The organism is Streptomyces sp. NBC_00057, from assembly GCF_045041165.1.
In the GTDB taxonomy this organism is placed as follows: domain Bacteria; phylum Actinomycetota; class Actinomycetes; order Streptomycetales; family Streptomycetaceae; genus Streptomyces.
In genome coordinates this window covers 4,522,717-4,638,059 of record NZ_CP108256.1, presented here as the reverse complement: position 1 = coordinate 4,638,059, position 115,343 = coordinate 4,522,717, and the positions used below count along the sequence as shown (strand labels likewise).

At 67.6% G+C, this 115,343-nt stretch carries 103 protein-coding genes, 1 tRNA gene, 5 pseudogenes and 1 riboswitch (2 of these 110 only partly in view); of the genes and pseudogenes, 65 read left to right on the top strand and 44 right to left on the bottom strand.

The genetic code is table 11. From position 1 onward, the window contains the following. From yidD to OG953_RS21750, 7 genes are all read left to right on the top strand, one after another. Positions 1-318: the 3' portion of a membrane protein insertion efficiency factor YidD gene (gene yidD / locus OG953_RS21780; protein ID WP_078852785.1), read on the top strand. 42 nt of this gene lie to the left of the window's left edge; the window shows 318 of its 360 coding nt (coding positions 43-360); the start codon falls outside the window, past its left edge; the stop codon is at positions 316-318. 3 nt (positions 319-321) lie between these two features. Further along, on the top strand, positions 322-1,587 hold the full coding sequence (gene yidC / locus OG953_RS21775) for a membrane protein insertase YidC (protein WP_405686257.1): 1,266 nt from the start codon (positions 322-324) through the stop codon (positions 1,585-1,587). A gap of 14 nt (positions 1,588-1,601) precedes the next feature. Continuing rightward, positions 1,602-2,111 (top strand): protein jag, encoded by a 510-nt coding sequence (locus OG953_RS21770; RefSeq protein WP_405686256.1) that lies wholly within the window; start codon positions 1,602-1,604, stop codon positions 2,109-2,111. A 109-nt stretch (positions 2,112-2,220) separates the two neighbouring features. Then, positions 2,221-2,937 (top strand): 16S rRNA (guanine(527)-N(7))-methyltransferase RsmG, encoded by a 717-nt coding sequence (gene rsmG, locus OG953_RS21765; RefSeq protein ID WP_327274146.1) that lies wholly within the window; start codon positions 2,221-2,223, stop codon positions 2,935-2,937. A 291-nt stretch (positions 2,938-3,228) separates the two neighbouring features. After that, positions 3,229-4,305 (top strand): ParA family protein, encoded by a 1,077-nt coding sequence (locus tag OG953_RS21760; protein ID WP_405691969.1) that lies wholly within the window; start codon positions 3,229-3,231, stop codon positions 4,303-4,305. Next, positions 4,302-5,402 carry a ParB/RepB/Spo0J family partition protein gene (locus OG953_RS21755; RefSeq protein WP_405686254.1) on the top strand — a complete coding sequence of 367 codons (1,101 nt, stop codon included), beginning with the start codon at positions 4,302-4,304 and terminating at the stop codon, positions 5,400-5,402. The genes OG953_RS21760 and OG953_RS21755 overlap by 4 nt, the downstream gene beginning before the upstream one ends. Positions 5,403-5,703: 301 nt before the next feature. After that, entirely contained in the window at positions 5,704-6,321 is a 618-nt protein-coding gene (locus OG953_RS21750; protein ID WP_405686252.1) for a GNAT family N-acetyltransferase, read from the top strand. An 81-nt stretch (positions 6,322-6,402) separates the two neighbouring features. Here the strand turns inward: OG953_RS21750 and trxA are convergent, their stop codons facing one another. The 7 genes from trxA to OG953_RS21715 form a co-directional block, all read right to left on the bottom strand. Then, positions 6,403-6,735 (bottom strand): thioredoxin, encoded by a 333-nt coding sequence (trxA, locus tag OG953_RS21745; protein ID WP_405686251.1) that lies wholly within the window; start codon positions 6,733-6,735, stop codon positions 6,403-6,405. Between the two features lie 42 nt (positions 6,736-6,777). Continuing rightward, on the bottom strand, positions 6,778-7,740 hold the full coding sequence (gene trxB / locus OG953_RS21740; protein WP_405686249.1) for a thioredoxin-disulfide reductase: 963 nt from the start codon (positions 7,738-7,740) through the stop codon (positions 6,778-6,780). Between the two features lie 133 nt (positions 7,741-7,873). After that, positions 7,874-8,824, bottom strand: coding sequence for an anti-sigma factor family protein (locus OG953_RS21735; RefSeq protein ID WP_405686248.1), 951 nt, complete (start codon positions 8,822-8,824; stop codon positions 7,874-7,876). After that, positions 8,821-9,516 (bottom strand): RNA polymerase sigma factor SigM, encoded by a 696-nt coding sequence (gene sigM / locus OG953_RS21730; RefSeq protein ID WP_405686247.1) that lies wholly within the window; start codon positions 9,514-9,516, stop codon positions 8,821-8,823. Before sigM ends, OG953_RS21735 begins: the two co-directional genes overlap by 4 nt. Before the next feature lie 172 nt (positions 9,517-9,688). After that, entirely contained in the window at positions 9,689-11,410 is a 1,722-nt protein-coding gene (locus OG953_RS21725) for a protein kinase family protein (protein WP_405686246.1), read from the bottom strand. 128 nt (positions 11,411-11,538) lie between these two features. Next, positions 11,539-13,698 (bottom strand): murein biosynthesis integral membrane protein MurJ, encoded by a 2,160-nt coding sequence (gene murJ, locus OG953_RS21720; RefSeq protein WP_405686245.1) that lies wholly within the window; start codon positions 13,696-13,698, stop codon positions 11,539-11,541. Between the two features lie 49 nt (positions 13,699-13,747). Then, entirely contained in the window at positions 13,748-16,042 is a 2,295-nt protein-coding gene (locus OG953_RS21715; protein WP_405686243.1) for a DUF6049 family protein, read from the bottom strand. A 183-nt stretch (positions 16,043-16,225) separates the two neighbouring features. Here OG953_RS21715 and OG953_RS21710 point away from each other — a divergent pair, with 183 nt between their 5' ends. Beyond that, entirely contained in the window at positions 16,226-17,668 is a 1,443-nt protein-coding gene (locus OG953_RS21710; protein WP_405686240.1) for a CCA tRNA nucleotidyltransferase, read from the top strand. A 131-nt stretch (positions 17,669-17,799) separates the two neighbouring features. Here OG953_RS21710 and OG953_RS21705 read toward each other — a convergent pair whose 3' ends face one another. From OG953_RS21705 to OG953_RS21695, 3 genes are all read right to left on the bottom strand, one after another. After that, positions 17,800-19,068, bottom strand: coding sequence for an MFS transporter (locus OG953_RS21705; RefSeq protein WP_405686239.1), 1,269 nt, complete (start codon positions 19,066-19,068; stop codon positions 17,800-17,802). Between the two features lie 124 nt (positions 19,069-19,192). After that, positions 19,193-20,275, bottom strand: a complete 1,083-nt coding sequence (locus OG953_RS21700; RefSeq protein WP_351207251.1) for an inositol-3-phosphate synthase — start codon at positions 20,273-20,275, stop codon at positions 19,193-19,195. Positions 20,276-20,336: 61 nt separating this feature from the next. Next, the gene (locus OG953_RS21695; RefSeq protein ID WP_405686237.1) at positions 20,337-21,044 is read right to left on the bottom strand and encodes a helix-turn-helix transcriptional regulator; all 708 of its coding nucleotides are present in this window, start codon (positions 21,042-21,044) and stop codon (positions 20,337-20,339) included. Positions 21,045-21,433: 389 nt separating this feature from the next. Between OG953_RS21695 and OG953_RS21690 the strand changes: the two genes are divergently transcribed. Beyond that, positions 21,434-24,139: a transglycosylase domain-containing protein gene (locus OG953_RS21690; protein ID WP_405686236.1), complete on the top strand. Its 2,706-nt coding sequence runs from the start codon at positions 21,434-21,436 to the stop codon at positions 24,137-24,139. Positions 24,140-24,257: 118 nt separating this feature from the next. Next, the gene (locus OG953_RS21685) at positions 24,258-25,751 is read left to right on the top strand and encodes a glycosyltransferase family 87 protein (RefSeq protein ID WP_405686234.1); all 1,494 of its coding nucleotides are present in this window, start codon (positions 24,258-24,260) and stop codon (positions 25,749-25,751) included. 51 nt (positions 25,752-25,802) lie between these two features. Here OG953_RS21685 and OG953_RS21680 read toward each other — a convergent pair whose 3' ends face one another. From OG953_RS21680 to OG953_RS21670, 3 genes are all read right to left on the bottom strand, one after another. Beyond that, entirely contained in the window at positions 25,803-26,834 is a 1,032-nt protein-coding gene (locus OG953_RS21680) for an alanine racemase (RefSeq protein WP_405686232.1), read from the bottom strand. Between the two features lie 105 nt (positions 26,835-26,939). After that, positions 26,940-28,058, bottom strand: a complete 1,119-nt coding sequence (locus OG953_RS21675; RefSeq protein WP_383975471.1) for a lipid II:glycine glycyltransferase FemX — start codon at positions 28,056-28,058, stop codon at positions 26,940-26,942. 230 nt (positions 28,059-28,288) lie between these two features. Next, complete coding sequence (locus OG953_RS21670; RefSeq protein ID WP_405686230.1) at positions 28,289-28,603, bottom strand: hypothetical protein; 315 nt, start codon at positions 28,601-28,603, stop codon at positions 28,289-28,291. Between the two features lie 277 nt (positions 28,604-28,880). Between OG953_RS21670 and rpsF the strand changes: the two genes are divergently transcribed. The 4 genes from rpsF (at position 28,881) to rplI (ending at position 30,596) form a co-directional block, all read left to right on the top strand. After that, positions 28,881-29,171 (top strand): 30S ribosomal protein S6, encoded by a 291-nt coding sequence (gene rpsF, locus OG953_RS21665; RefSeq protein ID WP_015609864.1) that lies wholly within the window; start codon positions 28,881-28,883, stop codon positions 29,169-29,171. 74 nt (positions 29,172-29,245) lie between these two features. Next, on the top strand, positions 29,246-29,851 hold the full coding sequence (locus OG953_RS21660) for a single-stranded DNA-binding protein (protein ID WP_405686228.1): 606 nt from the start codon (positions 29,246-29,248) through the stop codon (positions 29,849-29,851). 43 nt (positions 29,852-29,894) lie between these two features. Next, entirely contained in the window at positions 29,895-30,131 is a 237-nt protein-coding gene (rpsR, locus tag OG953_RS21655) for a 30S ribosomal protein S18 (protein WP_003967857.1), read from the top strand. Positions 30,132-30,149: 18 nt separating this feature from the next. Then, entirely contained in the window at positions 30,150-30,596 is a 447-nt protein-coding gene (gene rplI, locus OG953_RS21650; protein ID WP_093895069.1) for a 50S ribosomal protein L9, read from the top strand. A 90-nt stretch (positions 30,597-30,686) separates the two neighbouring features. Here the strand turns inward: rplI and OG953_RS21645 are convergent, their stop codons facing one another. Then, positions 30,687-32,024, bottom strand: coding sequence for an MATE family efflux transporter (locus tag OG953_RS21645; RefSeq protein ID WP_405686226.1), 1,338 nt, complete (start codon positions 32,022-32,024; stop codon positions 30,687-30,689). Between the two features lie 459 nt (positions 32,025-32,483). Between OG953_RS21645 and dnaB the strand changes: the two genes are divergently transcribed. From dnaB to OG953_RS21600, 9 genes and pseudogenes are all read left to right on the top strand, one after another. Next, positions 32,484-33,962 carry a replicative DNA helicase gene (dnaB, locus tag OG953_RS21640; protein ID WP_114245536.1) on the top strand — a complete coding sequence of 493 codons (1,479 nt, stop codon included), beginning with the start codon at positions 32,484-32,486 and terminating at the stop codon, positions 33,960-33,962. A gap of 278 nt (positions 33,963-34,240) precedes the next feature. Further along, positions 34,241-34,909 (top strand): TnsA-like heteromeric transposase endonuclease subunit, encoded by a 669-nt coding sequence (locus OG953_RS21635; protein WP_405686225.1) that lies wholly within the window; start codon positions 34,241-34,243, stop codon positions 34,907-34,909. Continuing rightward, a complete protein-coding gene (locus OG953_RS21630) occupies positions 34,906-37,056 on the top strand; it encodes a transposase (protein ID WP_405686223.1) in 2,151 nt (716 codons plus the stop codon). The genes OG953_RS21635 and OG953_RS21630 overlap by 4 nt, the downstream gene beginning before the upstream one ends. Then, entirely contained in the window at positions 37,049-38,194 is a 1,146-nt protein-coding gene (locus OG953_RS21625; protein ID WP_405686222.1) for an AAA family ATPase, read from the top strand. Before OG953_RS21630 ends, OG953_RS21625 begins: the two co-directional genes overlap by 8 nt. Beyond that, positions 38,191-38,643 (top strand): annotated as a pseudogene (locus OG953_RS21620) (TniQ family protein); the annotation flags it as partial. The gene OG953_RS21625 and the pseudogene OG953_RS21620, both read left to right, overlap by 4 nt. Positions 38,644-39,093: 450 nt before the next feature. Further along, positions 39,094-39,318 carry a hypothetical protein gene (locus OG953_RS21615; protein WP_405692470.1) on the top strand — a complete coding sequence of 75 codons (225 nt, stop codon included), beginning with the start codon at positions 39,094-39,096 and terminating at the stop codon, positions 39,316-39,318. 127 nt (positions 39,319-39,445) lie between these two features. Beyond that, a complete protein-coding gene (istA, locus tag OG953_RS21610) occupies positions 39,446-40,978 on the top strand; it encodes an IS21 family transposase (protein WP_405682118.1) in 1,533 nt (510 codons plus the stop codon). Then, positions 40,978-41,769: an IS21-like element helper ATPase IstB gene (gene istB / locus OG953_RS21605; RefSeq protein ID WP_266795039.1), complete on the top strand. Its 792-nt coding sequence runs from the start codon at positions 40,978-40,980 to the stop codon at positions 41,767-41,769. The genes istA and istB overlap by 1 nt, the downstream gene beginning before the upstream one ends. A gap of 299 nt (positions 41,770-42,068) precedes the next feature. Continuing rightward, positions 42,069-43,475, top strand: a complete 1,407-nt coding sequence (locus OG953_RS21600) for a LysR family transcriptional regulator (RefSeq protein WP_405686221.1) — start codon at positions 42,069-42,071, stop codon at positions 43,473-43,475. A gap of 160 nt (positions 43,476-43,635) precedes the next feature. Here the strand turns inward: OG953_RS21600 and OG953_RS21595 are convergent, their stop codons facing one another. Then, positions 43,636-44,040, bottom strand: coding sequence for a hypothetical protein (locus tag OG953_RS21595; protein ID WP_405686219.1), 405 nt, complete (start codon positions 44,038-44,040; stop codon positions 43,636-43,638). Positions 44,041-44,449: 409 nt separating this feature from the next. Here OG953_RS21595 and OG953_RS21590 point away from each other — a divergent pair. The 5 genes and pseudogenes from OG953_RS21590 to OG953_RS21570 all read left to right on the top strand — a co-directional run. Continuing rightward, positions 44,450-45,184: pseudogene (locus tag OG953_RS21590) on the top strand (TnsA-like heteromeric transposase endonuclease subunit); the annotation flags it as partial. A 235-nt stretch (positions 45,185-45,419) separates the two neighbouring features. Further along, complete coding sequence (locus tag OG953_RS21585) at positions 45,420-46,502, top strand: hypothetical protein (RefSeq protein ID WP_405692468.1); 1,083 nt, start codon at positions 45,420-45,422, stop codon at positions 46,500-46,502. A 377-nt stretch (positions 46,503-46,879) separates the two neighbouring features. Then, a pseudogene (locus tag OG953_RS21580) lies at positions 46,880-47,278 on the top strand (LysR family transcriptional regulator); the annotation flags it as partial. 142 nt (positions 47,279-47,420) lie between these two features. After that, positions 47,421-47,600: pseudogene (locus OG953_RS21575) on the top strand (dihydrofolate reductase); the annotation flags it as partial. Between the two features lie 88 nt (positions 47,601-47,688). Continuing rightward, positions 47,689-49,071, top strand: coding sequence for a serine hydrolase domain-containing protein (locus OG953_RS21570; RefSeq protein WP_405686218.1), 1,383 nt, complete (start codon positions 47,689-47,691; stop codon positions 49,069-49,071). A gap of 36 nt (positions 49,072-49,107) precedes the next feature. Here OG953_RS21570 and OG953_RS21565 read toward each other — a convergent pair whose 3' ends face one another. From OG953_RS21565 to OG953_RS21555, 3 genes are all read right to left on the bottom strand, one after another. Next, on the bottom strand, positions 49,108-50,271 hold the full coding sequence (locus tag OG953_RS21565) for a winged helix DNA-binding domain-containing protein (protein WP_405686217.1): 1,164 nt from the start codon (positions 50,269-50,271) through the stop codon (positions 49,108-49,110). A 28-nt stretch (positions 50,272-50,299) separates the two neighbouring features. Beyond that, positions 50,300-50,752: a GNAT family N-acetyltransferase gene (locus OG953_RS21560; RefSeq protein ID WP_405686216.1), complete on the bottom strand. Its 453-nt coding sequence runs from the start codon at positions 50,750-50,752 to the stop codon at positions 50,300-50,302. A gap of 88 nt (positions 50,753-50,840) precedes the next feature. Continuing rightward, positions 50,841-51,308, bottom strand: a complete 468-nt coding sequence (locus OG953_RS21555; RefSeq protein WP_405686214.1) for a MarR family winged helix-turn-helix transcriptional regulator — start codon at positions 51,306-51,308, stop codon at positions 50,841-50,843. A 140-nt stretch (positions 51,309-51,448) separates the two neighbouring features. On the opposite strand from OG953_RS21555, the gene OG953_RS21550 reads away from it, so the two are divergent. Both OG953_RS21550 and OG953_RS21545 read left to right on the top strand, forming a co-directional pair. Then, positions 51,449-52,663, top strand: coding sequence for an MFS transporter (locus OG953_RS21550; RefSeq protein ID WP_405686213.1), 1,215 nt, complete (start codon positions 51,449-51,451; stop codon positions 52,661-52,663). 58 nt (positions 52,664-52,721) lie between these two features. Further along, a complete protein-coding gene (locus OG953_RS21545) occupies positions 52,722-53,147 on the top strand; it encodes a heme-binding protein (protein WP_405686212.1) in 426 nt (141 codons plus the stop codon). 44 nt (positions 53,148-53,191) lie between these two features. Here OG953_RS21545 and OG953_RS21540 read toward each other — a convergent pair whose 3' ends face one another. Continuing rightward, positions 53,192-54,061, bottom strand: a complete 870-nt coding sequence (locus OG953_RS21540; protein ID WP_405686210.1) for a GNAT family N-acetyltransferase — start codon at positions 54,059-54,061, stop codon at positions 53,192-53,194. 5 nt (positions 54,062-54,066) lie between these two features. Further along, entirely contained in the window at positions 54,067-54,594 is a 528-nt protein-coding gene (locus OG953_RS21535) for a DUF2269 domain-containing protein (RefSeq protein WP_405686209.1), read from the bottom strand. Positions 54,595-55,024: 430 nt separating this feature from the next. Here OG953_RS21535 and OG953_RS21530 point away from each other — a divergent pair, with 430 nt between their 5' ends. Further along, a complete protein-coding gene (locus tag OG953_RS21530; RefSeq protein ID WP_405686208.1) occupies positions 55,025-56,203 on the top strand; it encodes a globin domain-containing protein in 1,179 nt (392 codons plus the stop codon). Between the two features lie 102 nt (positions 56,204-56,305). Here OG953_RS21530 and OG953_RS21525 read toward each other — a convergent pair whose 3' ends face one another. The 4 genes from OG953_RS21525 to OG953_RS21510 all read right to left on the bottom strand — a co-directional run bounded on the left by OG953_RS21525 (position 56,306) and on the right by OG953_RS21510 (position 59,514). Continuing rightward, the gene (locus OG953_RS21525) at positions 56,306-56,785 is read right to left on the bottom strand and encodes an NUDIX domain-containing protein (RefSeq protein ID WP_266359763.1); all 480 of its coding nucleotides are present in this window, start codon (positions 56,783-56,785) and stop codon (positions 56,306-56,308) included. Between the two features lie 63 nt (positions 56,786-56,848). Further along, positions 56,849-57,745 carry a LysR family transcriptional regulator gene (locus OG953_RS21520; RefSeq protein WP_405686207.1) on the bottom strand — a complete coding sequence of 299 codons (897 nt, stop codon included), beginning with the start codon at positions 57,743-57,745 and terminating at the stop codon, positions 56,849-56,851. A gap of 193 nt (positions 57,746-57,938) precedes the next feature. After that, positions 57,939-59,069 carry a cystathionine gamma-lyase gene (locus OG953_RS21515; protein WP_405686205.1) on the bottom strand — a complete coding sequence of 377 codons (1,131 nt, stop codon included), beginning with the start codon at positions 59,067-59,069 and terminating at the stop codon, positions 57,939-57,941. Positions 59,070-59,136: 67 nt separating this feature from the next. Beyond that, a complete protein-coding gene (locus OG953_RS21510; RefSeq protein ID WP_114245559.1) occupies positions 59,137-59,514 on the bottom strand; it encodes a phage holin family protein in 378 nt (125 codons plus the stop codon). Between the two features lie 68 nt (positions 59,515-59,582). On the opposite strand from OG953_RS21510, the gene OG953_RS21505 reads away from it, so the two are divergent. The 4 genes from OG953_RS21505 (at position 59,583) to OG953_RS21490 (ending at position 61,823) form a co-directional block, all read left to right on the top strand. After that, positions 59,583-59,900, top strand: coding sequence for a cupin domain-containing protein (locus tag OG953_RS21505; RefSeq protein ID WP_405686203.1), 318 nt, complete (start codon positions 59,583-59,585; stop codon positions 59,898-59,900). A gap of 156 nt (positions 59,901-60,056) precedes the next feature. Beyond that, positions 60,057-60,269 carry a DUF5326 family protein gene (locus OG953_RS21500; RefSeq protein ID WP_093895169.1) on the top strand — a complete coding sequence of 71 codons (213 nt, stop codon included), beginning with the start codon at positions 60,057-60,059 and terminating at the stop codon, positions 60,267-60,269. A gap of 244 nt (positions 60,270-60,513) precedes the next feature. Beyond that, complete coding sequence (locus OG953_RS21495) at positions 60,514-61,284, top strand: IclR family transcriptional regulator (RefSeq protein WP_405686201.1); 771 nt, start codon at positions 60,514-60,516, stop codon at positions 61,282-61,284. A gap of 101 nt (positions 61,285-61,385) precedes the next feature. Further along, positions 61,386-61,823, top strand: a complete 438-nt coding sequence (locus OG953_RS21490) for an SsgA family sporulation/cell division regulator (RefSeq protein WP_093895105.1) — start codon at positions 61,386-61,388, stop codon at positions 61,821-61,823. An 80-nt stretch (positions 61,824-61,903) separates the two neighbouring features. Here OG953_RS21490 and OG953_RS21485 read toward each other — a convergent pair whose 3' ends face one another. Next, positions 61,904-63,226, bottom strand: coding sequence for a YibE/F family protein (locus OG953_RS21485; RefSeq protein ID WP_405686200.1), 1,323 nt, complete (start codon positions 63,224-63,226; stop codon positions 61,904-61,906). 70 nt (positions 63,227-63,296) lie between these two features. Further along, a riboswitch (TPP riboswitch) is annotated at positions 63,297-63,430 on the top strand. Here OG953_RS21485 and thiC point away from each other — a divergent pair. The 7 genes from thiC to OG953_RS21450 all read left to right on the top strand — a co-directional run bounded on the left by thiC (position 63,423) and on the right by OG953_RS21450 (position 69,353). Further along, positions 63,423-65,213, top strand: a complete 1,791-nt coding sequence (thiC, locus tag OG953_RS21480; RefSeq protein ID WP_405686199.1) for a phosphomethylpyrimidine synthase ThiC — start codon at positions 63,423-63,425, stop codon at positions 65,211-65,213. Its footprint overlaps the riboswitch before it by 8 nt. A 932-nt stretch (positions 65,214-66,145) precedes the next feature. Continuing rightward, positions 66,146-66,376 (top strand): hypothetical protein, encoded by a 231-nt coding sequence (locus OG953_RS21475; protein ID WP_405686198.1) that lies wholly within the window; start codon positions 66,146-66,148, stop codon positions 66,374-66,376. Positions 66,377-66,679: 303 nt separating this feature from the next. Further along, entirely contained in the window at positions 66,680-66,988 is a 309-nt protein-coding gene (locus tag OG953_RS21470) for a hypothetical protein (RefSeq protein ID WP_405686196.1), read from the top strand. Positions 66,989-67,353: 365 nt separating this feature from the next. Then, complete coding sequence (locus OG953_RS21465) at positions 67,354-67,512, top strand: hypothetical protein (protein ID WP_405686195.1); 159 nt, start codon at positions 67,354-67,356, stop codon at positions 67,510-67,512. Positions 67,513-67,824: 312 nt separating this feature from the next. Then, positions 67,825-68,238, top strand: a complete 414-nt coding sequence (locus OG953_RS21460; protein ID WP_405686193.1) for an Imm10 family immunity protein — start codon at positions 67,825-67,827, stop codon at positions 68,236-68,238. Positions 68,239-68,486: 248 nt separating this feature from the next. Then, positions 68,487-68,807 (top strand): hypothetical protein, encoded by a 321-nt coding sequence (locus tag OG953_RS21455; protein ID WP_405686191.1) that lies wholly within the window; start codon positions 68,487-68,489, stop codon positions 68,805-68,807. A gap of 321 nt (positions 68,808-69,128) precedes the next feature. Continuing rightward, positions 69,129-69,353, top strand: coding sequence for a cold-shock protein (locus tag OG953_RS21450; RefSeq protein ID WP_266643366.1), 225 nt, complete (start codon positions 69,129-69,131; stop codon positions 69,351-69,353). Positions 69,354-69,484: 131 nt separating this feature from the next. Here the strand turns inward: OG953_RS21450 and OG953_RS21445 are convergent, their stop codons facing one another. Beyond that, a complete protein-coding gene (locus OG953_RS21445; protein WP_405686190.1) occupies positions 69,485-69,955 on the bottom strand; it encodes an NUDIX domain-containing protein in 471 nt (156 codons plus the stop codon). Positions 69,956-69,957: 2 nt separating this feature from the next. Continuing rightward, the gene (locus OG953_RS21440) at positions 69,958-70,701 is read right to left on the bottom strand and encodes an XRE family transcriptional regulator (RefSeq protein ID WP_405686188.1); all 744 of its coding nucleotides are present in this window, start codon (positions 70,699-70,701) and stop codon (positions 69,958-69,960) included. 107 nt (positions 70,702-70,808) lie between these two features. Here OG953_RS21440 and OG953_RS21435 point away from each other — a divergent pair, with 107 nt between their 5' ends. The 3 genes from OG953_RS21435 to OG953_RS21425 all read left to right on the top strand — a co-directional run bounded on the left by OG953_RS21435 (position 70,809) and on the right by OG953_RS21425 (position 72,656). Further along, positions 70,809-71,051: a hypothetical protein gene (locus OG953_RS21435; RefSeq protein ID WP_405691967.1), complete on the top strand. Its 243-nt coding sequence runs from the start codon at positions 70,809-70,811 to the stop codon at positions 71,049-71,051. 252 nt (positions 71,052-71,303) lie between these two features. Beyond that, positions 71,304-71,747 carry a glycine-rich domain-containing protein gene (locus OG953_RS21430; protein WP_405686187.1) on the top strand — a complete coding sequence of 148 codons (444 nt, stop codon included), beginning with the start codon at positions 71,304-71,306 and terminating at the stop codon, positions 71,745-71,747. 72 nt (positions 71,748-71,819) lie between these two features. Then, on the top strand, positions 71,820-72,656 hold the full coding sequence (locus OG953_RS21425; protein WP_405686186.1) for a protein kinase: 837 nt from the start codon (positions 71,820-71,822) through the stop codon (positions 72,654-72,656). Positions 72,657-74,396: 1,740 nt separating this feature from the next. On the opposite strand, the gene OG953_RS21420 is transcribed toward OG953_RS21425, so the two are convergent. Next, positions 74,397-74,807: a GntR family transcriptional regulator gene (locus OG953_RS21420; RefSeq protein ID WP_405686184.1), complete on the bottom strand. Its 411-nt coding sequence runs from the start codon at positions 74,805-74,807 to the stop codon at positions 74,397-74,399. Positions 74,808-74,989: 182 nt separating this feature from the next. Here OG953_RS21420 and OG953_RS21415 point away from each other — a divergent pair, with 182 nt between their 5' ends. The 6 genes from OG953_RS21415 (at position 74,990) to OG953_RS21390 (ending at position 79,551) form a co-directional block, all read left to right on the top strand. Next, the gene (locus tag OG953_RS21415; protein ID WP_405686182.1) at positions 74,990-75,367 is read left to right on the top strand and encodes a hypothetical protein; all 378 of its coding nucleotides are present in this window, start codon (positions 74,990-74,992) and stop codon (positions 75,365-75,367) included. Beyond that, positions 75,364-75,576: a hypothetical protein gene (locus OG953_RS21410; protein WP_405686181.1), complete on the top strand. Its 213-nt coding sequence runs from the start codon at positions 75,364-75,366 to the stop codon at positions 75,574-75,576. Before OG953_RS21415 ends, OG953_RS21410 begins: the two co-directional genes overlap by 4 nt. Continuing rightward, positions 75,573-76,988 (top strand): cell division protein FtsK, encoded by a 1,416-nt coding sequence (locus OG953_RS21405; protein ID WP_405686180.1) that lies wholly within the window; start codon positions 75,573-75,575, stop codon positions 76,986-76,988. The genes OG953_RS21410 and OG953_RS21405 overlap by 4 nt, the downstream gene beginning before the upstream one ends. Positions 76,989-77,037: 49 nt before the next feature. Further along, on the top strand, positions 77,038-77,790 hold the full coding sequence (locus tag OG953_RS21400) for a DUF2637 domain-containing protein (protein ID WP_405686179.1): 753 nt from the start codon (positions 77,038-77,040) through the stop codon (positions 77,788-77,790). Between the two features lie 133 nt (positions 77,791-77,923). After that, on the top strand, positions 77,924-79,387 hold the full coding sequence (locus OG953_RS21395) for a replication initiator (RefSeq protein WP_405686178.1): 1,464 nt from the start codon (positions 77,924-77,926) through the stop codon (positions 79,385-79,387). Further along, positions 79,384-79,551 carry a hypothetical protein gene (locus OG953_RS21390; protein WP_376274496.1) on the top strand — a complete coding sequence of 56 codons (168 nt, stop codon included), beginning with the start codon at positions 79,384-79,386 and terminating at the stop codon, positions 79,549-79,551. The genes OG953_RS21395 and OG953_RS21390 overlap by 4 nt, the downstream gene beginning before the upstream one ends. On the opposite strand, the gene OG953_RS21385 is transcribed toward OG953_RS21390, so the two are convergent. Continuing rightward, entirely contained in the window at positions 79,523-81,088 is a 1,566-nt protein-coding gene (locus OG953_RS21385; protein WP_405686176.1) for a recombinase family protein, read from the bottom strand. The genes OG953_RS21390 and OG953_RS21385 overlap by 29 nt on opposite strands. A 52-nt stretch (positions 81,089-81,140) precedes the next feature. On the opposite strand from OG953_RS21385, the gene OG953_RS21380 reads away from it, so the two are divergent. Then, positions 81,141-81,296 (top strand): hypothetical protein, encoded by a 156-nt coding sequence (locus tag OG953_RS21380; RefSeq protein WP_405692467.1) that lies wholly within the window; start codon positions 81,141-81,143, stop codon positions 81,294-81,296. A 92-nt stretch (positions 81,297-81,388) separates the two neighbouring features. Here OG953_RS21380 and OG953_RS21375 read toward each other — a convergent pair whose 3' ends face one another. From OG953_RS21375 to OG953_RS21365, 3 genes are all read right to left on the bottom strand, one after another. Continuing rightward, positions 81,389-82,213: a hypothetical protein gene (locus tag OG953_RS21375; RefSeq protein ID WP_405686175.1), complete on the bottom strand. Its 825-nt coding sequence runs from the start codon at positions 82,211-82,213 to the stop codon at positions 81,389-81,391. A gap of 182 nt (positions 82,214-82,395) precedes the next feature. Further along, positions 82,396-83,454, bottom strand: coding sequence for a metallophosphoesterase (locus OG953_RS21370; RefSeq protein WP_405686173.1), 1,059 nt, complete (start codon positions 83,452-83,454; stop codon positions 82,396-82,398). A gap of 173 nt (positions 83,455-83,627) precedes the next feature. Next, complete coding sequence (locus tag OG953_RS21365; RefSeq protein WP_093895110.1) at positions 83,628-84,740, bottom strand: LacI family DNA-binding transcriptional regulator; 1,113 nt, start codon at positions 84,738-84,740, stop codon at positions 83,628-83,630. Between the two features lie 370 nt (positions 84,741-85,110). On the opposite strand from OG953_RS21365, the gene hisC reads away from it, so the two are divergent. From hisC to OG953_RS21340, 5 genes are all read left to right on the top strand, one after another. Continuing rightward, positions 85,111-86,190: a histidinol-phosphate transaminase gene (gene hisC, locus OG953_RS21360; protein WP_405686171.1), complete on the top strand. Its 1,080-nt coding sequence runs from the start codon at positions 85,111-85,113 to the stop codon at positions 86,188-86,190. A 306-nt stretch (positions 86,191-86,496) separates the two neighbouring features. Continuing rightward, complete coding sequence (locus OG953_RS21355) at positions 86,497-88,005, top strand: cytochrome ubiquinol oxidase subunit I (RefSeq protein ID WP_405686169.1); 1,509 nt, start codon at positions 86,497-86,499, stop codon at positions 88,003-88,005. 18 nt (positions 88,006-88,023) lie between these two features. Beyond that, positions 88,024-89,025 (top strand): cytochrome d ubiquinol oxidase subunit II, encoded by a 1,002-nt coding sequence (gene cydB / locus OG953_RS21350; RefSeq protein ID WP_405686168.1) that lies wholly within the window; start codon positions 88,024-88,026, stop codon positions 89,023-89,025. 79 nt (positions 89,026-89,104) lie between these two features. Beyond that, positions 89,105-92,623: a thiol reductant ABC exporter subunit CydD gene (gene cydD, locus OG953_RS21345; RefSeq protein ID WP_405686166.1), complete on the top strand. Its 3,519-nt coding sequence runs from the start codon at positions 89,105-89,107 to the stop codon at positions 92,621-92,623. Positions 92,624-92,680: 57 nt separating this feature from the next. Beyond that, complete coding sequence (locus OG953_RS21340) at positions 92,681-94,387, top strand: GAF domain-containing sensor histidine kinase (RefSeq protein ID WP_405686165.1); 1,707 nt, start codon at positions 92,681-92,683, stop codon at positions 94,385-94,387. A 54-nt stretch (positions 94,388-94,441) separates the two neighbouring features. On the opposite strand, the gene OG953_RS21335 is transcribed toward OG953_RS21340, so the two are convergent. The 5 genes from OG953_RS21335 to OG953_RS21315 all read right to left on the bottom strand — a co-directional run bounded on the left by OG953_RS21335 (position 94,442) and on the right by OG953_RS21315 (position 103,063). Next, positions 94,442-95,308, bottom strand: coding sequence for a Cof-type HAD-IIB family hydrolase (locus OG953_RS21335; protein ID WP_405686164.1), 867 nt, complete (start codon positions 95,306-95,308; stop codon positions 94,442-94,444). Between the two features lie 170 nt (positions 95,309-95,478). Further along, positions 95,479-96,378: an LLM class flavin-dependent oxidoreductase gene (locus tag OG953_RS21330; protein ID WP_405686163.1), complete on the bottom strand. Its 900-nt coding sequence runs from the start codon at positions 96,376-96,378 to the stop codon at positions 95,479-95,481. A 241-nt stretch (positions 96,379-96,619) separates the two neighbouring features. After that, the gene (locus tag OG953_RS21325) at positions 96,620-97,855 is read right to left on the bottom strand and encodes an SWIM zinc finger family protein (RefSeq protein WP_405686162.1); all 1,236 of its coding nucleotides are present in this window, start codon (positions 97,853-97,855) and stop codon (positions 96,620-96,622) included. Further along, complete coding sequence (locus tag OG953_RS21320) at positions 97,852-100,635, bottom strand: DEAD/DEAH box helicase (protein ID WP_405691965.1); 2,784 nt, start codon at positions 100,633-100,635, stop codon at positions 97,852-97,854. The genes OG953_RS21325 and OG953_RS21320 overlap by 4 nt, the downstream gene beginning before the upstream one ends. Before the next feature lie 184 nt (positions 100,636-100,819). After that, positions 100,820-103,063, bottom strand: coding sequence for a plasmid pRiA4b ORF-3 family protein (locus OG953_RS21315; protein WP_405686161.1), 2,244 nt, complete (start codon positions 103,061-103,063; stop codon positions 100,820-100,822). Between the two features lie 233 nt (positions 103,064-103,296). Here OG953_RS21315 and OG953_RS21310 point away from each other — a divergent pair, with 233 nt between their 5' ends. Further along, positions 103,297-103,545, top strand: a complete 249-nt coding sequence (locus tag OG953_RS21310; protein ID WP_405686160.1) for a hypothetical protein — start codon at positions 103,297-103,299, stop codon at positions 103,543-103,545. Continuing rightward, positions 103,542-103,943 carry a DNA-binding protein gene (locus OG953_RS21305; RefSeq protein WP_405686159.1) on the top strand — a complete coding sequence of 134 codons (402 nt, stop codon included), beginning with the start codon at positions 103,542-103,544 and terminating at the stop codon, positions 103,941-103,943. The genes OG953_RS21310 and OG953_RS21305 overlap by 4 nt, the downstream gene beginning before the upstream one ends. A gap of 66 nt (positions 103,944-104,009) precedes the next feature. Here OG953_RS21305 and OG953_RS21300 read toward each other — a convergent pair. From OG953_RS21300 to OG953_RS21280, 5 genes and pseudogenes are all read right to left on the bottom strand, one after another. Continuing rightward, positions 104,010-104,252: pseudogene (locus OG953_RS21300) on the bottom strand (LLM class flavin-dependent oxidoreductase); the annotation flags it as partial. 92 nt (positions 104,253-104,344) lie between these two features. Next, complete coding sequence (locus OG953_RS21295) at positions 104,345-104,887, bottom strand: RNA 2'-phosphotransferase (protein ID WP_405686158.1); 543 nt, start codon at positions 104,885-104,887, stop codon at positions 104,345-104,347. A 165-nt stretch (positions 104,888-105,052) separates the two neighbouring features. Beyond that, positions 105,053-106,030, bottom strand: a complete 978-nt coding sequence (locus OG953_RS21290; protein ID WP_405686156.1) for a MerR family transcriptional regulator — start codon at positions 106,028-106,030, stop codon at positions 105,053-105,055. Next, on the bottom strand, positions 106,027-107,799 hold the full coding sequence (locus OG953_RS21285) for an SDR family oxidoreductase (RefSeq protein WP_405686155.1): 1,773 nt from the start codon (positions 107,797-107,799) through the stop codon (positions 106,027-106,029). Before OG953_RS21285 ends, OG953_RS21290 begins: the two co-directional genes overlap by 4 nt. Beyond that, entirely contained in the window at positions 107,796-108,647 is an 852-nt protein-coding gene (locus OG953_RS21280) for a M24 family metallopeptidase (RefSeq protein ID WP_405686153.1), read from the bottom strand. Before OG953_RS21280 ends, OG953_RS21285 begins: the two co-directional genes overlap by 4 nt. Positions 108,648-108,937: 290 nt before the next feature. Between OG953_RS21280 and OG953_RS21275 the strand changes: the two genes are divergently transcribed. The 6 genes from OG953_RS21275 to OG953_RS21250 all read left to right on the top strand — a co-directional run bounded on the left by OG953_RS21275 (position 108,938) and on the right by OG953_RS21250 (position 113,894). Continuing rightward, entirely contained in the window at positions 108,938-109,927 is a 990-nt protein-coding gene (locus OG953_RS21275) for an ABC transporter ATP-binding protein (protein WP_405691963.1), read from the top strand. Then, entirely contained in the window at positions 109,917-110,825 is a 909-nt protein-coding gene (locus tag OG953_RS21270) for an ABC transporter permease (protein WP_405686152.1), read from the top strand. The genes OG953_RS21275 and OG953_RS21270 overlap by 11 nt, the downstream gene beginning before the upstream one ends. Further along, a complete protein-coding gene (locus tag OG953_RS21265) occupies positions 110,822-111,733 on the top strand; it encodes an ABC transporter ATP-binding protein (RefSeq protein WP_405686151.1) in 912 nt (303 codons plus the stop codon). The genes OG953_RS21270 and OG953_RS21265 overlap by 4 nt, the downstream gene beginning before the upstream one ends. 30 nt (positions 111,734-111,763) lie before the next feature. Next, the gene (locus tag OG953_RS21260; RefSeq protein ID WP_405686150.1) at positions 111,764-112,483 is read left to right on the top strand and encodes an ABC transporter permease; all 720 of its coding nucleotides are present in this window, start codon (positions 111,764-111,766) and stop codon (positions 112,481-112,483) included. Positions 112,484-112,802: 319 nt separating this feature from the next. Then, entirely contained in the window at positions 112,803-113,498 is a 696-nt protein-coding gene (locus OG953_RS21255) for a hypothetical protein (protein WP_405686149.1), read from the top strand. 308 nt (positions 113,499-113,806) lie between these two features. Further along, a tRNA-Ser gene (locus tag OG953_RS21250) sits at positions 113,807-113,894 on the top strand. A 69-nt stretch (positions 113,895-113,963) separates the two neighbouring features. Here OG953_RS21250 and OG953_RS21245 read toward each other — a convergent pair. Further along, a complete protein-coding gene (locus OG953_RS21245) occupies positions 113,964-114,773 on the bottom strand; it encodes an HAD family hydrolase (protein ID WP_405686148.1) in 810 nt (269 codons plus the stop codon). Beyond that, positions 114,770-115,343 carry the end of a serine--tRNA ligase gene (gene serS, locus OG953_RS21240; protein WP_405686147.1) on the bottom strand. Its footprint extends 704 nt past the window's final position, so only the last 574 of its 1,278 coding nucleotides appear in the window; its start codon lies off the right edge, out of view; its stop codon occupies positions 114,770-114,772. Before serS ends, OG953_RS21245 begins: the two co-directional genes overlap by 4 nt.

Here is a 115,343-nt window from a genome sequence, read left to right as displayed (position 1 = left end):
ACGATCAGCCCACTTCTCGGGCCTGTCTGCCGTTACTACCCGTCGTGTTCCCACTATGGATATACGGCGATCGACCGGCACGGAGCGATCAAGGGAACTGCGCTGACGGCCTGGCGCATCCTGCGATGCAATCCGTGGTCACCCGGCGGCGTGGATCACGTCCCGCCACGCAAACGCCCGCGTTGGCACGAACTGCTGCGTAATGCAATACGTGGCAGCAAGGGCGGGGACTCCGCCGCTGATGTGCCTCCTGGGGGGACGGTCTCCGAACCCCCCAGCCCGGCCTCAGAGACCTCGCCCAAAGCTCAAGGAGCCTGATTAGTGGACACGATTGCCAGTCTGTTCAGCTTTATCACCTACCCCGTTTCGTGGGTCATCGTCCAGTTCCACACGCTGTACGGAGCGATCTTCGGCGATGACACGGGCTGGGCCTGGGGCCTGTCCATCGTGTCCCTGGTGGTGCTGATCCGGATCTGCCTGATCCCGCTTTTCGTCAAGCAGATCAAGTCGACCCGGAACATGCAGGTGCTCCAGCCGAAGATGAAGGCGATCCAGGAGCGCTACAAGAGCGACAAGCAGCGTCAGTCCGAAGAGATGATGAAGCTGTACAAGGAGACGGGTACCAACCCGCTCTCCTCGTGCCTTCCCATCCTGGCGCAGTCGCCGTTCTTCTTCGCCTTGTATCACGTGCTCTCGGCCATCGCCTCGGGCCAAACGATCGGTGTCATCGACCAGTCGCTGCTCGACAGCGCCCGTAAGGCACACATCTTCGGTGCTCCCCTCGCTGCCAAGTTCATGGACAGCGAAGCGACGGTCCACGCGCTCGGTGCCTCGCTGCTGGACGTTCGTGTCGTCACCGCGGTCATGATCGTGATGATGTCGGCGTCGCAGTTCTTCACCCAGCGCCAGCTGATGACGAAGAACGTCGACCTGACGGTCAAGACGCCTTACATGCAGCAGCAGAAGATGCTGATGTACATCTTCCCGCTGATCTTCGCCGGCATGGGCATCAACTTCCCCGTCGGTGTCCTCGTCTACTGGCTGACCACCAACGTCTGGACCATGGGTCAGCAGATGTACGTGATCAACCAGAACCCGACCCCGGGCAGCAAGGCGCAGGACCAGTACCTGGGACGTGTGCTGAAGAGCATCACCGCTCACGGTGAGGTTCGCGGCAGGACCAAGCGCAATACGGTCAAGCGGATCGTTTCCAAGGGCCCGGATCGCAATGACATCGAGCGGAAGTTCATCACGGGACTGGCCAAGCTGGGCTTCGCCGCCCAGGAGGACGGCACGGTGATCAAGAGCGATACCGCACTTGCCGAGGCCGAAGGCGGAGCCGCGCAGCGGCGTCAGCAGCCCAAGCGCCAGACCAAGGCCCAGCGCCAGACCGGTGTTGCCCAGCAGGCGGGGGCCAAGGACACCGACTCAACCGAGTCGGGATCCAAGACCTCTCTGCAGAAGCCGGACGCATCGCAGGACGACAAGCCCAAGCCGGCGGGCAAGCCCGCGTCCGGCTCCTCACGCCAAGCCAAGTCCGGACAGCGCAAGGGCCCGCAGCGGCCCAAGCACCCGTCCAAGAAGTAAGAAGGAGTCCATCCGTGACGGAAGGCACCACCTCCACGGCCGCTGAGGGCAGCGACACCTTGACCCGCCTTGAGCAGGAGGGCGAGATCGCAGCGGACTACCTCGAGGGCCTGCTCGACATCGCCGATCTCGACGGCGACATCGACATGGACGTCGAGGCGGACCGGGCCGCGGTCTCGATCATCAGCGACTCGGCACGTGATCTGCAGAAGCTCGTGGGCCGCGACGGTGAGGTGCTGGAGGCGCTCCAGGAGCTGACGCGGCTTGCTGTGCACCGGGAGACCGGTGACCGGAGTCGGCTGATGCTGGACATCGCGGGCTTCCGCGCCAAGAAGCGGGCTGAGCTCGCCGAACTGGGTGCCAAGGCCGCGGACGAGGTCAAGAGCACCGGTAAGCCCGTGAAGCTGGACCCGATGACGCCGTTCGAGCGCAAGGTTGTGCACGATGCGGTCGCGGCCGCTGGTCTGCGCAGCGAGTCCGAGGGCGAGGAGCCGCAGCGCTTCGTCGTCGTTCTCCCGGCCTGACCGGACCCTTGTTCTGTCGGCCCCGTCTGTTCGCAGGCGGGGCCGATCTTTGTCAGCCTGATAGTCAGCCACCCACAGTGCGGTAGTGCGGTATGGAAGGACGGTTCCCGTGACGGCGGAAGTAGAGCTTCCCCAGGCGCCCGAAGGGGCGCGGGCGGTTTTCGGTGAGTTCTTCCCGGAGGCTGTCCGGTACGCGGAACTGCTGGCGGATGCCGGGGTGAAGCGGGGGCTGATCGGTCCTCGTGAGGTGCCACGGCTGTGGGAGCGGCATCTGCTGAACTGTGCGGTGCTCTCCGAGGTCGTGCCTGAGGGGGTCACGGTCTGCGATGTGGGCTCCGGTGCGGGGCTTCCGGGTATCCCGCTGGCGCTGGTGCGTCCGGATCTCAAGATCACCTTGCTGGAGCCCTTGCTCCGGCGGACGAATTTCCTCCAGGAAGTCGTCGAGCTGCTGGGCCTGAACCATGTGACGGTTGTGCGTGGTCGGGCCGAGGAGGTTCTTGGGACGCTTCAGCCAGTTCACGTTGTGACGGCTCGGGCTGTGGCGCCGCTCGATCGGCTGGCCGGCTGGGGAGTTCCGCTGCTGCGCCCGTACGGAGAGATGCTGGCGCTCAAGGGGGATACGGCCGAAGAGGAGATTGTCGGCGCCCGTGCGGCCTTGAGCAAGCTCGGTGTGGTGGAGACCGAGGTGTTGCACGTCGGGGAGGGCGTTGTCGATCCGATGTCCACGGTGGTGCGTGTGGTGGTCGGGGAGAGTCCGGGCGGTGTGAGGTTCGCCGCAAAGAGGGCCAAGGCTGCGAGGACGAGCCGTACGAGGCGTCGTCGCTGACGCGTCTGGTCACGCTGCGAAATCGACCGTTACATGCAGTTTGGTTGCCTGTCGGCGATGCTCCCGACAAGCGGCCATGCATACCCCACGCGGAGTGTCGTGCCCCTGTAGCTAGGCTGCAGGGGCATCGTGTTTCACGTGAAACGTCGCTCTCTGCTGCATGGAATCATCAGCCGCGGTCGCGTGGCTGCCGCGCCGCGGCACCCCAGGCCCGTTAGGGCTACGGAGTTGTCCACAGAAGTGGATTCATCCACAGAAGAGCGGGCCTCGCTGGTTCACGACCCCGAAAGCATGGCAGGCTCTGTTCATTGCGAGCCTGAAGTCGAGGAGAGTGAATCCTTGCGGTCCGACGCCAACATCGCGGGACCGATGACCGATCCGGTCCCCGGTCCCCGAACCGAATCGGCGGGGGAGGGTGTTTCACGTGAAACACCGCCGCCGATGGATGACACACCCATCGGTCGCGCGGCCCAGTTGGCGGTCGAGGCCCTTGGCCGCGCCGGCGAGGGCCTGCCCCGTCCTGACCGGACGCGCGTCATGGTGGTGGCCAACCAGAAGGGTGGGGTGGGCAAGACGACCACGACGGTCAATCTTGCCGCCTCGCTCGCGCTTCACGGCGCACGTGTTCTGGTGGTTGACCTTGACCCGCAGGGGAACGCCTCTACGGCTCTGGGTATTGATCACCATGCCGAAGTCCCCTCCATCTATGACGTCCTGGTGGAGAGTAGGCCGCTCTCCGAGGTGGTTCAGCCTGTTCCGGACGTCGAAGGTCTCTTCTGTGCCCCCGCTACTATCGATCTCGCCGGTGCGGAGATCGAGTTGGTGTCGCTGGTGGCGCGGGAGAGTCGACTGCAGCGGGCGATCCAGGCATATGAGCAGCCGTTGGACTACATCCTCATCGACTGCCCCCCTTCGCTCGGTCTGCTGACGGTCAATGCCATGGTCGCCGGTGCCGAGGTGCTGATTCCTATCCAGTGCGAGTACTACGCACTGGAAGGACTGGGGCAGCTGCTGCGCAATGTGGATCTGGTGCGGGGGCATCTCAACCCCGATCTTCATGTGTCGACGATTCTGCTCACCATGTACGACGGCAGGACCAGGCTCGCTTCGCAGGTCGCGGAGGAGGTGCGCAGCCACTTCGGCAAGGAGGTGCTGCGGACGAGCATTCCGCGGTCGGTGCGGATTTCGGAGGCACCGAGCTATGGGCAGACCGTACTGACCTACGACCCGGGTTCGAGCGGGTCGCTGTCGTACCTTGAGGCGGCGCGTGAGATCGCCCTGCGGGGTGTCGGGGTGCAGTACGAGGCCCAGCATGCCCACACGGGCAGTGAGAACAGCCAGCAGAGCATTTCGGAGGGGATCCAGTGAGTGAGCGTCGAAGAGGGTTGGGGCGTGGGCTAGGTGCCCTGATCCCCGCCGCTCCGCAGGAGAAGCAGGTGCCGTCCACAGGGGTGGGCTCGGCCGTTCCTGGGGCGGGTCCTGTCATTACGGCAGAGCGGGGAGTGGCTGCTGCGAAGGTGGCCACTCTTGCGCCCGCTCCGGTTGTGCCGGAGCCGAGCGCGCCGGTTTCGGAGCCCGAGGCAGCCGCAGAGTCTGCGGGAGCCGCAGGAGCGTACTTTGCCGAGGTTCTTCTCGGCTCCATCACCCCGAATCCTCGTCAGCCCCGTGAGGTATTCGATGAGGACGCGCTTGCCGAGCTGGTGACCTCCATCAAGGAGGTGGGTCTTCTCCAGCCCGTCGTGGTGCGGAAGATGGGTCCGGAGCGCTACGAGCTCATCATGGGCGAGCGGCGCTGGAGGGCCTGCCGTGAGGCCGGTCTGGAGCGGATCCCCGCCATTGTCCGGGCCACGGACGACGAAAAGCTGCTTTTGGACGCGCTACTGGAGAACCTGCACCGGGCTCAGCTGAACCCGCTGGAGGAAGCAGCCGCGTACGACCAGCTGCTCAAGGACTTCAAGTGCACGCATGACCAGCTGGCTGACCGGATCGGGCGTTCCCGCCCGCAGGTGTCCAACACGCTGCGACTGCTGAGGCTGTCGCCTCCGGTGCAGCGGAGGGTCGCGGCCGGGGTGCTGTCGGCCGGCCATGCACGGGCGCTGCTGTCCGTGGACGACTCGGAGGAGCAGGACAGGCTGGCACATCGCATTGTGGCCGAGGGGCTGTCGGTTCGTGCGGTCGAAGAGATTGTGACCCTCATGGGCTCCAGTCCCACGAGCACTGCCAAGGCCAAGGGGCCGCGGGCCGGCGGCCGGGTGGCGCCTGCGTTGTCCGATCTTGCCTCCCGGCTCTCGGACCGCTTCGAGACCAGGGTGAAGGTCGACCTCGGCCAGAAGAAGGGAAAGATCGTCGTCGAGTTCGCATCGATGGAGGATCTGGACCGCATTCTCGGCAGCCTGGCACCCGGCGAGGGGCGAGTGCTGGACCGGAGCCCCTCTGAGGACCCTGCAGAGGGCGACGAGGGCTGACCTCTGCCCGATGGACCGGGGGCGGGCTGTGTTCCGGTGGATACCGAACACAGCCCGCCCTTTGCTATCTCTCGGTGTCGGCTTCATCTCTGGGTGGATACGATGCGTTCTGGATGGCACATCCGGCTTGAGCCACCTCGGCGGAGGGAGGGCCATGCGATCAGTGAGCCGCAGCCGACTGGTGACAATGGGGCTCGGCCTGGGGGCTGTCGGAGGGTTCCGTCGGCAGCCTGCTCCTTGAACGGAGTGCACTGATTGCCGCACGCGGTGCGGCGGGCGAAGGAAGCGAGGAACAGCCTTCATGGGGCGTCGGCTCGTACCGCTCACACTGGACAACCTTTCCGATCTCCCCAGGCGCTGCCGCTCGTGTGTCTTCTGGGAGCTTGATCCGGTCAGTGGGGAAGCTGCAGTAAGGGCGGGAACGCCCGAGCTGGAGAAAGAGGCATGGATCTCGGCCGTTCTGCTGGAGTGGGGATCGTGCGGCCGCGTTGTCTATGTCGACGATGTGCCGGCGGGCTTCGTTCTCTATGCGCCGCCTGCCTACGTGCCGCGCTCGACGGCTTTTCCGACGAGCCCCGTCTCCCCCGACGCCGTGCAGTTGATGACTGCCTGGATCGTGCCGGGATACCAGGGGCAGGGGCTGGGCCGGGTCATGGTGCAGACCGTCGCCAAGGACTTGCTGCGTCGGGGATTCAGGGCGATCGAGGCTTTCGGTGACGCCCGGTGGAAGGAGCCTGCCTGTGTGCTTCCCGCGGATCATCTCCTCGCGGTCGGCTTCAAGACCGTACGGCCGCATCCCGTTCATCCGCGGCTGAGACTGGAACTGCGTACGACGCTCTCCTGGAAGGAGGACGTCGAGCTGGCGCTGGATCGGTTGCTGGGTGCCGTCCAGAAGGAGCCGGCGCTCCGGCCGCTTTGATCCGAGAGCCCATGACAACGTGAAACGGGTCCATCCCCCGAGGGGATGGACCCGTTTCACGTGAAACAACGGACCACGGTCCTACTTGCCGATGAAGCCTTCGAGGTCGCGAAGGATCGCGGCCTTCGGCTTGGCGCCGACGATGGTCTTGGCGACCTCGCCGCCCTGGTAGACGTTCAGGGTCGGGATGGACATGACGCCGTACTTGGCGGCCGTGTCCGGGTTCTCGTCGATGTTGAGCTTGACGATCTCGATCTGGTCGCCGTGCTCAGCAGCGATGGCCTCCAGGGACGGTGCGATCTGGCGGCACGGACCGCACCACGCGGCCCAGAAGTCCACCAGCACAGGCTTGTCGCTCTTCAGGACGACCTCGTCGAAGGAGTCGTCGGTCACGTTCTTCAGGGCGCCGGCCACGGCGGCCTCCTTAACTTCTTGGGGTGTGGGGTGAGGCGTCGATCAGACGGTGGCCGCAGCGGCCTTCTCGTCGTCGGCGAGCGCAGCGAGGAAGCGCTCAGCGTCGAGAGCGGCCGAGCAGCCCGTGCCGGCAGCGGTGATGGCCTGCCGATAGGTGTGGTCGACGACGTCACCGGCGCCGAAGACACCGGTGAGGTTGGTGCGCGTTGAGGGAGCTTCGACCTTGAGGTAGCCCTCCTCGTCGAGGTCGAGCTGGCCCTTGAAGAGCTCGGTGCGCGGGTCGTGGCCCACCGCGATGAACAGGCCGGTCACCGCGAGCTCGGACGTCTCGCCGGTCTTGGTGTTCCGAAGCGTCAGGCCGGACAGCTTCTGCTCGCCGTGCACTCCGGCAACCTCGCTGTCCCAGGCGAACTTGATCTTCGGGTCGGCGAAGGCGCGGTCCTGCATGGCCTTGGAGGCACGCAGCGAGTCGCGGCGGTGGACGATGGTGACCGACTTTGCGAAGCGGGAGAGGAAGGTCGCCTCCTCCATCGCGGTGTCGCCGCCGCCGACCACGGCGATGTCCTGGTCCTTGAAGAAGAAGCCGTCACAGGTGGCGCACCAGGAGACGCCGCGTCCGGAGAGGGCGTCCTCGTTGTGCAGGCCGAGCTTGCGGTGCTGGGAGCCGGTCGTCACGATAACGGCCTTGGCGCGGTGGACCGTGCCGGCCGTGTCGGTGACCGTCTTGATGTCTCCGGCGAGGTCGACGGAGATGACATCGTCGGGCACGAGCTCGGCGCCGAAGCGTTCGGCCTGGGCGCGCATGTTGTCCATGAGCTCGGGGCCCATGATCCCGTCCTGGAAGCCCGGGAAGTTCTCCACGTCGGTGGTGTTCATCAGCGCGCCGCCGGCGGTGACGGCGCCCTCGAACACCAGCGGCTTCAGTGAGGCGCGTGCGGTGTAAAGAGCGGCCGTGTAGCCCGCAGGGCCGGAGCCGATGATGATCACATTACGGACGTCGCTCACGGGTTTCTTCCTCGTCTCTGCAGACTGCCTACTGTCCACGCCTACTGGGGCCGGTTCAACGACTCTCACCCCACCCAACGGATCCTACGGGGGATGCATTCCCGACGTGCCGGGGCGGCGTCCGGTGCGATTCTCAGGGGCGCGTGTAGGCGTGAGTCAGCAGTAGCTTCCCCTTGGCAGGGGGCTTTTCCCGGACGCAGGCCGCGTCGACGACATACGCCAGGACGCGGGTCGCGTCGGAGGGGTGCGGCAGGACGACGAGGAAGGCGTCCGCGCCTTCATAGGTGCCTTCCTCCACGGCGAGGGCCGCAGTCGTCCGCCCGATGCCCTGCTTCACACAGGTTGGGACGGACACGGCGGGTGCGCGCAATGGCGCTCGGGATGATTCGGACCCAGGAGAGTCGCTCTTGGGCGTCGACTGCGCCTCGACGGATGGCGCCTGCTTCTCGGCGTCGACACCGTCTGAACTCGACGGCTTCGTGCCGGCACTCAGAAGGAGCGTCTGCACCTGGCCTTCGAGCGTGGACTCCGAGAAGGCTGCTGCACCCTTTGCCGCGGAGCTGGAGCCGCGGTCCGCCGCCTTGACGCTGGCGGCCTCCTGGGACGGCTGAAGGCTCTGCAGCATGAAGACGCTCACGCCGACCACGGCTGCACCGAGAGCGGTGCCGAGTACGGCTGCGCGGCGGCGTCGCCGGACTGGTCGGCGGCCGGGGCCGGTAGTTGCCCTGGGATGCCCTGCGGGGCGGGCCGAGGAACTGGGCTCTGCGTCCGGCTTCGGTGCCACGGACAGTTCTGTTTCACGTGAAACATGCGCCGAGCCAGTGGGTGCAGTGGTGCTGAGGGCTTCGGCGGCGAGTGCAGCGTCGATGCGGCCTGCGACATCATCGGGCATGTGCTGTGGCGCGGGCACAGTGCCGAGCAGCTCGCGAATCTCTATGAGTGAGGCATGGACATCGCTGCAGAGTTCGCAGTCATCCACATGGCCGCGTACCTCTGCTGCGTGTGACGGCGGGAGCAGCCCTTCCGTGAGATCGGAGATCTCCGAGACAGCCGGGTGCTGGGTCGTGTCGGTCGTTGATGTCATGTGCGCCCACCTCCGCCCTTCACTGCAGCAGGATCGCTTGTCCCCGCATCCCTCGGCCCCGATGCGGGTGGGACGGATGCGCGCGGCGTCCGGTTCCTTCCCGCGGTGGGTTCATCGGCCTCACTGCGGAGGTGAGTGAGCAGAGGGGCCAGCCGGGCTCTGCCCCGTGCACAGCGGCTCTTCACGGTGCCTGTCGGTACATCGAGGATGCGTGCAGCCTCGGCCACGGGGTAGCCCTGCATATCCACGAGGACAAGTGCGGCACGCTGCTCGGCGGGGAGAGTGGCGAGTGCGGCCAGGAGCTCGCGGTGCAGATCCTGGCGCTCTGCCGGTGCCTCTGCGGACTCGTGCGGCTCAAGGAGCTGCTCGAACCGTTCGGTGTTATCGACCGGTGAGGTCTTGCGGGTGGCCGCCTTGCGGACCCGGTCGAGGCAGGCATTGACGGTGATGCGGTGCAGCCAAGTGGTGACGGCGGACTGGCCGCGGAAGGTGTGGGCGGCCCGGAAAGCGGAGACCAGGGCGTCCTGGACGGCGTCGGCGGCTTCCTCGCGGTCGCCCAGGGTCCGGAGTGCCACGGCCCACAGCCGGTCGCGGTGGCGCCGTACAAGCTCGCCGAAGGCGTCGGTTTCACCGGCCACATGGCGAGCGAGGAGGTCTGAGTCGCTGAGTGGTTCTGACGGCTCGGCGGCCACCTCCCCCTCCCTCCCTCTCTCTGCGTCAAGGTGCGTCTGTCTATCACGATTCAGTGAGCAGGGGCAGAGGGCAGTGGATGCACAGTCCGACGTGGGGATGCGATTGACTGCGCCGGTCGGGCCGGTTGCGCGAAAGGCCGGTGGGAGGGGGGGCTCCCACCGGCCGTCCTCGTCAGCTGAGTACGGAGATCTCCGAGATTCCGCCCCGGTAGCCGTCGGCTGTTCCGTCCGACGGCAGTTCGGTGACATGGATCAGGACATAGCGGGTCCGTACGGGCTTGTCCAAGGTCGTCTTCAGATCGCTTCCCACGGTTCCGAGCTTCGTGAGGCGCTGAGGGAAGTCCGAGACGGACGACGGGGCGGAAGCGCTGGCATCGGCTGCGAGCACTTCGGCCTTCTGCCCGCTGCGGTACATCTCGACCTTGATGCCGGCGACATCCTGAACACTGCCCAGATCGACGACTATGCCGCTGCCCTCCTTACGGCTCGGGATGTTGCCGAAGTTCGCGTAACCCCTGTAGCGGTAAGTGATCCAGGCGGTACTCGCATCGCCGTCGATGGCCTTAGATGCGTCCTCCGGCTTCATTCCCGAACCACTGGGCATGAACTCCGTCGCATCGGCGATCCGTAGCGGCTTGAGCGGGGCCGGGGCCCTGTTGTCGCCGTTCTTCGGGGTGGTCTGTGTGGTGCCGTCGGTCCCCGAGTCGTTCCGGCGGTCGATGAGCGCTTCGGCGAGTTGCCAGCTGCCGAGGCCCAGGGCGGCAATGAGCAGCGCGGACACTGCCCACTTGAGGGCCTTGCCGGTGCGGCTCTGGAGCGGTGGCGGCGGTACGGCCATGACGGGCTGCGTCACGGGAACGCCGGGGCCTGCGGGCGGACGCCCGTAGCTGCCCTGCTGGTAGGTCGTGCGCTGGTACTCGGGCGGAGCCGTGAAGGTGGGCTCCGGCGGGCGGATGCGGGGCATCGCGGCAACGGCCTTGGCCAGCTCGTCCGGGGTGGTGCACGGCTGCTCCTGCCGGGAGGCAGTGGCGCCGTCATTGACGAGTGCACGCATGGCGAGCTCGGAGAGGCCGCGGTGGACGCCGGCCCGCACCTGGTCGGGGGCGATCAGCCCCACTCCCTTGGGCAGGCCGGACAGGCCGTAGGCGTCGGTCTCGTATGGCCAGCGCTGGGTCAGCGCGGCGTAGAGCAGAGCACCGATCGCCTCGGTGTCCGCACGCTGTGGGCCGTCTGCGGTGATACCCCGCAGGGCGGCGTTCACCGCGAGGCCGCGGATCCGGTACTGCCCGGTCGAGCTCCGCAGCACCGCGCCCGGGGTGAGCCTCAGATGCGCGAGACCTTCTCGATGAGCGGCTGCCATGGCCTGGGAGACCTGGCTGACGAGCTGGTACGCGTCGTGCGCGTCCATCGGCCCCGCGACCAGCAGAGAAGTGAGCTCGGTGGCGTCGGGGAGCCATTCATGGACGACATAGACAAGGTCGTCCTCCTCCACCGCGTCGAGTACCTGCACGAAGCGCGGGTCACCGAGCAGAGCGGAGGAGCGAGCTGCGGCCAGCACGGAGCGGGCTCGGGGGTGGTCGGCGGGGAGCAGATGCACGCCCACCGCGCGGCGCAGTTTCTCGTCGACAGCGCGCCAGCTGCTGAATCCGTCCAGACGGGTGACGCACTCTTCGAGCCGGTAACGTCTGGCGAGTTTGTGCCCGCTGTGCAGATCCGGGGTCGGCAGGGTGGCCTCGGTGCTGATGCGCTCACCGTCCGTGTTCTGCGGCTTTGTGCCCGTTGTGTCCTGAGCTTCTGCCGTTCCGTCGGTCGTGGCCTCGTCCGCCTTGGCGGCCAGCGGTTCATCACCGCTGTTGTCGGCCACGTCGACGGCAGCCGTGCTACGTTCCGCCACCGTCGTTCCTGCCTCCCCATCCGTTGCGCGATGCCAGCCAGCTCTGCACAGTCACGCCAATTGTGCCCACACTCCGGCGCTATGCACGACACGCAAAGGGCGGTGATGGTTGTGCGGGCCAGCGATCCTCAGCGCCCGAGCCGTCCTCGGACCATGCCGACCATGCCGTTGATCTCTTCGATCCGCATCCGCTTGGCGGCGACGAAGAAGACGCCCAGCAGAACGGTCCCCCCACAGATCAGCGCGACGAGCGACCCGAAGGCGCCTTCGCCGAGGCCCAGGAGAACAGCGAAGCCGACGCCGCCGCCGAGCACCGCTGCCGGGATGGCAGCGAGGCACAGACGGGCGTAGGTGCGTACGACGTGGGCGCCGTCCAGATCGCCGCCCAGCCGGTTGCGCAGCCGTCGCCAGGCGATGCCCACGCCGACGGCGTAGGCGAGTCCGTACGAGGCAGCCATGCCGACTACGGCCCACTGGGCCGGCAGAACCATGTAGCAGAGGGCCGAGGCGGCCGCGTTGACTGCGGCGACGATGACCGTGTTGTAGAAGGGCGTCCGGGTGTCCTCGTAGGCATAGAAGCCGCGCAGCACCACGTACTGCACGGAGTACGGGATCAGGCCGAGACCGAAGGCCATGAGGATGAAGCCCATGGAGCGGGCGGCTTCGGTGCCTGCGGAGGCGTACAGGAGGGTGCACATCGGCAGGCCGAGGGCGAGGAACATGAAGGCCACCGGCACGATCGCCACGGCCGAGTTCCGCAGCCCCTGAGAGATGTCGTCGCGGACTGCGCCCGGGTCGTTGTCGTGGGCGGCGCGGGAGATGCGGGGCAGCAGGGCCGCCATGACCGACACGGTGATGATTGCCTGCGGCATGCCCCAGATGAGCTGGGCGTTGGAGTACGCGAGGATGCCGGTGCCGTCCTTGCCGGACAGTTTGCCCGCCGAGGTCGCGAGCTGAGTGACGACGAGCACGCCCGCCTGGTTGGCCAGGACGAACAGGACGGTCCACTTGGCCAGCTTGATCGTCTTGCCGAGCCCGTGCCCCTTCCAGTCGAAGCGCGGGCGGAAACGGAAGCCGGCCTCACGCAGGTACGGGACCATGGCCAGGGCCTGGACGACCAGACCGAGCAGCGTGCCGATGCCCAGCAGGCGGACGCCCTCCGGCGGGATCGTCTGGACCCCCATCTGGGATTCGGCGGAGGTGCCGTAGACCCAGATGAACATGCCGAAGGTGAAGATCATGACAATGTTGTTGAGGACCGGGGTCCACATCATCGCGCCGAATCTGCCGCGGGCGTTGAGGATCTGGCCCATCACGACATGCACGCCCATGAAGAAGATGGTCGGCAGGCAGTACCGGGCGAACGTCACGGCGACGCTGTTGGCCGCCTCGTCCCTGGCGATCGTCGGCGACATCATGTGGATCAGCAACGGAGCGGCGAATACCGCGATCGCGACGATCACACCGAGCGCGACCATCACGAGAGTCAGCAGCCGGTTGGCGTAGGCCTCGCCCCCGTCCTCGTCGTCCTTCATGGATCGCACGAGCTGGGGAACAAAGACCGAGTTCAGCCCGCCACCGACGGTGAGGATATAGATCATCGTCGGCAGGGTGTACGCGATGGTGAAACTGTCGCCGAGCAGTGCCGCACCGAGCGCGGCGGTGATCACGAGGCTGCGGACGAATCCGGTGAGCCGGGAGACGAGCGTTCCGGCCGCCATCACCGCACTGGACTTCAGCAGGCCGGAGGCCCGGCCGCCGGACTTGGGCGGTGCGGGCGCCGGGGCCGGTTCGGGCTCCGTCGGAACGGGGGAGGATCCTGCCGGGCCCTCCTGGTCCCGGAACAGGTGCGCGAAGGCATCCGGCTGCTCGTGGTCCTGGGACGCCTGGCTGACGAGATCGTCCACCCCGACGAACTGGGTGGTCGCCGGGTCATCGCCGTACGGCAGGTGTCGCGACGGGCCGTCGGGCTCGGGCGGCGGGGTCTGCGCCCAGATACGCGGGTCGGGTGCGTACTGTGCCGCGGGCGGCTGCTGGTAGAGCGGCTGGGGCTGCTGGTAGGTGCCAGGGGGTGGCGGCGGGTGCGCGGCGCGGTCGTACAGCGCCTCGGTCACCGGGTCCTGGACGGACAGATCCTGGGACCGGTAGGGATCGTGGTCGTACGCGGTCTGGAGGTACGGATCGGGTGTCGGCGGAACCTGGCCCGGTCCGGGCGGCATCGGGGGCCCGCCGGAAGACCCGGCTCCGTCCGCACCCTGACCGCGGTCACCGTCGTACGGCGCGTTCATCGAAACCCCACCTCATTGTCCCCGGCCGACAGGCCACGACAGACATCGCTCAACGTTCCACTTTCTCACCCGAGCCCGACGGCTCCCCGTTTTCCGGACCGGTGTCCGGGGTCGGGTCACTCGGCTGCTCGGGTTCACCGCCGTCGTCCCCGGGCGCGCCGCCGGCGTTGGCACGCTTGCGATGGGTGTACATCCTGATGCCTGCGAGGACCAGAAGCAGCAGCCCGCCGGCGATCACCAGCAGCACGGTCGGGGTGAGCTCGGAGACCTTCACGGTGAAGGCCATCTCTTCGCCGTACGGTGTGCCGTCCTCGGTGTAGAGCTGTGCGGTCATCTGCACCTGGCCATTGACGTTGGCCGCGGCGTCGAACTTCACGGACTGGCTGTGGCCGCCGGCGATTCGGATCGGCTGCTCCGCCACGGCCCCGCCGTTGTTCAGCTTGAGCCGGGTCGCGTTCTCCGACTTCAGCCGGAGGACCAGATGGTCCACGCCCTGCAACAGCCTGTTCTGCACGGTCACCGGAATCGTGGCGCTGCGGCCGGACAGGGTGACGTCCGACTTCGAGATGAGCTGGACCTCGTTGATGAGGCCCTGCAGATAGGTGCGTACCGAGTCCCGGAACTGCTGGGCCTCCAGCGGCTTGCCACGCCACGACGTCGACATGGATCGGTTGACTGCGTTGCCGAAGGGAGTCACCACCCGCTCGGGATGGGTGAGGATGACCTGGAAGTTGTTGAGCGAGACCTGGGTGGACTTGATGTCCTGGAACGCCTGGGTGGGCAGCTCCTGGCTGCGGAGCTTCTTCGGGTACTGCGATGACCCGGGGACACTGGTCGTCGCGTCCGCGTCGGGCTTCTCCTCGGCCGCGTCCACGAGCCCGAGGGGCTCTGTCCAGCGTTCGTCGTCGAGGGCGTGCAGGGCGACGGCCATCGACTGGGCCTGTGCGACAGTCGGCATTCGCTGCGGTGCGACGACGATGCTTCGTTCCGTGTCCGTGTCCTGCTCGGTCAGAGCGAGGGTCAGAGCGAGGAACTTCTGCACGGCGAGGGTGGAGTTCCCCGCCTTCGACATATCGCCCTGGAAGGCCGTGGAGAGCCGGGCGTCGGAGACGACCGCGGTCGTGCCGCCGCCGATCGGCCGGGCCGCGGTCGGCGTGTACGGCAGACCGCTGGTCTCCTGGAGGCTGTCGCTGCGGGCGATCACGTTGTGGGCGCCCGCCGAGGTGGCGACATCGACGATCGACGGGTCGATCGCTCCGTCGACGGGCCATGCGAAGTCGGTCGACGGCTTCACATGCAGGATGGTCTGCACCGTTGTCCCGGCCACCTCCGTGGCGGTCTGCAGGTGGCTGAGGGTGCCCGACACGTTCTTGCCGCGGTGTGCGATGGACGCCAGATCGGGGTCGGCGAACGGCAGCGCGATGACCGTGCCGTCCGAGACCGCGGCCTCCAGCGACGTGAGCCACTCCTTGGCGACGGCCTGGTTCTTCCCGGCGACGGTGGTGTCGCCGGACTTGACGCGGTAGTTCCTCGCCATCGCATCGACGCTGGCCAGCAGATCCGGGTCGATGACCCACGTCACGGGCAGCTGGCTGCCCAGCGAGACCAGCTGTTCGAGGCGTCCGCCCGGAGCGAGTTCGGCGGCCAGGTCGTCGTCTGCGAACACAGGCGTCTGCTGATCGTCGGAGCCGGTCTCGGCAGTGACATGGGGCGATGCGATGAGCGGCCAGAGATAGGTGACCTTCGTCTTGGAGTCACGCTCCTCTTCCTGCCAGGGCAGGAAGGTGCGCTGGATTCCCAGAACCTGGTACGGGGCCCGGGACGTCTGCCCCGACAGCGATACGCCGAGCTGGTAGACGCCGTCGTCGCCGAGTCCCAGTTTGCCGACCGGGACGGACAGCGTGAAGTCCTGGCTCACTCCGGAAGGGAGCTTCGCGAACTTCACCGTGTACTTGCCGCCGAGCGGGGCGGGGTCGCTGCCGAGGACGTACTCGGTGCGCTTGGCAGCGGTATCGATCTGCGTCCTGCCGACGAGCTTCGGGCCCACTCGCAGGTCGACCTTCGCCTGCGTGATCGTGTCCTTGCCCTTGTTGGTCACGGTGCCGGAGACGGTCAGCGTGTCCCCCTTCACCGGTGCGCTCGGAGCGACCGTGTTCAGGGACACACTGACTGTTTCGGAGCCGGTTGGGGCCTTGGCGGTCCCGTCGGCCTGTGCGGCGGATGCGGCCGGTCCGGCCAGCAGAGCTGCGACGAGCGGCGCCCCGATGATCAAGGAGGCTGTGCGCCGCAGCCACCGGCGGGCAGGAGAGGGACCGATCCCCTGAATGTCTGCCGCCTCGGCCACGCGCCTACCCGTCCCTCGTCGTCGTCAGCTGGTGTCGATGGTTGTCGGTTGTTGCGTCCCCGCATGGTAACGATGTACGCGGGTGCCAAGTGCTGTGGAGTCCGCTACATGATCGGAAGAGTCTCGCAGGGCGGGACGAAACCAGGACGACCGGGCCGGTCCGGGCACGTACCCTTTTCTGTTGTGTCGAACGCCAATGAAGACAGCTCCCGTGCCCTGACCCAGGTGCAGCACCGCGCAGTCAGTGAACTGCTGCGGGTGTCCCCGGTCGCCGACGACCTCGCCCGCCGTTTCCAGGATGCCGGATTCAGCCTCGCCCTGGTCGGCGGCTCGGTCCGGGATGCGCTTCTCGGCAGGCTCGGGAACGACCTGGACTTCACGACCGACGCCCGCCCCGAGGCCGTGCTGAAGATCGTCCGGCCGTGGGCCGACTCGGTATGGGAGGTCGGGATCGCCTTCGGCACCGTGGGTGCCCAGAAGGACGGCTACCAGATCGAGGTCACCACGTACAGGTCGGAGGCGTACGACAGGACCTCGCGCAAGCCCGAGGTGTCCTACGGCGATTCCATTGAGGAAGACCTCGTCCGTCGTGACTTCACGGTCAACGCGATGGCAGTAGCGCTTCCGCAGAAGGACTTCATCGATCCTCACGGCGGTCTTGAGGACCTGGCCGAGCGTGTACTGCGCACTCCCGGCACCCCCGAGGAGTCGTTCTCCGACGATCCGCTGCGCATGCTGCGTGCTGCTCGCTTCGCCGCGCAGCTGGACTTCTATGTCGCCCCCGATGTGGTCACGGCGATGACGGAAATGGCCGGGCGCATCGAAATCGTCTCCGCCGAGCGGGTCAGGGAGGAGCTCAACAAGCTGCTGCTCTCCGCCAACCCCCGCAAGGGTCTGGCGCTGCTCGTCGACACGGGGCTGGCGCAGCAGGTGCTGCCGGAGCTCCCCGCTCTGCGTCTGGAAAGTGACGAGCATCACCGTCACAAAGATGTCTACGAGCACTCGCTGACCGTCCTGGAGCAGGCGATCGACCTGGAGGAGGACGGCCCTGATCTGGTTCTGCGTCTTGCGGCTCTCCTCCATGACATCGGCAAGCCGAGGACGCGGCGCTTCGAGAAGGACGGGCACGTCTCGTTCCATCACCACGAGGTGGTGGGCGCCAAGATGGTCAAGAAGCGGATGGCCACGCTCAAGTACTCCAACGACATGGTCAAGGACGTCTCGAAGCTCGTGGAGCTTCATCTGCGCTTCCATGGCTACGGCGACGGCGAGTGGACCGACTCCGCGGTGCGCCGGTATGTGCGTGATGCGGGGCCCCTGCTGGAGCGGCTGCACAAGCTGACCCGCTCGGACTGCACCACGCGGAACAAGCGCAAGGCTGCTGCTCTCTCGCGGACCTATGACGGGCTTGAGGAGCGCATTGCGCAGCTGCAGGAGCAGGAGGAGCTGGATGCCATCCGGCCCGACCTTGACGGCAACGAGATCATGAAGACCCTGGGTGTCGGTCCTGGGCCGGTTATCGGCAAGGCCTACGCGTTCCTGCTGGAGCTGCGGCTGGAGCACGGGCCGATGGAGCATGACGTGGCGGTCGAGAAGCTCAAGAAGTGGTGGGCGGCGCAGAGCTGAGATCGCTGGAGGCTCGATCGGCAGGGCGAGGGCCGGGTCGCGGTCATGTTTCACGTGAAACATGACCGCGACCCGATACGGCGAGGGGCGCTGTTTCACGTGAAACAGCGCCCCTCGCCGTATCGCGCACGCTAGAGCGGCCTGTCGGCACGGCTCCACCGGAACAGCAGTACGGCGATGACCGCATAGAGCACGGCTACCCCGATCACCACCGCGAAGGACTGACCGTCAGGGGGCAGCATCAGAGCGGAGGCTGCGGCAGCGCCCACGAATGCCACGTTGAACAGCACGTCGTAGAGGGAGAAGACCCGGCCGCGGAAGGCATCGTCCACCGAGGTCTGCACCACCGTGTCCGTCGCGATCTTTGACCCCTGGGTGACGAGGCCGAGGATAAATGCCGCGACGAGTACCGGTACGGGGATGAACCACAGCCCCAATGCGGGTTCGAGGACGGCGGCCGCCGCCGCGCACACCGCCATCCAGCGGAATCGGCCGAGCCGCCCCACCGCCCAAGGTGTCACCACGGCTGCCGCGAAGAACCCCGCACCGGAGATCGCCACAGCCAGTCCGAGGAGGGCCAGGCCTTCGGATTCGCTGTCGGACCAGGCGTACCGGCATAACATCAGCACCATCACGGTCAGTGCCCCGTAGCAGAAGCGGATCACGGTCATGGCGGCCAGCGCCCGGGTCGCTTGCTTCCGTCCCGCGAGATGGCGCAGTCCGTCGGCGAGTCCCCGTGTGGTGATGACCAGAGCCTCACTCAGCCGGATGCGGGCCGCGTCCTGATCCGGTCCTAGGAGCCCGGTGGCAAGGCTCAGGGATGCCAGCGCCGAAGCGAGGTAGAGAGCCGCGCCCAGCAGTACCACCGCCGCATCGGAGTCGGCGAGTACCAGCCGCACGATGAAGGCGAGGCCACCGCCGGCCGTGGCGGCGAGCGTGCCCGCGGTCGGTGAGAGCGAGTTCGCCACCACCAGTCGGTCCCTGTCGACGACACGCGGCAGCGCGGCCGAGAGCCCGGCCAGCACAAAACGGTTGACCGCGGTGATGCACAGTGCCGAGGCGTAGAAGAGCCAGTCGGATGCGGGGCCGAGGATCAGGAGTGCGGTGCAGCAGGCGAGTGCGGCGCGCAGCAGGTTGCCGTACAGGAAGACCTGACGGCGCGGCCAGCGGTCCAGCAGGACGCCGGCAAAGGGGCCGACGAGCGAGTACGGCAACAGCAGCACGGCCATTGCGGAGGCGATGGCCCCCGCCGACGCCTGTTTCTCCGGAGAGAAGACGACATGAGCCGCCAGCGCCACCTGGTAGACGCCGTCGGCCGACTGGGAGAGAAGTCGCACGGCGAGCAGACGACGGAAGTTCCGAAGGCGCAGAAGTACGCGCAGATCACCTACGACAGGCATGTGATCAAGAGTCACATACGTTGAGGGTCCCCGGGCGGATTACCCGGGGACCCTCAACGGTGCGGAAGGGAAGGAGCGTTGCCGCTCATCACCGAGCCGCGCCGACGCGCCGTGTCCGGTCGCGTCAGTTGGCGACCTCGCCCCTGATGAACTTCTCGACGTTCTCGCGGGCCTCGTCGTCGAAGTACTGGACCGGCGGGGACTTCATGAAGTACGAGGACGCGGAGAGGATCGGGCCACCGATGCCGCGGTCCTTGGCGATCTTCGCGGCGCGCACGGCGTCGATGATGACACCGGCGGAGTTCGGGGAGTCCCAGACCTCGAGCTTGTACTCCAGGTTCAGCGGAACGTCACCGAAGGCGCGGCCCTCGAGGCGCACGTACGCCCACTTGCGGTCGTCCAGCCAGGCCACGTAGTCCGACGGACCGATGTGGACGTTGTCCGCACCGAGCTCGCGGTCACGGATCTGGGAGGTGACAGCCTGCGTCTTGGAGATCTTCTTGGACTCCAGGCGCTCACGCTCGAGCATGTTCTTGAAGTCCATGTTGCCGCCGACGTTCAGCTGCATCGTGCGGTCCAGGATGACGCCCCGGTCCTCGAAGAGCTTCGCCATCACGCGGTGCGTGATGGTGGCGCCGACCTGCGACTTGATGTCGTCGCCGACGATCGGGACACCGGCCTCGGTGAACTTGTCCGCCCACTCCTTGGTGCCGGCGATGAAGACCGGGAGAGCGTTGACGAACGCGACCTTGGCGTCGATGGCGCACTGCGCGTAGAACTTCGCAGCGACCTCGGATCCGACCGGCAGGTAGCAGACGAGGACGTCGACCTTACGGTCCTTGAGGACCTGGACGATGTCGACCGGGGCCTCGGCCGACTCCTCGATGGTCTGACGGTAGTACTTGCCCAGGCCGTCGTGGGTGTGGCCGCGCTGGACAGTGACGCCGGCGTTCGGCACGTCGCAGAGCTTGATGGTGTTGTTCTCGCTGGCACCGATGGCGTCCGCGAGGTCGAGGCCGACCTTCTTCGCGTCGACGTCGAAGGCGGCGACGAACTCGACGTCCCGCACGTGGTAGTCGCCGAACTGGACGTGCATCAGACCGGGCACCTTGCCGGCCGGATCGGCGTCCTTGTAGTACTCGACGCCCTGGACCAGCGAGGCGGCGCAGTTGCCCACGCCGACGATGGCTACGCGAACCGAACCCATTCCGGTTGCTCCCTGTGTGTAATGGATGTTCCCGATGAAGCCCCGCGGATCTGCGGGGACCTCACTTTGAGGTGTCGTCGGACGGATCCGGCGGGGTGTTACCCCGGTGCCGGGGCAGGCCGTCCTTCTCTCCTGCTGTGTTCTGCTGAGCTTGGCTCCCGGGCGAGGACCGTCGCTGATCCCGTCCCGACCGCTCGCTCTCGATGAGCTCGTTCAGCCAGCGCACTTCGCGCTCCACGGACTCCATGCCGTGTCGCTGCAGCTCAAGTGTGTAGTCGTCGAGGCGCTCGCGGGTGCGGGCCAGAGAGGCCCGCATCTTCTCCAGGCGCTCCTCCAGCCGGCTGCGCCGGCCTTCCAGCACTCGCATCCGCACCTCGTGCTCCGTCTGCCCGAAGAAGGCGAAACGGGCTGCGAAGTGCTCGTCCTCCCAGGAGTCGGGCCCGGTGTGGGAGAGCAGCTCCTCGAAGTGCTCCTTACCTTCTGTCGTCAGCCGGTAGACGATCTTGGCGCGGCGCCCGGCCAGCGAGGAGGCGGGGGCGACCGCGCGGCTGGTAGCAGGCGGAAGGGCGGCCGGGGAACTTCCCGGCTCCTCGATCAACCAGCCGTTGGCGACCAGCGTCTTGAGGCAGGGGTAGAGGGTGCCGTAGCTGAAGGCGCGGAAGATCCCCAACGAGGTGTTGAGACGTTTGCGCAGCTCGTACCCGTGCATCGGGGATTCGCGGAGCAGACCGAGAACGGCGAATTCGAGGATGCCTGAGCGTCTGCTCAATTTCGCCTCCTCCTTCTCCGAGTGCTCCTGCGGAGTCCTGTGCTGAGCTGATGTACCGAGCTGATGTATCGACTCGATACATCATGACGATAGATCGGTCGTCGCGCTGCGACAAGAGGGGTCATCGTGAACGGCGTCACATCGTGAATTCGTAGGCACCGACTTGCGTCGTTTGGGGTGAAGTTCGGCCCTAGGAGGGTTTTGACCGTGCGTAGTCTGTGCGGCATGCAGAGCACCGGGAACCGTGAGACGCCTGTGCGCGTCAGTCTTCGCGGACTAGCCGAATGCACTGCGGATGAGCCTGTCGCAGGGTTGGTCCGTAATTCGGGGGGACCGGATCTCAACTGCCGCTTCCAGGCGTTCTCGCCTGCCCGAGGAGTAGTCGTTCCATGAGCGAGCACCGTCGCAAGACGCCGCAACCGCAAGGTGGCGGGCGTGCAGCGACCAGACGAGCCGCCCAGCAGTCCTCAGGACGCCGCGCCGCTCCGTCACGCGGAGTAACTTCCGAGTCACCTTCCGAGTCTCCTTCCGGTTCGTACGGCGGGGACAGCCCGTACGGCGGACGCGCCGAGGCGAGACGAGCCGCCCAGCGCGGCGGCGGGAGCCGTGGCGGCGGCGGTGGTCGTCGTCGCGGCGGTGGTGGCGACAGCGGACACGAGGGCCCGGGCAGGGGACGTGGCCGCGGTGGTCAGCGTCCTGTCAAGAAGCGCTTCATCGACTATCCGCGCGCCGGGAAGTACGGCGTGCGGCGCTGGGTGCCGTCGTGGAAGCTGGTCTCCAGCCTCTGTATCAGCTTCCTGGGCCTGCTCATGGGCCTGGCCGGCCTCGCTTACGCGATGGTCGACACACCCAAGGTGAAAGACACCGCGGAAGCGCAGAACAACGTCTATTTCTGGGACGACGGCAAGCAGATGGTCGCCACGGGCGGTGAGGTCAACCGCCAGATCATCGGTTACGAGCAGATCCCCGAAGCCATGCGGAACGCGGTCATCTCGGCTGAGAACAAGTCCTTCGAGCATGACATGGGCATCGACCCCATGGGCATCGCCCGTGCCCTGTTCAACATGGCCAGGGGCGGCCAGACCCAGGGTGGCTCGACGATCACCCAGCAGTACGTGAAGAACTCGTTCCTTTCTCAGGACCAGACCTTGAGCCGGAAGTTCCAGGAACTCTTCATCACGCTCAAGGTCACCAACGAGACGGACAAGAAGGACATCATCCGTGACTACCTGAACATCTCCTCCTACGGGCGAGGGGCCTCAGGGATCCAGGCGGCGGCCCGTACGTACTACAACAAGGACGCCGAGGACCTGAACCCGAGCGAGTGTGCGTTCCTGGCCACGCTGCTCAAGGGCCCTACCTACTTCGACCCGGCGGGCGTCCCCGAGGTGGATCCGGAGCAGGCCACCAAGGAGAAGAACACCGCGCGGGCCAAGGAACGGTGGGAGTGGATCCTCGACGAAGAGGTGGAGGACAAGCGCCTCTCGAAGGCGGAGCGCGACAAGTACACCGAGTTCCCGATGCCCGTTCCGCCGAAAAAGAGCGCCCAGCTGGGCGGTCAGACCGGCTACCTGGTCGACCTCGCCAAGTCGTACGCCCTCAACAACGTCAAGGGTATGACGGCGGACAAGCTGGCCCGGGGCGGCTACGAGATCCACACCACGTTCAACAAGAAGAAGGTCGACGAGCTCGACGCTGCGGTCAAGAAGGTCTACGACAGCAAGATCGATCCGGAGAAGCGTCCTGAGACGGATACGCACGTCCAGTTCGGCGGCGGGTCGGTGGATCCCAAGACCGGTGCCATCGTGGCGATCTACGGCGGTCAGGACGCGACCAAGCACTACACCAACAACGCCAACCCCACAGGTGCGCAGGTCGGTTCGACCTTCAAGCCGTTCGTGCTGGCGGCAGCGATGGAGTACGGCAAGCGCGACCCCTTGCTCGGGCCGGACCAGGGTGATTCGCAGCGCGACAAGGTCTCGCCGCTGAGCATCTACAACGCCGACGACAAGCTGAAGATCAAGGAATACAACGGCCAGATCTGGACCGACGAGAACGGCAAGCAGTGGCTGCAGGCCAACGACGGCCATGAGTCGAGGGGCAACATCACCCTTCGTGAGGCGATGCAGTGGTCCGCCAACTCCCCGTACGTCCAGCTCGGCATGGACGTCGGCACCGACAAGGTGAAGGACGTCGCCATTGCCGCCGGTCTCAAGGACGACGACAGCATGGCGGATTCGCATGTGCCGTCGTTCTCCATCGGTACGTCCTCGCCCAGTGCGATCCGTATGGCCGGTGCGTACGCGACCTTCGCCGCCAGCGGACAGAAGCGCGAGCCCTACTCGGTCACCGAGGTGAAGCTCAAGGGCGACACCATCTACCGGCACAAGGACGACCGCAAGCGCGCCTTCGATGCCGACATCGCCGACAACGTCACCGACGTCCTGAAGAACGTCGTCGAGAAGGGAACCGGTACCCCCGCGCAGCTCCCCGGCCGTGACGTGGCGGGCAAGACGGGTACGACGGACGACAACAAGTCGGCCTGGTTCGTCGGCTACACCCCGCAGCTGTCCACGGCCATCAGCATGTACCGGCTGGACGACGACGAGAAGAACACGGACCGCAAGTTCGAGAAGATGTACGGCACGGGTGGTGAGGAGACGATCCACGGTGCCTCGTTCCCGGCCCAGATCTGGCACGACTACATGGCGGAGGCGATGCAGGGTCAGAAGGTCGAGACATTCCCGAAGCCGATGCCGATCGGTGAGAAGGTCTACGGTGGCGGCGCGCAGAGCCCCAAGCCGTTGCCCACCGCGGTGGATTCGCCCTCGCCGTCCGCGTCGGCGTCCGAGTCGCCCTCGATGAGCCCGTCCTCGCCGACGCCCGACCCCAGCGACACCTGTAGCGCATGGGACTTGAACTGCCAGAACAACAACGGCGGGACCAATAACGGCGCTGCCAATGGCGGGGCCGCCGGCGGCCCCAGCACCAGCCCGTCGCCGACCTCCTCGTCACCGGGCGGCGGCAACGGCAACGGCAACGGCAATGGCAACGGGGGCGGGAACGGCGGATGGTTCGGGGGACCGGCCGGTTAACGTCCCTCCGGCCGGATAGACCGGAGATCCGGCCGACCGGACCTGGTCAAGGGCCGCCGCACCACATGGTGCGGCGGCCCTCGTCGTTTCCACAGTCCCGTACGGCAGGATGAGCGGCATGCCAAGCGCAGAAGACACGAGTGTGCACCAGGAACGGCCCGTCGTACGGCCCACGCACCAGGACGAGATCGCTGAGGCAGGCAGCGAGCTGATCGGCGGCCGGTCGGGGCGCTGGACACGGCTCGGCAGCACGGCGCTCACGCCCGTGGGCGTCATCGCGCTGGTGGCCCTCGGGATGTTCGCGCTCGGCATGGTGCAGAAGCTGCCCTGCTACAACTGGGCGTGGTTCAGGGGCGCCGGTTCGCAGTACACGCACGCCTGCTACTCGGACATTCCGCATCTCTATGTCGGACGTGGCTTCTCCGACGGTCTCGTGCCGTACTTCGACCGGCTGCCCGGCGACATGGAGTACCTGGAGTACCCCGTCCTGACGGGCTTGTTCATGCAGATCGCGTCCTGGCTGACACCGGGCGGATCCATTCAGCACCGCGAGCAGATGTACTGGATGGTCAACGCCGGCATGCTGATGATCTGCGCCGTCATCATCGCCGTCTGTGTCGCCCGTACACACCGGCGCCGCCCCTGGGACGGACTGCTGGTCGCCCTCGCGCCCGCCTTCGCGCTCACCGCGACGATCAACTGGGATCTGCTGGCCGTCGCGCTGACGGCTGCGGCGATGCTCATGTGGTCCCGGGGGCGGGTGCTGGCGTTCGGCGTTCTCATCGGGCTTGCCACCGCAGCCAAGCTCTATCCCGTGTTCCTGCTGGGGCCGATCTTCGTTCTGTGCTGGCGGGCGGGCAAATGGCGGGAGTTCGCCATGGCGACGCTCGGGGCGGCGGTGTCCTGGCTGGTCGTGAATCTGCCGGTGATGGTCTTCGCACCCGAGGGGTGGAAGAAGTTCTACACATTCAGCGAGGAACGAGGCATCGACTTCGGCTCATTCTGGCTGATCATCACACAGCGCACCGGAAAGACCTTCGAGATCACGACCGTCAACACAGTCTCGACCCTGGTGACGATCCTGCTGTGTGCAGCCATCGGTGCCCTGACGCTGACGGCACCGCGCAGGCCGCGCTTCGCGCAGCTCGCCTTTCTCGTCGTCGCAGCGTTCATCCTCGTCAACAAGGTCTATTCGCCGCAGTACGTGCTGTGGCTGATCCCCCTGGCTGCCCTGGCCAGGCCGCGCTGGCGCGACTTCCTGATCTGGCAGGCGTGCGAGGTCATGTACTTCCTGGGCATCTGGATGTACCTCGCGTACACGACGAGCGGGGACAAACACCAGGGGCTGCCCACGGAGGGGTATCAGCTGGCGATCATCCTGCATCTGCTGGGCACGCTGTACCTCTGCGCCGTTGTCGTACGGGACATCCTCATGCCGGAGCGGGACGTCGTACGACGCGACGGGTCGGACGATCCGTCCGGCGGGGTGCTCGACGGGGCCGAGGACGCATTCGTGCTGGGGCGGGCGGCGCATCCGCCGCGGCATGCCGTTCCCGCCGTCGAGGGGCCGCAGGTGGAATGGGGAGCGGCGCACGGACCGGCCGCCGACTGAGACGGGTCTCTTCAGGGGGCCTCGGCCCCCTGAAGAGCGTCTCGGCGCCTCCTACCGGTCGACGAGGCGGTCGAACTGGGTGGTCGTGTGGCGCAGATGGGCCACCAGCTCGTCGCCGACCTTCGGCTCCTGCGCGTCCGAGGGGACGAACAGGATCGACACCTGCATGTGCGGCGGTTCGGCGAACCAGCGCTGCTTGCCGGCCCAGACGAACGGCGACAGGTTGCGGTTGACGGTGGCCAGGCCCGCGCGGGCGACACCCTTGGCGCGCGGCATCACACCGTGCAGGGCCTTCGGGGCCTCCAGGCCCACACCGTGCGACGTACCGCCGGCGACGACCACCAGCCAGCCGTCCGAGGCGGCCTTCTGCTGGCGGTAGCCGAAACGGTCACCCTTGACGACGCGCGTGACGTCCAGAACGGCGCCCCGGTACTCCGTCGCCTCATGGTCGCCGAGCCACAGCCGGGTGCCGATGCGGGCGCGGAAACGGGTCTGCGGGAACTGCTGCTGGAGCCGGCCCAGCTCCTCGGCGCGCAGATGGCTGACGAACATGGTGTGCAGCGGCAGCCGGGCCGCGCGCAGCCGGTCCATCCAGCCGATGACTTCCTCGACCGCGTCCGAGCCGTCCGTGCGGTCCAGCGGCAGGTGCAGGGCGAAGCCTTCGAGACGTACGTCCTCGATGGCGGCGTGCAGCTGCCCGAGCTCCTCCTCCTTGACACCGTGGCGCTTCATCGAGCTCATGCACTCGATGACGACCCGTGCGCCCACCAGGGCGTGCACGCCGTCCACGGAGGAGACGGACCGGATGACACGGTCGGGCAGCGGTACCGGTTCCTCGCCCCGGCGGAACGGGGTGAGGACCAGCAGATCGCCGCTGAACCAGTCCTTTATGCGGGCCGCCTCATAGGTGGTGCCGACGGCGAGCATGTCGGAACCGAAGCGGATGGCCTCGTCGGCGAGCCGCTCGTGACCGAAGCCGTATCCGTTGCCCTTGCAGACCGGGATGAGGCCGGGGAACTGGTCGAGGACGGATTTCTGGTGCGCCCGCCAGCGCGCGGTGTCGACGTAGAGGGAGAGCGCCATGGCCGGTCCGGAACCCTTCTGGTGGCTGCGGTGTGTGGGAGGTGTGCGGAGTCGAAGTCCCCATTGAAACGAATGAAGCCGGTTTCGTCAGCGGGACGACGCGTATCAGCGGCGCGACATGTAGATGTCGAGCGCCTTGTGCAGCAGCTTGTTGAGCGGAAAGTCCCACTCGCCGATGTACTCGACGGCTTCGCCGCCGGTACCGACCTTGAACTGGATCAGACCGAAGAGGTGGTCCGTCTCGTCGAGCGAGTCGCTGATACCGCGCAGGTCGTAGACGGTCGCGCCCATCGCGTACGAGTCGCGCAGCATGCGCCACTGCATCGCGTTCGAGGGCCGGACTTCGCGCCCGATGTTGTCGGACGCGCCGTACGAGTACCAGACGTGGCCACCGACGACGAGCATCGTCGCCGCGGACAGGTTGACGCCGTTGTGCCGCGCGAAATAGAGCCGCATGCGGTTGGGGTCCTCGGAATTGAGCACCGTCCACATGCGCTGGAAATAAGAGAGCGGGCGCGGCCGGAAGTGATCGCGGACCGCGGTGATCTCGTACAGCCGCTGCCATTCGGCGAGGTCCTCGTAACTGCCCTGGACGACCTCGACGCCGGCCTTCTCGGCCTTCTTGATGTTGCGTCGCCACAGCTGGTTGAAGCCCTTGAGGACGTCTTCGAGCGACCGGTTGGCCAGCGGGACCTGGAAGACATAGCGCGGCTGTACGTCACCGAATCCGGCGCCGCCGTCCTCGCCCTGCTGCCAGCCCATCTTCCGCAGCCGATCCGCGACTTCGAAGGCGCGCGGCTCGATGTGGGTGGCCTCGACATCGCGTAGACGCTTCACATCGGGGTCCTGGATACCGGACTTGATGGCGGCCGCGTCCCAGCGGCGGATGACGACCGGCGGGCCCATCTTCACGGAGAAGGCGCCCTGCTGCTTGAGATGCGCCAGCATCGGCTGCAGCCAGTCGTCAAGGTTGGGGGCGTGCCAGTTGATGACCGGGCCCTCGGGAAGGTACGCGAGGTACCGCTTGATCTTGGGCAGCTGGCGGTACAGCACCAGACCGGCACCGACCAACTCGCCGCTCTTGTCGAACCATCCCAGGTTCTCGGAGCGCCATTCGGTCTTCACATCAGCCCACGCCGGGACCTGGCAGTGACTCGCCGCAGGCAGATTCTGGATGTACGCCAGATGCTGCTCTCGGCTGATGGTCCTCAGGGTCAGGCTCATGCGGGGCGCTCCTCGGCAGGTGTGTCCCCATCGGTCAGGGGCTCCGGCTCTCGCGCCGAAGCCTACTGCGACCGGGGAGCGCGCAGTCTGGCCCTATGGGACCTTGTCGGTCCGTCCCGCCGGGACCCGGATGGCCCCGTTCTTGTACGGGGAGCGGCGCCAGGCCCCTGAGCGGGGTCCTCGCGCCGAGCCCGTGCGTCCGGTTGTGGTCTGGTTGTGTCTGTCTCGAATCAGCCCACCACGCCGCCGAAGAGGCCGCCGTGGGCCATGCCGAGGAAGAACCCGATGGCGGATGCGCCCAGGCCGATGATCAGCGGGAACCTCTCGCGCGTGGTCACCGAGACGTACTGCCCGTACGCAGCCGTGAGGATCCCGATGAGTCCGGCCCACGAACTGATCAGATGCAGGCTGTGGAACATCGCCGTCACGAAGGCGAGCGCACCGAGGACCAGAGTCACCACCACCAGAGTTTGCTGGAGTCGATGGGGCTTGCCGTCCGTGGCGAGAAGGGATACGGGAGGACGGGGCCGAATTGCCTGTGCCATGGAGTACCTCCTGGCCGAAAGGCGGCGCATCGTGGCGCCGCTCACACCCGATGTGTACAGATTGCGTCTCCTGAGCACCGGATTTCAACCGGAAGCCGGTGTGCGGGTAGTCTGTAACGTCTGCACCGGTGTCTGCCCAGGCCAGCACGTCAGCCCCTCTCGACAGAGGGCGCTGTCAGTGGCGGCTGTTTTACTCGGAGACACTGTTGCTTACGCATCACGACCCTCCTGCCACGGAACGACCGTGGCCGCTGAGTCCAAAGGAGGTGGGTTCCACATGCGTCACTACGAGGTGATGGTCATCCTCGACCCCGATCTCGAGGAGCGCGCTGTCTCCCCGCTGATCGAGAACTTCCTCTCCGTCGTCCGTGAGGGCAACGGAAAGGTTGAGAAGGTCGACACCTGGGGCCGTCGTCGTCTCGCTTACGAGATCAAGAAGAAGCCCGAGGGCATCTACTCGGTCATCGACCTGCAGGCCGAGCCTGCGGTCGTCAAGGAGCTCGACCGCCAGATGAACCTGAACGAGTCGGTCCTCCGGACCAAGGTCCTCCGTCCCGAGATCCACTGAGCATCTAGCTCAGCGGTCATCGGGTTCGAGTAGCAGCAAGCAGCCAGAAGCAATCCCCGCCGAGAGGTTCACCCATGGCAGGCGAGACCGTCATCACGGTCGTCGGCAATCTCGTCGACGACCCCGAGCTGCGCTTCACCCCGTCCGGTGCGGCGGTCGCGAAGTTCCGTGTCGCGTCCACTCCCCGCATCTTCGACCGGCAGACCAATGAGTGGAAGGACGGCGAAGGCCTGTTCCTCACCTGCTCGGTCTGGCGGCAGGCGGCGGAGAACGTCGCCGAGTCGCTTCAGCGAGGCATGCGCGTAGTCGTGCAGGGCCGGCTGAAGCAGCGGTCGTACGAAGACCGCGAGGGCGTCAAGCGCACGGTCTATGAGCTGGACGTCGAGGAAGTCGGCCCCAGCCTCAAGAACGCTACGGCCAAGGTCACCAAGACCACCGGTCGCGGTGGTCAGGGCGGCCAGGGTGGATACGGCGGCGGCCAGCAGGGCGGCGGCAACTGGGGCGGCGGTCCCGGTGGCGGTGGCCAGCAGGGTGGCGGCGGCGCTCCCGCCGACGACCCGTGGGCCTCGAGCGCGCCCGCCGGCGGCCAGCAGGGCGGAGGCCAGCAGGGCGGCGGAGGCGGTTGGGGCGGAAGCTCCGGCGGCTCCGGCGGCGGCTACTCGGACGAGCCTCCCTTCTAGGGCAGCTCGTACTCCCACTTCTTGATCACACAGGAGAAACACCATGGCGAAGCCGCCTGTGCGCAAGCCTAAGAAGAAGGTCTGCGCGTTCTGCAAGGACAAGACCCAGTACGTGGACTACAAGGACACGAACATGCTGCGGAAGTTCATTTCCGACCGCGGCAAGATCCGTGCCCGCCGCGTGACCGGCAACTGCACGCAGCACCAGCGTGACGTCGCCACGGCAGTCAAGAACAGCCGTGAGATGGCGCTGCTGCCCTACACGTCCACCGCGCGATAAGGGAAGGGTGACCGAATCATGAAGATCATCCTCACCCACGAGGTCTCCGGCCTCGGTGCTGCGGGCGACGTCGTCGACGTCAAGGACGGGTACGCCCGTAACTACCTGGTTCCGCGTGGCTTTGCCATCCGCTGGACCAAGGGTGGCGAGAAGGACGTGGCGCAGATCCGCCGCGCCCGCAAGATCCACGAGATCGCCACGATCGAGCAGGCCAACGAGATCAAGACCAAGCTCGAGGCCGTGAAGGTCCGTCTGGCCGTTCGCTCCGGCGACGCCGGCCGTCTCTTCGGCTCCGTGACCCCGGCCGACATCGCCTCGGCGATCAAGGCTGCTGGTGGCCCCGACGTCGACAAGCGTCGCGTCGAGCTCGGCTCGCCGATCAAGACGCTCGGCGGACACCAGGTGTCCGTGCGTCTGCACCCTGAGGTCGCTGCGAAGCTCGGCATCGAGGTCGTTGCTGCCTAAGGGCACAGCTCACCAGAGCAGGTGAAGGGTCGTACCCCACGGGGTACGGCCCTTTGCTGTTTCACGTGAAACGGGGTGTCGGTCGGTGGCTCAGCGGGTGGCTCCGGTGACGATCCACTTGCCCGATCGGGTGCGCAGCGAGAGCGTCACCATGCGGACGGCCATCATCAGGGCCATTGCCCACCACAGCGCGGTCAGGCCGCCGCCGAACGTCGGCACCAGCAGGGCGGCAGGGGCGAAGGCGGCCAGAGTGACGAGCATGGCCCAGGCCAAATACCGCCCGTCTCCGGCACCCATCAGCACTCCGTCCAGGACGAAGACCACGCCGGCGATCGGCTGGGACAGCGCCACCACCAGCAGCGCCGGGAACAGGGTGTCCTGAACGGACTGGTCGCCGGTGAACAGGGGCACGAACAACGGCCGGGCAAGGACGATCAGTGCCCCGAACACCACCCCGGAAGCGATGCCCCACTGGACCATGCGGCGGCATGCCTCGCGTGCGCCCTTGGCGTCGTCGGCTCCCAGGTAGCGGCCGATGATGGCCTGCCCTGCAATGGCGATGGCGTCGAGGGCGAAGGCCATGAGGTTCCAGAGGGAGAGGATGATCTGGTGCGCGGCGATCTCGGTGTCGCCGAGGCGGGCGGCGACGGCTGTGGCGATCATCAGCACGGCACGGAGCGACAGGGTACGGACCAGCAGCGGAATGCCTGCCTGGGCGCTGGCCTTGATGCCTTCGGCGTCGGGCCGCAGCGAGGCGCCGTGCCGACGTGCTCCCCGTACCACCACGATGAGATAGGCGGCAGCCATGGCGATCTGTGCGATCACAGTGCCCCAGGCCGATCCGGCGATGCCGAGCCCGGCTCCGTAGACGAGTCCTGCATTGAGGGCTCCGTTGGCCGCGAAGCCTCCGATGGCGACATAGAGCGGGGTTCGGGTGTCCTGCAGGCCGCGGAGTACACCGGTCGCGGCCATCACCACGAGCATGGCCGGGATACCGAGGCTGGAGATCCTCAGATACGTGGTGGCGTAGGGGGCTGCGGTGTCGGAGGCACCGAAGACGTCCACGAGCCAGGGCGCTGTGGGGAGCGCGATGGCGATGACCAAGATGCCGAGCAGTAGGGCCAGCCAGATGCCGTCCATGCCCTGCCGGATCGCGGAGGCCAGATCGCCCGCTCCGACCCGCCTCGCCACCGCCGCGGTGGTGGCGTACGCGAGAAAGACGAAGACGCTGACGGCGGTGGTAAGCAGGGCTGCGGCGACGGCCAGGCCGGCCAGCTGCGGTGTGCCGAGATGGCCGACGATGGCACTGTCGACCATTACGAAGAGCGGCTCGGCGACGAGCGCGCCGAAGGCAGGGACGGCCAGCGAGATGATCTCACGGTCGTGCCGTTGACGACTGGGCGGCAGAGGTGCCGGGGCCTGGATCACGGGGGCCAATCTAATCTTCCACAGGTAATGGATGCAATGTCTGTGCAGTCCTTACATCTATTGCTGCTCGGTATTCTCTCGTGCGCTGTTTGTCGTGATCTTGTGCTGACTCGGAAAGTTTTTCTCCCCCACAGCCCGTGGATGGAGAAACTCCAGGTCAGAGCCTTGATGGTGTGGGTGTTATGAGTTTGTCCACAGTGCTGTCCCCCGCTCCGTGCACAGGTTCCGCAGAGTTCTCCACAGCATCTGGTCCGTCGTCCACATGCCCTGTGGATAACCAGATTGGCTGACGGTGCTGAGCGGCCTACCGTGGTCCGGCGCCCGCACCCCGTTCCGGCTCTGGAACCCCGCAGAACTCGACGTGCCGGAACCGGAGTCGGGCGTCTTGTTTGTCGGTGCTGTGCCGTAAGAAAGAGTGGCACGGCGAGGTCCGCGGAGCGGACGGGAGGAGGTGGCCCGGTGAGCATTCCCGAGCCTTTGGACGACCCCTGGGCCGACACTGGTCCCAGTGACCGTCTACCCGTTTCCCGCCAGCGCCGCGGCGAAGGCCGGGACCGCGGCGAGCAGCACGAACGCGGCAGGGAGAGCGGCGGATGGGAGGGCGGTTCCCCCGGTTTCGAGCGGGTGCCGCCCCAGGACCTCGATGCCGAGCAGTCGGTCCTCGGCGGCATGCTCCTGTCCAAGGACGCCATCGCCGACGTCGTGGAGATCATCAAGGGACACGACTTCTACCGACCCGCCCACGAGACCGTCTACCAGGCGATCCTCGACCTCTATGCCAAGGGGGAGCCGGCCGACCCGATCACGGTGGCGGCCGAACTGGTCAAGCGCGGCGAGATCACCAAGGTGGGCGGAGCTCCGTATCTGCACACCCTCGTCCAGTCCGTGCCGACCGCGGCCAACGCTTCGTACTACGCGGAGATCGTCCACGAACGGGCGGTCCTCAGGCGGCTCGTCGAAGCCGGGACGAAGATCACGCAGATGGGATACGCGGCCGACGGCGATGTCGACGACATCGTGAACTCCGCGCAGGCCGAGATCTACGCCGTCACAGAGCAGCGCACCAGCGAGGACTACCTGCCGCTCGGCGACATCATGGAAGGCGCTCTCGACGAGATCGAGGCGATTGGTTCGCGCAGCGGTGAGATGACCGGGGTGCCGACCGGCTTCACCGACCTCGACGCCCTGACGAACGGCCTGCACCCGGGCCAGATGGTCGTCATTGCGGCCCGTCCGGCCATGGGTAAGTCCACTCTGGCGCTGGATTTTGCACGGGCCTGTTCGATCAAGAGCAACCTGCCCAGCGTGATCTTCTCCCTCGAAATGGGGCGCAACGAGATCGCGATGCGACTGCTCTCGGCCGAGGCGCGAGTCGCGCTGCACCACATGCGTTCCGGCACCATGACCGACGAGGACTGGACGCGGCTGGCTCGCCGGATGCCGGATGTCTCGGCAGCCCCCCTCTACATCGACGACTCCCCGAACCTCTCCATGATGGAGATCCGGGCGAAGTGCCGTCGGCTCAAGCAGCGCAACGACCTCAAGCTCGTGGTCATCGACTATCTGCAGCTGATGCAGTCCGGCGGCTCGAAGCGTGCCGAGAGCCGCCAGCAGGAGGTCTCGGACATGTCCCGAAACCTCAAGCTGCTCGCGAAGGAGCTGCAGCTCCCGGTCATCGCGCTCTCCCAGCTGAACCGTGGCCCCGAACAGCGCACGGACAAGAAGCCGATGGTCTCCGACCTGCGTGAATCCGGATCCATCGAGCAGGACGCCGACATGGTGATCCTGCTGCATCGCGAGGATGCGTACGAGAAGGAGTCCCCCCGCGCCGGCGAGGCCGACCTGATCGTCGCCAAGCACCGTAACGGCCCGACGGCGACGATCACTGTTGCCTTCCAGGGGCACTACTCGCGCTTCGTGGACATGGCACAGACCTGAGCAGGCGGTTTGTAGGTTTCCAGATCCCGTGGCCACTTTCCACCGGCGATGGCCACCGCGTGGCCAATAGGACACAAGGCTGGAAATCATGCCGAGTGAGTGAGTAGTTCCCCCCTTCGTGTACAGGACCTCCCCAGCCATCGTCTTAGCGCCTGCCGGGGCAGGACCCTAGCGTTCGGCGGCCGATGGGTCGCCTCGGGAAACGCAGGGGTGGTCCGATGGGTACAGCGATGGCTGCGCCGGTACGGCTGAGTGTCCGGCGTGGTGATGAGGCCGTGGTGGAGGACCTGGAGTGGCCGTCGGTGCCGCTCGGTCTGCTGCGGGAAGCCCGGCCGTGGCGGACGTTTCGCTGGTGCAAGGGGCAGCAGCATTACTCGGGTACGTACTGGGCGGCCACTGTCGGCGATCATGTGATCTACGAATCACGGTTGGAGCTGGGTCGGTTGTTGTTCGCCGACTTCGCCCCGGAGGTGCGGCACATCGTCGCTCAGCCGTTCCTGCTCAAGGCCGATATCGACGGCAAGGTCCGCAAGCACATCCCGGACTATCTGCTGCTGACGGATGACGGTCCTCTGGTCGTGGACGTCAAGCCGCGGCACCGGCTTGAAAAGCCGGAGGTCGCCTTCACTTTCGCATGGACGCGGGAGGCGGTCACGTCGCGCGGGTGGCAGTACGAGGTGTGGAGCGAGCCGGATCCGCACGTGCTAGAGAACATCCGATTCCTTGCCGGCTACCGCCGCGACTGGCTGTTCGACGCTGATCTGGTCGGCACCTTGCGGGCCGTGGATCTGGACGGGATGTCGCTGGGCGATGCTTTCCGCCTGCTGCCCGAGTGCCCCCCGCCGCTGGTGAAGTCGGCGGTGCTGCACCTGTTGTGGTCTGGGCACATGACGACTGCCTTGGACCGGCCGCTGAGTGCGGGGCACGTGCTGCGGAGGACTCCATGAGCGGGGCGGGGACGAGGCTGGGGGTCGGGACACATTTCCGCTTGGACGGCGAGACAGTCGAGGTCGTGGAATTCGCCAGCCTGGCCACGGGTATGGAGGTCATCCTCAAGGACGCGCGCGACCGGCTGGCACGGATGTCGCTGCGCGAGCTCCTGACCTCTGATCGTGCAGAGCTGATCCACGACGGATCGGGCCCGTCTTCGGCCGATGACGAGGCCTTCGCCGCTGTGGTGTTGAACCGGCTGACCAAGGACGAGAGGGAAGAGGCCCTGGAACGGGCCGAGCATGTCCGGGAGATGCTGACGGGATACCGCTCGGGCAGCGAAGACCTTCCGCGCCCGGATGAGCCGCGCCCCCAGTACGCCCCGGGCTTGCCTCTGAAGGCTCGTTACGAGGCCAAGGCCGCGGAACTGGGGGTGTCCCCGCGGTCGACGCGTCGGTGGGCACGGGCCTACCGCGAGGTGGGCGAGGCCGGGCTGGTGTCAAAGGCTGCGCAGGCGGATGGCGGGCTGAGTAACGCCGATCCGAGATGGGTCGAAACCGCAGTGGAGGTGCTGAAGGAGTACGAGGAGGAGTCGCGCCCCTCGGTGAAGGTGGTGCTCGAAGAGATCGAGGCCCGTCTCAAGACCAAGTTCAAACTGGTCAAGGTGCCGGTACCGCCGCAGACGACGGCCTACCGCTGGATGCAGGAGCTGGAACGGCGCCATCCGCTTTTCCGGCTGAGCACTCAGCGCAACCGGGACATCGCGGACCGGCCGAAGGGGGTCTACGGAAAGCTGCGGCCCACGCGTCCGGGCGAGTACGTGCTGATGGACACCACGCGGCTGGACGTGTTCGCGCTCGACCCGGTGACGCTGCGGTGGATGCAGGCGGAGCTGACCGTCGCGATGGACTGGTACACCCGCTGCATCATCGGTCTGCGGGTGACTCCGGTGTCGACGAAGGCCATCGACGCGGTTGCCGTCCTCTATCAGGCATACCGTCCCCGGCCGGTTCCGGAGAGCTGGCCGAGGGAGGCGGCCTGGCCCGAGCACGGTATTCCGCGCGGGGTGTTGGTGGAGACCGAGGCCGTCCACGGGCCCGTCACTGGAGTCTGGGGTCCGAAGATTGCTCCGGAGACGCTGATCGTGGACCACGGCAAGATCTATTTGTCGGCGCATCTGACCAGCGTCTGCCGCCGGATGGGGATCTCGGTGCAGCCGGCGAGGCTGCGCACGGGCCGGGACAAGGGACCGGTGGAGCGGTTCTTCCGGACTCTGCGGGAAGACCTGCTGCAGCGGCTGCCCGGCTACAAGGGACCCAACATCCACTCGCGTGGATTGAACCCGGAGAAGGACGCCTTCTTCTTCCACCACGAGCTCGAGGCGATCATCCGCGAGTGGATCGCAGTGGACTATCACCGCACGCCACATGAGGGACTGCTCGACCCCCATCTGCCGAAGGTGGAACTGTCTCCAGCGGCGATGTTCGAGCACGGGCTCGCGCGGGCTGGCTACATCGAGGTGCCCCGCGACCCACAACTCGCCTTCGAGTTTCTCAACGTCACGATGCGCACGGTCCAGCCCTACGGCGTCGAGATCAACGGCCGCCGCTACAACGGTGACTGCCTCGACGGGCTCCGCGACATGGGCGGCTCCGACATCGACCTGGACAAGCGGCGGTTGGAGTTCTTCGCTGATCCCGACGACGCCACCCGGATCCACTTCCGGGACCACAAACGCGTCTGGCACACCCTTTCGTGGGAGCACGCGCCCAGCCTGGACATGCCGCTGAGCGATGAAGCGCTCCAGTTCGCCCGGCGCCTGGCGGCGAAGGAGTACACCTATCCCGACGACCGGCTCGCCGTCGCCCTTCTGCTGAAGCGGTGGAACCTCGGCCTGGGCACTTCCCTGGTCGAACGGCGGATGGCCCTACGGCTCTCCCGGGAACAAGCCGCCCTGGAAATCCCCGAGACGCAAGCCGACGCCGTCAGTTCTCTGCCTTCGGTCGCCCGCGTGCTGTCCCTTCCCGAACAGCCGGAACCCCCGGCGATCGAGACCGCCCAGGCGCCGGAAGCGGGCGATGACGACACCGACGGCTTGGAGGAGCTGGAAGAGGAACTCGACTTCTACGCCACCGCCCTGAAGGACATCGATGACGATGAGTAAGCCGGCTCGGGCCCATGCTGAGGAAGCCGATCTGCGCTCCCGGCTGGATCACCTCACGCTGTCCCGCAAGGAAGGCTTCGCCCGCCTCGCGGACGCCCCGCGCCGGATCCGTCCGGAGCTCTTGCCCCACCGGCAGCTGAAGAAGCTGTGCGAGGAAGCCCTGACCGAGTACAACCGGGTCCGCCGCAAATGGCACGCGAACCTCGGCCCGCTCGGAACTCCGCAGATGAAGGCCCTGCACGAAGACCTCTGGGACATCTTCGACAGCAACGACCAGGACAGCGACAAGGTCAAGGGCGGGATCGCCCTCGACGCCTTTCCCGGTCTGGGCAAGACCACTGCCGTGCTCGCCTTCGCCCGCAAGCTCCACCGCCGCATCATTCAGGAGGAAGGCAACTACACCGACGACGGACATGAACGCTGGCCCGTCTGCCGGGTTGGCCTGACCAGTAACACCGGGATGCGCGACTTCAACCGGGCCATTCTGGAGTACTTCGCGCACCCCGGCCGCTTCAGCGGCACCACGGCCGACTTCGGCTATCGCGCTCTCGACTCCGTGCTGTCCGCGGAAACGAAGCTGCTGATCGTGGACGATCTGCACTTCCTGAAGTGGCGGAACAAGAGCGGGATCGAGGTCAGCAACCACTTCAAGTACATCGCCAACGAGTTCCCGGTGACCCTCTTGTTGGTCGGAGTCGGGCTGGAGAAACGTGGCCTGTTCAGCGAGGGAGCAACCTATGAGGACGGGGTCCTCGCCCAGACCGGACGCCGCACGACCCGGCTGGGCATGGAACCGTTCGACATCAGGAACGAGCAGGGACGCCGCGGATGGCGCGACACCCTCCTCGCGATCGAGGAACGGGTCATTCTCGCGAACAAGTACCCCGGCATGATCGCGGACGACCTGTCCGACTATCTCTTCGCCCGCAGCACCGGCCACATCGGCTCGCTCATGACGCTGATCAACCGCGGCTGCCAGAGAGCCGTACGCACCGGCACCGAACGCCTGGACAGGGAACTGCTGGACCAGGTGAAGAACGACGCCGCATCCGAGAAGGCCCGTCGAGAGCTGCAACTGGCCTTCGAGAACAACAAGCTGACCAGCCTCCCGAAACTCCAGCGCTGCAAAGCATCATGAGCCATCCCGCTTTGCGCACGTTCTCCATCAGGGTCATGCCCCTTCCAGGAGAGGCACTCGACTCATGGTTCGAGGCGATGGCCCACCGGCTCCACACACCCATGGGCGAACTGTTGCCCCAGCTGGGGCTGGCCCGTCACGCCAGAGCAAGACGCAAGACGGCACCAGAAGCCGACATTCCGCGCGACTGGGTCCAGCTCCTCCGAGCCGCGGAGGTCAACGACATTGCGCATACCTGCGGCATCGATCCCGAGCAGGTCATCGCAGCCACCCTGGCCCACTATGACCACCGAGCCCTGCTACTTGATCACCGCACCCGACAGGTCAAACGGTGGGTGCTCTGGGGCCGAGGCAGTGGATCCCGCTACTGCCCCGACTGCCTGGCAGCCTCCAGCGGACGATGGCAGCTGGAATGGCGGCTCGGATGGTCCTTCGCCTGCCTCCGACACCACAGGCTCCTGGAGGACACCTGCCCGCACTGCGGGTCCCTGCAAAGAAGTCACCCCTACCCGGTCGCGGGCATTCCACAGCCAGGGCGCTGCGCGAACCCCGCGACCAACCGGTCTACCGGGCCGGCATCGCCCCGCTGCGGAGCTGATCTTTCACAGATGCCCACGTTGACGCTGCCGCATGAACATCCCGCCCTGGTCGCACAACGGATCGTGAGTGAAACGATCACCTCGGGGATCGCGGATTTCGGGATCTACGAACGTTCCGAGGTTCCCTCGTTGAATGCCTTGGCCGATCTCCGAGCGGTCGCTTCCCGAACCCTGGCCCCCTCCAGGAGCGACCTCCTCGCGACCCTGGTCCCGGAAGACGTGCTCGATGCCCACAACGCGGCCGGAAGCCCGCGGTCAGGTCCTCGCTCTCTGACCAACCCCACCGTCCGGCCCGGTTTCATGGCACCTCCCACGGCCGCCGGCACCGCAGCCGGTGTCATCGCGGCCCTGCACATCCTGGGAGGGCAGCACGTCCAGCTGGCGGGTACCAAGCTTCGCCGGTTCACCGGACACCATCCGAGGAGCACCACACCGGCCACCCCGACCACGATGACCGCCTGGGGCAAGTACACAAGCCCGCGACTGCTGGCCGTCCAGCTCGCGTCGATCGGCCCCGACCTCTGACCGTGGCCTCGGCATACTCCCCATAGGCGGCCATTTACGGCCCCACTGATGGCCAGGGATTTCCCCACGGACGGCCAGATATCTCCCCGCTCGCCCCAGACGTACCCGGTCGGCGAAGCTCGAGCGGGTGAAGAACAGCAGGGAGATCATGGACATCCTTGAGGCGTACGACCTCACGGGCAGTTACCGCGCGGCGGCCGAGCTCGCCCGGTGCGACCACCACACGGTGGCCCGATATGTGAAGATGCGGGCCGCTGGACAGCACCCCGACGTCCGTCGGCACCGCGACCGTGCGATCGACGTGTTCCTGCCGAAGATTGAAGAGCTGGTGGTCCGCTCGAACGGGCGGATCCGTGCGGATGTGGTCCACAAGAGGATCACCGCGATGGGCTTCACGGGCGGGGAACGCACCACCCGCCGCACCGTCGCCGAGGCAAAAGCCCAGTTCAGGGCCGGTCAGCGTCGGGTTTACCGGCCCTGGATCACCGAGCCGGGGCTATGGCTGCAATGGGACTGGGGCGAGGGCCCGCAGATCGGCGGACGACGCACTTCTTTGTGGTGCGCGTGGGTGGCCTGGTCGCGTTTCCGCGTGGTGATCCCGGTTTGGGACAAGACGCTGCCGACGATCACCGCGTGTCTGGACGCGACGCTGCGGCGGATCGGCGGGGTCCCGGCCTACGCGTTGACCGACAACGAGAAGACGGTCACCACCGACCACATCGCCGGGATCGCGGTCCGCAACCCCGAGATCGTTGAGGTCGCCCGCCACTACGGCATGACGATACGTACCTGTCTGCCGGCGGACCCCGAAACCAAGGGCGGGAGCGAGGCGACCGTCCGCATCGCCAAGGCCGACCTGGTCCCCAAAGACGTCAACCTCCTTGAGGAATACCGCAACTTCGCCGCCCTTGAGTCGGCCTGCCGCACCTTCTGCGAGGAGGTCAACAACCGGGTCCACCGCGAGACCCAACGACGGCCCGTCGAGATGCTCGCCGAGGAACGCCAGCGGCTGCATCCGCTGCCCAAGCAGCCCTTCACCGTCGCGTTCGGCACCACCCGCAGGGTCTGCTGGGACTCCACGATCTCGGTCGAGGCCGTGCGCTATTCGGTCCCGCACCAGCTGATCGACACCCGGGTCTGGGCCCGATTCCACGGCGACGAACTGATCGTCACCGCCGTCGGCCCTGCCGACGGTCATGCCCGCGAGGTGGCCCGCCACCCGCGCGGATCGGCTGGCACCCCGGTCCTTGACGACGCGCACTACCCGCCGCGCGAGAACAAGGAAGGCGATCGCGTCCCGAAGGCGACCAGCGCGGAGGAGGCCGCGTTCTTGATGCTCGGCCCCGGCGCCGCCTCCTGGCTGGTCGAGGCCGCCACCGCCGGAACACGCAAGGTCAAGACGAAGATGGCCGAGGCCGTCGCCTTCTCCAAGCTCTACTCCACTGCCGAGGTCGACCGGGCCCTTGGCACCGCCGCGGTCACCGGCCGGTTCGCCGAGAAAGACCTCATCTCCATCCTCGACTACCAGGTCGGCCTGGAAAACGTCGAGGTCACCCGCGCCAGCGAAACCCACAGCCTGCAGCCCGGCACCTCCGCCTGGTCCCGCTTCGGCACCATCCCGCTCGAACACGACGACGAAGACGAAGGCGACACTCTCTGATGGCCACCCCACTGCGCACCGTTTCCGGCTCCAGCGGCGACCAGCTCGCCGAGGCCATCGAACTGACCAAGCGGCTCAAACTCCCGCACATCCGCAAGGCGTTGACCGATGTGATCCCCACCGCGAAGGCCCAGAGGTGGGACCCCGCAGAAGTCGTACGCGTCCTCCTCTCCGAAGAGGCCGCCGGCCGCGACCGAGCGAACCTGCACACTCGACGCAAGCGGGCCGGGTTCCCCGCCGGGAAGACGTTCGGCGACTGGGACGAGCAGGCATCCTCCATACCTCGCGCGACCCAGGACTCCATCAAGACCCTCGAATGGGTCCAACGCAGGGAAAATCTCTGCGTAGTCGGCCCATCGGGGACCGGGAAAAGCCACTGGTGCGAGGCCCTCGGGCAGGCCGCCGTCGAGGCCGGGATGGCCGTCGCCTGGTTCTCCATCGAAGACCTCGGCGCCCTCGTCCGCCGTCACCGGGCCGACGATTCCATCGCCAAGGCCCTGACCCGGGTGATCCGATCCGACCTGATCATCGTCGACGACATCGGCCTGCTGCCCGTCAGCCCCGACGCCGCCGAGGGCTTCTACCGCCTGGTCGACGCCGCCTACGAACGACGCGCGCTCGCCGTCAGCAGCAACCTCCACCCCTCCGGATTCGACGAGATCATGCCGAAGACGCTGGCCACCGCGACCGTCGACCGGCTCATGCACCACGCTCACATCGTGGTCACCCAGGGTGACAGTTTCCGGCTCACCCAGGCCACCTCCGGACAGGGAGTCAAGCCCTTCAGCTGATCACAGCACTCACCACGGCGGGGAATTATCTGGCCGCCGTTGGGGAGATCTCGCAGGCCGCCAGCGGGGAGCACTCCTGGCCGCCTACGGGGAGAACTTCGAGGCCATTGACAGACCTCAGATGCACTGACCAGCTCCGCTACCGGACTGCGTCAAACCAGCCTCGCTACCCGGACCGCGTCCAGGACTCCCACCGTCGTCTTCACTCGATCCCTGCGGTGTTCTGGCCAGCACTGTCGTTGCGGATCGCACCACCAGCGGGCCACTATCAACGCATCCTGAGACCCGCCTTGTCCTGCATGCTCGGCCTCACCGGCAGCTGTCTGGACATGGAAGAGATCTCGCGCCGCCTGGGAAGCGCAACCAGCGGCCTCGCTGCCTCCAGAGTCATGCAGTATCTGCGACGCACCCCTTGGTGGACGGTCATGCAGAACGTCATGACCCTGCTGGCTGAGCAGCTCGACGCACAACCGGCACCTATCGATTACGAACGCCGACGCCACCTTGACTACAGCAGCCTCCTTCCCCCGCAAGAGTGGGATGACATCTGCCGACGCACAGCGCAATTCCGCGGTCGTGAACGGCGAATCCACGCTGCCCGCAGCCACCTCTTCGAACGCATCGGCGGACTCCCGGCCGAGCTCATGCCATCTGAGACGACGGTGACGGAAGCCGACACCCGTAAGTGGATCAGCGAGTTCACCACTCAGCTGACCTCGGACCTGGCAACCGAGCTCGACCACACAGCCAAAGCCTTCCTGAACCGTCACCGCATCCACGACGAGCCACTCACCTGGCAGCCAGACACCACGTTCCTGAAAGGACTCGAGCTACCAGGAACCAACCCCGACGCTGTCAGCATCGGCACCCTGCACGAACTCATCCGCCGACCTCGAACGACCGTCACGCAGGCGGCCAAACTCCTCGGCACAAGCAACGATGCGGTCAAGCATCTCCTCGCCGAGCACCCACCCCCACCACGACCCATCACACCCGGTAAGGCCTGGGCGACAGGCCACATCAGCGCAGTGGCCCGGACACAGCTACCGGAATCTGAACTGCGGCGGCTATACATCGACGAACGGCTGTCCATCCGCGACATCTCCCAGGCAACAGGCATCAGCGTCAGGGGCGTTACCTCTCTCGCCCGCGAGTACGACATCGTCCTGAGGCCCACTGGCAGAACCACCCGGGCGAAGCCCATCACCAAGGAATGGCTCCACGAGCAGTACACGGTTCACCGCCGTCCTCTCGCGGACCTTGCCCGCGAGACCGGCATGAGCCCCACATCGATGGCCCGCTGGGCGAGACACCACCAGATCCCGACCCGCCGCGGCGGAGCCGGCCACAACCCAGCCCTCCGAGCCCTCGCCGACGGCGTTACCGCACCGCCCCTCCTCCGGTCTGCCCTCGAACGCCGGGGTGGTCGTGAACATCTCCGCAACTTCGCCGCCGCGGCCTCCTACCCCACCCTCGGTGCCGCTGCCGACGCTCTGAACGTCAAGTGGTTCAACCTCGTTGGGCAGATCAATCGACTGGAGCGAGACCTTGGCGGGCCGCTACTGGAACGAGCGGTCCGCGGACGTCCCATGCGGCTCACGGCACTGGGGAGGCGGGCGAAGAGAGCGATCAACAAAGCCTTTCCAGACCAGGTCGCTAGCCAGACCCCGGCTTCAAAGAGCAGAGGGAAGCCGACCGGCGGGTGAGCCTCCTGGCTCTGTTCACGAGAACCACTTTGGGAGCCACTTGAGTGAGCCCCAGAATCGAACGGTTTTCGCCGCGTGACATCGCCGAGCAGCCGCCTTGGGCCTCTCCTCGACTCAGGGCGGCCGCGAGAGAGAGGCCCTTCTTGATGCCACCGGAGATTCAGGAATGGCTCTCGCTCGGGCTGGCGTCGAGCGCGGCTGTGACGCCTTCAAGGATCCCGATGAGCTCCTCAGCCGGGATCTCGACCACGAAAACCGCACCGGCGTCTTCAGGGTGGCTGAGCAGGTGTTCCTCACGCCAGAACTCCAGCGTGATCACCAGGCGGTCCTCTTCGCGGAACAGGTAGGCCGTCACATTGTCGGTAGTGGGACCCCAGAGCAGGACCCGAAACCGGCCGCGCAGCTGGTACTCGGCCTCGGACTCGTCGTCCCCCGCGCGCTGCGTGAGACGGCGATGTGTGGCTTCGGCGGACAAGCCGGCGAACGGCAGGGGAGAACCTTCGCCAGACCGCAGCCAGGCGGCGGCGTCCAGCACATCGCGGCGAAACTGGGGGACATACGCCATGTTGTCGTCGCAGGTCAGCCACTTTCCAGATGCCCAGAGGTCGACCCGGCACAGTGGGCCTGGCTCGCCGACCTCTGCGGCGAACCTGAGTTTGTCTCCCAGAACCACGTTCATGCCGGTGACCGTCGCAGGTTCAGCCCGTCATGACCAACCGAATACTTCGCGGGGCCGGTCCGGGCGGCGGCCCCTACAGCTGGAGCTTCTGACCGTCCGGTGAACCTCTTCTTGGGCAGCGGCGTCGCCGTTTTGGCCAGGCGAGCCAGGAAAATGACACGCAGTTGGGAATCCAAGAGATGACACGGCGTGAGAAGCCCGAGAACCGTCGAGGTCAGAGACGCGGCAGATGACACGGTTCGCGGGAACCTACAGGTTGTAAGGTCTCAGATTTCGCGGCACAATCTCATCTCCGATGGCACATCTGCGGCACTTATGCCGTCTTCGTGAGACTCGCTGGTCGAAGCGTTCACCCTTTTGGGTGAGGGGATTCCGGCCCGCTCCGCCCACCGATGTTCCGCTGACACTCTTGGCTACGCGGGGCATAACCCGTGGGCCGGGGGTGTGCGATGGGCAGTGTCACCGCGACGGTGAGTATCCGTCAGCAGCGTGGTGTTCTCGTGGAGGACCGACGTTCCGCTGGTACAAGGGCCAGAAGCACTACTCGGGGACCTACTGGTCGGCGACGATGCGCGACCACGCGATCTACGAGTCGCGCCTGGAACTATCGCGCTTGCTCTTTGCCGACTTCGATCCGTCCGTACGCGGCATCGTGGCCCAGCCCTTCCTGCTCAAGACGGTGCTGGAGGGGAAGGTGCATCGGCACATTCCGGACTATCTCCTGCTCACCGGGCGGGTGCCGGTGGTTGTCGACGTCAAGCCGTTGCATCGGTTGTCCAAGCCGGAGGTGGCGTTCACCTTCGACTGGACCCGGCGGGCGGTGGAATCGCGCGGATGGAAGTGCGAGGTCTGGAGCGAGCCTCCGGCCGTGGAACTGGGGAACATTCGGTTCCTGGCGGGTTACGGCGGGGACTGGCTGTTCAGCGATGAGGCTCTGGAAGAGCTCCGGGATGCGGATCTCGATGGGCTTCTTCTGGGGCAAGTCACGTGGTGTCTGCCGAGCCGTCCGGAGTCTCAAGTCCGCTCCGCCGTCCACCATTTGTTCTGTAGGCAGGCTCTCGTCACCGATCTCGACCGGCCGCTCGGCCCTTCGTTCCGCGGCAGCGGCCCCGTTCCGGCCGGTCTGTCCCCCGGCCGGAACTCTGCGGCAATCTGCCGATCCGCCCCGGCGTCCGATTTCGGCTGGCTGCGGCGCCGATCTGACCCGCGCTTCGACGCTTCGCCTGCCTCCTGGCCATCCGGTTCTGGCCGCGCAGGACCGGGTGATGGAGATCATCGACGGAGCGACGGCCGCCTTGGGCCCCTACCGGACTGTTCCCCAGCCGGCACCGGCGGTGCTGGCCGACATCCGGGCCCTGGGCATCCGTGTCCTGAGCGACCTTCCCGCTGCTGTCCTGCGTGAACAGATACCGGCCGACATCGCAGAAGTGCACCTCGCCACCGATCCGGTCTCCCCGCGCACCGAACAGGCGGCGGACCGCCCGGGGTTCATGGCCCCGCCGCGAGCCGCGGATGCCGCCGTCGCGGTCACCATGGCCCTGGGCATCCTGGAACAGCCGGGAATCCATCCGGTCGGCGAGGCCCTGCGCGGCTTGCTGGAAGCAGTACGCGAGGAACTCACGCAGATCTCGGCGACCAGCATCGACGGCTGGGGCCGGGGCATCAGCCCGGTGCTGCAGTCCGTGCACCCGGCTGCCCTCGCCCCTTTCCTCCGTCCCAGCGAGCACCTCCGTTACCGCACCACGACCGAGACTCCCCGCCGGCCGGCAAAGACCACCCGGGATATCGAGCAGAGAGCCAGGAAGATCCCCACGATGTTCTGGCCGTCCTGGACGGTCCGGCTCACACCGCCCGCAGGAATCCACGCACGGGCCCTGGCCCCCGTCCTCGCCGCCCTGCTGCTGATCCCCGACAGCCGCACCTCCTTGGACCAGGCCGCCGGGCTGGTCGGCGACGTCACCGACGGCATCGAGATCTCACGCCTCCTCCAGGAACTCGACAACCTTCCACAATGGCCGGACATCGTCGCCGCCCTGGACCGGCTCACCGACCACCTCGACGCCGATGACATCCCCATCGACTACGGCCGACGCCGACGCCGACTCCTCGACTACACCGGCCTGCTGCCCCATGACCGTTGGTTGGAGATCTGCCGCCGCACCGGAACAGCGCGGGGGATCGGACGGCGTGAACGTATCGCCCGCAGCCAGCTCTTCCGGCGTCTCAGCGTCCTGCCTGCCGAGTCTGTCCCCGATGACCTGGGTGGGCTCGACAGTGCAGAGTTCCGGGCGACATCCTTGCGGTTCACCGCGCTTCAGACCCCCGAACTCGCACACGCCTTCGAGTAGGAAGCCCTCGAATTCCTTGCCTCGCACCACATCCACGACGAGCCCGTTACCTGGCAGCCTCCCACCACCTTGCTGGCCGGGCTCTCGCTTCCCGGACCCGACCCGGCGCACGTCGACCTGCCGCGCCTGCACCAACTCGTCCGAGAACGCCAGCACCCCGTTCAGCACGCCGCCCAGGTCCTGGGCGCGACCATCGAGGCCATCCGGCATGTCCTCGACGAACACCCAGCCCCCGCACCCCCGCTGACGAAGAACGCCGCCAGAGCCACTGGCAGCAAGCCCGGCAAGCCATCCCGGCAGAGCGCTTCACTCAGCTCTACCTCGACGAACACCGGTCCCTCCGGCAGGTCGCCACCCTCACCGGCTTCTCCCGCAGAATGCTGACCGACCTCGCCAAGGAGTACGGCATCCCGCTCCGCGAGGGCCCTCGGGACTACAAGCGCCGCGGCCCCACCGAACGGGACTGGCTCATCGAGCAGTACGTCCACCGCCGCCGAACTCTGCCGGACCTCGCCTGCGAAACAGGCATGAGCACCGCGAACATGGCCCGTTGGGCCCACACCCACAACATTCCCCTCCGGCCACGCGGCGGAGCCAGCCACCAGACCGCCCTCCGCACCGTCGACGAAGCCGAGGCGCTTCCCGCCGTCCTCCGCAAAGCGCTGACCAGCCCATACGCACGACAGCGGCTCTCCCGCTTCGTGGCAGCCCGGACCTACCCCACCCTCACCGAAGCAGCCCGAGACCTCGGCATCCACCAGTCCACCCTGGTGATCCAGATCAACCGCCTCGAAGCGGACCTCGGACTGCCCCTAACGAGCCGAACGCGGCACGGCCATGAAACTGACCCGATTCGGGAAACGCGTCGCCGCAGCCGCCCAGAAGATCCCGGCCGAGGAAATGACACGACGGTGAGACGAGCTCGCCGGAGAACTGATCGACGAGATCGACGAGCTGGTGGTCAAGACGTATCCGCTGGTCTACGGATCGGGCATGCCGATGTTCGGATCGGATTTCGCGCCTACCGTGTTCGCGTTGGACTCGGTTTGTGTCTTCGATAACGGCGCCTTGGTCAGGACCTACAGCCGTACGCGCTGACCGGGCGTCCGGTGGCGATGGCGGTGTGTGGTCCAGGTGCTGCGAAATGGGTTCGCCACGGCTTGGGTTCTGCGGGTAGTTGTTGAGCATGACCTCCCCACCTGAACAGTTGCTCCCTGGTACGCAGCGTGCTCTTCTGCACCGCATCGCCACCGCACAGTCGGAAGGCCGGGCGCCCTCGCTCGTCGCAGCGCTACAGAGGCAGGGGCAGACCGTCTGGAACGGCTCCCGCAGCTGTGTGGACGGCCATGCCCCCGACGCCGACACCCAGTTCAGGATCGGTTCAATCACCAAGACCTTCACGGCAGTGCTGGTTCTGCGGCTGCGCGACGAGGGACTTCTGGATCTGGACGACCCGCTGGAGAAGCATCTGCTCGGCACAGACGTCGGTGGAGTCACTGTCCACCAACTGCTGGGCCACAGTGCGGGGCTGGGCGCCGAGTCACCCGCGCCCTGGTGGGAGAGGACTCCGGGCACATTGCGGCCCGAGCTTGTCGATGTACTCGGCGAGCAGACGCGGATGCACGCCCCGGGTCATCGTCACCACTACTCGAACCCTGGCTACACACTGCTCGGCGCGCTGGTCGAGAAGGTGCGAGGTGCGAGCTGGGCGGAGGTGCTTCAACGCGAGATCCTGGAACCGCTGGGCATGCACCGCACGGGCCTCCAGCCGCAGGCACCGCACGCAGGCGGCTGGGCCGTGCATCCCTGGGCCGATGTCATGCTGCCCGAACCGGCCGAGGATCTCGGACTGATGGCCCCGGCCGGCCAGCTCTGGTCCACGACCGGTGACCTCCTGCGCTTCGCGGCCTTTCTGGCCGAGGGGGACGACCGAGTGCTCTGTGCCGCCTCCGTGGAGCAGATGCGTGAACCGTCCGCGCCGGCCGAGTCCGGTGACTGGGAGTCCCATTACGGTCTGGGTCTCCAATCAGTACGGCGGGACGGCCGCACGCTCTTCGGGCACACGGGCTCGCTGCCCGGCTTCCTGGCCGCCCTGTGGATCAGCGTCGAGGACGATGTGGCGGCCGTCGTCCTCACCAACACCACGTCCGGGCTGGTGGTCGGTGATGTGGCCGCCGACCTTGTGGGAATCGTTGCCGAGGCCGAACCCCGTATTCCGGAGCCCTGGCGCCCGCTGCCCGAGGCGGACGCCGAGCTCCTGGCGCTGACCGGCCCCTGGTACTGGGGCACGAACACGAACATTCTGCGACTGGCCTCGGACGGTGGGCTGGAGCTTCAGCTCCTGCGGGGCAAGGGCCGCGGCGCCCGTTTCTCGGCACGGCCCGACGGCACCTGGATCGGTCTCAGCGGCTATTACGCGGGGGAGACACTACGTATCGTCCGGAACAGCGACGGCAGTGTGAACCATCTCGACTTGGGCTCGTTCGTCTTCACGCGGGAGCCGTACGACCCCACGGCGGCCATTCCCGGCGGTGTGGACGAGGGCGGGTGGCGGGGCCTCCGAGCCTGAGCACCACGTTTCACGTGAAACGCGGAGGTCGTCGGCTCAGGCCGTCAACTCCCGTTCCAGTGGGGTACGGAAGCGCGGAGTGATCCGCGCTTGGCCCACCCACTGCGCCAGCCGGGATGCTTCTGCCTCGATCGCTGCGGCAGCGTCCCGGCCGATGTCGGACAGTAGCCGCCAGACCGGCTCACCATCGGCTCGCTGTGCCCAACCACCTGCGATCTCGCCGTTCCACCACACTGTCGGGCCGATATTGCCCGAACGGTCGAAGAGCGCCGCCCGATGTCCGGCCGGGAGATGGAAACCGCGATCGGCCCAGCCCATCGCGCTGGGGTCGAGTGCCGGAAGCAGCGCGGCCCAGGGCTCCAGGACAGGTTCCGGCTCCATGTCCTCCGGCAGGACCCATCCCACGGCGCCGTCGTCGAGCCGGACCCCTTCGGCTTCGACGGCTGTCAGTGCCTTGTGGACCGAGCCCAGGCCCCAGCCCGTCCACCACTTGAGATCGGCCTCGGTCGCCGGGCCGTAGGACCGGAGCCAGCGCCGGGCCAGCTCCGCCTGCGCCTGTGCCGGTTCCTCGAACGAACAGGGCCCGGATGCGGTCCAGCGGAACTGGCTGGAGGTCCAGGAACCACGCGGCCGGTCCCGGCGGATCCGGCCCTCGGCTGCCAGGATCCGGATGACACGGGAGGCGACGCCCTGCACTCCCTCGTACTTCTTCCCGGGAAAGACTGTGATTTTGGTACGCAGGGCAGCCACGGCGGCGGAGAGTTCGCTGCCGGTGACGGGACCGGAGGCGGCCAGGGCGGCAAGGGTCTTCTCTTCGGTGTCGGCGAGCCAGCGCTCGTCCAGTCCGTTGCCGTCGTCCGCCAGGTGTTTGAGGAACGCGCGGCGTTCCTTGGCGGCCACGGCCCGGGCGTTCGACGCATCTACGTAGGGGGCGAGTTCCTGCGATATGACGAAGAGGGTGTTGCGCATGGAGAGCCGCCGGACCAGAGAGACGTCTTCGTAGAGAGCCCGCTCCACTGCGCAGACGCTTGCCTCGGACATCCGTGCGCATGCGGACAGGAAGACGGTGGCGGCGTCGGTGGCGTGCAGAGCGACGACCGCGTCGGCCGCGGACACCGGGGACACTGTCCGTACGGACGGGGCCAGGAGATGCCGCCGGCCGAGCCTGATCCTGCGCTGTTCGTCACTGATGCGGTGCATGGGCAACCTCTCGGATTCCGGGCTGCGCTCAGAGCGCGAGCTTGAAGCCCACGTGGCTGGCGGTGAAACCGAGCCGCTCGTAGAAGCGATGAGCATCGGTTCGGGTCGCATCGGACGTCAACTGGACCAACTGGCAGTCCTGGCGCCGGGATTCGGCAACGGCCCATTCGATCAGCAGCGTGCCGAGGCCGCTGCCGCGTTCGTCGGCGTGGACGCGTACGCCCTCGATGACCGAGCGGGTCGAGCCGCGCCGGGAAAGGCCGGGAACCACTGTGAGCTGCAGGGTTCCGACGACGCGGCCCTCGCGCACGGCGACGACCAGATGCTGGTTCGGGTCGTCCGCCAGCCGCCGGAATGCGGCGTGGTACGGAGCGAGAGCAACCGGTGACTCGCGCTGTGCACCCAGCGGATCGTCGGCGAGCATGGCCACGATCGCGGGGATGTCGGTGAGGTCCGCAGGGCGTATTTCCAGATCGCTCATGATCGGAAGATTACGCAGAACATGCGGGTGACGCGGGGGATTCGCCCGACCTGCCCGGGGGACCGACCGGTCCTGGCCGCGCGGCGAATCACGCGACCTGTACGGGGGCCTTCAGCCCCTCGACCGCCCTGACGAGCGGGGCCAGCTCAGGGTTCTTGGCGGCTTCGTCGAGTGCGGCGCGCAGCGCGGTGTCATTGGTCGGCCGGGCCTCGGCGAGCAGGGTGAGGCCGGCCTCGGTGACATCGGTGTAGATGCCGCGGCGATCGGTGTCGCAGAGATACCGGGTCAGCAGTCCGCGGTCCTCAAGGCGAGTCACCAGGCGGGTGGTGGCGCTCTGGCTGAGCACGACGGCGTCCGCGACCTGCTTCATTTGGAGATGGCCGCCGGGACCGCTGTGCTGTCGGCTCAGGACGTCGAGCAGGGAGTACTCCCGCACGCTGAGCCCGTGCCCAGTCTGCAGCGCCCGCTCGACAAGGGCCTCGATCTTGCCGTGGAGCAAGGAGAGGGCACACCAGCCCTGGGAGAGGGCGGTCAATGCGGGGTCTGTGGCTGTCATGGGGTCTCTCCTCCTGTCGGAGCTGCTTGCGTCCAGGGTAGGCGACGTCCGCAATAGCCCGCGCTTGCAATTAGAAGGCGCATGCAATTATTGTGAGCGCTCGTAAAGCGCATACGCAATTTTGAGTGAAGGTGAAACCCATGCCGCTCGCGCTCCTCGCCCTTGCCATCGGGGCCTTCGGTATCGGAACCACCGAGTTCGTGATCATGGGGCTGCTCCCCGAGGTTGCTGCGGACTTCCAGGTCTCGATCCCGACCGCAGGATTCCTCGTCACGGGATACGCCCTCGGTGTCGTCCTCGGCGCACCGCTGATGACGGTCCTGGGCACCCGCGTCACCCGTAAGCGCATGCTCATGCTGCTGATGGGGCTGTTCGTCGTGGGCAACGTGGTCTCCGCCATCGCCCCGGTCTTCGGCGTGATGGTCGCCGGCCGCGTGATCGCCTCGCTCGCCCACGGCGCCTTCTTCGGCATCGGATCGGTCGTGGCGGCCGATTTGGTCGCCCCGCAGAAGAAGGCCGGCGCGATCGCCATGATGTTCACGGGCCTCACCGTCGCCAATGTCGTCGGCGTACCGCTGGGCACCTACATCGGTCAGAGCGTCGGCTGGAGGACCACATTCTTCGTCATCGCCGGGCTGGGGGTCATCGGCCTTCTCGGTGTGGCCGGGCTCGTTCCCGAACAGCCCCGGCCCGAGGGCGTACGGCTCCGTCACGAGCTGGCTGCGTTCCGCAATGTGCAGGTCCTGCTCGCCATGGCGATGACCGTGCTGGGTTTCGGTGGGGTCTTCGCCGCGATTACCTACATCACTCCGATGATGACCGGGATCGCCGGATACTCCACGTCCTCCGTCACCTGGCTGCTGGTCCTCTTCGGGCTGGGCATGGTGGGCGGCAACCTGCTCGGCGGCAAGTTCGCCGACCGCCATCTGATGCCGATGCTGTACGTGTCGCTGGGCGCCCTCGCCGTGGTCCTGGCCTTGTTCACCCTGACCGCCCACAACAAGCTCGCAGCGGCCGTCACCATCGTGCTGATCGGGGGTCTGGGCTTCGCCACCGTGCCGCCGCTGCAGAAACGGGTGCTCGACCAGGCAGCCGGTGCTCCGACCCTCGCCTCAGCTGTCAACATCGGTGCTTTCAACCTCGGCAACGCGCTGTCGGCATGGCTCGGTGGCCTCGTCATTGCAGCAGGCCTCGGCTACACCGCGCCCAACTGGGTCGGCGCTGCTCTGGCCGCCTCTGCCCTTGTCCTTGCGGTCGTCTCCAGTGCTCTGGAACGCCGCAGCAAGGTCTCTCGGGGCCGACTCGTCGCCCAGCACAGTCCTGAACCGCTCGCGACCCCCGCGCCCCAGCGCTGACCCCCCTCACACCACTCCCCTCACACGCAGCACCACATCGCACCGAGGAGACACTTCCATGAGCACCACCACTGTCGCCGTCGCCCCGCTGACCACCCCGAACGCCGAAGCGCTCATCGAAGCGGCCCGCGGCGCCGCCGAAGCCGCCGGTGTCGCCGTTGCTGTCACGATCCTCGACGCTGGCGGCCATCTGCTGGCCTTCCGGCGGGACGACCGGGCCGTTCTCATCGCGGGTGAGACCAGCACCCGCAAGGCATACACGGCCCTTCAGCTCAACGCCCCCACCGCCGACCTCGTCGACGCGGTCCAGCCGGGCGGGCTTTTCCACACCCTGCCGACCGCCCTCGACCGTCCGCTGCTCTTCATCGCCGGTGGTGTCCCGGTCCACCGCGACGGCCGGCTCATCGGCGCCATCGGCGTCGGCGGAGGCGCTCCCGACCAGGACCACGGCTTCGCGACGGCTGCGGTGAAGGCTCTCGCCTGACGCTCGCACCGCCCGCGCTCGGTGTCAGTTCAAAGCCGCGTGGGTCAGCCCGTCGCTACGGTCATCGGAGCGTAGCGACGGGTCCAGTCGCCCGGCAGGTCCGAGGTTCCATAAGTCATCACCGTGGTTTTGGAGCCTCTTTGCAGACCGCACTCGTTGAACCAGGCGAGCAGCTCCGCATGGCGCGCGTCGATGTCCGCGCGCAACGGTAGATCCGTCGCCTCTGCGAGCGATGCGACGAGCGCCTGAGCGGTGTCGGTGTCGGGCGCGATGAGCGGGCCGACCACATGCGTATGAGCGCTCGGCCAGGTCGCTGCGTAACCGACGAGCTTTCCGTCGTCCTCCGCGACCCGGATGTGGTCGGCGTACGCGGGCAGCCGGGCGAGGACATGCGTCCGGTCGGCGCCGAAGACGTCCGTGTCCAGCCGGACCATGGCTTGCAAGTCCTCCGCCGTGGCCGGGCGGACGGTCGCAGTGGACGCTCTGTCGCCGGTCGGCCGGAAGAACCCGGTGACCCGCTCGACGCGGCCCACGACCGCGAAGCCGAGCTGTTCGTAAAGCGGTTGTCCCGCGGATGTCGCGTACAGGCTGAGCGGGGTGCCTGCGGCCTCGTCGATCGCATGCCGCATCAGGTGGCGGGCGACTCCCTGTCGTGCATATCGCTCGGCGACGAGCAGCATGCCGATGGCAGCCAGTCGTGGGCCGTAGGAGGTCACTACACAAGCGGCCATCAGCCCTTTACCTCCGGGATCGTCCATGCCATAGCCGGTTCCTGCGGCGAGGAGCAGACCCCATCTGTGCTCATCGCGTGGCCATCCGCGGTCCTCGCAGAGATCGGCGCAGGCGACCAGGTCACCCAGGGTGAGACGCCGGACAGGCAATTCGGCGAGCGGACGGGGCAGAGGGGTGAGCATGAAGGTCAGGCTGTCCGACGCGGTGATCGCTCGTCCACTCCTTTACCGGCTGCGGCCAGGATGCGCAGCCGTCGGCCGCGCCGGGTCAATCCCCAGGGTTTCAGTACTGATACCGCGGTGATGAGCAGATACGTTGCCGTCGCCACCGACGGAGCGACCACCAGGTTGATATCGACAGCGCCACGCGTCGCCGCCTCGTTGATGCCGGGGCGCAACGAGAAGATCGACAGTGCCGCAGTGATCAGGGTGAGCCAGAACTTTGTCCAGACCCACCGGTGCCTGGCCAGCCCCCAAGGCGTACCGAGAGCCAGGACGAGGCCGCTGAGCAGGGAGAGCAAGGCGACCGGGACGACCAGCCAGTCTCCGAAGATCTTCATGGCGTGGGTGGCGGCCTGCGCGGTGGCGGGGTCGCCGGTGAGGAAGGCCGTGATTCCGAGAGTCAGCAGTCCGACGGTCAGTCCCAGCCAGCTCACGGATACCGCGACATGCGCGACGAGAAGGCTGCGGCGAGCGGAGCGTTTGAGTGGTTTCACGTGAAACACGGTGCCGGGAATGGGGTAATCGGGCGTCTGACAGCGGGAGTAACCGCGCGTACTCGCCTCGGCGTACAGCGCCCACCCTTCTGCGGCCTTGCCGGTGAGGTGAGTTGGCGCGCACTCCTCTGCGGCCCTCTCGGCTGGGTCGGTTGGTGCAAACTCCCGCGTTGCTGCGGGTGCGAGCGACTGTTGTGGATTCACGGCTCGGTCATGAGGCAAAGGAGCGTAACGGGAAAACCGGTTCGGATAACCGCACTTCCCGCTATTTGTCCGTTGTGTGTTCGTGGCAAGGCATGCTGGGGTGAGGGACCGCAGGCAGGAACCGGCTGGCGACCGCAAGCAGGACCCGACTACGCCCGCAGACAAGGGCCGCGGGCCGTGTGTGGGTGCGTAAGGCGACCAGAAGACCTTCGAGGCGAGGCACAGTATGGATGCTCCGGCCACCGGGTGGACCGAAGAAGGAACGGACAGATCTCCCGACACGACCCTGATCCACCGCACCCTGACCGAGATCTCACCCGTCGCGGATCAGGCAACCTCGTACTTCTATGCGCTGCTCTTCATCCGGCACCCCGATCTGCGCGCCCTTTTTCCGGTCGCGATGGATGTCCAGCGAGATCGTCTTCTCCGCGCGATCCTCACCGCGGCGGACCGGCTGGACGACCCCGATGCGCTGGCCGAGTATCTCGGCGAACTGGGCCGGGGGCACCGCAAGTACGGCACACTGCCTGCACACTATCCCGCTGTGGGTGAGGCGCTCCTCGGCGCGCTGAGCCGCTACGCGACCACCACCTGGGACGCGGAGACCGAAACGGCGTGGGTCCGTGCCTACACCGTGATATCGCAGATCATGATTGATGCGGCCGCCGAGGACGAGCAGCGGGCTCCCGCCCGGTGGCATGCCGAGGTCGTCTCCCACGACCTCAGGACCCGCGACATAGCGATTCTCACGGTCCGTCCCGACCAGACCTACCCCTTTCTCGCAGGGCAGTACGCGGCGATGGAGACCCCGTGGTGGCCCCGGAACTGGCGGCACTATTCCTTCGCCTCGGCGCCCCGCCCGGACGGTCTGCTCACCTTCCACATCAAGGCGGTACCGGCCGGCTGGGTCTCCAACGCTCTGGTGCACCGGGCCCGGCCTGGCGACATCCTGCGCCTCGGCCCGCCCACGGGCTCGATGACGGTCGACCACTCCACCCACACCGGCCTGCTCTGCCTGGGCGGCGGCACGGGCATCGGGCCCATCAAGGCGCTCGTCGAGGACGTTGCGGAGCATGGCGACCGGCGTCCCGTGGAAGTCTTCTACGGGGCACGCAGTGATCACGGCCTGTACGACATCGACACGATGATGCGGCTCCAGAAGACCTATCCCTGGCTCGCGGTGCGGCCGGTGGTCTCCACCGGCCCGGGAACGGAGGGGGGTCTGAAGGGGCTGTTGCCCGAGGCCGTGCGCCAGTGCGGCCCGTGGCACGAGTACGACGCCTATCTCTCGGGCCCGCCCGGCATGATCCGCAGCAGCGTGGATGTGCTCAGGGGCATCGGCATGCCGGCCGAGCGCATCCGGCACGACTCCGTCGAGGAACTCGCGACCACCGGCCCCGACTGAACCCGGGAGCGACAGCCGTCAGCCCCGAGCCCGGGAGCAACAGCCGTCAGCGCTGTCCCAGGAAGAGGCGGCTGTCAGCCCTGATCCGGAAGTGGCGGCCGGTCAGCCCAGGTCGGGCGCGTGCATCGCCCGTACGCCCTCGATATTGCCGTCCAGGTAGTGCCGCAGCGACAGCGGTACGAGATGAACGGCAGCGATCCCCATCCGGCTGAACGGCACCCGTACGACGTCGTACTCCCCGCATGGATCCTCGATCTCGGGGCCGTGGCGCCGGGACAGGTCCATCGACTCCAGCCGACAGACGAAGAAGTGCTGCACTTTGACGCCCTTCACTCCACCGCCCTCGATGTGCTCCACGGTGTCGACGAAGCAGGGGACCACGTCGGTGATCTTGGCGCCGAGCTCCTCGTCCACCTCACGATGCAGGGCGTCGACGACGGTTGCGTCCTCGGGTTCGACCCCGCCACCCGGCGTGAGCCAGTACGGATCCACCCCGGGCTTGGTGCGCTTGATGAGGATGAGGTCGTTGCCGTCGAGCAGGATGGCACGTGCGGTGCGCTTGACCACAGGACGTTCGGTCATGGCAAGAGAGTGGCCCACGGAACCGGTTCTGAAACACCTGACCCGCGCCGGACCGCCCTGCGCTCACCAGTCGGCGGCAGCGCGCAGCAGCCACTCGTGCGCCCGCGCGATGTGTGGCAGTGCGAGCGTGCCGGTCCGTACGGCCACAAAATAGGTGCGCAACGGAGGCACGGGAGGGTCGAGGAGCGCCACCACCTCGCCCCGTTCCAGCGCCCCCTCGCACAGATAGCGCGGCAGCACGGCGAGTCCGGCGCCCGCTGCCGTGCACTCCAGGACCGCTCGGAGATCCGGCGCGATGACGGCTCCCGCAGCGGCGGGCCGGCTGTCGAAGACGGCGGCCCAGTAGCGGGAGACGAGCGGCAGGCTCTCGTGCACCTCCACGACCGGCAGCTGGTCCAGCACCACGGGCCCCTTGTGTCGCAGGGTCCCGGGCCCCAGGCGTCCGGCCCAGCGCGGCGCGGCGATCAGCACATGTTCTTCGTCGCAGAGCGGAGTCGCGGTGAGCAGCCCACCGCGCGGACGGGCCGTCGCAATGGCCAGATCATGATGTCCGGCGGCCAGCCCCTCCAACGTCTCCTCGGCGCTGGTGAAGAACGAACTGCGCAGAGCCAGGCCCTGGGTGATGAGAGGGGTGAGCGCCGGCAGGGCACGCATCGACGTGAACTCGGGTGGCCCGGCCAGATGCAGTGTCCGTATGCCCGACTCCTCGTCGAGCTCGGTCTCGGCGATCTCGATCAGCGCGTCCAGATGGGGCGCCGCCCGGTGCGCGAGTTCGTCGCCGATGGTCGTCGGGGTGACGCCGCGGGCCCTGCGCAGGAAGAGCGGGCGGCCCAGCTGCCGCTCCAGGGTGCGGATCTGCGAGGTGACCGCGGGCTGGGAGAGGCCGAGCAGGGCCGCAGCCCTGGTGAAGGAACCGGCCCGGTGCACCGTGACGAATGTGCGCAGCAGGGCCAGGTCCACGTCCTTCCCCCTCCCACCCTCGCGTCGCTTCGGACCCGTACAACTATAAATATGTCGATAGGTCGCTGTCGCTACTGTGATTGGACTCTGACGGGGAGTCAATTAGCCTTGTTCAAGCGGTTCTTCACGTGCAGAACCGGGACGGTCCGAGCCACGAGGGGGGAGGCTCGGGCCGTCCGTACCACCGGTTGGATCATCTCTCGCCCAGCGCCGTGTCCAGTGCCCGCTCCACGTCGGCCACCAGGTCGTCCGAGCTCTCGGCGCCGACCGAGAAACGGATGAAACCCTCCGGTACGGCGTCGCCGCCCCAGCGTGCCCGCCGCTCGGCTGTGGAGCGCACGCCGCCGAAACTCGTCGCGTCGTCGACCAGCCGCAGCTCGGTCAGGAAGCGCTCGGCCCGCTTGCGGTCGGGCAGTACGAACGACACCACGGAGCCGAAGCGCCTCATCTGACGCACGGCGTTCGGATACGAAGGGTCGGTGGGCAGGCCGGGGTACCGCAGCCCGGTCACCTCCTGGCGCTTGCCCAGTGCCTCGGCCAGCGTCAGGGCGGTGGCGCACTGCCGGTCGATCCGCAGCTCCAGCGTGGCCAGCGAACGGTGCGCGAGCCAGGCCTCCATCGGTCCCGGAATCGCGCCGACGACCTTGCGCCAGCGCCGTACATCCGCTGCCAGCTCGGGAGCGCGGCAGGTCACATGGCCGAGCAGGATGTCTCCGTGCCCGGTCATGCCCTTGGTGTCACTGGCCACAGAGAAGTCGGCCCCCAGGTCCAGCGGGCGCTGGCCGAGCGGTGTGGCGAGGGTGTTGTCGACAGCCACCAGAGTGCCGGCCGCGTGTGCGGCCTCGACGAGCCGGCGTACGTCGCAGACATCGAGCCCAGGATTGGATGGGGTCTCGATCCACAGCAGCTTGGCGCCTTCGAGGACCGCCAGCTGGGCATCGCCACCGGTCGGCGCGGTCCGGACCTCGACGCCGTACGCCTCAAGCTGTTCACGCACCAGCGGCAGCGCCTGATATCCGTCATCGGGCAGCACGACCACATCGCCGGTGCGCGCCTGGGACAGCAGCACGGCCGAGATCGCCGCCATCCCGGAGGCGAAGACCGTGGTCTCGACCGGTTCCCCCGGCGCCTCCAGCTCGCCGATGGCGCGTTCCAGATGCGTCCAGGTCGGATTGGCGTCCCGGCCGTAGGTGTACGGACCGGTCGGTTCACCGGAGAGATGGAAGTGTGCGGCGAAGACCGGTCCGGGCAGGGTGGGCTCGAACTGCTCCGGTTCGGGCAGCCCGGCCCGTACCGCCCGGGTTCCGTCACCCATGGTGCTCATACCGCTTCCTCACTTCTCTCCCTGGTGTGCCACCGGTCCGACCTGCACTGTTTCAGTAGATGTCGGGTCAGTCCTCGTCGGGCAGGACTACGTTCAGTGCCCACGAAACGATTGAGATGATCAGACCGCCGAGCACGGCGGTCCAGAAGCCGTCGACATGGAAGCTCAGGTTGAACTGACCGGCCAGCCAGGAGGTCAGCATCAGCATGAGCGCGTTGACGACCAGGGTGATAAGCCCCAGCGTGAGGATGAAGAGCGGCAGCGTGAGCAGCTTCACGATCGGCTTGACCACAAAGTTCACCAGGCCGAAGAGCAGGGCGACCACGATCAGCGTGAGCGCCTTGCGCCCGGTGCTGCCGCCGTTCAGCGTGATGTCCTGGAGCAGCCAGATGGCTACGGCCAGCGCACCTGCGTTGGCGATCGTCTTGACTACGAAATTCTTCATGTGTCTGATCGTGGCAGACATGATCGGTGGCGGACACCGGCAGGACAGAGGCAAGGGGCGGACGGGCCATGAAGGCATTCAGACTGGACGAACTGGAAGCGGAACGGGCTGCCAACGACGGTGCGTATCTGCAGTTCGTGAAGGAACGGAACATGTCCGTCGGCCTGTACGCACTGGATGCCGGCGAACTCGACCCGCAGCAGCCGCACAGGGAGGACGAGGTCTACTTCATCGTCAGCGGCCGCGCCTCGATCACGGTCGGCATGGAAACCACACAGGTGGGCAGGGGGAGCGTGGTGTACGTACCCGCCGGTGTTGCCCACAAGTTCCACCACATCACCGAGGACCTGCGGGTCATGGTGGTCTTCTCCCCGCCGGAAAGCTGAGCCGCTCCTACGGAGGGCCGGGCTCCGGTCTCAGGGATCCCTAAGGGGTCGATCAGGGGACTTCAAGGGCTGTGGAACCCCCGCCGGCCCCCTTTGCGCCTCTAGCATCGAGGTATCGAGACAGGAACTCACAGAGACGAGGCAAGGACGATGGCCGTGCGGGAGATATTCGCGGGGATGCCCTGGTGGGTGAAGTGGATCGCGGTGCCGGTCATCGCGATCGTCGTGTTCGGCGGTCTGATCGCCAGCGTGGTCGGGTTCGTGATCGGTCTGCTCTTCAAGGTTCTGGTTTTCGTGATCCTGGTCGGTGGACTCGTCTTCGTCGTACGCAAGTTCATGTCGTCCTCTTCCTCGCGCAGCGACTGGTAGGACGATCGGAAGCCGGCCGGGTGGATTAGCCCAGCTGAGCTAAGTGCAAGACGAAACGACGCCCCTTGCGGATGCGGTCGATATGGTGGCAGTCCGCTGCCACCACCTGGGAATTTACTGTCCGTTACCACCCTGACCAGTGGTTTGTACGGCGTTCGGCCTCCGGACCCCAGTCATGCGGCGGTCTGTGGGGGCGGCCCCCACAGGCGGGCTGACCGCCCGTCACCATGCCTGGGGGTGACCGTTGACCACGGCATCGAGCACTGCTGTCCCGACGCTGATCGGTTCGGTCCAGCGAGCGCTGAGGCTGCTGGAAGCTGTGGGAGCCCATCGAGACGGGGCGCCCGCGAAACAGTTGGCCAGGGAAGCGGGCCTTCCCCTTCCCACTGCCTACCATCTGCTGCGCACCCTGACCCATGAGGGCTATCTGCGCCGGGAGAACGGCGTGTTCCTCTTCGGGACCGCCGCTGAGCGCCTGGTCGACGAGGGTTCGCTGCAGAATCGTCGCAGCAGAATGACCGAGTCGCTGAGCCGCTGGCGCGACACCATCGGCGCACCGGTGTACTGCGCCGTCTACCGCGAGGGTGAGATCGAACTCATCGCGGTCGCCGACAACCCCGCCACACCCGCGGTGGGCGAGTGGGCATCCTTCCGGGAGACCGGGCACGCCCATGCGATCGGTCAGTGTCTGCTGAGCCAGCTCGACGAGAAGGCCCGCGAGGACCATCTGGACCGGCACCCTGTGCGGCCGCTGACCCGCTACTCAGTGAGGGACCGCCCGGCGTTTCTTGAACGATTGCGGTCGTTGGAACGAATGGAACCTGTCATCGAACGACAGGAGTACGCCTTGGGGACGGTCTGCGCTGCCATCCCGATCACAGCCGGATTCATTGCCGCCGCGATGGCGATTTCGGTACCCCTGGAGCAGGAAGATCGATTGCTCCCCGCAGTCGAACAACTACGTGGCGAAGTGGCCAGCCTCTTGCGCTCCTTCGTGTTCTCTATCAGTATCTGAAAAATCACTCCTTGTGATCTGCTATCGCGTGCACCACGATGGCGTCAATAGGGCCATGGGGGATCATTCCTGGCCAGATTCATCTACTGCGGGGTTGGACGATGCGCGAGTCGGTTCAAGCTGAGGTCATGATGAGCTTCCTCGTCTCCGAGGAACTCTCTTTCCGGATCCCGGTGGAGCTCCGGTACGAAGTGTGCGATCCGTATGCGATCCGGATGACCTTCCATCTGCCCGGCGACGCCCCCGTCACCTGGGCATTCGGCCGTGAGCTGCTGCTCGACGGTCTCAACAGCCCCAGTGGCGACGGTGATGTGCATATCGGGCCCACGGAGCCCGAGGGGCTGTCCGACGTACATATCCGACTTCAGGTGGGCACGGATCGCGCCCTCTTCAGGGCCGGTACGGCACCACTTGTGGCCTTTCTCGACCGGACGGACAAACTCGTGCCGCTCGGGCAGGAGTGCACGCTGGGTGACTTCGAGGGCAACCTGGAAGAGGCCCTGGGCCGGATCCTCGCCGAGGAACAGAACGCCGGCTGACGAGGACGGCGCCGCCGACCGGCCCGCCGGTCGAACGTAACACCTGCCGAATGGGTGAATCGCTCTCCGTACGGAGACGTTCAAGGCTTCGTCCTACGACGATGGCCTTTCCCGGTCCGTACGGGTGCCGAAGCTCCGAATTCCGCGCCGACCCCTGTGCGGTCCGCGGAGACGACCAGCGCCGCGAGCACCGTCGTCACCGGCACCGAGGCGACCAGTCCGATCGAACCGACCAGCGTTCGTACGATCTCCTCCGCCACCAGCTCGCTGTTGGTCACAGTCCCCACGCTGCTCTGGGCGATCGAGAACAGCAGCAGCAGCGGCAGTGCGGCGCCCGCGTAGGCGAGCACCAGCGTATTGACGACCGAGGCGATGTGATCGCGCCCGATCCTGATCCCTGCCCGGTAGAGCCCCCGAGCACCCATCGTCGGGTTCGCCTGGTGCAGCTCCCAGACCGCCGATGTCTGGGTGACCGTCACATCGTCGAGCACCCCGAGCGAGCCGATGATGACACCGGCCAGCAGCAGACCGCTCATGTCGATGTGCGGGTACAGGCCGTGGATGAGGCCGGTGCTGTCGTCGGTGTTGCCGGTCAGGCTCGCCCAGCCGATGAAGAGCGACCCGAGCAGCCCGATCAGCAGCAGTGAGATCAGTGTGCCGATCACCGCGACCGACGTGCGGGCGGTCAGGCCGTGGCACATGTAGAGCGCGATCAGCATGATCGCACTTGCCCCGACCACCGCGACGAGCAGTGGATTCGAGCCCTGGAGGATGGCCGGGAGGATGAACAGGGTCAGCACGGCGAACGACACGGCGAGCGCGACCAGTGCCATCACCCCACGCATCCTGCCCACCGCGATCACGACCAGGGCGAAGATCCCGGCCAGCAGCGTCATCGGGAACTTCCGGTTCACATCCGTCACCGAGTACTGCAGATCATGGGGTGCGTCGGGGGCGTACGCCACGACCACGCCCTGCCCTTCGTGCAACTGACGGGGTGCGTCCGGCTGGACGATCTCGACGAAGGTCCGGCCCTTGTCGTGACCGGTCGTCACCTCGATGGTGGCCTTCTCGCACAGCCCGGGCCCGCTGTCCGACGGCGGGGTGGTCTCGCCGCTGGTGGGTGTCTGGGCGGCGTTCACGTCCTTGCAGTCCACCTTGTCGATATTCACCACCTTTCCCTGCTGGGTCTGCCGGTCGAAGCCGACGCCGGTCCGCTCGTGCGGGGGCGCGCCGCCCGGCCAGAGCACCACCAGGCCGACGACGACCGCGGTGGTGAACGGGATCAGTACGGCCGCGATGACCTTGCGCAGATGTTTGGAGACCGGCGCGGCAGGGCCATGGCTGTGCGAGTGGCCGTGCTGATGGCCCTGCGGTTCGGGGTCGGTATGGGGGGACGTCACCGGCCGATCATCGCAAGAAGAGAAGGGCCGTCTGTTCATTACGCCGGACAGGGCGCTAGCGTGGAGGAACCTTTGCACACGCGGGAGCTCGGAGCACCGGGCTGAGAGGGCGCTGATATCCGTACATCTGTACGGGAGAGGCTGCGCCGACCGCCGAACCTGTTACCGGGTAATGCCGGCGTAGGGAGTAGGTCTCATGACCACATCGGATGCACGCACGCCTGCCTCGAACCAGAGCGACGAGGCCGGGAAGTCCATCGGCTGGCACAAGGGGTACGTCCAGGGTTCACGCCCGGACCTCCGGGTGCCGGTCCGTCAGGTGCACCTCACCAACGGCAAGGACGTGACGCTGTACGACACGTCGGGCCCGTACACCGATCCCTCCACCGAGACCGATGTCCGTCGCGGGCTCGCACCGCTGCGGGAGAACTGGATCACGGCGCGCGGCGACACCGAGGAGTACCCGGGCCGCCCCGCCCGCCCCGAGGACGACGGGCTCAAGCACACCTCGCCGCGTGGCGGGCTGCGCAACCTCGACGCGGTCTTCCCCGGCCGCCCGCGCCTGCCCCGCCGCAGCCGGGACGGGCAGCCGGTGACCCAGCTCGTGTACGCCCGCCGGGGCGAGATCACCCCGGAGATGGAGTACGTGGCGATCCGGGAGAACGTCGAACCCGAGGTGGTGCGCGAGGAGATCTCCGCGGGCCGGGCCGTGCTGCCGGCCAACGTCAACCACCCCGAGATCGAGCCGATGATCATCGGCAAGCGGTTTCTGGTGAAGGTCAATGCCAACATCGGCAACTCCGCGGTGACGTCCTCCATCGAGGAGGAGGTGGAGAAGATGACATGGGCGACGCGCTGGGGCGCCGACACGGTCATGGACCTTTCCACCGGCCGCAACATTCACACCACCCGTGAGTGGGTTCTGCGCAACTCCCCCGTGCCGATCGGCACCGTTCCCCTCTACCAGGCCCTCGAAAAGGTCGACGGCCGGGCCGAGGAGCTGACCTGGGAGATCTACAAGGACACCGTCATCGAACAGGCCGAGCAAGGCGTCGACTACATGACGGTCCACGCCGGCGTGCGCCTGCCGTACGTCCCGCTGACCGCCCGCCGCAAGACCGGCATCGTCTCCCGCGGCGGCTCGATCATGGCAGCGTGGTGCCTCGCGCACCACAAGGAATCGTTCCTGTACGAGCACTTCGAGGAGCTCTGCGAGATCCTCGCCACCTACGACGTGACGTACTCGCTGGGCGACGGGCTGCGCCCCGGATCGATCGCCGACGCCAACGACGAGGCCCAGTTCGCCGAACTGCGCACGCTCGGTGAGCTGAACACGATCGCCAAGCGGTTCGGCGTTCAGACCATGATCGAGGGCCCGGGCCATGTCCCGATGCACAAGATCAAGGAGAACATCGACCTCCAGCAGGAGATCTGCGAGGAGGCGCCCTTCTACACGCTCGGACCGCTGACCACCGATGTCGCCCCGGCGTACGACCACATCACCTCGGGCATCGGTGCGGCGATGATCGCATGGTGGGGCACGGCGATGCTCTGCTACGTCACGCCCAAGGAGCACCTCGGACTGCCCAACCGGGACGATGTGAAGACCGGCGTCATCACGTACAAGATCGCGGCCCATGCGGCGGACCTTGCCAAGGGGCACTCGGGGGCGCAGGACTGGGACGACGCGCTCTCCGACGCCCGTTTCGAATTCCGCTGGGAGGACCAGTTCAATCTGGCTCTCGACCCGGTCACGGCTCGGGAGTTCCACGACGAGACGCTTCCGGCCGAGCCGGCGAAGACGGCGCACTTCTGCTCGATGTGCGGCCCGAAGTTCTGCTCGATGAAGATCAGTAGAAGCATCACAGAGCAATTCGGCCCTGATGGAGCTGTGACCAGCGAAGATGAGGTCGCTGCCGGAATGCTCGCCAAGTCCGCCGAGTTCGCGGCGCAGGGCAACCGGCTGTATCTGCCAATTGCGGACTGATCTTCTGTCGTCTCAGCGTCCCCCGGCATACCTTCTGGGGGACGCTGTCGGTCTCAGAATCGGTGCGCACTCGGCAGGATTCGAACCTGCAACCTTCTGATCCATAGGATCGGGCAGGCCGTTGGGCGGGGGCTGCGCCTTCCGCCCGGCTAATCGCTGGTGGTCGTGATCAACAGCCTCTGTGTGCCGTCGTTGCCGTCAGCTCTGAACAGGGTGGCACCGGCTCGCAGCGTACGCAGCACTTCCGGCCCAGCCTGGCTGAGAGTTACAACTTTCTCTGCGGGTTCAAGGCACCCGGCTGCGCTCCGCTCCGCCGGGCGCGCTTCCCGGCTCTGGCTGCGCCCGCGCTCCTGCCTTCGGCCCGCTCGGCGCTGCCGCCGCCGACGCGCGCCCGCTGTGTAGGCCCGAGGGCATGAGTCGAGACCAAAGCCCGCGGCTTCAAGACATGCCTCCGGCGGGGGCGCTCAGACTCCGGGATGGACGGGGCGCCGTTCGCGAGTGCCGGCCGGAGCATGGCGAGCGTCGTGGGCTCCCATCCCGGCCACCTTCGACCCAGGCAGAGCCGAGCAGTCGCGGCCCAGGGCGTCCAGGTCGTTCGTACAGTGGCGCGCTCCACCTTGACGCCCTGAACCACGACTGCTCCACGGTGTGTGGGTCGAAGGCGGACGGGATGGGAGCTGGGGAGAGTTGTGGGCTGGGGGCGGTGGTGTGCGTGAGGGGTCTCAAGAACTCACGTAGGCCCTCACGAATGGGGTGTTTCACGTGAAACCGCTGCGCCCGGCAAGGGATTTGGCGCGACTCGCCTTGCCCGCCAATGTCGGGCGTCTTGCTTGTCGGTGCTGTACGCCACCATGGGGCTGTCCGGAGAAAACGACCGGGAGCGCCCGACCACTTTGGCGAGAGACGGGCGCCCCCTGAAGCGCAGGAGAAGCATGCCCTCCCAGCACCTGGATGCCAGCGTCCCAACTCGGACTGCTGCCATCAATCAAACTGTCGCACAGTTCACTGACAACCCCCGATTGATCACCGCGGCCGCTATCGCCTGCTGCGTTGTGGGCCAGGAAGCCATCACCGCTGTCTTGGACGCCTCAACACAGCTGATCACCGTGATCATCGTCCTGATCTCTATGCGGGCAGTGGCCCGCCCCATAGCTGATGTCTGACATCAGTGTCTGACACCAACAGGCGCGAACAGAGCCGATCCACGCCGAACCTCAGCGCATTGCCAGCAGCGGAACGGGGCGGGCTGAGCGTGGTCGCTGAGCCCCTTGGACCGACCTGATAAGGATGAGGCCAGACGTCAATCCCAGGGCCAGAACGGGGCGCCGCCCTCCATCGAGGTTCGGCGCCCCGGTTCGGGTTAACCGTGCCAGGGGATCAGGGAGCCGCACCCACGGGGACGTTCGATGGAGTCTTCCGCCGGCACTGGGTAGATGAACCATCACCGACACACCGAGGAGGGTGAAGTGAGCTACCTCGTCCGCCAGGTCGTCATGGGTGTGATCATAGGTATAGCCGTTCTGATCGTCGCCTTGATCGTAGTGAATCACTCCGCCAGCTCCGGCGTGGACAAGTACAGCTACACCAAAGGCTACGACGCTTTTGGTGGAGCGTTCATACCGACAGACGGTCGGAGCCGCGAGGAGGTGGAAGCGGATTGCGAGTCCATGTACCGGGGGCGTCAGCTCCAGGCCCCAGACGCCAAGTTGATCGAAAAGGACTGGGTCCAGGGATGTGCCGACGTGGCGCAGAACAAGGACTCCCGCTTCAAGTAGGGCGGTGACAGGCTGCCGTTCAATACAGCGGTGGAGTACAGCAACCTCAACAACCAACCCCGCCCAGCAGTGTCCCTTGGAGGCTCCGACGTGACCGCTATGACGCTCGATGACCTATCCAGATAGATCTACGGATCAGATGCTGAACATCTCGCCGTACCTGCGAGGCACTGCATCATGGGTCCATGGGGATCGACCTGGAGCTGCATTCATCACGGCCAACACGTAACTGGCGCAAGTCCCGCGCAACGCTCCTGCGAAGCTCGTACGGGCACGGGGACGCGTTGGCCGATGCACTCGGCTCTCTCCAGCTACTAGGAGTCCCTGGGAGGCTCACCGCCGTTGACCAATACGGAGACACGTTGATGAACGAGCAGGAAGCCGACGCCGCGCTCAGTGAGATCAACGGACTGCGCCAACAGCGCAGCGATCAGCGTCAGCTTGCCGCGCTGGACGATCTTGCGACACAGCTACAGCAGTGCGCGGGCACTCCCGGCAGCTATCTGTGGTTCCAGGGCGACTGAAACCGTGCCACAGCCGTGCCAGAACGAGCGGGGAGCCACGGGGACTCAGCGACAATCCCGGCGCTCTCGCCGGAAGCTGCCCTAGAACACGTCTCCGCAGATCACCCCAGCAACCGCCCAACCTCGCTCCTAAAGCGGTGCTCACTCAATCGACAGGCCAAGACGAGGGCGTGAAGCATGGGGGTCCGGTCGCGCCTGTACGTCCACGTCACAGGCTTGCATGGACGCTTTACAGAACGGTCTTGAAAGCCATCGTGCCGCCTCGACGGCGCGGCCTGCCTCACTGTCGGTCTCTAGTGCTAGAACACGTGCATGACATACAGGTTTACGGCGCGGATTGCTTGCGGGCTCGACGATCCGGACGAGGACGACTGCATGATGGCGGGTGTGGCCGAGCCGAACGACGAGGAGGGGTTCTCCCTGCTGTTCATGTGCGACTTCGACGAGCCCGATGCCCAGGAAGTGTCCCTGGGCATGGACACGCATTGTCTTGTCACACCCGACCAGGGCACCGCCTACGGCTGTGTACGTGAAGTGGAGCTAGACGGCGATGTGCTGCGCGTGACCTTGGATCCTGCGTCGTTGAACGACCTTGGCTTGACCGATCCCGTCGTTGAGGCTTTGCTCCGCGCGCCAGCGGCGGACATGACACGCATGCGGGAAGTGCTGCCGCGCATCCTGGCGTACGGGCGCCCAGATGCCCGTCCAAGCCTGATCACGACATAGCGGAGTACAGCAACCACAGCAACCGGGCCCGCCCGGTAGTGCCCTTGATCGGCCACGCCACGACCGGTATGACCAACACCGACCGATCTAGTGCTGTGACCGCATAGGTTCGCCGGGTTAGGGGGGCTGCTTTTGTAGGATCACGGCTCCAGGCTTGGAAGGGCATGACGATGGAAAGACCGCAGATACGCCTCGGCAGCGAGAATGTGTGGCTGGAGCTGGCTCATGGAGGTGGGGACGAGTGGCGGGTGACCGCCGATTGGGACTCGTGGCTGAGGGCCGACTTCACTGCCTACCTCACCGTCGGGGAGATCGCGGACTTCGCCGCCCGGATGCTCTCCCACTTGTGCCCTCCGTCGGGTCGCCGCTTCGCGGCGGCTGTGACTCCCGGCCGCAACAATCCGCTGACGCTGCGGGCCGAACCTGTCCAGGATGGTTATGCCTTCCTCGTGCGCCTGACTCCCAACGGGGGCGACGACGCATGTCACTTGCAGATGGAAATCGACCCGGTCGACGCCACCGAGCTTCGTGGCGTGTTCGATGCATTGCGCGCCTCATTGGTGCTCTGACTGCAGAGATGCAGCCGGCCACCGCGCCTCCAGCGGTCGGATCGGACGTCACCGCACCCGCCATGACCGCCATGACCGCCAACCCGGCGAACCTATGCGGTCACGGCACTAGATAGAGCTACGGATCAGAAGGTGCCCGTGCCCGATCCGTGCCCGACTGGGCGGGGAACCAAGGTCAGCCACGGGTGCTATGGCGAGCTCCAGGGTTCCCCTTGGTATCCGTCCCCGCTGGTCAGCTCTCCGATGGGGACCCAAGGCCCGGTGATTCCCAAGCTCAGGTGCCAGACGCGTCTGCACAGCGGAGGCCGTAGAGTTCCGTCCATGGCGACTGCGACTGTCCGCGAGTGGAACGACGAGGAAGGGTGGGGTGTCCTTGACTCACCCGAGACCCCCGGCGGCTGCTTCGGCCACTACGCCGACATCCAGGCGACCGGCTTCCGCACGCTGTCGGCCGGACAGCAGGTCGACCTCAAATGGGAAGCCCCTGGCTTCAAGCAGGACGGGTACGACTACCGCGCGGTGAGCATCGTGCCTCGGGCTGCCTGACATCCACAGCTGACATCAACGACGGCGTACGTCCACGGTCCCCAGCAGTCCGCAACGCCACCGCACTCTTCACCGCAACATGCAGTAGCTCCCGGTTGATCGAACTCCTAAAGCGGGTGTCGCGGGTGCGATCAGCCGAGATAGGGCCGCTCACGGTGCTCCAGGAAGTGACGGATCCGGAGCCGCTGCGTGTGGTGCATCGGCAGTTGGGCGATCTCCTCTGGCTGGACAAAACGCAGCTCCGTGGACTCGTCCGAGATCGCGAGGTGACCACCGACCACACGGGCGGTGAAGCAGACGTTGAACTGTCTGCGCACCTCACCGTCCGAGTAGGCAATGATGTGGCGAGGGTCGGTGTACGTGCCCACGAGCCCGGTGATCTCTACATCCAGGCCCGTTTCCTCCTTCACCTCGCGGACGGCCGCTCCCGGGAGTGAGTCGGTCATCTCCATGCCGCCACCAGGGAGTGCCCAAAGGTCGTTGTCCCGTCGGCGCTGAAGGAGAATGCGCCCTTCGTCGTCGGTAACCACGGCGGATGCGGCGACCACCAAGCTGTTCGGCTCAGGAGCCGCCGGATCGTCGTAGTACTCGGTCCGTGCCATGATCACTCTTCCCTTACCGGCGTCGCGGTCTCCCACACAGCGTCGAAGCTGCTGGCGTAGGTGTCGAACATGCCGCCCTTTCCGCTGCGCCGAAGGTGCCACACGGGAGCAGCGTAGGCGTTCACGCCCCAGACATGGGCATTGACCATCGCCTGGTCATCCGCCCGATAGATCGAGTTGTAGAGCGTGGTGGCATGGGTCCGCACCTCGATGCCCGGTACCCCGGCAAGGGGGCGATAGTGCATGAGGGCAAGGCGGCAACGGGACTCGATGCCGTGGCCGAACCTCTCTTCCATGCCGCGCTGTTGGACATTCGTGCTGTCCGGGTCGCCGACCGCGATGCGGACCGCGCACCCGTCGGCAGCTCGCTCTCGCAGCACGTCATTGAGTCGCGGGTACGCCTCGTGCAGGAAGACGGCTGCATACACCAACACGTCGATGTGCTCGCGGGCCTGGGTCAGCATGTCCACGAAGGTGGACACGGGGATGTCCGCCCGCTGGTCGTAGAGAGCCACAAGTTCTGGACTGACGGCGCGGGCAGGGCGTGCCTGCCGGAGCGCTGGCCATAGAGCGTGCACGTCTTCTCCTAGCGTTTCCGCTGCCAACATGGCCGTAGCACGGCGCGGCGTACGCCCCAGATTGACCCATCGTTCGACGGACTTGGGATCGACTTCGACCTTGTCCGCGAGGGCGGTGTACGTCCAGCCGCCGGCCGCCATGGCAGCACGTAGCTTCTCGTTCGGCATCCCAATCTCTCCCAACAGTCGGGGACGGCACTAGGGACGTTTTACCCGACGCGGGACGTCCCAAAGTGGTGTTTGGTGGAGGTTCCGACGTCCTCATGAACGGCGGGATGCTCGTGTGCATGGCGAGCAACCAGCAGACCAGACCAGGCATCGGTGAATTGGCGAAGGACAGCGCCCGAGACAGGATCGGCGTCGTCATGGGTGAGGTCGGCGGTCGGGTACAGATAAGGCCGATCGGTGGCGGCCCGGAATGGGACGCCATGCCGAACAACGTTGTGGCGCCGAGTCCACGCGAGGAACTGAGCGCCCGCCTGACCATCAAGAACGGCAACAGCCGGGTCGGCCTGTGATGCGCGTCATCGGCCGGTACGCCGGCGTCCTCTTCATCATCTGCATCAGTACTTCGTGCGGATTGGTGATCGGGGTCGCGCTCGGGACCGGCACCTAGACCGGTCCGCCCTGGGTGGGTTTGCCGAATCCGCGGCTCCCCCGTCCCCGTTCAGGGCGGGCCACCAAACTCCCCCGGCGTTATGCGAGTCGAGCTCGGCGGTCGGGATGGAGGCACTGCCCACGCACTTCTTCAACCCAAGGAGGACGTACGCATGACGGCAACGGTGAACGACCAGAGGACCGGCCGTGAGGTGGTCGGCGAGGAGCTGTTCGAGAGCCTCGCCCACTTCGTGGCCGTGCACAACGGGCAGACGCCCGAGCGTGCCGAGCGGATCGCCGACCAGGCCGTGGCCTTCCTGGTCACCGTGGCGACGGCGACCGTTCCGATGGTCCCGTCCGATGACGTGGACATGGGCCTGCACGCCCTGATCCTGCACACCAAGGAGTACGCCGAGCTCTGTGAGAAGCACGCGGGCCGCTTCCTCCACCACAACCCGAGGCCCGGCGGGGGACCGCGTGACCCGAAGCTGGTCGCCGCATCGGCCCAGGCCATGAAGGCCAGCGGGTTCGTGGTCTTCGACGACCTGTGGACCGTGGACGGCGAGAACCTGGCGCAGTGCGACTCCGACTGTGGCCGGCCCTACGGTCAGGCGTAGCCCTCGGCGTCAAGGACGCGGCCGGCCTCCGCGCGGGGTCGGCTGCACCCGTCTGTAACGAAGGAGAGAGTCTTGTCCGGCCCACCCCCTGAACTGCCGGTCGTCGTGCTCGACGCGCTCATGCCCACCGCTCAGCGTCTCGTCCTCAACCGTCGCGGCTCGATGGTCTGGGACGTGGAGAGTCACCGGGGCCGGTACGCGGTGAAACTCGGGTACCCGATCGAGGCGACGTCCGAATGGCCGGCCCAGCCCTGGACGGCGCTCGCCCCCGCACGCGAAGGCGCTGTTCTTTACCGCCTGGGCTCCGCAGAGATTGCCTACGGCGAGTGGGAGCACGGGACGTGGAACATTCAGCCGTGGCGCGAGGGGTCCGACCTGTACCGGGTGTGGGAACCGTGCCGCGAGCAAGGCTCGTCGGTCGAACCGCGCCCGAGCGTCGCCCTCGGCTGCGTGGAAGCTCTGGCGGAGCTGCACGCCAAGGGCTGGGCGCACGGAGACGTACAGCCGGCCCACTTCATCGTGGGGCCCGAGCGGACGCACCTCATCGACCTCGCCTTGGCCCGTGGTGGCCACGTGCCCGCCGGGTACGACTTCCCGTTCCGTGGGTGCCTCGTCCACTACGAGACACCGGAGATCGCGCGCAGCGTCCTCGCCACCGGCGTGGCCGAAGCGACACAGCCTGCCGACATCTACGCCCTGGGAGCCTCGTTGCTTATCTCGGCCACGGGCTGGCGGGCGGTCGAATACCCGGACGACGCGCCGCGCCCCGTGCAGCGACAAGCCATCGTCGACGGAAAGCGCCGGGCCGTGCGGGTACCCGGCGAGCTCGGCGGCCTGGTCGAAGCCATGCTCAGCCCGGCGCCGGAGGACCGGCCGACCATCTACGAGGTGGGCAAAGTCCTGAGCTGAGTGCCGAGAGGCTCTGGCTCGTCCGGTCTGCTCGTGGCCGGCCGCGCACAACAACGAAAGACCGGACCACCCCTTGGCCTGGACAGCATCCGGGGTGGTCCGGTCGCGGAAGCCCTGATCAGGACCCCGGTGCCGATGGTACCGGGGTGGTCGTCGTGCCCTGAGACGGGCTGATCCCAACCTCGCTTTTGACTTGTCGAGTTGGAGAGGAGCGCGCGGCGTGCGGTTCGGGCGGCCTTGTTGTCCTGGTGAGCTGATGGGTGGTGCACGTGACATCGCGTCCGGCTGGAGCGGCTTTGGCCGGTGGCCTGCCCGGTCTGGGGTCGGGCATGTTCAGGGGGCCGTACGCTGGCCCGGCAACTCGGGCAGGCTTTGCCCCTGCCCGGAATTTGAACGAGTGGCCCCCTGGACTTGCCCGACGCGGGCCCCGGACCGGGGAGGTGGGTAAAGCCGTGGAAGCCGGTCGCCCCAGCCACAGGGCCTCGGCCACGTACCGCGCCTCTGTGAACGTCGGAGGGATCGGCTTCGTCGGGGCCGGCGTGTTGGTGTGCCAGTACGTGGACATCCGCCGGGTGCCTCGCGGGGCGCTGCCTGGTGGTGCGACTGCGGGCGGTTGGGTTGCTTCCTGACTCATCCGGTTCGCCTTCGGGCTCTTGCGGCGCGAGTGGACCGGCCGCCGGAGCGGTGGCGGAGACAAGGAGCGTCGGCGGCCTGGGGCCGCCGCGCCGCGCGGCCCGCCGTGGCGGGCCGCCTTGATCCAGTAAAGAAACTCTTAACAGCCCTGCTGCCGTGCGGGCTTGGCCGCGTCTTGGCGAAACGATCCGGCGCAATCTCCGCATTTCTGGCCCACCCCGACCCCGAATGTTCTGATGGTGATGATTCATGCCTGTTTGTTCTTCGGGTCGGCGGAATTTATCCACAGGCTCGGGATTGCAAGGTGGTCTTGGTAAGGGGGCTCGGACTCACCACGGCCTGGTCGTGACCGTCTCGTGCCTCGTGGGAGGCGCTTTCGGCAAGGGCGGTGGCGAGTGGGGGCTGCTGAGGTGGATTCGTTGGCCGCAGGTGTCACACGGGAGGCGCTTTTCGCACCTGTAGCAGGTGAAGGGCGCAGTGCCCTACAGGACGAGGTGCGGAGGTTGAGCGCGTGAAGCACGGACAACGCCAGGGCTGTCTTCTGGGAGGCAAAGCGGCGAAACATAGCCGACGATCGCCGGTTAGCCAAACCGGGCATTCTCCGGAACATGGAGGTCCGGAAGGGAAAGGAGGTCGGGAGTCTTGATGCAGGTCGGCGACGCGTGTGACTTCTTCCCGGTGGAGTGGCCGGGGTGGAGCCGTGGCATCGGCAGGTCCCGCTTGCGTCTGCGCGGTCCGTCGTGCGGGACGGCCGGGACGGTTGTTTCCCGTCCGATGGCTCGCGTCAGTGGTGTCGGCGTACCGGGGTGGCAAGGGCGGCTAGACCTGGGGATTGAGGCGCTTCCGGCTGGCGGGCTTGTCCGGGGCGGTGTCCGGTCCCGCTGCTGGGATGGGCAAGCCCTCAGAGGTGAACGGGCAAGCCGTGGGCAAGCTTTCGGGCAAGCCCCAGTGAGTTGGATCGGCACGTCAGCAAGGAACGGCACGACATGAACGGGGCGGGAATGAAGAAGCATGAGGCCGCGGAGATCGCGGCTCGCCTGACGACGATGGAACAGAAGGTTGCCCGGCTGGAGGAGCTGGCGCGTCGGGTCGGTGAGCGGAGGGCCGCTATGGCCTCTTCGGCTTCTCGGTGACCCCGGCGAGCTGCTGAAAGATGTTCAAGAGGCTGTCCAGTCGGGCGTCAATCGCGTTGAGGCGCTCGGACAGTTCGACGTATTCGGGTGTCGGCATGTGTCGGTCCGGCTCTTGGCTGCCCGCGTCGGCCTTCCTGCTGGTGCTGGCCGGCAGGGTGTCAACGACGAAGTTGCCCACACCCGGCCTGGAGTAGATCAGTCCCTCGTCGCGCAGAACGCGGAGGGCCGATCGAGCCGTCATGTTCGCGATCTCGTACTCGGCTTCGAGGTCGCGGGATGACGGGACGCGCTCGCCCGGCTTGATGCGGCCGGACCGGATCTGCTTGCGGATCTCGTCAGCAACCAGCTGGTAGGGCGGGGTGTGGGAGTCCCTCGGCAAAGTCATGTGTCGAGGGTAGCCCGCCTAGCACACCAACCGCACTAGGACGCCTAAACACGGGCTCCTGCACCCGCTGAGCTAGCTAGATCGCTGCACTAGGTGCGCTAGGTGCTTGACGGGGTTGGCGGAGGTAGTGCACTGTAGTGATCACGCCGCACCGAGCGGCATCGAATGAAAGGAAAATCCCCATGGCGCGCATCCGCGTTGGCTTCACCAGCACGACCCGCCACATGGTCGGCGTTCTGCCCACTCCGAAGTTCACCGACATGGAGAAGACCCAGCTCGCCACCGACCGCGAGACCGGTGAGCCGCTGTACACGGTCACCGTCTTCGCGATGGAGGACGGCGCCGCTGAGGCGATCAAGGTCACGGTCCCGAAGAGCGGTCTGCCGAACGGGCTGAACGTCGGGGCGTTCGTGCGGCCGCTGGACCTGTTCGCCACCCCGTGGGCGCGGGTCTTCAACGGTCAGCTTCAGGACGGCATCGCCTACCGGGCCTCGGGCCTGGAGGTGCTGGCCATGCCCGCGCCGACGGTCGCGGACGAGCCGTCCGAGATCGCCGCGTGACGGGCGCTGTCGGGTTCTGGTTCAGCGCTGAGCGGGCCTATCCGCTCGCTCACGCCGGACCGGACCCCCGGTTCAGCGAGGCCCTGATCAACTCCGTGGCCGCCGTTCTCGTCGGCTACGGCTACCCGCCCTTCGAGTCCCTGGAGGACTGGGAGGGCCTCGAATCGGCCCTCGCGGGCTATCTCTGCCAACGGAAGGAGACGACGTGACTGTGGGGGAGGTGACGGGCTACGCCCCGGTCGTGGTCGGAGCGGGCCTGGTCCTCATCGCCGTGTGGGCGGTCGTCTGGCTCGTCCGCTACGCGATGGCGGACACCGAGACGCGGGCCAGCATCCGGCAGGCGATACGGGTTCGCCGGACCTGGAAGCGGCTCGCGCCGATGGCGGGGCTGTCGGTCACGGACAAGACCCCGCCTGCGCTGGCCTCGCTGACGAACACCGACGGCAAGCTGCCCAGGCCACGGGTACTCATTTCCGCGTTGAAGGTGAAGCCCGACCGGTTCGGCGTCGTCGTCCGGGCGAACTGCCTGCCGAAGGTGGGTCTGGAGGAGTTCCAGAAGGCGGCCCCGTATCTGGCGGACGCCTGGCGGTGCACGCGGGTGTCGGTCGTCCAGGACAAGCCCGGACAGGTGCTGATCCGTGGTGTTCGCGTTGATCCGCTGCTGACGCCGACCACGCACGTCCCCTCCGGGCAGGCCCCGGAAAAGTTGGTGCGGTGGGAACTCGGCCTGGACGAGTACGCACAGCCGGTCGCCGTGAACCTGGCCGAGGTGCCCGGGGTGACCATGGCCGGCCTGCCCGGCTTCGGCAAGACCTCGACGGTCAACCGCTTCATCTGTGACTGCGCGCCCTCACCCGCCGTACAGATCGCCGTAGCCGATGGCAAGGTGTCCGCCGCGTACGAAGGCGACTACGCCGACCTGATCAGCCGGTTGTTCGCCTTCGTCGGTGACGACCTGGACGACGCAAACGCCCTGTTCAAGCGGCTCGTCAAGCTCCGCCGGGACCGGTCCGCCGCGATCAAGACCGTGCTCGGGCGCAAGGACATGTGGTACGTCGGCCCCTCGACCGCGTGGCCGTGGGTGGTGCTCATCATCGATGAGGCGCACACCTACTTCCGCGACCACAAGGGATCCGACAAGGAGTCCAAGCGCCTCGCTGCCCTGGCGGCCGAGAACACGAGGCTCGTGGAAGAGCTGGTCAGGAAGGGGCGCAGCGTCGGCATCCTTGTCATCCTCATCACGCAGAAGCCCACGGGCGATGCCATCCCCACGTCCATCCGGGACGTGTGCCCGGTCGGCATGTCCTTCGCGCAGAAGACGGCCGACGCGGCTGTGGCCGCCCTCGGGGACGACATCCGCGATTGGCCCGACGCCAATCCGACGACGTTGCAGGACCCCGCCTATGTCGGCGTCGCGGTCATGAACAGCCCTGGCAAGGCGGGCTTCACCCGCCTGCGTACCCCGTACGTCGATGAGGAGGACGCTGCCCGCATTGCGGCAGAGACCGCCCACCTCGCGGCCGACCCCGCAGACCTGCTCACTGCGCAGCTCCCGGCCGGAATCGACCTGACCAAGGACGACGACACGGACGACGGCGACGGCGTGCCGCTCGCTGCCTGACCCCGCCCTCGCTCGCCGCTACGCATCGTTGGAAGGAGGTGAACCCCCTATGTCTGAGGACCGGATCACCCAGCGCACCGTGACCGTGGTCATGGGCGTCATTGCCGCTCTGGCCTTCGTCTTCTCCTTCGGCAACGTCTGGGCCCTCGCCCTGCGGCTCGGCATTCCCGAGCCCATCGCGCCGCTGATCGCTCCGATGGTGGACCTGTCCGTGGTCGGACTCCTGGTGGCCCTGCGCTACCTCTCGCTGCGCGGTGTCCCGCCAGAGCAGATGAAGGCCGCTACCCGGCTGATGCACTTCTCCGGCCTGCTGACCCTGGCCCTCAACATCGCCGAGCCCCTGGCCGCCGGCCACTACGGCCGCGCTGCCGTGGACGCCGTGGCCCCGTTGCTCCTCCTCGGCTGGGGAGCCGTCGGCCCCCAGCTCCTCCGGGCCTTCCACGCTATCGGCACCCCCGCGCCCGTCCCCGTCGTCACGGAGCCGAGACCGGAACCCCGGCCCGTTCCCGCGCCGGTCGTCCCGGCTGAGGAAGACGAGCCTGCCGCCATCCCGGCCCCTGCCGATCCGGCCCCCGTGCCCGTGCCCGTGCCCGAGCCCGCACCCGTGACGGCCCCGCCCGTGCCCGCCCCGGCCCTGGTGCCTGCGGTCAAGGTGCCCGAGCCGCTGCTGAACGAAGCGCGCTCGATCGCGGACGCCCACCGCGTCCAGCACGGCGAGCCCATCACCACCGCTCAGCTCAAGGCGCGGCTCGGCGTCGGCCTGCCCATGGCCACCGCCCTGCACTCGGCCCTGACGGCCTGACCTTCCCGCCGGCCTTCCGGCTCCCCTCCCGCACCCGGCCCCCCAAGGGGCTCGGTCCGCCATGCCCCGAGCAGCCCGCGCATCCGTCGGCCTGCTCGGGGCCCCAGACCAGCACGAAGGGAGAACCCGCCCCATGAAGCACCCCCTGGACCTGCGCCACGTCGTCAGCCCCGCCCTGCGGGACCTGATCGAGCTGGCCAACCTCGACGACTTCGACCGCGTGACGGAGCAGGTCCGCAACGTCCGCGGTTGCACCCGCCCGGTCAACCTCGTCGGCCACACCGCCACCCTTGATGCCGCCACCCGTTCCGTGGTCCGTGCCTACTCCACCGCCGATGAACCCACCGGACGCCTCCTCACCACCTGCGGCAACCGCCGCGCCTCCCGCTGCCCGGCCTGCTCCCGCGTCTACGCCGCAGACACGTACCACCTGATCAAGGCGGGGCTCTCCGGCGGCAAGACCGTCGCCGAAGACGTCCGCACCCACCCCCGCGTCTTCGCCACGCTCACCGCGCCTTCCTTCGGGCCGGTCCACAACCGCCCCACCACTCCCTCGGGCAAGCCCCTGGACTGCCGCTGCGGCCGGCACCACGCCGAGGACGACCCTGCCCTTGGCACTCCGCTCGCTCCAGCCTCGTACGACTACACCGGCGCCGTGCTCTGGAACGCACATGCCGGGGCGCTCTGGGCGCGCTTCACCATCTACCTCCGGCGCGAGCTCGCCGCCCAACTCGGCATCACACAGAAGGAGTTGAAGGCAGATCTGCGCGTCTCCTTCGCCAAGGTCGCCGAGTACCAGAAGCGCGGCCTGGTCCACTTCCACGCCGTGATCCGCCTCGACGGCCCTGACGGACACACCACCGCACCCCCGCCCTGGGCCACCCTCGACGCCCTGGACCACGCCGTCCGCGCCGCTGCCCGACGCGCTCAGCTCACCATCGAGTCGGACGCCGTGGGCGAACGCGTCATCGCTTGGGGCGACCGCATCGACGTCCGCGAGATCAAAGCCCTGGGAGACGGCGAGCTCACCGACCAGAAGGTTGCGGCCTACGTCGCCAAGTACGCCACCAAGAGTGCCGAGGGCTCCGGCACGGTTGACCGCACCCTTGTCTGCCGCGCCTGCGCCGGACGCGGATACACCAGCGGTCCGGACGGCTTCCGCGACCTGTGCGACGACTGCGATGGCACCGGACAGGCCGAGCCCCTGCGCGACCTTCAAGTGCAGCAGCACGTAAGGCAGATGATCCGCACCGCCTGGGCGCTCGGCCACCTGCCTGAATTCGCGGACCTCAAGCTCTGGAAGTGGGCCCACATGCTCGGCTTTCGGGGCCACTTCTCCACCAAGTCTCGCGCCTACTCGACCACCCTCGGCGCGCTCCGCGACGTACGCCGCGCCTGGCGCACTGCCCAGGCTGAGACAGCCCGCGCCCGCGCCGGCCACCCATCCCCCGACGAGAACACCACCCTCGTCACCGAGTCCTCCTGGGCCTACCTCGCCTCCGGCTACCGCCCAGGCGAGGAACTCCTCGCCAACCAGGTCCGCCACGACCTCGCCCATGCCGAACGCCTCAAGACAGAAGGGAACCCCTGGCAGTGATCACGGTCGTCGAGAAGCCGGTTCGTTCCCTGGCGGACGAGGCCAGGGAACGGTGGATCCGGAAGTGCGTGGACGAGGCCCCGCCGCTGAGTGACGCCCAGCTCAAGAGCATCGGCACGGTGCTGGGCATCCGCCTCACTCGGAAGTACGCCACACAGGCTTGAGTAGCTCGTAGTCGAACGCCTTGTTCCCTTTGCCGCCAGGGACGGCCACAACGGCTACGAGCGCATCCTTTATGGCCTTGCGCTTCTGCGTCAGCGTCTTGCCCTGGAATGACGCAGCGATGTCGCCCTCTGCCGCCTCGGCCTCCGCCTTCAACGCCTCGTGCTTTGCCTGGTCGGTCCGCAACTCCTTGACGCGGCGCTCGATCACCGGAAGGTTCCGGAAGAACGCCTCGTCGTCGATGTCGGTGTCTTCGTCGTCGTGCCACCGCCGCTCCAGCTCCTTGCGGCTGCGCAGGGCACGTTCCAGGGCGTCGGCCTTGTCCCAGTCGGGTACGTCGCGTGACCTGCTGGCCGCGTCCTTCTCCAGCTTGGCGATGACCACGTCCACCACGAACCGGTCGGTCTCGTCGCCTCGCTTGTACGTCTTGTTGCAGCCTCCGTCGACGGTCTTCTTGCACATGTAGGCGTGCTTGTACTTCAACCAGTCGTTCGCCTTGATGCCGATCATCTTGTTGTTGCAGACGGTCCCGTCCTCCGACACGTTGCCGCACCGGAGGATGCCGGTCAGCAGGTACTTGTGGACCAGACCGCCCGTCGGTACGCCGGACCCTCGTCCCCGCTCGCGGATGACCGTGGTCACGGCGTACCAGTCCTTGGGAGTGACGATCGCCTCCCACGTGCCGACCACCGGCTTGTCGTCCCCGTCGCGGACAAGCTCACCCTTGATTTCCCGGTAGCCGCAGAGTCGCGGGTTCATCAGTACCTGCTTGACGGTCTGGTACTGGAAGGGGTTGCCCCGGCTCGTGATGAACCCGGCAGCCTTCCACTGCCGGGTGATCTCGGAGATGGACGCCCCCGCGATCACGTCCTTGACGGCCTGGCGGACGGCGTCCGCCTCCTGCGGGCGAAGGGTGATCTTGTCGTCCTCCCAGCCGAACGGTCGCCACGCGGAGACGGCCAGACCGCGAATCGCGCGGTTGCGGTGACTGTTGCGTGAGCGGCGCTGCTTCTTCCTCGTCTCGCTGAGCGACATGGCCACGCCGACGAGGCCCTTGATCTCGAACCCCTCGGCGTAGAGGTCCTGCATGCCGTTCGAGTCGTGGTAGACGCGGCCTTCGTGTGCCGTGAACGCCTTCAGGTACCGCTCCCAGTCGCTCGGTCGACGGTAGAGGCGGTCATCGTTCACGGCCATCACGCCATGGATGGGGTAGCCCTCGGGTGTGTGGCCGGCCTTCAGATCGCTTATGAGCTGCTCGAAGTCGTCGCGGACGACGTTCTCCTTGCTCGCGCTCTTGTCGTTGTCGGTGTACCGGTAGACCACCAACCAGTTGAACGCGCGGGCATGCTCGCCCATCTCGCGGTGCTGGTCCTCGATGCCGTGGGCGTCCTTGACCCGTCCGTCGAACGAGATGCGCGCGTAGCAGACGACGCATTTGAGCGTCGGGTCCGCGGCGAGCATGGCCCGAACCTCGTCCACGGATGGCGTGCCTTCGGGCACCCCTCGCAACCTGCTGACGAGCTCTTCGCGCTTCTCCATGGGCGGCCCCCCTCGGGTCTCATGCGGCTGTCTGTCCACGACCCTAGACCATATGGATACTCTGCTAATGCTCTGTTCGATGAAGATCTCCCAGGACATCCGTCGTGAACACGGCGGTTCCCAGGCGGAGATCGACGCGGGCATGGCGGAGAAGTCCAAGGAGTTCGCGGCGGCCGGCAACCGGGTCTATCTGCCGATCGCGGACTGACGCGGGACGCGCACAACGGGACGCGGTCCCGAGAGGTCAGGACTTCTCGGGACGGCGTCCGTCGTCGGTACGGGCCCGGTGCCCGGACCCGGTCAGTCCAGCTCGTGCTCGGGGCCGCCGAAGTCGGGGCTGGTGAAGTCCGGGCTGGTGAATGTCGGGCGGGGGCCCGCCGCCGGGCCGTCGTCCGGGCTGGTGAAGTCCGGCCGGCTGTAGCCGATCTTCGGGATGCGGTTCGCCGAACGATGCGGTGTGCGCGACGCGGGGCCGGCGTCGGGGTCGGCGAGCGCGTCCCGCAGGAACGGCAGTATGCCGCGCTCCAGCAGTGCGTGGCGCCATGCCTCTCTGGCGCGCGCCACATCCTCCGGCAACTCGTTCTCGGCATCCTCGGCGGGCTGAGACGTCGACCCGTTGCGCAGCGCGGTGATGAGCAGTCCGACGGCGGCGGCCAGGATGGCGGCGGCCATGACCGCCGCGAAGAACCAGCCCGCGGCGACCATGGTGGAGGCGAAGGACGGCGGCGGATTGAGCAGCCTCAGCAGATAGCCGGACAGCAGGAATATGAACGCGGCGGTGCCGGCCAGCACGGGCGCCAGGACCGTGACGACGGCTCCTATGCCGGCGCCCGACTGGTTCGGGCCGTCAGTGCCGGACCCGGGGCCCGAATCATGGCCCGCTCCTTCGGCCGGTCCGCGCAGCTCTTCGCGGGACTTCACGTAGTGCTCGTACTCGGTGGCGGCCGTCGCGGTGATCAGCGCCGTGGCGTCCAGCGCCATGGTGCGCAGCTGCACGGCGTTGAGCCGTTTGCCGACCGCGGCCAGATCCGGTCGTTCATGGGCGTGACGCAGTGCGTCGTCGAGGATCCGCTCGTACTCGGGGCGGTCCTCGGTCAGCAGGTGCGGAGCGCTGTTCATGTGCATCCCCCGATGCTCCGTAGGGCCTGAGTACCCGCTTGGACCGGGCAGTTGGGCGGAAACGGAGGAGAGCCTGCTACTGATACGCCGATGGTAGAGCGCCCACGGCACGGGGTGACAGGGGGTTTCCGAAAATCGGCCCAGCGGTCTGCGTGGTCAGGTCGTGGATGCGTCTTCCCAGAAGAACGTCAGTCATGCAGGGGCAGTTGGACGACCAGTAGCTTTCCGGCCATGGTCACTCCACCGTCCATGGCGATGGCGAGCCCGTCCGCGTACACGTGCGGGCCTTCGACCACGGGGCCGGAGCCGTCCTCGCCGTCCTCCGAGCCGACCTCGCCGAGAAGGTACGGAATGGGGCTGTGACCATGGACGATGCGCTGACCGCCGTAGGCAGACATCAGCTCCCGGACGGCCTGCGGCCCCGCCTCGTCGCGGAAGGCGAACCGCTTGGTGAGCTTCCGGAAGAGATCCCAGCACTCATCGGCGTCGTTACGCGTGAGAATGGCGTGCACGGTGTCGTTGACGTCCTCGATGGTGGCGCCGTAGTCGAGGTACGCCGTCGTGTCGGAGTGCATCAGCAGATGCCCGTCCTCCTCGACGATCGCGTCGAGTCGTGACATCCACTGGAGGTGGACGTCCTGAAGACGCTCCATGTCGTTCTTCTGGCCGCCGTTGAGCAGCCAGGCGGCCTGGAAGGTGGCTGTACCCGCGCCGGAGTTCACCGGGGTGTCACCGAACCGCTTGGCGCCGATGAGCAGCAGTTCGTGATTGCCCATCAGGGCCTTGCAGTAGCCGCCCGCGGCCGCGGCCTCGGCGGAGAGGCGCATCACGAGGTCGATGACACCGATGCCGTCGGGGCCCCGGTCGGTGAAGTCGCCGAGGAACCAGAGCCGGGCATTGCCCGCGGACCAGTTGCCCTCGGCGTCGATGAGGCCCTGTTCGGCGAGGGCGGCGTGGAGTTCGTCCAGATAGCCGTGGACATCGCCGACGACGTACAGCGGCCCGAGCCCCGGCTCCGGTAGGGGCCGCGGGTCGGGGACGGCCCGCACCTGGACCGTGTCACCGCGGTTGATCACGGGAAGGTCGCGCGCGGTGGGTGTGTACCCCTCCGGCGGCTCGTCTCCCGGAACGGCATTGCCCGGGTGCGGCGGTGAAGGCGGCACCGGAGTTTGTGCATAGGGCGGTACGCGGAAGTCACGCAACGTCGCAGTCCGCACCACGGGTTCCTGACCGGCCCCCTGTGTCATCGACCCCTCCACCACCGTCGCGCCGCCGTACACCTGACGGGCCCGGCTGGTCGGGGCGGTCCGCGGTGTCGTGCGCCCATCATAGGAATGCGGATCGTGCTGTGTGACGCACCAGGGGTGGTGAATCCGGGCGCACATCAGGTTCACCGGCCGTTTGGTCCGAAATCGCCTGATCAATCCCCGGCGGGAGAGCGCGGTGCGCTGACCGTGGTGCGGGGCGGACGGCGTTGCGAGGACGTCCGGACGATGAGCTCTGTCGGTATGACCTGCTCCACCGGTCCGTCGTGTTTCACACCTTCGATGGCATCGATCAGGAGCTGGACGACCGCCGTGCCGATTCTGCGCGGCTTGAGCGAGAGCGTGGTGATGGGGGGCTCGGTCGTCGCGTACACGGTGGACTCGCTGCAGCAGACCAGCAGGAGGTCCTCCGGGACGCGCAGACCGTACCGGCGGGCGGCCGCCAGCAGATCGGTGCCATTGGGGTCGAAGAGCCCGTAGACGGCGTCGGGCCTGTCCGGGCGGGCGAGCAGCCGGTCGGCGGCGACCGCACCCGCGCACGGGTCGTGGGCGGGGTACGACTCGTACACCGGGGCCTGTCCCACGCGCTCGCACCAATGGAGGTACGCGGTGGTGGAGAGGCGGGTGTATGTGTCGGTGGTGGTGCCGGTGAGCAGGCCGATGCGGCGGGCCCCGGCGGCGGCGAGATGGTCGAGGAGGTCGAGCACGGCGGCCCGGTGGTCGTTGTCGACCCAGGCGGTGACCGGGAGGGTTCCGGCCGGCCGGCCGTCCGAGACGACGGGCAGCCCCTGGCGTACGAGCTCCGTGACGACCGGGTCCTGGTCGGAGGGGTCGATCACGACGGTGCCGTCGAGAGCGACGTTCGACCAGACGTCGTGGCGTGAGGTGGCGGGCAGGATGACGAGGGCGTAGCCGCGGGCGAGCGCGGCGGAGGTGGCCGCTCTGGCCATCTCGGCGAAGTAGGCGAATTCGGTGAAGGTGAAAGGTTCGTCCCCGTAGGTCGTCACGGTCAGGCCGATGAGGCCGGACTTGCCGGTACGGAGGGTTCGGGCCGCGGCGGAAGGGCGGTAGCCCAGGCGCTCTGCGACCTCGCGGACATGGCGGCGGGTGGCGTCCGGGAGCCTGCCCTTGCCGTTGAGCGCGTCGGAGACGGTCGTGATGGAGACCCCGGCGGCGGCGGCCACATCCCGGATCCCTGCTCGTCCCTGTCGGCCGCCGCGCCGGGGTGTCTCCGCCCGGCTCACCTGGTGCTTCCCTGCTGCTGTCATGGCGAGCCGATAGTAGGGCGCGGACGGGAGGTTGGCCCGGTCGCATATTCACTTGTTGACAGGCACGTTTCTGCATGATCAATAAGTGTCAAATGCCTTGCAAGTCAAGGGTGTTGGCGGCATTGGTCGCAATGTGTCATGCATCGAACCCGATGGGCCTACTGGATGGCCGATGTCTCGAAGAGGTCTCATCTCACCTCTTCGAGGGACGCGCGCCACGGAGTGAGCCACCGGCGCACGTAAAGGAGGGAAACGCTCCCCCCATTCCCGGTCGCACCGGACGATTGGACGTTCCGGCCATTCGCAGCAGCGCCCAATCCTCATAAGGTGAGCAGTATTGATGTGTACAGACGGTCGAGGAGGACCTGCGGTGAGCGAGACGAGCCCCAAGCTGCGCGCCGAGCTGGACGGCGTTCCCGCCTATGTACCGGGCAAGCCGGCTGCCGCGGGCGGACCGGTTGCGTTCAAGCTGTCCTCCAACGAGAACCCGTATCCGCCGCTGGCCGGGGTGATGGAGTCCGCCCTGGCCGCGGCTGCGAACTTCAACCGCTATCCCGACATGGCCTGCACCGGTCTGATGAACGAGCTGGCCGACCGTTTCGGTGTGCCCGTCTCGCACCTCGCCACCGGAACCGGCTCCGTCGGTGTGGCGCAGCAGCTGCTCCAGGCCACCTCGGGCCCGGGTGACGAGGTCATCTACGCCTGGCGCTCCTTCGAGGCGTACCCGATCATCACGCAGGTCAGCGGTGCGACCTCGGTGAAGGTTCCGCTGACCGACGGTGAGGTGCACGACCTCGACGCGATGGCGGACGCGATCACGGACCGCACCCGGATGATCTTCGTCTGCAACCCGAACAACCCGACCGGCACCGTGGTGCGCCGGGCTGGGCTGGAGCGGTTCCTGGACCGGGTGCCGGGCGATGTCCTGGTGGTGCTCGACGAGGCGTACAGGGAGTTCATCCGCGACGTCGAGGTGCCTGACGGCATCGAGATCTACCGGGACCGGCCCAATGTGGCGGTGCTGCGGACGTTCTCCAAGGCGTACGGCCTGGCCGGTCTGCGGGTCGGTTTCGCCGTGGCTCACGAGCCGGTGGCGGCCGCGCTGCGCAAGACGGCGGTGCCCTTCGGGGTCAGCCAGCTCGCGCAGGACGCGGCGGTGGCCTCGCTGCGCGCCGAGGACGAACTTCTGGGGAGGGTCGGCTCCTTGGTGTGCGAGCGCGAGCGGGTGCAGCGGACGCTGGTGGACCAGGGGTGGACCGTGCCGGAGTCCCAGGCGAACTTCGTCTGGCTGCGGCTCGGGGACCGTACTGCCGACTTCGCCGCGGTGTGCGAGCGGGCCGGCGTGGTGGTCAGGCCGTTCGCGGGCGAGGGTGTGCGGGTCTCGATCGGGGAGGACGAGGCGAACGATCTGTTCCTGAAGGTGACGGAGTCGTACCGCAAGGAGCTGTAGAGCGGCGCAGGCCGCCTGCGCACACCGGAAGGCCCAGGGCCCCGTACCTCGTTCGCCGAGGTGCGGGGCCTTTGCGTTCGAGGACTGCGAGGTGCCCGGAACGCGGTGCTTCCGTGTGTCTGCTTCGGGGGGATTGATCGAAACATCCCAAGAGGGGTACCCCGCCCGAACGTCCCGAAAGTCTGTGCGCGATAATTGTTTGTGAATGTGAACGCGTTCACAAGCGTGTCCTGCTTCCTCCCATGATTAGTCGGATTAAAAGGGCAAACTGCCGGTGTGGCTACGGCGACTTAAGGAGAAGACGACGTGGAGCTAGCTCTGGCGCCGGAAACACTGGCGCGATGGCAGTTCGGTATCACCACCGTCTACCACTTCCTGTTCGTCCCCCTGACGATCTCTCTCGCCGCGCTCACCGCCGGCCTGCAGACCGCCTGGGTGCGGACGAACAACGAGAAGTACCTCAGAGCGACGAAATTCTGGGGCAAGCTCTTCCTGATCAACATCGCCATGGGTGTCGTCACCGGCATTGTCCAGGAGTTCCAGTTCGGTATGAACTGGTCCGACTACTCACGGTTCGTCGGCGACATCTTCGGTGCCCCGCTCGCGTTCGAGGCGCTGATCGCCTTCTTCTTCGAGTCCACGTTCATCGGACTGTGGATCTTCGGCTGGGACAAGCTGCCGAAGAAGATCCACCTCGCCTGCATCTGGATGGTCTCCATCGGGACCCTCCTGTCCGCGTACTTCATCCTCGCGGCCAACTCCTGGATGCAGCACCCGGTCGGCTACAAGATCAACGAGGAGCGCGGCAGGGCCGAGCTCACCGACTTCTGGCAGGTGCTCACCCAGAACACCGCGGTCGCCCAGTTCTTCCACACCATCACCGCCGCCTTCCTCGTCGGAGGCGCGTTCATGGTCGGCATCGCCGCCTTCCACCTGGCGCGCAAGAAGCACATCCCGGTGATGCGGACCTCGCTGCGGCTCGGGCTCGTCACGGTGGTCATCGCCGGACTCCTCACCGCCATCAGCGGTGACCAGCTCGGCAAGGTCATGTTCAAGCAGCAGCCGATGAAGATGGCCGCCGCCGAGGCGCTCTGGGAGGGGCAGAACTCAGCGCCCTTCTCGCTCTTCGCGGTCGGCGATGTGGCCAAGGGCCACAACACCGTGGAGATCTCCATCCCGGGGATACTGTCCTTCCTCGCGGACGGCGACTTCACCTCGTACGTCCCCGGCATCAACGACATCAACAAGGCCGAGCAGGAGAAGTACGGCCCCGGCGACTACCGGCCCAACATTCCGGTCGCCTTCTGGAGCTTCCGCTGGATGATCGGCTTCGGGATGGCATCCTTCGCCCTCGGCATCCTTGGACTGTGGCTGACGAGAAGGAAGTTCATGCTGCCGCCGGGCATGCGGACCGGTGAGGACGAAGTGCCCCATCTGGTCCTCTTCAAGAACAAGGCCCTCAGCCCGAAGCTCACCAAGTGCTACTGGATCGTCGCGCTCTGGACGCTGCTCTTCCCGCTGATCGCCAACTCCTGGGGCTGGATCTTCACCGAGATGGGCCGTCAGCCCTGGGTCGTCTACGGCGTGCTCGAGACCCGCGACGCGGTCTCCCCCGGCGTCTCGCAGGCCGAGGTGCTCACCTCGATGATCGGCTTCACTCTGCTCTACGCCGCGCTCGCGGTGATCGAGGTCAAGTTGCTCGTGAAGTACATCAAGGCTGGACCGCCGGAGCTCACGGAGGACGACCTCAACCCGCCCACCAAGATCGGCGGCGACCATGATGACGCCGACCGGCCGATGGCCTTCTCCTACTGAGAGCAGAGGAGCTGAGAGATGGAACTCCACGACGTCTGGTTCGTACTCATCGCCGTCCTCTGGACCGGCTACTTCTTCCTGGAAGGATTCGACTTCGGGATCGGTGTCCTCACCAAGCTGCTGGCCCGCGACCGCAAGGAGCGGCGGGTTCTGATCAATACGATCGGGCCCGTCTGGGACGGCAACGAAGTGTGGCTGCTCACCGCGGGCGGTGCGACCTTCGCCGCCTTCCCCGAGTGGTACGCCACCCTGTTCTCCGGCTTCTACCTGCCGCTGCTGATCATCCTGGTCTGCCTGATCGTGCGAGGTGTCGCCTTCGAGTACCGGTCGAAGCGTCCCGAGGAGAAGTGGCAGACCAACTGGGAACATGCGATCTTCTGGACCTCACTGATCCCGGCCCTGCTCTGGGGCGTGGCCTTCGGGAACATCGTGCGCGGCGTGAAGATCGACGCCGACATGGAGTACGTGGGCACCTTCTGGGACCTGCTCAACCCGTACGCCATCCTCGGCGGACTGGTCACGCTCACCCTCTTCACCTTCCACGGTGCCGTGTTCGCGGGGCTCAAGACCGTCGGGGACATCCGGGAGCGGGCGCGCAAGCTGGCGCTGAAGCTCGGGCCGGTCACCGCGGTGCTCGCACTCGGCTTCCTGATCTGGACCCAGATCGACAACGGCGACGGCTGGAGCCTGCTGGCGTTGATCATCGCCGTGGTGGCACTGGTCGGTGCGATCGGCGCGATCGCGGCGGGACGTGAGGGCTGGTCGTTCGCGCTCTCCGGCGTGACCATCGTGGCCGCGGTCGCGATGCTCTTCCTGACGCTCTTCCCGAACGTCATGCCGTCCTCGCTGAACGACGCCTGGAGCCTCACGGTCACCAACGCCTCGTCCACCCCGTACACGCTGAAGATCATGACCTGGTGCGCGGGGATCGCCACCCCGGTCGTCCTGCTCTACCAGGGCTGGACGTACTGGGTGTTCCGTAAGCGCATCGGTACGCAGCACATCGCCGAAGCGCACTGAACGCACCTGGGGCCTGCCCGATTTTGATCCGCCGGACAGGCCCTGGTCCGCCGACCGAGCTCACTGGGAGCTGTTTCACGTGAAACCGATCGACCCGCGCCTGCTCCGCTACGCCCGCGCCACCCGCCTCTTCCTGGCAGCCGTGGTGGCACTCGGAGTTGTCGGGGCGGCGCTGGTCATCGCCCAGGCCATGCTCATCGCCGAAGTGGTGGTGGGCGGGTTCGAGGACGGACTGACCGTCTCCGGGCTGCGGACTCCGCTGATCATGCTCGCGGCCGTCGCGCTCGGCCGAGGGCTGGTCTCGTGGCTGACCGAACTGGCCGCGTACCGGGCCAGCGCGGCGGTCAAGTCCGAACTCCGCGGCCGGCTGCTGGAGCGGGCTGCGGCGCTCGGGCCCGGCTGGCTGAGCGGGCAGCGCACCGGCTCCCTGGTGGCGCTCGCCACCCGTGGTGTCGATGCCCTCGACGACTACTTCGCGCGTTATCTGCCGCAGCTCGGACTCGCGGTGGTCGTCCCGGTGGCGGTCCTTGCCAGGGTCGTCACCGAGGACTGGGTCTCGGCAGCGATCATCGTGGTCACGCTGCCGCTCATCCCGCTCTTCATGATCCTGATCGGCTGGGCCACCCAGTCGCGTATGGACCGCCAGTGGCGGCTGTTGTCCCGGCTCTCCGGGCACTTCCTCGACGTGGTCGCCGGACTGCCGACGCTGAAGGTCTTCGGCCGGGCCAAGGCCCAGGCCGAATCCATCCGCACCATCACCTCGCAGTACCGGCGGGCCACGCTGCGGACCCTGCGGATCGCGTTCCTGTCGTCCTTCGCCCTGGAGCTGCTGGCGACCCTGTCGGTGGCCCTCGTCGCCGTCACCATCGGCATGAGGCTCGTGTACGGCGAACTCGACCTCTACACCGGCCTGGTGGTGCTGATCCTGGCGCCCGAGGCCTATCTGCCGATCCGCCAGGTCGGCGCCCAGTACCACGCGGCCGCCGAGGGGCTCTCGGCCGCGGAGGAGATCTTCTCGGTCCTGGAGACCGAGCCCCGGCCGGGCGGCACGGCGGACATCCCGGAGTCGCTGCGGCTGGAGCTGGAGGGGGTGACCGTACGGCACGACGGCCGTACCGGACCTTCGCTGGACGGGGCCTCATTGGTGGTGGACGAGGGGGAGACCGTTGCCCTGGTCGGCCCGAGCGGCGTCGGGAAGTCCACCCTGCTCGATGTGGTGCTGGGATTCACGGCACCCGATGAGGGGCGGGTGCGGGTAGGCGGCGTCGATCTGGCGACGCTGGCGCCCGAGCGCTGGCGGGAACGGATCGCCTGGGTGCCGCAGCGCCCGTATCTCTTCGCGGGCACGATCGCGGAGAACGTACGGCTGGCCCGGCCGGACGCGGACGACGGCGCGGTGACGGCGGCGCTGCGGGACGCGGGGGCGTACGACTTCGTGGCCGAACTGCCGGACGGCGCGCGGACGCTCCTCGGCGAGGACGGTGCGGGCCTCTCCGCCGGCCAGCGCCAGCGCCTCGCACTCGCGCGGGCTTTCCTCGCCGACCGGCCGCTGCTGCTGCTCGACGAGCCGACCGCGAGCCTGGACGGCGAGACGGAAGCGGGCATTGTCGAGGCGGTCCGGAGGCTGGCGGCGGGGCGGACCGTGCTGCTGGTCGTGCACCGCCCGGCGCTCCTCTCGGTGGCCGACCGGGTCGTGACACTGGAACCGGGTGTGACACCGCGGTCGGAGCAACCCGAGGCATCCGCCGCGGTGCCGCGGCGGACCGGCGCACCCGCCGACGAGAGTGACGTGGTGCCGGAGCCCGGGGTGCTGCGGGACACCGCGGCCCGCTCCGGGCGCGTCCTGGCCCGCGTCAGGGAGGCCGCAGGGGCACAGCGCGGACGGCTCGCACTTGCGCTGCTGCTGGGAAGCCTCGCCGTGGGCTCGGCCGTCGGGCTCATGGCCGTCTCCGGCTGGCTGATTTCCCGCGCCTCCGAGCAGCCCCCGGTCCTCTATCTGATGGTCGCCGTGACCGCGACCCGTGCCTTCGGTATCGGACGGGCCGTCTTCCGCTACGCCGAGCGCCTGGTGTCGCACGACGCGGTGCTCAAGATGCTTGCCGAGCTGCGCGTCGCGGTCTACCGAGGGCTGGAGCGCATCGCGCCGGCCGGTCTGCGCCGCACCCGGCGCGGGGACCTGCTCTCCCGGCTCGTCGCCGACGTCGACGCCCTGCAGGACTACTGGCTGCGCTGGCTGCTGCCCGCCTGGACCGCCGTCGTCGTGGGGGCGGCGACCGCCGGATTCATCGGCTGGCTACTGCCTGCGGCAGGCGTGGTGCTGGCCGCCGGACTGCTGCTGGCGGGAGTGGGAGTGCCGCTGGTCAGCGGCGCCTGCTCCCGCCGCGCGGAACGCCAACTGGCCCCCGCACGTGCCGATCTGGCCACCCGGATCACGGACCTGCTGGGTGGGACCGCCGAGCTGACCGTCGCGGGAGCCCTGCCCGCACGCTCGGAGCGGACCCGGGAGGCCGACGGCGTCCTGACCCGCATCGCCGCCCGCGCGGCAACCGCCACCGCACTCGGCAGCGGTCTCATCGCCCTGATCGGCGGCCTCACCGTCGTCGCCACCGCGCTCGTCGCCCTCCCCGCCGTGCACGACGGGCGGCTCGCGGGCGTAGAGCTCGCGGTGGTGGTGCTCACGCCGCTGGCCGCCTTCGAGGCCGTCACCGGACTGCCGCTCGCCGTGCAGTACCGGCAGCGGGTCAAGCGGAGTGCGGAGCGGGTGTACGAGGTGCTGGACGCCCCACTGCCCGTGCACGAACCCGACAGCCCGGCCGAGACACCCGGATCGCCCTTCCCGCTGGAGGTAAGGGGGCTGTCAGCCCGGTACGCGGGAGCGGAGCGGGATGCCCTGGACTCCGTCGACCTGAGGCTGACGGCCGGCCGGCGCATCGCCGTCGTCGGAGCCTCCGGCTCCGGGAAGACGACCCTCGCGCAGGTCCTGCTCCGCTTCCTGGACGCACGGGCGGGGACGTACCGGATCGGCGGTGTCGATGCCTCCGCACTGGAGGGGGACACGGTCCGGCAGTTCGTCGGGCTGTGCGCCCAGGACGCCCACGTCTTCGACAGTTCCATCCGGGAGAACCTGCTGCTGGCCCGTACCGGTGCGACGGACGAGGAACTGCGGGCCGCTCTCGCCCGGGCGCGGCTGCTCGACTGGGCCGAGGCACTGCCCGACGGGCTCGACACCCTCGTCGGCGAACACGGCGCACGCCTCTCCGGCGGACAGCGCCAGCGCCTCGCCCTGGCCCGGGCGATCCTCGCCGACTTTCCCGTACTTGTTCTGGACGAGCCCGCGGAACATCTCGACCTGGCGACCGCGGACGCCCTGACCGCGGACCTGCTGGCCGCCACCCGGGGGCGTACGACGGTACTGATCACCCACCGCCTCCAAGGGCTCGAAGCCGTCGACGAGGTGGTGGTGCTGGATGCCGGCCGGGTCGTGCAGCGGGGACCGTACGCCGGTCTCACCGCTGAGGAGGGGCCGCTGCGCCGGATGTTGGAGCGCGAGCGGGAGACGGTACGGGTGCCCGAGGAAGCCGCGGGCGTACGGGCATGAGCCGGGCGGCACGATAGCCGACTTTCCTCCCCAATAGGGACTAACTAGTCTCGAGGTATGCCAGAGCAGGACCCGAAGGACTCACTCGAAGCCGCGACACAGGCGACACGCAGCCTGCAGGGCCTGTCCACCGAACTCACCGCCCGTGTACCGCAGCTTCTGGAAGCCATGCGTTCCGTCGGCACAGGCCTCGAACTGCACTCCACCCTCGACCGGATCTGTGAGACGGCGGCGGAGCTCGCCCACTCCCGCTACGCCGCCATCGGCGTCGTCGACGAGGAGGGTGCGGGGCTCTCCGATTTCGTCACGTACGGAGTTTCGGACGAGGTGGCGCACGAGATCGGCCGCCGCCCCGACGGTCACCGGGGGCTGCTCGGTGCACTGATCCACGAACCGGTACCGGTGAGGCTCGCCGATCTGACGGCCGATCCGAGGTTCGCCGGATTCCCGCCCGGCCATCCCCCGATGCGGACTTTCCTCGGCGTCCCGATCCGGGTACAGGGAGAGATCTTCGGGAATCTCTATCTGGCCGAGAAGGACGACGGGGGCGAGTTCAACGACTACGACCTGCACATGGTGCGGGTGCTCGCCACGGAGGCCGGGATCGCCATCGGTAACGCCCGGCTGTACGAGGCGGCACGCCAGCGCGAGCGGTGGATCGACGGCTCGGTAGCCGTGACCACCGCCCTGCTGTCCGGCGGTGACGCCGATGACGCGCTCTCTGTCGTCGCCGAACAGGCCCGCCATCTTGCCGCGTCCGCCGCCGGGATCGTGCTGCTGCCGGCCGAGGAGGGCGGTCTGGAGATCGTCGCCGTCTCTGCGGACAACCCCTCTGCCCATCTGGGGGTGATCATCGGGCCGGAGAGCCCGGTGGTTACGAAGTTGCTGGACGGCGAGGCGGTCTTCGTGGACGACTCGGCCACCGATCCCCGCATGGTCACCACGCTTGCCCACCAGTTCGGCCCCAGCATGCTGCTGCCCCTGCACAGCGGTGGACGGGTGCTGGGTGCGCTCGCCACCCCTCGCGCCCGTGGTGAGAGGCCGTTCACGGAGACGGAACGGACCCTCGCCACCCAGTTCGCCTCGCAGGCAGCACTCGCGCTGATAATGGCCGAGGCGCAGCGGGACCGGGAGCGGCTCGCGGTGTACCAGGACCGCGACCGGATCGCCCGCGATCTGCACGACCTGGTCATCCAGCGGCTGTTCGCCACCGGGATGATGCTGGAGAGCGCCCAGCGCCGGTCGGTCGTGCCCGAGGTGCAGACGGGTGTCGGCCGGGCGGTCGACGAACTGGACGTGACCATCCAGGAGATCCGTACCGCGATCTTCGCACTGCAGCAGGAGCCGGCCGAGGCGCCGTCCGGGCTGCGCACCCGCGTCCTGCGCGAGATCAACATGGCGGCGGTTCCGCTGGGCTTCAAGCCCTCGCACCGCTTCCTCGGCCCGGTCGACTCGCTGGTCGGCGAGCTGACCGGCAAGAACCTGATCGCTGCGCTGCGGGAGGCGCTGTCCAATGCCTTCCGGCATGCCGAGGCGTCGTTGATCGACGTGGTCGTCGATGCGACCGCCACGCTGCCCGACGGGAGGGACGCGGTGCGGCTGTCGGTCGCCGACGACGGGGTGGGCATCCCGGAGGGCGGTCGGCGCAGCGGGCTGCGGAATCTGGCGCGCCGGGCGGAATCCCTCGGCGGTGCGAGTTGGTTCGGGCCCGGCATCGGGGAGGACGGGGGCGGCACGACGGTGGTGTGGGAGGCGCCGATCTGAGGGCGGTCGCGCACTCAGGGGCCCGGCCGGCGGGGACGCAGCCGGGCGCGGGCCTCAGCGTGCCGTGTCGGCTGAGCGGCGCTCGGCGAGGATCCGCTCGATGACAACCGCGACGCCGTCGTCGCCGTTGGTGGCGGTCCGGCCGGAGGCGGCGGCGATTGCGGCAGGGTGAGCGTTGCCCATCGCGTACGACGTGCCCGCCCAGCGCAGCATCTCCACGTCGTTGGGCATGTCGCCGAAGGCGACGACCTCGGCGGGCGAAATGCCGCGCTCGGCGCAGCAGAGCGCCAGGGTGCTGGCTTTGGAGACTCCGGGGCCGCTGACTTCCAGCAGGGCCGTGGGGCTGGACCGGGTGAAGGAGGCGTGGTGGCCGGCTGCCGTACGGGCCAGGGCGAGGAAGTCGTCCGGGGCCAGTTCGGCGTGGTGGGTGAGGAGCTTCAGCACGGGGGTGCCGGTACCCGGTGTCGCCTCGTGGAGCAGCTTCTCGGCGATGGCGACGGTGGCACCCGGGTCCAGATGGAAGGGCGGGTAGGCCGGTTCGTAGTGGATGCCGGTGGCCAGTTCGACGGCGAAGGAGGCGCCAGGGGCGGCGGCGCGCAGTGTGTGCACGACGTCGAGGGCGATGTCGCGCTCCAGCGGGCGGACCTTGACCAGCTTGCCATCCGCATGCAGATCCGCGACCGCGGCGCCGTTCGCGCAGATTGCCAGGCCGTGTCCGTGGACGTGATCGCTGACGACATCCATCCAGCGGGCCGGCCGTCCGGTGACGAAGAAGACCTCGATACCGGCCTCCTCGGCGGCGGCGAGCGCGGCGACCGTACGGTCCGAGACGGTCTTGTCGTCGCGCAGCAGGGTGCCGTCCAAGTCGGTGGCGATCAGCCGGGGAGCGGCAGGAGAAGGCGAGTCGGTAGCTGAGGTCACGCGCCCATTCTCGCGCACGAAGGCGCACGGGCGTGCAGAGGGGCGCACATATGAGGATGCGCGCCCCTGACCAGCGGAACATGCCTGGTGCATGTGCCCGCGGTTCCCGAGCGGTAGTGCCGGGCCGGTCGGCGCTCGTGGCCGTCCGGTCGGTGGTCGAGCCGTGTCTGTCAGCGGCCGAGCTGGGCCAGGCCCTCGGTGGCGATGCGCTCGAAGACCTTCTCGTCCGCCGCGAAGTCGGAGTCCGGGATCGGCGAGTGAATGACAATCTCCGTGAAGCCCAGTGCGAAGTGGGTGCCCGCGAAATCCACGAAGGCGTCGAAGGACTGCAGCGGGCGGTCCGGCGTGAAACCGGTGAGAAGGATCTTGTCCAGCTCGCTGACATCCCGGCCGATGGACTCGCAGGCCGTGCCCAGCTTGGTGAGCTGCCCGCGGATGGCCTCGACGGACTGCTCCGGGGTCCCCGCTTCGTACAGCTTCGGGTCGCCCGTGGTGACCCAGGCCTGGCCGTACTGCGCGGCGAGCTTCATCCCGCGCGGCCCGGTGGCGGCCACTGCGAACGGCAGCCGAGGCCGCTGCACACAGCCGGGGATGTTCCGGGCTTCGTTCGCCGCGTAGAACCGGCCTTCGTACGTCACCGAGGTCTCGCGCAGCAGCTGGTCGAGCAGCGGTACGAACTCATCGAAGTGATCGGCCCGTTCGCGCGGCGTCCACGGCTCCTCGTCACTCCGGCGCAGCGTCGTGGCATCGAAGCCGTTGCCGCCTGCGCCGATGCCGAGGGTGACGCGTCCGTCGGAGACGTCGTCCAGCGTGATGAGGTCCTTGGCGAGCGTGACGGGGTGCCGGAAGTTGGGGGACGTCACGAGCGTTCCCAAACGGATACGCTCGGTTGATGCGGCGGCAGCGGTAAGGGTGGGTACGGCGCCGAACCAGGGCTGGTCGCGGAAGCTCCGCCACGACAGGTGGTCATAGGTGTAGGCGGCGTGGAAGTCGAGGTTCTCGGCTCGCTGCCACACTTTCTTCCCCTTGGCCCAGGGGTAGATCGGAAGGATTACGGTGCTCAGACGCATGGGCAGAGCCTACGCGGCGGCCGAGGGCCGCCATCCTCACGTCCGACCTCGACGACTTGTCCCGGTTGTGCGGCAGCAAGGTCCGGCTCATCGGCCTCTGACCGCAGCACTGTCCCGAAGTCGGTCACCGGAGTCCGTAAGAGCAGGGTGCCAGTCGGTTTCGCAGGTCAGTGCATGATGCATGAACGAGGCGCGACTGACGTGGACTTGTGCCCCACCGCCCACGGGCCTGTCGTTCGTGTCACGCCTCGGTCTGCTGCCAGACCGCGGTGAGCGCTGTGATCGGGTCGGTATCGGCCGGTGCCGCGGGCCACCATTCGCCGTCGTCATCCTGGAGGTAGGGGTACCAGCAGGTGTCGGGGCCCAGGCGCAGCTGGATGCCGTGGTCGGTGAGGGTGAGGCGGTTGCGCCAGGTCCGGAGAGGGCCGGGTGTGGTGGTCATCTCGGCGAGGGCTGTGGTCAGAGTGGCGCGGGCGGCCGACATCGTCGCCGGGGCTGGGGTGTGGGGTTGTTCGGCGACGGTGAGGCCCGTCGTGCCGCCGTGGCGCCAGGCGCGGGTGAGGCGGGCGAACTCGGTCGGTCTGGTGCCGGTGTTCTCGATCAGGTGGTGGAACCACTCGGGGCCGGGGCTGCACGCGGCGATCCGTACCGTGTCCTGGTGCTGGGTCAGGTGCAGGTCGGCGGTGTCACCCGCGAGGAGCCGTACGGCGCGTGAGGCGGTGTCGGCTACGAGGTGCTCCAGGTCCGTGGAGGTTAGGCCGCTGCCGGGTGGTGGGGCTACGGGCAGGGTTGCGGTGTGGGCGGCCGGTGCGGGGAGTTCTGGCAGCCCGGGGGCGTGTTCGGCCCAGTCGGTGTACGCGGCGGAGGCCGGGACGCCGGTCGGGGCTGGCGGGCTCGCTGCCTGCCGGGGCACCGTACGGCGTGTGCGCAGCTGGGCGAGGACCTCCTCGCGGCCTCGGCCGCGCAGCGCGAAGAGCACGAACGGGTCGGCGTCGATGGCGGCGGCGATGGCGTAGCAGAGCGCGGCGGCGTGTTTGCAGGGGTACCCCCAGTCGGGGCAGGAGCAGTCCGGGTCGAGTTCGGTGGGCTGAGGGAGAAGGGGGACGCCCGCCTGGCGGGCGTCGTCGACGAGTTCGGCGGGCATCTCGCCGTCGAGGAGCGCCGCCAGATGCCCGGCACGGGCCGCGACGGTGTCGAGCAGGGTGTCCCACTGGGCGTCGGTGAGGACGGGCAGACGGACCGAGGAGCGGTACGGGCTCGGCCGACTGCCCTGGACGGCGGCCTTGACCCGGCCCGGGGCGACATTGGCTGGGCCGACCTTGCCCTGACGGGCGTAGGTACGTCCGCGGGACAGGCGTCCGGCGTCCAGGGTGGAGTCCTCCAGGGCCGTCACCCACGCCTGGCCCCACCAGGTCGTGGCGAAGGCGCGCTTGCCGCGGGCGGGTGCGCGGCGCTGGCCGGGGAGTGAGCGGGTCATGACTGCCTTCCCAGGGCGACGAGTTCGGCGAGTTCGGCGTCGGACAGTTCGGTCACGGCGGCCTCGCCGGAGCCGACGACGGCGTCGGCGAGCGCGCGCTTGGACTCCAGCAGTTGCGCCACCTTGTCCTCCACGGTGCCCTCCGCGATGAGCTTGTGCACCTGGACGGGCCTGTCCTGGCCGATGCGGTAGGCGCGGTCGGTGGCCTGGTCCTCGACCGCAGGGTTCCACCAGCGGTCGTAGTGCACGACGTGGGTGGCGCGGGTGAGGTTGAGTCCCGTGCCCGCCGCCTTCAGCGACAGCAGGAACACCGGTACCTCACCGCGCTGGAAGCGCTCCACCATCTCCTCGCGCCGCGCGACGGGGGTGCCGCCGTGCAGGAAGAGGGTGGGGGTGCCGCGTTCGGCGAGATGTTTCTCCAGGAGGGTTGCCATCTGCTTGTACTGGGTGAAGACCAGCACCGACTCGCCCTCGGCGGTGATGGTGCCGAGCAGCTCGTCGAGCAGGTCGAGCTTGCCGGAACGGCTGCCAAGCGGCGTGGACTGGCGCAGGTACTGGGCGGGGTGGTTGCAGATCTGTTTCAGCCCGGTCAGCAGCTTGAGCACCAGACCGCGGCGGGCGATGCCCTCGGATTCCGCGATCTTCGCCATGGTCTCGCGGACCACCGCCTCGTAGAGGCCCGCCTGTTCGGCCGTCAGCGCCACGACCCGCTCGGTCTCGGTCTTGGCCGGCAGCTCGGGCGCGATTCCCGGGTCGGACTTCCTGCGGCGCAGCAGGAAAGGGCGCACGAGACGGGACAGGCGTTCGGCGGCCTCGGGGTCCTCGCCCGACTCGATGGCGCGGGCGTGCCGGTCCCGGAAGGCCGCGAGGGGGCCGAGGAGCCCCGGAGTGGTCCAGTCGAGGAGCGCCCACAGCTCGGAGAGGTTGTTCTCCACGGGCGTGCCGGTGAGGGCGACGCGGGCGCGGGCGGGCAGGGCGCGCAGCTCGCGGGCGGTGACGGCGTAGGGGTTCTTGACGTGCTGCGCCTCGTCCGCGGCGATCAGCGACCAGTCGGTCACGGCGAGGGCTTCGCGGTCGCGGCGCAGCACCCCGTAGGTGACCAGGACGATCTCGTCGCCGGCCAGGTCGTCGAGGTGGCGCTCGCCACCGTGGTAGCGGCGCACGGGAGTGGACGGCGCGAACTGGGCCGCCTCGCGCTCCCAGTTGCCGAGCAGGGAGGCTGGGCAGACGACGAGGGTGGGGCCGGCGGTGGCGGGGTCGGTCTGGCGGTGCAGGTGCAGGGCGAGCAGGGTGATGGTCTTGCCCAGGCCCATGTCGTCGGCGAGGCAGCCGCCGAGGCCGAGTCCGCACATCTCCGCCAGCCAGGCGAGGCCCCGCTTCTGGTAGTCGCGCAACACGGCCTTGAGCGCGGCGGGCTGCGGGGCGGGAGTACGTGACTCGGGATCGCGGATACGGGCGACGAGGTCGCCGAGCGCGCCGACCGCTTCACAGGGGATCTGCTCGCCGTCCCTTTCCACCTCGCCGGTCAGCGTGGCGCTCAGCGCCTCCATGGGCGTGAGCGGTTCCATCCGGCGGCGCCTGGCGCGGGCCACCAGCTTCGGATCGGCGACCACCCACTGGTCACGCAGCCGGACCAGAGGGCGGCGCGTCTCGGCGAGGGCGTCCATCTCGGCCTCGGTGAGCGGCTCGCCGCCGAGCGAGATCTGCCAGCGGAAGTCGAGGAGTGCGTCGGCGTCGAGGAGCCCGCCCGCACTGGAGCCGGGGGCGGTGCGCTGCCCGATCTCCGCGGTCGCGGTGAGTGCCTTGACCAGCTCGCGCGGCCAGTGCACGTCGATGCCGGCCGAACGCAGTGTGTCGGTGGCGTCGCCCAGCAGGTCAAGGGCCTCGTCGTCGGACAGGCGGAGTTCGTCGGGAGCGGCGTCCTTCAGCAGCCGCTGAAGAGGAGGCCAGGCGCGGGCGCCGCGGCGCAGCGCCAGCAGCGTCTCGGTCTCGGCGCGCGGGCCGAGCAGCCGTTCCACCTCGTCCGGCTCGCTCCACAGCCGGGCGGCCTCGACGACGAGCCCCGGATCCGCCGCGGTGTGCAGCTGCGGCACGGCCCGGAACACTCGGCGCCGTCCCTCCGGGGGGTCGACGCGCAAGGAGACGCCGACATCGGCGGTGAACGCGGCGGCGGTCTCCTCGGCCCACTCGCGCAGGGCGGGTACGGCACGCGTCTCGCGCCAGGCGTACGGCAGCGCCCCCATGGCGAGCGGCGCGGCCGGGGTGCGGACCAGGTCGTCGGCGACCGCGTCGCAGAACTGGCGTACCAGCGCGGCGGGTTCGGCGATCCGCACCGGAGGGGGGCCGGGCTCGGGCAGACAGTGGGCGTGGGGCGGGAACGCGGCGGCGAGGGCGTCCAGGGTCTGACGCTGGGCGGCGGTGAAAGGCCCCGCCTGCCAGGTGTCGTAGCCGGCGGGGGTGAGGGCGGGGTGGAGGCGGCGGTCGGCGAGCAGCCGGAGCGCGAGGCGGGCGGCGGCCTGCCAGGCGGCGGCGGACGGATGCGGTGGCCGCGCCCCGGTCAGGGCGGCGACGGCGAGGGCGGCGGGCAGCGCGTGGCCCGTCACCTTGCGCCGCCTGACCGAGCGGCCGTGCGGCAGCACCAGTTCCGCCGTGTCGGTCTCGACGCCGGTGGGTGCCGTGCCCTCGGCGGCGGCCGCCCCGGCGGGCTGCCACAGCAGCAGCCGGCCGAGGCGGGCGGGCTCGCCGGGCAGGAACACCGCCGCCCAGCCGTTGTCGAGCAGGCCCCGCGCCCAGGAGGCCGACTCCGGTGCCGCCAGCGGCAGCACACTCCTCCGGCCCGTGCCCGGCTCCCGTACGACGACTCGTGCCACCGTCCTCAACTCCGTCCTTCTGTGAGCGAGCCGCACCGTGCCTCGCTCATCACCACGTACCCGTCGTTCTCCGGTGAGTTCCGCCGCCCCGCCGTCACCGGCGGGAGCGCGCCTTGTTCGCCGCGGTGCGGATGCGTTTGGCCAGCCGCTTGTCGACGTCGCGCAGGCTCTCGCCCAGCTCGGCAAGCACCTGGGCGGTGGCCGGGTGCTCCACTCGCCACAGCTCGTCCACCCGCTGTTCGAGCACCTCTGGTGCCACGTTCGGGTTCTCCTGGAAGCCCAGGAGCAGCTCCTCGTCCTCCTGGGCACCGACGAAGAGCGAAAGACCGTCGATGAACAGCCACAACCGGGCCTGCTCCGCGCGCGCCGCATCCGCGTACGCGTCCGCCTCAGGGCGTGCGCCCAGGGCCGCGGCGGCCACCTGGCGGCATCCCTCGACGTCGGAGTCCGCCGCCTTGCGCAGCACGCGCAGTGCTCGCGAGTCGTCGAGTACGGCCAGCACCGGCTGGACCACGGCGCGTCTGGCCGCGATGTCGGGGCCGTCGCCCGCACAGGCGTCGAGCAGTCCAACCGCGGCGTCGGCCCCGGAACGGTGCTTCAGCCACCCTTCGACCTCTTGGCGCGTCTCCTCGGGGGAGTAGCCCAGAAGGCCCTGGAGGAGGGTGTCGGCGTCGGCTTCGGCGTACTCGCCGAGCAGCGGTGCGAGCGCACCGCATTCCATCAGGTAAGCGCGCAGTCCGTGGCGGCCGAGCGGGGTCAGCCGCATGCGGTCCCCGTTCTCGTGGTCCCACGGCCGGCCCGACGCGTCCAACCAGGCATCCGAACCGGCGAGCCCGTGCCCGCTGACGGCGTTCAGGGGCGTGGCCAGGACATCCTCGGTCGCGACATCATGGTCACCGGGCACGAACTCCACCGCGCCCAGGTAGGCGAGCTCTGCCGCCAGGTCCCGGAAGGCCGTCGCGATCAAAGCCAGGAGGAAATCGAGCTCGGGCCCTTCAGCACCCGCCTCTCGGGCTTTCGCCCGCAGGTCGTCGATCTCCACCCAGGCGCCGTCCAGGGCGCCGTACAGCTGCCCGATCAGCGCGTCGGCGATCTCGGCCGACAGCTCGCCCAGCTCGCCGAGCGATTCGTCCAGTACCCCCGTCTCGTCGATCTCCTCCAGCAGGTCGCCCAGGGTGACGGACCAGAGCTCCAGAAGATTCTCACCGGCGAAGTCGGCCGTCTCGCCGCCCCAGGCGCGGCCCCCGCTGATCGTGATCAGCCCGCGGTTCACGGCGAAACTCCACGGCTCGTCGAGAACGTCCACGTCCTTGGCGCTGCGCAGCGCCTTCAACGCACGGGCCCGGGCGGCGGCCTCGGCGTATGGCGAGTCCTCGTCGGCGAACTCCCATAGCCGGAGCTCCTCGACGGCCTCACGGGCGAGCGCGGGCCGCAGTACCCGGCCCGCGGTGACCTGCCGTCCCTCGCGACACCAGGTGGTGAGCCGCAGCGCCGAGTCGAAGAGCGGGACATCCCGCACAGCCGCCGCGAGGTCCTCCCGCGGAGCCAGGGTGACCGGGCGCAGCACGGGCATACTCGCGACCGGTCCGTCGACTCCGGGGTCGACCGGGCCGCCCGACCCTCGGCAGCGCCCGCAGGCGCACGATGCCGTGTCCTCGGCAGCCGGCTGTCCCCCACCGCCGCGCCCGGCCCGGGTACTGGCCGGCGGCTTCGCCGTGCCGGGCACCGTGTCCGGCGTCAAACGGGCCAGCCGCTCAGCGATCCCGTCCCGGGGGAAGGCTGTCGGGTCGTAGCCGGCCGACCGCAGCTCGGCGACCAGCTCGTCGTACGGGCCGTCTCCCGCCCTGTCGGGTACTTCGAGGTGTGCCAGTACCTCGCCCAGGCCCCACACCCCGCCGATGTCCTCGGCCGGTACGTCGGCACGACGGCCGCCGACGCAGCGCACCGCTCGCTCCGCGCCGACCGGTCGCGGCAGTGTCTTCTCCAGCGTGATCCGGTGCTCCCAGTCATCGCCGAAGTCGTAGACATAGCGCAGCCGCGCACCGTCCTCGGGCAGAACATCACCGAGCGCGGTGGCGTGCTGGTCGCTGCTGCCGGGGCCGAAGCCGAGATCGATGTCGCTGAGCCGGGCCGCGTCGCCGTACACCTGGCCGGACTCGTCGGTGAAGAGGTGCAGATGGCCACCCTGCCAGCCGAAGGCGGCCTGGACGGCGTCGTGCAGGGTGCGAAGAGAGGTGTCGGACGGCAGTACGAGGCGCCGCCACAGAGGCGGCTGGGTGCCGTGCAGCGCGATCTTCAGCTGGAGATCGGATGGGGCCGCCTCCGTGTCTCGTCGCATCCTTTGTCTCCCACTCGTCCGAGGCCGCTCGAATGGCCCCAGCATGACGGTCGCGTGTGTCCCAACCCAAACCGGATCACTTCGGCTGCGGCCACTTCGGTCGTTGGGGGCCCCGGTATCGCTCGCAGCGGATACCCTGCGTCCGCGCACCGACCTCGCGGCCCCGCCATTCGCGGACGCATACCTGGCGGGAAGACAGCCGTGGGGTGCGCATATCGCAGTATGCTCGCGTCATGGCGGATACGACGCGCATCACGGTGACGCTGCCGACCGAGCAGGTCGCCGAACTGAGGAAGCTCACCGACAACGTTTCCGGTTATGTCGCCGAGGCGGTGGCGCGGCAGTTGCGGCACCAGCTTCTGGGGGCGGACCTGCTGCGCCACCAGGAGGAACACGGGGCCTTCACCGAGGAGGAGCTGGCGGAGGCCCGCTCCAGGATCTCCGGGACGGCGGATGCCGGCGGGTCGGCGAGCGCGGCGTGAACGATCATGTCGAGACCGTGGTCCTGAACTCCCAAGGGCTCTCCGCCTGGATCGCGCAGGACCGCAAGATCCTTGCCATGTTCCAGGTGTTCCATGCCATGGGGGCCGATTTCGTCATCGGCGCCAACACCATTGTGGAAGTCAGCCATGCACGCGTGAACATGCCTCGGCTGCGGTGGGCGCTGTCCCGCGTCAAGGTAGAGCCGGTGACCGAGGGCGCGGCGAAAGCGTCCGCGGAACTGCTCAAGGCCGCGGGCCTGTACGGCCACAAGTACGCGATCGACGCGACAGTCGCCGAGGTGGCACTGCGCCAGCCGGGGCCGGTGGTCGTACTGACGTCCGACATCGACGACATGGCGCGGCTGTGTGGGGGCCGCGTCCGGCTCATCGGCATCTGAGCGGACGGGCGCAGGTGCCCGTGCCCCGGCCCCGGCCCCGGCCCCGGAGGGAATCCGCCCTGGTCACACCGTGATGGGTGAAAAAGGCTTGACTGAGGTGACGAGGGTGCCCAGACGCAGCCGCTGGGTGGCGGCGGCCGCGGCGGTGAGGGTCGGTACCGCGCCGAACCACGGCCCGTCGCGGAAGGTCCGCCAGGCCAGATGGTCGTAGGTGTAGGCAGCGTGGAACCCCAGCTCCTCGGCATGCTGCCAGACCTTTTGGCCCTCGCTCCAGCGGTGGATGGGCAGAATCACAGTGCTCAGACGCATGAAGACGACCTTACGGGTCCGAAAACCGGTGGGCGTCCTCGTGGAAGCGCACCGGCCCTCGGCGGGACCGGTCGTGGGATCAGCCGCCGGGATCAGTCGCGGAGACGCAGAAATGCGGGCGGTACGGCAGCGGTGAGCCAGACTCCGTTGGCGCTGACATAGAAGGTGTGGCCCGCGCGGTGCATCGCGGCCGCGTCCACCGACAGGACGACGGGGCGGCCGCGCCGGGCGCCGACCCTGGTCGCTGTCTCGCGGTCGGGCGAGAGATGGACGTGTGTGCGGGCCATGGGGCGCAGACCCTCGCTGCGGATCGCGTCCAGCACGCGGCCCACCGTGCCGTGGTAGAGGTACACGGGCGGCTCGGTCGGCGGGAGAGCGAGATCGACCGGGACGGTGTGGCCCTGGCTCGCACGAATGCGGCCGTCCTCGACGGCGAAGCGCTGTTTGTCGTTGACGGCGACGACATGGTCGAGTTCGGCCCGGGTGAGGGGGAAGTTGTTGCGGGCCGTGGCGCGCAGCAGTTCGTCGATCGTCACCCAGCCGTTGGCGTCCAGCGTGATTCCGATCCGCTCCGGCTGGTGCCGCAGGTGTTTCGAGAGGTACTTGGACACCTTGATGGTGCGTCTGTCGTCCATCCCGTCAGAGTGCCCGCGGCAGTCGTTCACGCGCATCCGGATTTCACCCCGATTCACTACAGCAATTTTATTCGCTGTAGCAATTTTCGTCCACAGGTTTGATCCACAGCCAACTTGAGTTATCCACAGGCGAATTGGCGATTCTGTGGACAAGCACCTGGGGAATCAACTGCTTTGGGTAATATGCGTTACTTCGTTGGTAGATGAGACAAGTGCACCCAATGTCCTTGACTGTACCTCGCGTTCTGCCGATGCCGCGACGAAGGCGGACACGTTCTCCGGACCAACCAGTCGTTCTACGGAGCGGATCGTCTCCGGTGGCAGATCCACCTGGCGCGTCATGGGGATCGAGGCCTTTGAGGTGAGAGGGGTGTCGGAGTCGAGATGGTGCTGCAGATGCCTGGTGGCGAATGTCCGCATCGCACGGGCCAGTTCGGCATCCACTGTCTGCTGGGCGAGTGGACGCAGCCTGCGCACCATGGCGGCCGCTTCTGCCGCGTCCGAGTCCGTCGGCGGGCGATGACCGAGATAGCGAGCGAAGACGTGCTCCGTGGTGAACTCCAGGAAACGCGAGGCGATCTGCTCGACCTGGCCGCGAAGTTCCCTCAGATGGCACGAGATTGCACTGAGCGGTACACCGGCTGCGTACAACTCGAATGCCACGGCCAGTTCTTGAGGGCTCGGAACCAGGAACTCGTCGTCCCGTCCCGGGATGCGTTCGAGTACGCCGAGCTCCACCGCCTCGGCGACCGCCTCGTCGTCCGGGCTGCCGCCGAACCTGGTGTTCAGTTCGGCCCGGGTGATCCGGTCGGCCTGCTCGTCGGTCCAGGGGCCGTGCACCTCGGCGACGAGCCCGAGCACCCCGCCCAGACCACGGCCCGTGTCCCACGCCTCCAGGAGTTCCTTGATGCTGGCCAGGGTGTACCCGCGATCCAGCAGATCGGCGATCTGCCGGAGCCGGGCGAGGTGGGTGTCCCGGTACACATTGGCCCGGCCTCGCCGTTCCGGCGTCGGCAGCAGGCCGCGGTCCTGGTAGGCGCGGATCGTACGGACCGTGGCGCCGCTCGCATGCGCCAGGTCCTCGATCCGGTACTCGGTGGCGGACCGGCCGGCCACCGCCGACGACTGCCCGGGGCCACTCACAGCGGCGGCTTCAGCCGGGCGATCCCGCGCAGCGCACCGGGACTGAACCGGGACAGGAACCGGGCGCCGCGGGCCTCCGGTGTCACCGGCACGACGGCCTGGTTGCGCACCACTGCCTTGAGGATCGCGTCGGCGACTTTCTCCGGCGGATAGTTGCGCAGCCCGTACAGTCGGCTGGTCCGCTTCTGCAGACGCTTCTCCTCCACGGCGTCGGCACCCGCAAAGTGCGTCGTAGAGGTGATGTTCGTGTTGACGATGCCGGGACAGATCGCGCTGACGCCGATCGACCGGTCGGCGAGCTCGGCCCGCAGGCACTCGCTGAGCATCAGCACGGCCGCCTTGGAAGTGCTGTATGCGGGCAGCGCCCGGGAAGGCTGATAGGCGGCGGCGGAAGCCGTGTTGACGATATGGCCGCCCTGGCCGCGTTCGACCATCTGCTTGCCGAAGATCCGGCAGCCATGGATGACACCCCACAGATTGACGTCGAGGACATTCTTCCAGTCCTCGCTCGTGGTCTCCAGGAAGGAGCCGGACAGGCCGATCCCTGCGTTGTTGACCAGGACGTCGACGATGCCGTACTCGGTGGCGACCTTCTCGGCGAGCTTCTCCATCGCCTGTTCGTCACTGACGTCGACCGCTTCGCCCCAGGCTGCCGGGGAGCCGATCAGCCGGGCCATCTCCGCCGTCCTGGCCGCTCCCTCCGCGTCCCGGTCCACGGCCACCACCCGTGCTCCCGCCTCGGCGAAGGCGAAAGCGGTGGCCCGCCCGATGCCGCCTGCCGCGCCCGTCACAAGGACCAGCTGTCCGCCGAACCGGTCCGCGTACGCCCCGGTCGGCGCGGTGTCCTGCACCGGCCGGCCGTCCTCCCGCGCCGCCTCGTTGGCTGCCACGAACTCACTGATCCAGGAGGCGAGCCGGTCCGGCCTGGTGCGCGGCACCCAGTGCTTGCCCGGCAGGGAGCGGCGTACCAACTGGGGGGCCCACAGCTCCAGTCGGTCGTACAGCTTCTCCGACAGGAAGATGTCGCCGGTCGGCGTGATCAGCTGGACCGGTACATGCGCATAGGCGTCGGTACGGGGTCTGCGCAGGCGGGCCCGGACGTTGTCGCGGTAGAGCCAGGCGCCGTGCGCCGCATCATTGGGCAGTGAGGGCGTCGGATAGTCACCCGCGGGCACCTTCTCCAGTCGCTGGAGAATCCGTGGCCACTGCTTGCCGAGCGGGCCGCGCCAGGCGAGCTCGGGCAGGACCGGTGTGTGCAGCATGTAGATGTACCAGGACTTGGCGCCCTGGCCGAGCAACTGGCCGACCCGGCGCGGGGTGGGCCGGTTCATCCGCTGCTTGATCCAGTGCCCGAAATGGTCCAGGGAAGGCCCGGAAATCGAGGTGAACGAGGCGATCCGGCCCTCGGTCCGCTTGACCGTTACGAACTCCCAGGACTGGACAGACCCCCAGTCGTGCCCGACCAGATGCACCGGCCGGTCCGGGCTCACAGCGTCGGCGACGGCCAGGAAGTCATCGGTGAGCTTCTCCAGGGTGAAGCCGCCGCGCAGGGGTATCGGCGCTGTGGAACGGCCGTGCCCGCGCACGTCGTACAGCACGACGTGCCACTGGTCGGCCAGTTGCCTGGCGACATCCGTCCAGACTTCCTTGCTGTCCGGGTAGCCGTGCACGAGGACGATCGTCGGCCGTGCCTCGTCGCCCAACTCGGCGACGCACAGATCGATTCCGCCCGTACGCACCCGGCGCTCGCGCGCTCCCGGCAGGCTCATGCCGCCACCTTCTCCTCGGCCCAGTGCCGCACATGCGGCAGATCGTCGTCCAGCCAGAAGGCTCTCTGTTCGGGGTCCTTGGAGTCGGTGACCACCAGGATCTCCTCGAACTTGGCGCCCGTACCCCGGAATCCGAGGTGGGGTTCGACCGCCCACAGCCCGGGCTGGGGCGGATGGTCGGAGAAGCGGTATGGACTCCACAGCGGCGACCAGCCGTCCCGGTGTCCGTGCAGTGCGTCGCTCATCAGGCCTTTGAGCGACTGGGTGCCGAAGCCGAACACATGGGGGGACCAGCGGTGCTCGGCGACGCGGTCGATCTTGTGGGCGATGACGCCGAAGGGATAGGCGCGATGCCTGTTGGCGTACCCCTGCTTGATCATCAGGCGTTCGACGTCCTCGTAGACCTCGCGCAGCGAACGCCGCTCCCGCACCTCGCGCAGAATCAGCTCACGGTGGACTTCCAGATCGGCCAGGAGCTTGTCGTGCAGGGGACTGAGCCCGAGACAGCCGGAGTAGCCGATATCCGCTGTGAAGCCCTTGTGCACCGGGGCCATGTCGAGGATGAACGGCATCCCCGGCTCCAGTTTCCTGTCGGTCGGGAAGAACTGCAGGGGCACCTTGAAGCCGGCGAACGCCGTGCGGTCCCCGAACCAGGCGAAGGGGAGGTGGAACCAGTCCCGCACCCCGCGCTCGCGCAGCCAGTCGCGCTGCATGCGGGCGGCCTCGCGCTCGGTCACCCCCGGCGTGAGCCGGGCGGCAACCGCCTCGGCGCAGTCGTACGCGAGGCGTTGTACTTCTCTGAACCCCCGCAGCTCCGGGGCCTGTTCGTCCTTCACCGCCGAGGTCATGCCACCGTCCGTTCCCTGCCGTGTGCGGTACGTGCCCGTAACGTGACACTGATGAATGTGACAATGTCCGGCGACTACGTCAAGAGGTACGCGGAGACCTGTGGACAGCCCGGATAGACCCTTCCCCCGGCCTCCGGGCTCCTCCCCCGTGATGGCCCCCTACGGGTACGTACGTCTGGGGTCTGATGCGGATCCAGCCGCCAGGGCTGACGACCGGTGTGGTCCACGCCACTATCTTCGAAGGCGTGACTGTGATCGCGACCGAAAGCCTGAGCAAGCGGTTCCCCCGGGTGACCGCGCTTGACCGGCTCTCCTTGGACATCGGACCCGGTGTGACCGGCCTGGTGGGTTCCAACGGAGCCGGCAAGTCCACATTGATCAAGATCCTGCTGGGTCTGTCCCCTGCCACCGAAGGCCGGGCCGCGGTGCTCGGACTCGACGTCTCCACCAATGGCGCCGCCATCCGGGAACGGGTCGGCTACATGCCCGAACACGACTGTCTGCCGCCGGACGTCTCGGCCACCGAGTTCGTCGTCCACATGGCGCGGATGTCCGGACTGCCGCCGACGGCAGCGCGCGAGCGCACCGCCGACACACTGCGCCACGTCGGTCTGTACGAGGAGCGCTACCGCCCCATCGGCGGCTACTCGACCGGCATGAAGCAGCGCGTGAAACTGGCCCAGGCACTGGTCCACGACCCGCAGCTGGTCCTGCTCGACGAGCCGACGAACGGCCTCGACCCGGTCGGCCGCGACGAGATGCTCGGGCTGATCCGCCGCGTACACACGGACTTCGGTATCTCGGTCCTGGTCACCTCGCACCTCCTGGGCGAGCTGGAACGCACCTGCGACCATGTCGTCGTCATCGACGGCGGCACACTTCTGCGCTCCAGTTCCACCAGCGACTTCACGCAGACCACCACGACCCTCGCGGTCGAGGTCACCGACAGCGACACCCACCCGGACGGCACCGAAGCGCTGCGTCAGGTCCTCACCCGGGCCGGCGTCAAGCTCGTGGGCCACGACGGTCTCGACGGGCAGGGGCTGCCCGGTGCGGGCCACATCCTGCTGGTCGAGGCGACCGGCGAGGAGACGTACGACGTCGTGCGCGACAGCGTCGCCGGGCTCGGGCTCGGTCTCGTACGGATGGAGCAGCGGCGCCACCACATCGCCGAGGTCTTCCGTACCGAAGAGGCACCGCACGCCGCAGCCGTCACGCAGACCGTGTCCGCGGTTGTCGGGGCCGTACAGCAGAAGGGGAGCGGTCGTGATGAGCACTGAGACCGGAGCCGTGAGCGGGAGCGAGACCTCCCGGATCCACAACATCGGGTACCGCTCCTACGACGGCACGCGGCTGGGCCGCAGTTATGCGCGGCGCTCGCTCTACTCGCAGTCCCTGCGGGGTTCCTTCGGACTGGGGCGTTCCGCGAAGTCCAAGGTGCTGCCGATGCTGCTGTTCGGTGTGATGTGCATGGTCGCGGCGATCATCGTCGCGGTCGCCATCGCCGCCCCGGGGGCCACGGCTCTGCCGATCAAGTACACGGCGTTCGCGATCTATCTGCAGGCCGTCATCGGACTCTTCCTCGCCTCGCAGGCACCGCAGTCGGTCTCCCGTGACCTGCGCTTCAAGAGCGTGCCGCTGTACTTCTCGCGGCCGATCGAGCGGGTCGACTATGTCGTCGCGAAGCTGGCGGCCATGGCGTCCGCGCTCTTCATCCTCACCGGGGCGCCGCTCGTCATCCTCTATGCGGGCGCACTGCTGGGGAAGTTCGACTTCGCCGAGCAGACCAAGGGGTTCGGACAGGGGCTGGTTTCGGTCGGGCTGTTGTCCGTGCTCTTCGCCGGACTGGGCCTGGTGATGGCCGCGCTGACACCGCGCCGCGGTTTCGGTGTCGCCGCGGTGATCGCCGTACTGACCATCTCCTACGGCGCGGTCTCCACGGTCCAGGCCATTGCCTGGCAGACGGGTTCGACGGGGGCCATCGAGTGGCTGGGGCTCTTCTCCCCCATCACGCTGATCGGTGGTGTACAGACCGCGTTCCTCGGGGCCAATTCAGCCTTCCCCGGAGGGGAAGGTCCGGGGGCTGGGGCCGGCGTCGTCTATCTGATCGTTGTTCTCGCGCTCGTCGCCGGCTCGTACGCCGTACTGATGCGCCGCTACCGGAGGGTCGGGCTGTGACCACCATCGAGATCGACCACACCTCGCGCTGGTTCGGCAATGTGGTCGCCGTCAACGACGTGAGCATGACGGTGGGCCCGGGTGTCACCGGGCTGCTCGGCCCCAACGGCGCGGGAAAGTCCACGCTGATCAACATGATGGCCGGTTTCCTCGCCCCGTCGACCGGCACTGTCACGCTCGACGGCCGGCCGATCTGGCGCAATGAAGTGGTGTACAAGGAGATCGGGATCGTGCCGGAACGGGAAGGGATGTACGACTTCCTGACCGGCCGCGAATTCGTCGTCGCCAATGCGGAACTGCAGGGACTCGGCGATGCGGCGGCGCAGAAGGCGCTGGCCACGGTCGAGATGGAGTACGCGCAGGACCGCAAGATCTCGACGTACAGCAAGGGCATGCGCCAGCGCGTGAAGATGGCGTCCGCCCTGGTCCACGAGCCGTCGGTGCTGCTGCTCGACGAGCCGTTCAACGGGATGGACCCGCGCCAGCGGATGCAGTTGATGGCGCTGCTGCGGCGGATGGGGGCGGAGGGCCGTACCGTGCTCTTCTCCTCCCACATCCTCGAAGAGGTCGAACAACTCGCCTCGCACATCGAGGTGATCGTGGCGGGACGGCACGCGGCATCCGGTGACTTCCGGAAGATCCGTCGGCTGATGACGGACCGCCCGCACCGCTATCTCGTACGTTCCAGCGACGACCGCGCCCTCGCTGCCGCGCTCATCGCCGACCCGTCGACGGCCGGTATCGAGGTGGACCTGGGCGAACAGGCCCTGCGTATCCAGGCGGTCGACTTCGGACGCTTCACCGAGTTGCTGCCGAAGGTCGCACGTGACCACGGAATTCGCCTTCTGACCGTTTCGCCGTCCGATGAGTCCCTCGAATCGGTCTTTTCCTATCTCGTAGCGGCCTGAGTAGTGGCCTGAAAGGAGCTGTGAAGCGTCATGTACGACCCCACAGTCGCCCGGCTCACCTACCGGGCCCTGCTCGGCCGGCGCCGGGCCGCCATCCTCTTCGTCCTGCCGGCGCTGCTGGTGATCATCGCCGTGGCGGTACGGGCGTTCGCCGGAGCCGATGACCAGGTCGCCTCGGATGTGCTGGGCGGCTTCGCCATCGCCACGATGGTGCCGCTGATCGGCGTGATCGCCGGAACCGGAGCCATCGGTCCCGAGATCGACGACGGATCGATCGTCTATCTGTTGGCCAAGCCGGTGAAGCGGCCGACGATCATCTTCACCAAGCTGATCGTGGCCATCGCCGTCACGATGGTCTTCTCCGCACTGCCCACGCTGATCGCCGGGCTGATCCTCAACGGAAACGGCCAGCAGATCGCGGTGGCTTACACCATCGCGGCGCTGGTCGCCTCGATCGCGTACAGCTCGCTGTTCCTGCTGCTGGGCACCGTCAGCCGGCACGCGGTCGTCTTCGGCCTCGTCTACGCGCTGGTGTGGGAGGCCCTGTTCGGCACCCTGGTGCCAGGGGCACGCACGCTCAGCGTTCAGCAGTGGTCCCTCGCGGTTGCCGAGAAGGTCGGCGGGGCCGGCACGATCACCTCCGATGTCGGGCTGCCGGTCGCGACGGTCCTGCTGGTGGCGGTCACGGTGGTGGCGACCTGGTACGCGGGTCAGAAGCTGCGCACACTGAAACTGGCCGGCGAGGAGTGATCGGGGGGTTCCCGGATACCTCTGCCGTGCTCCGTTTCTGATCACTTCGATCCTCGTCAACCCTCGTCTCCTGGGCGGGGGTTGACGCATTTCGGACAGTAGTACGCGTAACTGTACGGTTATCGGTTCGTTGTGCAGGGTGCGTGGAGGTAACTGGAATCTGTGGCGTCGTAGCTTTCGTGAATCAGGGATTGCCGATGCCGGTGAGGGAGTACCCGCCGGGTCGGTCATTGAGTGAGTGGCAACCGTGAGCGTCCTCCGCCCCTCAAGCCCGGGACAGGGCTGTCCATCGTCGGCTTCACGATTGGAAGGCATGTTCATGCCCACGGAGGTTGCCCTGCTCGAATCGCGTGCGCTGCGCGTCGAGCAGATGGGGCGCGTCGACGTCCTCGACAAGGTCAAGAGCCTTGTCATGCTCCCGGACGGAATTCACCTTCGCACAGAGGATGTGGCTCGTTACTTCGAAGTATCCACAGAGGTCATCAAGAAGGTCACCCAGCGGCATCGAGCCGAGGTCACAGAAAACGGACTCAGGCTGCTTCGTGGCTCTGATCTGCGGGAATTCCATAGGGACATGGTGTCCCTATGGGGCAGTGAAGAGGTCGAAAGTTATCCACAGGCCGTCACTCAGCTCACCCTCTACACCCGCAGGACCGTGCTCAATGTCGCGATGCTTCTTCGCGACAGCGACATCGCCCGATGCGTCCGTACGTATCTGCTCGACGCCGAGCACGATCTGCGTGCGGGCTGTGCCTCGCTCGAACACCGCGTCACCCGGGTCGAGAGCTGCCTCGCAGGAGTGGGCAGCGCGCTTCAGGAGCTCGGACCCGTCCTCAACCGGATGTCGCACCAGCTCGACAGCCTCGACCGGAGGATGGACATCACACATCAGGTCATCGGCGCCATGAGCGTGCGGCTGGGCCACCTGTCCGAGGACATCGTCCGCAACGACGGAAGGATGGACGATCTCGCCCGTCACCTGAAGGATCTGAGCCGCCGCAACAAGCAGCGCTGATCCGAAGGCCGTTCACGGCCTTTCGGTATTGCCCGGAAAATGTGTGGCACCGAAAGGCCGTGCCGGTCAGAGTAGTTGGTGCAGCACACGCCGGAACCGGTGCAGCACGCCCCCGACAACAACGGACGCACGCCGACATGCACGCCACGGGCCGGGAGAGGAGCGCGATGATGACCGAGAGTCCGAGTCCGTCGAGTTCCCAGCAGGGCGGGCCCGAGCCGGCATTGGAGTAGTCACCGACGACTCCGCCGTGCCGATCGGAGCAGGACGCCCAGGGCGGTTTCCGCGCATCGTGCGGCCGCCCTCCCGGAGGATTGGCCGAGTGGTAAGGCAGCGGCTTGCTAAGCCGTCGTCGGGGCCGTGAACCCCGCGCGCGTTCGATCCGCGCATCCTCCGCAGCAGCAGTGTCGGGTACCAGTACGAGTGGAACAGCCGATCCAGCCGCCCGCGCCCGTACCTCTGCCTTTACCCGTACGACTGGAGCAGTCGCTCCAGCACCACTGCGATGCCGTCATCCTCGTTGGACACGGTGATCTCCTGGGCCATGGCCTTCAGATCCTCATGCGCATTGGCCATTGCCACACCCCGCTGTGCCCAGGTGAACATCGGGATGTCGTTCGGCATGTCACCGAAGGCCAGAGTGTCAGCGGCCTTCAGCCCCAGCCGGCGCGCGGCCAGCGAGAGTCCGGTCGCCTTGCTCAGTCCCAGCGGCAGGATCTCCACCACACCAGGACCGGCCATGACCACGTCGACCAGGTTGCCGACGGCCGATCGCGCGGCCTTCGCCAGTGCGTCGTCGTCGAGATCGGGATGCTGGATGTAGACCTTGTTCAGGGGGGCGGACCACAACTCGGCCGGGTCCTCCGCCAAGACAGCCGGAAGCGGCCCTTCCTGTACGCGGTAGCCGGGGCCGACCAGCACTTCGCCGTCGAGCCCGTCGCGGCTCGCCGCCAGCGCCAGCGGGCCGACCTCGGCCTCGACCTTGGACAGCGCGAGACCGGCGAGCTGCCGGTCCAGCGTCAGAGAGGTCAGCAGCTTGCGCTCACCCGCGTGGTAGACCTGCGCGCCCTGGCCGCAGACCGCGAGCCCCTCGTAACCCAGGTCATCCAGGATGTGCCGGGTCCACGGGACAGCGCGACCGGTGACGATGATGTGCGCGGCACCGGCCGCGGTGACCGCGGCCAGTGCCTCACGGGTGCGCTCGGAGACCGTGTCGTCGTTACGCAGCAGAGTGCCGTCGAGATCGGTCGCGACGAGCTTGTACGGAAAGGTCACTTGGCGACCGGCTCCAGAACCTCGCGCCTGCCCAGGAACGGCCGGAGCACCTCGGGCACTCGTACGGAGCCGTCGGCCAGCTGGTGGTTCTCCAGGATCGCCACGATTGTGCGCGGTACGGCGCACAGCGTGCCGTTCAGCGTCGCCAGCGGCTGGACCTTCTTACCGTCACGCATCCGGACGGAGAGACGGCGCGCCTGGAAACCGTCGCAGTTCGAAGCGGACGTCAGCTCGCGGTACTTGCCCTGCGTCGGGATCCACGCCTCGCAGTCGAACTTGCGGGAGGCCGAGGCCCCCAGATCGCCGGTGGCGACATCGATCACCTGGAAGGGCAGCTCAAGAGCGGTGAGCCACTGCTTCTCCCAGTCCAGGAGCCTGCGGTGCTCGGCCTCCGCGTCCGCCGGGTCGACGTACGAGAACATCTCGACCTTGTCGAACTGGTGGACACGGAAGATGCCCCGGGTGTCCTTGCCGTACGTACCGGCCTCGCGGCGGAAGCACGGTGAGAAGCCCGCGTACCGCAGCGGCAGCTTGTCGGCCTCGATGATCTCGTCCATGTGGTACGCGGCG

Coding starts and splice junctions, on each gene's coding strand:
- OG953_RS21705 (WP_405686239.1), bottom strand. CDS start 19,068: ATGCCTGTCGTAGGTGATCTGCGCGTACTTCTGCGCCTTCGGAACTTC.
- OG953_RS21700 (WP_351207251.1), bottom strand. CDS start 20,275: ATGGGTTCGGTTCGCGTAGCCATCGTCGGCGTGGGCAACTGCGCCGCC.
- OG953_RS21750 (WP_405686252.1), top strand. CDS start 5,704: ATGGGGCGTCGGCTCGTACCGCTCACACTGGACAACCTTTCCGATCTC.
- OG953_RS21280 (WP_405686153.1), bottom strand. CDS start 108,647: ATGACCTCGGCGGTGAAGGACGAACAGGCCCCGGAGCTGCGGGGGTTC.
- OG953_RS21420 (WP_405686184.1), bottom strand. CDS start 74,807: ATGACTTTGCCGAGGGACTCCCACACCCCGCCCTACCAGCTGGTTGCT.
- cydB (WP_405686168.1), top strand. CDS start 88,024: ATGGAACTCCACGACGTCTGGTTCGTACTCATCGCCGTCCTCTGGACC.
- OG953_RS21255 (WP_405686149.1), top strand. CDS start 112,803: ATGCCCACGGAGGTTGCCCTGCTCGAATCGCGTGCGCTGCGCGTCGAG.
- OG953_RS21370 (WP_405686173.1), bottom strand. CDS start 83,454: ATGACACAGGGGGCCGGTCAGGAACCCGTGGTGCGGACTGCGACGTTG.
- OG953_RS21670 (WP_405686230.1), bottom strand. CDS start 28,603: ATGGCACAGGCAATTCGGCCCCGTCCTCCCGTATCCCTTCTCGCCACG.
- OG953_RS21510 (WP_114245559.1), bottom strand. CDS start 59,514: ATGAAGAATTTCGTAGTCAAGACGATCGCCAACGCAGGTGCGCTGGCC.
- OG953_RS21585 (WP_405692468.1), top strand. CDS start 45,420: ATGGAGATCATCGACGGAGCGACGGCCGCCTTGGGCCCCTACCGGACT.
- OG953_RS21395 (WP_405686178.1), top strand. CDS start 77,924: ATGAAGCACCCCCTGGACCTGCGCCACGTCGTCAGCCCCGCCCTGCGG.
- OG953_RS21310 (WP_405686160.1), top strand. CDS start 103,297: ATGGCGGATACGACGCGCATCACGGTGACGCTGCCGACCGAGCAGGTC.
- OG953_RS21760 (WP_405691969.1), top strand. CDS start 3,229: ATGGCAGGCTCTGTTCATTGCGAGCCTGAAGTCGAGGAGAGTGAATCC.
- OG953_RS21450 (WP_266643366.1), top strand. CDS start 69,129: ATGGCGACTGCGACTGTCCGCGAGTGGAACGACGAGGAAGGGTGGGGT.
- OG953_RS21550 (WP_405686213.1), top strand. CDS start 51,449: ATGCCGCTCGCGCTCCTCGCCCTTGCCATCGGGGCCTTCGGTATCGGA.
- istB (WP_266795039.1), top strand. CDS start 40,978: ATGGCCACCCCACTGCGCACCGTTTCCGGCTCCAGCGGCGACCAGCTC.
- OG953_RS21660 (WP_405686228.1), top strand. CDS start 29,246: ATGGCAGGCGAGACCGTCATCACGGTCGTCGGCAATCTCGTCGACGAC.
- OG953_RS21570 (WP_405686218.1), top strand. CDS start 47,689: ATGACCTCCCCACCTGAACAGTTGCTCCCTGGTACGCAGCGTGCTCTT.
- rpsR (WP_003967857.1), top strand. CDS start 29,895: ATGGCGAAGCCGCCTGTGCGCAAGCCTAAGAAGAAGGTCTGCGCGTTC.
- OG953_RS21260 (WP_405686150.1), top strand. CDS start 111,764: ATGTACGACCCCACAGTCGCCCGGCTCACCTACCGGGCCCTGCTCGGC.
- OG953_RS21560 (WP_405686216.1), bottom strand. CDS start 50,752: ATGAGCGATCTGGAAATACGCCCTGCGGACCTCACCGACATCCCCGCG.
- OG953_RS21330 (WP_405686163.1), bottom strand. CDS start 96,378: ATGCGTCTGAGCACCGTAATCCTTCCGATCTACCCCTGGGCCAAGGGG.
- OG953_RS21440 (WP_405686188.1), bottom strand. CDS start 70,701: ATGCCGAACGAGAAGCTACGTGCTGCCATGGCGGCCGGCGGCTGGACG.
- OG953_RS21735 (WP_405686248.1), bottom strand. CDS start 8,824: ATGACATCAACGACCGACACGACCCAGCACCCGGCTGTCTCGGAGATC.
- OG953_RS21675 (WP_383975471.1), bottom strand. CDS start 28,058: ATGAGCCTGACCCTGAGGACCATCAGCCGAGAGCAGCATCTGGCGTAC.
- OG953_RS21380 (WP_405692467.1), top strand. CDS start 81,141: ATGGATACTCTGCTAATGCTCTGTTCGATGAAGATCTCCCAGGACATC.
- OG953_RS21525 (WP_266359763.1), bottom strand. CDS start 56,785: ATGACCGAACGTCCTGTGGTCAAGCGCACCGCACGTGCCATCCTGCTC.
- thiC (WP_405686199.1), top strand. CDS start 63,423: ATGACCACATCGGATGCACGCACGCCTGCCTCGAACCAGAGCGACGAG.
- OG953_RS21530 (WP_405686208.1), top strand. CDS start 55,025: ATGGATGCTCCGGCCACCGGGTGGACCGAAGAAGGAACGGACAGATCT.
- OG953_RS21690 (WP_405686236.1), top strand. CDS start 21,434: ATGAGCGAGCACCGTCGCAAGACGCCGCAACCGCAAGGTGGCGGGCGT.
- OG953_RS21505 (WP_405686203.1), top strand. CDS start 59,583: ATGAAGGCATTCAGACTGGACGAACTGGAAGCGGAACGGGCTGCCAAC.
- OG953_RS21445 (WP_405686190.1), bottom strand. CDS start 69,955: ATGGCACGGACCGAGTACTACGACGATCCGGCGGCTCCTGAGCCGAAC.
- OG953_RS21295 (WP_405686158.1), bottom strand. CDS start 104,887: ATGGACGACAGACGCACCATCAAGGTGTCCAAGTACCTCTCGAAACAC.
- OG953_RS21400 (WP_405686179.1), top strand. CDS start 77,038: ATGTCTGAGGACCGGATCACCCAGCGCACCGTGACCGTGGTCATGGGC.
- rplI (WP_093895069.1), top strand. CDS start 30,150: ATGAAGATCATCCTCACCCACGAGGTCTCCGGCCTCGGTGCTGCGGGC.
- OG953_RS21325 (WP_405686162.1), bottom strand. CDS start 97,855: ATGACCCGCTCACTCCCCGGCCAGCGCCGCGCACCCGCCCGCGGCAAG.
- OG953_RS21365 (WP_093895110.1), bottom strand. CDS start 84,740: ATGACAGCAGCAGGGAAGCACCAGGTGAGCCGGGCGGAGACACCCCGG.
- OG953_RS21625 (WP_405686222.1), top strand. CDS start 37,049: ATGAGTAAGCCGGCTCGGGCCCATGCTGAGGAAGCCGATCTGCGCTCC.
- OG953_RS21685 (WP_405686234.1), top strand. CDS start 24,258: ATGCCAAGCGCAGAAGACACGAGTGTGCACCAGGAACGGCCCGTCGTA.
- OG953_RS21595 (WP_405686219.1), bottom strand. CDS start 44,040: ATGGCGTATGTCCCCCAGTTTCGCCGCGATGTGCTGGACGCCGCCGCC.
- OG953_RS21615 (WP_405692470.1), top strand. CDS start 39,094: ATGGCACCTCCCACGGCCGCCGGCACCGCAGCCGGTGTCATCGCGGCC.
- OG953_RS21680 (WP_405686232.1), bottom strand. CDS start 26,834: ATGGCGCTCTCCCTCTACGTCGACACCGCGCGCTGGCGGGCGCACCAG.
- OG953_RS21315 (WP_405686161.1), bottom strand. CDS start 103,063: ATGCGACGAGACACGGAGGCGGCCCCATCCGATCTCCAGCTGAAGATC.
- OG953_RS21540 (WP_405686210.1), bottom strand. CDS start 54,061: ATGCTCACCCCTCTGCCCCGTCCGCTCGCCGAATTGCCTGTCCGGCGT.
- OG953_RS21430 (WP_405686187.1), top strand. CDS start 71,304: ATGACGGCAACGGTGAACGACCAGAGGACCGGCCGTGAGGTGGTCGGC.
- OG953_RS21460 (WP_405686193.1), top strand. CDS start 67,825: ATGACATACAGGTTTACGGCGCGGATTGCTTGCGGGCTCGACGATCCG.
- OG953_RS21385 (WP_405686176.1), bottom strand. CDS start 81,088: ATGGAGAAGCGCGAAGAGCTCGTCAGCAGGTTGCGAGGGGTGCCCGAA.
- murJ (WP_405686245.1), bottom strand. CDS start 13,698: ATGAACGCGCCGTACGACGGTGACCGCGGTCAGGGTGCGGACGGAGCC.
- OG953_RS21555 (WP_405686214.1), bottom strand. CDS start 51,308: ATGACAGCCACAGACCCCGCATTGACCGCCCTCTCCCAGGGCTGGTGT.
- OG953_RS21475 (WP_405686198.1), top strand. CDS start 66,146: ATGCCCTCCCAGCACCTGGATGCCAGCGTCCCAACTCGGACTGCTGCC.
- OG953_RS21435 (WP_405691967.1), top strand. CDS start 70,809: ATGCTCGTGTGCATGGCGAGCAACCAGCAGACCAGACCAGGCATCGGT.
- OG953_RS21490 (WP_093895105.1), top strand. CDS start 61,386: ATGCGCGAGTCGGTTCAAGCTGAGGTCATGATGAGCTTCCTCGTCTCC.
- OG953_RS21375 (WP_405686175.1), bottom strand. CDS start 82,213: ATGCACATGAACAGCGCTCCGCACCTGCTGACCGAGGACCGCCCCGAG.
- OG953_RS21465 (WP_405686195.1), top strand. CDS start 67,354: ATGAACGAGCAGGAAGCCGACGCCGCGCTCAGTGAGATCAACGGACTG.
- OG953_RS21340 (WP_405686165.1), top strand. CDS start 92,681: ATGCCAGAGCAGGACCCGAAGGACTCACTCGAAGCCGCGACACAGGCG.
- OG953_RS21600 (WP_405686221.1), top strand. CDS start 42,069: ATGCTCGGCCTCACCGGCAGCTGTCTGGACATGGAAGAGATCTCGCGC.
- OG953_RS21515 (WP_405686205.1), bottom strand. CDS start 59,069: ATGAGCACCATGGGTGACGGAACCCGGGCGGTACGGGCCGGGCTGCCC.
- OG953_RS21545 (WP_405686212.1), top strand. CDS start 52,722: ATGAGCACCACCACTGTCGCCGTCGCCCCGCTGACCACCCCGAACGCC.
- OG953_RS21270 (WP_405686152.1), top strand. CDS start 109,917: ATGAGCACTGAGACCGGAGCCGTGAGCGGGAGCGAGACCTCCCGGATC.
- rpsF (WP_015609864.1), top strand. CDS start 28,881: ATGCGTCACTACGAGGTGATGGTCATCCTCGACCCCGATCTCGAGGAG.
- OG953_RS21415 (WP_405686182.1), top strand. CDS start 74,990: ATGGCGCGCATCCGCGTTGGCTTCACCAGCACGACCCGCCACATGGTC.
- OG953_RS21565 (WP_405686217.1), bottom strand. CDS start 50,271: ATGCACCGCATCAGTGACGAACAGCGCAGGATCAGGCTCGGCCGGCGG.
- OG953_RS21285 (WP_405686155.1), bottom strand. CDS start 107,799: ATGAGCCTGCCGGGAGCGCGCGAGCGCCGGGTGCGTACGGGCGGAATC.
- OG953_RS21630 (WP_405686223.1), top strand. CDS start 34,906: ATGAGCGGGGCGGGGACGAGGCTGGGGGTCGGGACACATTTCCGCTTG.